The following is a 114034-nucleotide window of genomic DNA, read 5'->3' as shown; positions in this document are numbered from 1 at the left end:
CGGTGTCGCCCTGTGCGGACGCCTCGCGGTCGGCCATGACGTTCGTCCACCACAGCGAGTAGACGACGAAGAGGCCGAGCACCAGGCCCGCCGTGATGAGCAGTTCGCCGAAGACGCTGATGACGCCCGCGACGGCACCGCGGCCGCGCCGGGCCGGAGCCGGTCCGGGCGTGCCGGTCCGCTCGTCGTGGTCGGTTCCTGTCGCCACCGCACCCGCCCCTGCTGTCCGTTCGGTCATTCCACGAGCGCGTCGGGCTTGCCCTTGCTGCGCGGTCGGTCGTCGACCATCTTGCCCCACACGATCAGCCGGTAGGTACTCGTGAATTCCGGCGTGCATGTCGTCAGCGTCAGATAGCGGCCGGGCTTGGTGAATCCGGATCCCACGGGGATCGGCTTCAGTACCGACACGTTCGCCGGGGAGGTCTGCGGCAGCTGGCTGGTGATCTCGTAGGTGTAGTACGCGTCCTGCGTCTCGACGATGACCTTGTCCCCCGCCTTCAGCCGGTTGATGTACCGGAAGGGCTCGCCGTGGGTGTTGCGGTGGGCGGCGACCGCGAAGTTGCCGGTCGCGTCCGCCGGCATGGCCGTCTTGAGGGAGCCCTCGTCGTAGTGGCCGATCATGCCCTTGTCGAGGACCTTCGTCTTGCTGGTGCCCTGCGCGATCGGGACGACGACGTCCAGCTTGGGGATGTGCATGATGGCGAAGCCCTGGCCGGGCGCGAACGTGCCGGGCTTGCGGCCGTCCGCCCAGTCCTGCGCGATCTTCTTGGCGGCGCTGCCCGCCTCCTGGTGTGCGCGGACGTTCGTCCACCACAGCTGGTACGTCACGAACAGGAGCATCACCACGCCCAGCGTGATGAAGGCTTCCCCCAGGACCCGGCTGGCGATCACCGCAGCGCTGTCCTTGCGCGCCTTGGCCGCGCGCCGAGCCTCGGCCCGGGTCAGTCGCCGCCCGTCCGGCTCGGCAACGGGAACGGGGGCCGCGCGCCCCTTGCTCTTGGCGGCCTTGCGCCGCTCTGCCCGCCCTCCGGTGGCCGGCGGGACGGCTGCCCGCTCGTCCACGGTCCGCAGCGCGACGGTCTCACTGTCCCTCGTCGCGACGGAACGCGGATCGGCGACGGAACGCGGACCGGGGGCGTACCGGGGATCGGGGCCGGACATCGGCTCCGAAAGGGATTCCGAGAGGGATATCGGCTCCGGGACGGGTATCTCGGGCATCGCCCGGGTGATCGGCGCGGCGGCCGGTTCGGATATCGGCTCCTGCGCGGGATACCAGTCCTGCTGGTGGGCCACGGGGCCCGGCGGGTACCACTCCTGAGGCTGCGTCAGCGGCTCGGGAGCAGGCGCCGGCGGGTCGGCCGCAGGCCCGGATACGGGCTCCTGTGCGGGGGCTGAAGCGTCGGGTGGCAGGTTGCCGGCCCGGAACCAGGGCGAGCCGTGCCCGCCGGGTGGCAGGGGGTCCGTCAGCGGGTCGTACTCGTGCTCCGGACGCACGGCAGTCACGCCGCGGCCTTGCCCACCACCGGCGCGAGCCCCGCCGACCGCTCGACGGCCCCCGCGTCCCCGCATCGGACCAGCCAGTTGGCCAGCATGCGGTGGCCGTGCTCGGTCAGGACCGACTCGGGGTGGAACTGGACCCCCTCGACCGGCAGTTCACGGTGGCGCAGCCCCATGATGATGCCGTCCTCGGTGCGGGCGGTGACTTCGAGCTCGCCCGGAAGGGTCGCCGGCTCGGCGGCCAGCGAGTGGTAGCGGGTCGCCGTGAAAGGAGAGGGGAGCCCCGCGAAAACGCCTGTGCCCTGGTGCAGCACCGGCGACGTCTTGCCGTGCAGCAGCTCGGGGGCCCGGCCCACGACGCCGCCGTACGCGACCATCATCGACTGCATACCGAGACAGACGCCGAAGACGGGCACGCCGGTTGCGGCGCAGTGGCGCACCATGTCGACGCAGATGCCCGCCTGTTCGGGCGCGCCGGGACCGGGAGAGAGCAGGACGCCGTCGAAGCCGTCCTGGGCGTGTTCGAGGGACACCTCGTCGTTGCGGACGACCTCGCACTCGGCGCCGAGCTGGTACAGGTACTGGACCAGGTTGAAGACGAAGCTGTCGTAGTTGTCGACTACGAGAATGCGCGCGCTCACCGGGCTGCCGTCCCCATCCCCTGGTCCACCGTCACGTCGTTGAACGGGAGCAGCGGCTCCGCCCACGGGAAGACGTACTGGAAGAGCACGTAGACGATCACGAGCACCATCGCGAGCGAGATGAGCGCCCGCAGCCACGCGTTGCCCGGCAGATGCCGCCAGATCCAGCCGTACATGCTGTCCCCGCTGTCCCTTCCGACGATCGTTACGGCACCAGAGTAAGGGGCTGGACTGTGGTTGGGGGTCAGCCGTCCAAAGCTGTGGGTCTGCCCTGCGCCACGGGCAGCGTGGAGTCGAGGTGCCCCCAGACGATCAGCCGGTGGCTGCTGCCCCATTCCGGGTCGCAGGTGGTGAGCGTCAGATAGCGGCCGGGCGAGCGGAACGGCGACTTGGCGGGGACGGGGTCGATGACGGCGACGTCGCTGGGCACGGTCCGGTAGGGCTTGTCGTCGATGCGGTAGGTGTACCAGGTGGTGTCGTCGCGCAGGACGACCGCGTCGCCGGGCCGCAGTTCGGGGAAGTCCTTGAACGGGTCGCCGTAGGTGCGCCGGTGGCCGGCGACGGAGAAGTTGCCCTGCTGGCCGAGCTGCGCGGTGTTGGCGTAGTGGCCCAGGCCCTTCTGGAGGTCCTTGACGGCGGTGCCTTCGAGGACGGGCTTGTGCCAGCCCTTGCCGAGCCGGGGGATGTACATGACGGCGAAGGAGCGGCCTTCGGTGTACGCGGGCGGTGGGGCGGCCTTGTGCGGGGCTGCCGGGCGGGGCGGGGGGTTCTGGGCCCACTGCTCCCGCAGGCCGGATATCTGGTCGCCGGCCGCGTTGTCGGCCTTCACGCCGGTCCAGTACAGGAGGTACACGACGAACAGGACGATCAGGGTGCCGACGGTGAGGCACAGTTCGCTGAAGGTCCTCACGACGATCCGCACGGACATCGGAGATGCCCCTTCCCGCGCGCTACTTCACCGGTTTCGCGTAGTGGAGATCCACTGTGCCCGAGTAGGCAGCGAGAGTCATCGTCTTGTGCTCGTCGACTTTCCAGCCGAGCCCGTAGGCCTTCACGTACAGCTGGTAGTTCTGGATCGCCTTGGACGCGTTCAGCGCGCCGCGCAGCTTCCCGGTGTCACCGACCGCCGTGATCTTGTACGGGGGCGAGTAGACGCGGCCCTGGAGGATCAGGGTGTTGCCGACGCAGCGCACCGCGCTGGTGGCGATCAGGCGCTGGTCCATGACCTGGATGCCCTGGGCGCCGCCCTGCCACAGCGCGTTGACGACGGCCTGCAGGTCCTGCTGGTGGATGACGAGGTCATTGGCCTGCGGGGCGGGGTAGCCGGGGGCGGCCGTGGCGTTGGGCGGGGCGTCGTTGAGCGTGACGCTCAGCGCCTTTCCGGAGACCGGCGCGGTGCCCGAGGCGTCCTTGAGACCGTTGAGGAGCTGGTCCTGGGCCTTGGTGGAGCCGTCGTCGCGCTGGGCGAGCGCGTCGACGTCGCCGCGCAGAGCCGCGGTGGAGTCGCCGAGTTCCTTGTTCTTGTGGTCGCGCTGTTTGATCAGGTCCGACAGCTTCAGGAGCGAGGCGTCGGTGCGGATGTTGGTGCCCTTGGCCGTGTTGAAACTGGTGACGAAGATGAGGCCGGCGAGCGCGAACACGGCGGCGGAGAGCAGCCGTACGGGGCGGGCGCGCAGGCGGCGCCGGGGCTGCTCGGGGACCCCGTCGGGGGAGTCGGCAGAATTGCTCAACGTACCCTTATCTCCTTCGGCGCCACGGAAGCACTACGCTAACGGACGCTTGGGGGAGGCTTCCCCCGCAGTCCCGTCCCCCGGCGCCGCCACAGTTCCCTGCGCGGTCACGCAGCGCATCGACAGGAGAGTTCCTCGTGCCGAAGTCACGTATCCGCAAGAAGGCCGATTTCACGCCGCCGCCCGCGAAGCAGGCGACCGCCATCAAACTGGGCAGCCGAGGCTGGGTCGCCCCGGTGATGCTGGCGTTCTTCCTCATCGGGCTCGCCTGGATCGTCCTCTTCTATGTGACCGAGGGCGACCTACCGCTCAAGGCGCTCGGCAACTGGAACATCGTCGTCGGCTTCGGCTTCATCGCGGGTGGTTTCGGCGTGTCCACGCAGTGGAAGTAGCGCTGTCCGTACCGTGAAAATCGCGCTGTTCGGACAGGGGCAGGAGCGGCGAATGCAAGCTCTGCCCCTAGTTATCCACAGCGCTATCCACCGGGAGTGGATAACTCAGACGATCTGTGGATAACTTCCGGAAGGTTGACGCCGGTGTGACTGGCTCCGCCGGCCTCCACACCCCATGCGCCCCTTGCCCCGCCTGGAAAGACCCAGGTCAGGAGCGAGGGGCGCAGGCGTTCCCCACCCGGTGCACAAGTTCGGACACTCGCTGTGGACAACTCTGGGGAAAGCTCGTACCCGCTGTGGTCAGGTGAGCTGAGCGGTGCGGATCAGCACGATGCCGACCGAGACCGCGAGCACCAGCAGACAGCTGCCCCACTGCACCAGGTCGCGCCGCTCCGCGGGGGCGTGGACCATGCCGATGCCGAGCAGGACACCCGCGACCAGCCCGCCCACGTGCGCCTGCCAGGCAATGCCCGCCCACGCGAACGTGAAGATCAGGTTGACCACGAGCAGCCCGATGACCGGACGCATGTCGTACTTCATCCGCCGCATCAGCACCGCCATGGCACCGAACAGGCCGAAGATCGCGCCGGACGCGCCGAGCGTCAACTGGTTCTGGGCCGCGAGCAGGTACGTCAGCGCGCCGCCCGCCAGGCCCGACACGAAGTACAGCGCCAGATAGCGGGCCCTTCCGAGCGCGGCCTCCAGGGGGCCGCCGAGCCACCACAGGCTGAGCATGTTGAAGCCGATGTGGGCGTAGCCGTTGTGCAGGAACATCGAGGTCAGCAGGCGATACCACTGGCCCTCGGCGACGCCTTGTACGCCATCGAAGCCCGGGACTCTGGCCCATCCAAGGAGGGAGAACTCGTCGGCGATCCGCTGTCCGACCGCCAACTGCACCAGGAATACGGCGACGTTGACCCCGATGAGGATCTTGGTGAACAGCTGCGGGTCGCCCGCCGCCAGGACCCCGCCCGCCAGCGTGCGCGGCTGATTCGCCGTCGGGGCGTGACCGGTGCCGGAGCCGGAGCGCACGCATTCCGGGCACTGGAAGCCGACGGAGGCGCTGATCATGCACTCGGGGCAGATCGGGCGGTCGCAACGGCTGCAGCTGATGCCGGTGTGCACCCCGGGATGCCGGTAGCAGCTGGGCAGGCCGGCCTGCCGCGCCTGATCCTCGTCCTGGTTCATCGGGCTCCCTCGTCCTCGTGCAGCAGCTCCGCCCCGCTCGTCATACGCACGAGCGGGGCGGAAAGGTTCCCTGCGGAGCCGGAGATCAGCCTTCGCGGGACTCGACGACGACCGACTCGATGACCACGTCGTTGACCGGGCGGTCGGTGCGCGGGTTGGTCTGGGTGGCGGCGATGGCGTCCACGACCTTGCGGCCGGCGTCGTTCGAGACCTCGCCGAAGATGGTGTGCTTGCGGGTCAGCCACGCGGTGGGCGACACGGTGATGAAGAACTGCGAGCCGTTGGTGGCCGGGCCGGCGTTGGCCATGGCCAGCAGGTACGGCTTGTCGAAGCCCAGCTCCGGGTGGAACTCGTCGGCGAACTCGTAGCCCGGGCCGCCGGTGCCGTTGCCCAGCGGGTCGCCGCCCTGGATCATGAAGCCGCTGATCACGCGGTGGAAGACGGTGCCGTCGTACAGCGGGGCCGTGGTCTTCTCACCGGTCGCCGGGTTCGTCCACTCGCGCTCGCCCTTGGCGAGTTCCACGAAGTTCTTGACCGTCTTGGGTGCGTGGTTCGGCAGGAGCCGAATCTCGATGTCGCCCTGGTTGGTCTTCAGGGTGGCGTAAAGCTGCTCGGCCACGATCTGCCTTCCTTAGAGGTCTGCACTGACGTCCCACGATCCTCGCACGGACCGCACCGGCGAACGGGAAAGCGCCCGGTTACCGACAGATACCCGCTGAACGGTGCCGTACCGCCCGCGACCGTGGCATTGTCGACCGCAAGCTCCCTCCAGTACTGCGCCCAGCACCACGCCCCGCAGATGCTTCAAACACTCGATGCCCACCCGGATGCCTTTGAGCGCATGCCGGGTACCCGCAGGACAGGCATGATTTCGAGATGGGTGGAAAGGCGACATACCGAACCGCCACCAAGGAGGAGGATCACGTGACCCGCATGGAGAGCGTGCGCGCCGCGACCGGAACGGCGAAGGAGAGCGTGCTGCACGCCGCGGAAGTGGTGGCGCCCTACGCCGATTCGGCCAGGCAGCAGGCCGCACAGTATGCCCAGCACTACGCCCAGGAAGCGCGCGTACGCGTCGCGCCGAAGGTGTCGAAGGCCGCGGCCCAGGCCCGCACCCAGGCCCGGCACCAGTACGACGCCCACCTCGCGCCGCGCGTCCCGCCGAAGGTGGACGAGGTGACCCACCAGGCGGCGGAGCGCTCGCGCCGGGCCGTCCGGCAGGCCGCCGAATACGCCGCCCCGCGCGTGGAACAGGCGGTCGCCGCCGCCCAGCCGCTGCGCGAAGAAGCCAGGGCACGCTCGGCGGCCGCCCTCGCCGCGCTGCGCGGACAGGTGACGACGCAGGAGATCGAGAAGCTCGCGCGCAAGCACCGGCGCCAGGCCAGGGCGGCCCGCGCCGCCAAGGGTCTCGTGATCCTCGGCATCCTCGCGGGCGGCGCGTTCGCCGCGTGGCGGTGGTGGGACAAGCAGGCCAACCCGGACTGGCTGGTCGAGCCCCCGGAGCCGACCGAGGTCGGCGACCGTCCCCCGCTCACCTCCGTGGACGGCAGCACCACCGACGCCCTCGACCCCGAGGTACAGGCCAAACAGGCCGCGGAAGAGGCGGCGGAACGCGACGAACGGCACTGAGTGGCCGTCGATCGGCGCTGAGCGACAGGAAGCGCGACGGACGCCCGGCTGCCCGTTGAGGCGGCCGGGCGTCGGTCGTCGCCGCCGTCAGGCGCGCTGCTTCCGGGCCCTCACCAGGCACCAGGCGCCGCCGCCGAGGAACACGAAGTTCACCGAGCGGACCACCAGGCCCGCCATCAGGCTGTGGTCCTCGGGCAAGCCGGCGGCCCTGGCTTGAATGATCCAGATCAGCACGCCGCCCAGAACGATCAAGGCGACCCCGCCGGCACCCCAGGCCGCCCGGCCGGTCGCGGTCCGCTCGGCTTCCATCCCCAACCCACCTTCCGCACTCGGCGATTCGGCGCCTGCCCGTACGCCCCCGCCAGGCTACGTCTCCTCCTGGAGCGCAAGATCATTTCAGGGGCCGGCCCGGTCGGATTGACCGGGAAGCGTGCCCATTCGGCGCGGATCCAGCGCCTCGGCCCGCGCCCCGGCTCGGGGCACCCAGCGATGAGACAGGCGCACAAAGAGGCCCCCCAACCCGCGTTTACGCAGGTCAGGGGGCCTCTGGGATGTGGAGCCTAGGAGATTCGAACTCCTGACATCTGCCTTGCAAAGGCAGCGCTCTACCAACTGAGCTAAGGCCCCGGATGAGGTGGTGCGGGACCAGAGTACCGGGTGGAACCGGGGATCTCGCAAAAGGATTGGGACTCCCGGTGAACGACCACTCTCCGTAAGATGCTCGTCGAGGTTCGCACCCGTGAAGCGGCCTCAATGGGGAAGCGATGGGGAGACGCGCAATGGACGCAGCACAGCAGGAAGCGACCGCCAGAGCCAGGGAGCTTCAGCGGAGCTGGTACGGGGAGCCGCTGGGGGCGCTCTTCCGCCGGCTGATAGACGACCTCGGGCTGAATCAGGCCCGGCTCGCCGCTGTTCTGGGGCTCTCGGCGCCCATGCTGTCACAGCTGATGAGCGGGCAGCGCGCCAAGATCGGCAATCCGGCCGTGGTGCAGCGCGTCCAGGCGCTCCAGGACCTGGCGGGGCAGGTGGCCGACGGCAGTGTGAGCGCCGCGGAAGCCACCGACCGGATGGAAGAGATCAAGAAGTCCCAGGGAGGCTCGGTGCTGACCAACACCGGCCAGACGACGTCCAGTTCGGGCGCCCCGACGGTACGTCGCGTGGTGCGCGAGATCCAGTCGCTGCTGCGCTCCGTCTCGGCCGCGGGCGACATCATCGACGCCGCCGACACTCTCGCCCCCGCCCACCCCGAACTGGCAGAGTTCCTCCGGGTGTACGGCGCGGGGCGCACCGCCGAGGCGGTCTCGCACTACGAGTCGCACCAGAGCTGACAACGGTCCGATCGATCCTGGGGGCATCGGGTGGGCGAGGTCTTCGCCGGTCGGTACGAGCTGGTCGACCCGGTCGGACGGGGCGGGGCCGGAGCCGTCTGGCGCACCTGGGACCGGCGTCGGCGCCGCTACGTGGCGGCGAAGGTGCTCCAGCAGAGCGATGCCCACACGCTGCTGCGGTTCGTCCGCGAGCAGGCCCTCAGGATCGACCACCCGCACGTGCTCGCACCGGCCAGCTGGGCCGCCGACGACGACAAGGTCCTGTTCACCATGGACCTGGTCAGCGGCGGCTCACTGGCCCATCTGATCGGCGACTACGGGCCGTTGCCGCCCCGGTTCGTGTGCACCCTGCTCGACCAGCTGCTCGCGGGCCTGGCCGCTGTCCACGCGGAGGGGGTCGTGCACCGCGACATCAAACCGGCCAACATCCTCCTGGAGGCCACCGGCAGCGGCCGCCCGCACCTGCGGCTCTCCGACTTCGGCATCTCGATGCGCAAGGGCGAGCCCCGCCTCACGGAGACCAACTACGTGGTGGGGACGCCGGGTTATTTCGCGCCGGAGCAGATGATGGGCGCCGAACCCGATTTCCCGTCCGACCTGTTCGCCGTCGGCCTGGTCGCGCTCTACCTCCTGGAGGGCAGCAAGCCGGACGCGCGGGCCCTCGTCGAGTACTTCGCCGCCCACGGCACTCCCGGCGCCCCTCAGGGCATCCCCGAGCCCCTCTGGCAGGTCCTCGCGGGGCTGCTCCAGCCGAACCCGCAGAACCGGTTCCGCACGGCCACGGGGGCGCGCAAGGCGCTGGCCTCGGCGGTGGAGCTGCTGCCCGACCAGGATCCGGACGAGGAGCCCGTCGAAGTCTTCGACCAGATCGGCCCCCTGCCCCCCGGCTTCGCCGAGCACGGCCCCGAGAACCCGGCCCAGGATCCACAGACGTCCTCCTCTTCCTCCGCTACGACCTCCTCCGTGACGTCTTCCTCCGTAACGGCCTCCTCCTTGAGAAGGGATGGCATACGGCAACAGGACGCACAACAGACGGGCCCACACGGGGACATGGGGGAGGGTTGGCTCCAACAGACCGGGCAGTCAGGGCAGTTGGGGTACGACCGCTCGGCATCAGGTCAGGCGCCTTCGGTCTCCGGCTCCGGCGCCATCCCTCCGCCTCCGCAGCAACCCCCCACCCCTCCCACGTCGGCCCCCGCGTACCTGGCGCCGCAGTACGAGCAGACGCCGCCGACGCCCGCGACGGCCCCGTACACGGCGCCGTACCCCAATGCGGCCGTGCCGCCCCAAGTTCCCGTCCAGGGAGCCTCTTTCGTGGCTTCCGCGCCCCGGCCGCGGCCGGGGCCGCCCGCCAAGGTCGCGGTGCCGGTGCTCCTGGTGGCGCTGGTGTGTTTCGCCGTCGGCTTCTGGGCGCTGGCGCAGACCTGAGGGCCGTGGCTACCAGGCGCCGGGCGGGCCGAAGCCCTGCGGGCCGGGGGTGGCCGCGCGCCTGCGGGCGACCAGCGTCCACACCCCCAGTCCGGCCACGAGCACCGTGCCCATGCCGATTCCGAGGGCCGCGACAAGTTTCATCGAGCCGTCGACGGCAGAGGAGCGGCCCGCCCCGAAGTCGGGCGCCCGGCCCGCGTAGGAGGGACCGGCTTTCGCCTCGCCCCGTACGGTCAGCCGCAACATCAGGTCGTACGGCGCGTTCCCGAAGGTCTGACCGACCTCGGGGCTGAGGGAGACGGCCAGGTAGTAGGAGCCGCTGACCCGCATCGCCGAGGTCTCGTCGGTGGTCGAGTAGCGGTTCTCGTAGGCGACCGGCGCGAGGGGGTCGAGCGCGGCCTCCTTCTGCTTTCCGTCGTACGGCGCCGACGCCCCGGAGACGAAGCCCCGCGCGGGGTTGTAGAGCTGGAGGGAGAGGGCCGTGCCGATATAGCCGTCCTTTGCGGCCGAGAGGCTGCCCAAACCTCCACTGGCGAAGAGTTGTTGGCCCCAGTCGAGCGGCACCCGGTAGAAGAGGGTCTCGCCCGGCCGGACGGCGTCCTTCCACTGCCCTGGGGACAGCGCGGTCGCGTCGTGGAAGCCGGTACCGCCGTGGGCCTGGCGCGGGGTTCCGGCCGGCGGGGCCGGTGACACGGACGGCCAGCCGGAGGGCGCCGTGCTCGGACCGGCCCCCCTGCGGGTGGGCTCGGTCGTGTAGCGCAGGTCGAGCCCCCAGTCGGAGGGCGTGGAGGCCGCGTCGCTCTCGCGCTCGACCACCATGTAGTAGGTGCCCGGCTCCTGACAGGTCGACAGGCTCTTGCGCACGGCGCGGTAGGCGTAGGCGGCGATGGGGTGCGGGTACTGCGCCGAGCCGATCGAACGGCGCTGGGAGTCGCAGTCCTCGCCGCCGGCGTCCTGGAGCGACACCTTGATGGAGTCGCCGTAGGCGAGCTTCGCGCCCGCCGGCCCCGGCAGGGCGACCGCCGACGCGTAGGCGTCGGTCTCGCCGTCCAGAACCAGCTGGAAATAGAGCTTGCCACCGGGCTTGATGACCGACCTGTAGGCGGTATCGGCCTTGAGCACCGGCCCGTCGGTGTTCTTCGCACCCCCCGACACGTCCTGTACGCCCTCGGGAAACCGGTACGAAGACGGCGGCCCGGCCGCGTGCACGGGCCCGGGCGCCGCCAGGAGCGCGCCGAGGGCGGCCACCGCCGCCCCGATCCTCCGTGCCGCCCGCCGTGACCTGCTGTGCCTCGTCCGCACGTCGCCCCGCCCCACCTTTGCCCTCGCAAGTCAACTATTCGCTCACGTGAACTCAACAGCGTCCGGGGCATGCCCCGGGACAGCACGAAGCCCCGGCCACCACAGTGGCCGGGGCTTCGCAACCGGGTCTTTCGGTCTCACACACCCGAACCTGCGGGCACGGAGTCGGTCGCCTCCGTCCACAGATCCTGCTCGGCGCGATCCGCCTGGATCTGGCGGTACACGAGGAGCCCGCCGATGGCGGCCAGTGCGACCAGGAGAAGCTTCTTCACCGCGCGACCTCGTCTTTCCTTGACGTAAGGGACCTCTGTCGCCCGACTATACACACCGATCGATATCAATCGGTGATGCTCCATCCGTGTGTAGTTCATCGGAACATCCACCGATACGGTGCGTCGCTCCTCGCCTCCCGCATGGCCCCCGCACATCATCGGATACAACGCAATTCGGGCAAGCCATCAGCACACTGCTTACGGAAGAAGCGAGGACGTCATGGCAAACAGCAAGCTCACGACCTGGTGGACCGCACTCACCGGGGCGCTCGTCGCCCTCCTCGCCTTCTTCGGTCTGGCCGCCGGCCAGGCCACCGCCGCCACGGCTCCCGTACCGCAGCACGACGCGACGTACAACCGCAGCGAACCGGCCACCTCGGCTGCGCCGACCGTGCGATGGGCCCTGCCCGCCGCCTCCGCCCTGCCGCCCACCATGAAGCAGCGCATCCGCGCCGAGGCCCATGGCGCCTCGCCCTCCTCGCGGCACCGCGACGACGCCCCCGACTCGGCCGACGACCAGGCGGCACCCGGCGACCCGGCGGCCCCCGGCAACGACACCACCGAGGCGGCCCCCGACGACCAGGCCGGGGCCGAGGCCCCCTCCCCCTGACCCACCCCCGCTCTGCCCGAGCTGCGAGCCCGGCAACTCCCCCGAGTTGCCGGGCTCCTCGGTGTCCTGGGGACATCGGCCGTACGGATCCCCACCGCCCGAGCCCCCTCCTGCGCCATCCGTCGCCCCCGGCGGCCCGGCAAACACCACAGCCGCACGCCACAAGGCGCCCGAAGCCGGGACCACCACGCCCCATGAGCATCCGCGACCCGGGACCCGCTCCAGTCCTCTTCTGGAGTTGCCATGACCATGACCCGCCACCCCTCCACTCATCAAGTCCTCTTTAGGAGTCGTATGCTGAGTCACGTCGGACAACGGACCGGGGAGCACCCGTGGCAAAGGCGTACGAGCGGATCGCGGACGAGCTACGCGCGGAGATTCGCGCAGGTCAGCTGAGGCCTGGCGACCGATTGCCCGCCGAGTCGGCGCTGGTTGAGCGCTTCGGCAAAAGCCATGTGACGATCCGAGAGGCTCTCCGTGTGTTGCAGACCGAAGGGCTGATCGACAAACAGCACGGCCGCGGTTCCTTCGTCCGTCGCCCGCGCACGCTGGTGCAGCGCGCGAACAGTCGGCATCAGTGGGAGAAGAACCGCGCGCGCCAGCCGGAGGAGCAACGAGTCCGGACCGGCGCCACCGAGAAGGACACCGGCCTCGCAGTCGACGACCTTGTGTTTCATGCCTCGTACCGCGAGATCAAAGCGCCCAAGGATCTCGCCGAGGCAATGGGAGTGCCCGAGGGCACCGTTCTGGTTGAGCGCACGTATCGCACGCGGTACAGGGCCGAACGCGCGCCGTTCAGCTTGGTCACTTCGTATCTGATCCGCGAGCGGGTCGAGAGCAACCCGGACCTCCTGGACGAGACCAAGGAGCCCTGGCCGGGCGGCACCTGGAACCAGCTCTACACCGTGGGCATCGAGATCGGCCGCGTGGAGGAGCGCGTGACCGCTCGACCGCCGACGGCGGAGGAGGCGGAGGAGCTCGACCTCCCGCCCGGCACATCGGTGCTGATCCTGAGAAAGACCTCGTACGACACCGAGGGCCGCGTTGCGGACGTATCCGATGTCACGCTTCCTGGCGACCGCACGGAAATGCTCTTCACGACTCACTTGGAAAGGTGGTGAGCCGTGAGCCGGCGCATCATCATCGTCACGGCTGTTCACGCCCCGTCGGCGCACTTCCTGGCCGACGCCCACAAGTCGCTCTGTGAGCAGGAGCTCCCCGAAGGGTGGGAGTGGCACTGGCTCATTCAGGAGGACGGCATGGGCGACGAGGTCGCCCCTCACGTCCCCAACGACGAGCGGGTCTCGTTCCGGCAAGGGCGTCGTGGCGGCCCCGGAGTCGCTCGCACCATAGCTCTCGCTCGCGCCGACGGCGAGTATGTGAAGGTCCTGGACGCCGACGACCAGCTTCCCCCTGGCACGCTCGCCCGTGACCTCGCGGCGCTCGAAGGCGACCCGTCCCTTGGGTGGGCGACGTCCCGCGCACTCGATCTGCTCCCCGACGGTTCGACCGTCGGCTTCCCCGGCGACCCCGACCACGGCCCGATCGAGCGCAAGGCCGTGCTCGACCACTGGGCGGCGCACGACTACCGAGCCCAGGTACACCCGGCCACGCTCTTCATCCGCCGCGATCTGCTTGTTGCGCTCGGCGGCTGGATGGCGCTCCCGGCCTCGGAGGACACGGGCCTTCTCCTCGCGTTGAACGCCGTGACGCGGGGTTGGTTCTCGTCGGAGGTGGGGCTCCTCTACCGCAAGTGGGAGGGGCAGGCCACCGGCCAGGCCGCACACACCGACGCCGCGGAGCGGGACGCGCGCATGGCCATTGTGGAAGCACGGGCGCGCGCGCTGGACCACTTCCAGTGGCGCTACCCGATCAGCGCGGGCTGATCGGGACCTCGTACTCGACCGGGCCTCAAGCCTGCGGCGATCCTGGGAGGGCATTCAGAGCCTGTGTCTAAACCCCGCCCGGGCCCGCGCGGGGTTTAGACACAGGCTCTCAGTTCCTCGGCGTCGATGCGGGAGAAGACGAGTTCTGTCTCCCCTTCGATCGGCCCCCGCCAGCGGACCGGTGCCACGGGGTGCCGCATCGCTCGTGGGTAGCTTGCCGGCGAGTAGTCAGTGGGCAGCCGGTAGGCATGGAACCCGTGCTTCTGCATGGTCTCCAGCAACTCCTCGACGGAGTCGCCGAGTTGTGCCATTCGGTCCGGGGTCACCTCCACGGCAATCTCCGCATCCGGTCGAAGCTGATCAAGCAGGGGAGCGAGGCCGCGGACGACTCCGCCCTCCGCGCCCTCCACGTCAATCTTGATCACACGCGCTCCGGCCACCTCGTCCGGCTGAAGGAGCTCCGGCAGAGGTGAAGCCTCCATCTCGAACGTGGACTCCGCCGGACCGTCGTACGGGACGATCGAGTTGGCGCCCATATTCCGTGAGCTGGCGAGCACGAACGTCAGCGTCTTGTGCTCGTCCGACACAGCGGTGTTCACCGCGCGGACGTTGTCGCACTGATTGAGAGCCGCGTGCCGCAGCACCCTGCGGTGGAACGCAGGCGATGCCTCGATCGCCACTACCCGCCCGGTACTGCCCACAAGGCGGGAGCCGAGAACGGCGAACACCCCGATGTTGGCGCCCACGTCCACGAACACGTCACCGGGGCGCAGCCGGCTCTGGAGCCAGCCGGTCATGTGAGGCTCCCATGCCCCGAAGAGATACAGGAAGCGCTGAATCAGATCGGTGGTGTCGACGGCGAATCGGGCGCCTGATCGGTCCTGGACCACACGCTGCCGGGGATGATCCCGGAGGTACGGGTTCAGAAACCGCTCGGCCAGTTCTGCCTTGCCGAGGACGCCTGGAGCATCACGAACGTACCTGCGTCCGAGCGTGACCAGCACATCTGCGAGAGGGGTAGCCATGCGCTCGCCTTCCGTGGATTACGAGTCACCGTAACCAGAACACCGGCGGCGGTACGTTCCAGGGCCGTGTTCACTCGCGGTCGAGCTCCTGTCCTGGCGATGACAAGCGGGAAGGGGAGCTCGGGCCCCGCCCGAGCAGTTTAGAGCCGCACAAGATCCGAGCGACCTTGATCGAAGGGGAGACTCAACATTCGGATGGCGTTCCCCCTCAGCAATTTATAAGCGACGTCATCAGGAAGTCCGGCCATGTGCTCGGCCGCCACCTGCTTCGTGTTCGGCCAAGTCGAGTCGACATGCGGGTAGTCCGTCTCAAAGGTCGCGTTGTTCACGCCCACGGTCTCGATGGCCTCGATGCCGTGCCTGTCGCGGAAGAAGCAGCAGAAGATCTGCCGGTAGTAGTACGAGGACGGCGGTTCCGGGATCAGGTCCTTCACGCCGCCCCAAGCCCGGTGCTCCTCCCATACGTCGTCCGCTCGCTCCAAGGCGTACGGGATCCACCCCATCTGACCCTCGCTGTAGGCCAGCTTCAGTCGCGGGAACTTCACCAGGACCCCGGAGAAGAGGAAGTCCATCATCGACGCCATGGCGTTGTTGAAGCTGAGCGCGGCTTGAACCGCCGGGGGAGCATCGGGTGACGCTGCGGGCATCTGCGACGACGAGCCGATGTGCATATTCACCACGGTCCCCGTCTCCTCACAGGCCGCGAAGAACGGATCCCAGTAGCCGGAGTGGATGGACGGGAGGCCAAGGTACGTCGGGATCTCGGAGAAGGTCACCGCACGGACCCCGCGAGCAGCGTTGCGCCTGATCTCCGCGACAGCGAGATCGATGTCCCACAAGGGGATGAGGCACAGCGGAATCAGCCGGCCCCCGCTGTCGCCGCACCACTCCTCCACCATCCAGTCGTTGTACGCGCGCACGCAGGCGAGCCCGACCTCCTTGTCCTTGGCCTCGGCGAAGGTCTGCCCGCAGAAGCGGGGGAAGGTCGGGAAGCAGAGCGAGGCCTCGACGTGGTTCAGGTCCATGTCCTCCAGGCGGGCCTTCGGGTCCCAGCAGCCTCGGCGCATCTGCTCGCGTGTGATGCCGTCAAGCGTCATCTCGTCGCGGGAGAAGCCGACGGCCGCGATGATGCGCTTGTACGGGAAGATCGCGCCCTCGTACTCCCACCAGTCGGTGATCTGGCCCTCCGGATCGGTCGTGAACCTGTACTTCCCGCCGACGTACGCCAGCTCGCCGATGCCCGCGGTGAAGGGCTTCGGGCCTCGGTCCCGGTACTTGCTCGGAAGCCATCGCTCGAAGAGGTGCGCGGGCTCGATCACATGGTCATCCACGCTGATGACCCGGGGGAGTTCCTTGGAGCTGGCTTCGTTGATGACCACGCGATTGCCCCCTACTGCCTGCCGGTCCGCGACCGTTTCTGACGGTCCATCAGATTCAGCGTATGGGCGCGACGGACCCAACGGCAAGCGGCAGCACCGAACTTGGCTCTTGCGGGATCGGGACGCATCCGCTGAACTGACGTGCCGTCAGTTCAGCGGCCCGGAGGGGTGACCTGATGCAAACGATGTGGCTCAGCGGAGCCGAATGGCTCGCGGTCCTACGGATCGGCCTCGGCCTCTGGTGGCTGGAAAGCTGGCGCCACAAGGACAAGGCGGACTGGTTCCAGGGCGGTGGCATCGCATGGGCCGCCGGCATCGCCGAGAAGCATCGCTGGCAGCTCGTCCAGTCCGGCTTCGCCCTGGTGGTCAAGCCGCGCCCGCGGCTGATGGCGTACGTCGTCGCATACGCGGAACTGGCCCTCGGGCTCGGCCTCGTCTTCGGCCTGCTCACCCCGATCGCCCTCGTGGGCGGGCTCGTACTCAACCTGATCTATCTCGTGCTGATGATCCACGACGTGGCCGAGCTGGGCCAGAACCTCATGATGGCGCTGATCTCGGTCGTCTTGCTGTTCGGGCTGGGGTGGCAGGCCTGGTCTGTTGATGAGCTGCTGGGGTTGTTTCTGTAGCGGCGCCTCGCCCGGCCATGACTTCGGCGTCGGCGGCAGCATGACCGGCGAAACAGCATCCGGAGCGCGATCTCCTGCTCCCGCCTCCTCGCTCCGGCTCATGACGTGACGCTCGGCCAGATCGCCGCGCGTACCTGATCCGCCGCCACGTATCCCTGGTCTGTTGGTGCCCGGCATGCCACCCTGCCCGGCATCGTCCGCTCTCCGGCGTGGTCATCCGGCGGAGACCGTCACGCGCACTGTCGTCCTGGTCGACGAGGAGAAGACAATGAGCGAGCAGAACCACGACCAAGAAGAGGGCACGCCGGCCGGAGGTGCCGAACAGCAGGAGACGGCGAACTCCTTCAGGGCGTGCCACATGGCGCGCGCTCAGAGCGCTGCCTCACGGGCCGCCGCGGTCTTCCGCTACATCGAGGGTGTGGGCACCGACGAGAAGCGCTCGGATGGGGCAGCAAGGGCAGAGATCCTCTTCAAGGCCACCCACGCTGCCCGCGTAGCCGCTCAAGCCCTCGCCGTTCTCTCCGAAAGCCAACCCCATCCCGCAGCGGACTCCCGCTGCGCGAGGAACGCCGCTGCGGCGGCCTCCCAGGCCGCCCAGATGGGCCAACTCCACGACGACGGCAGTGAGCTTTCCGCGGCAGCCGCCCGAGCTGCCGTCAAGGCGGCCCAAGCCGCCGGGGCCGCTTCGGTAGCGGGGGCCCTGGGCGAGAACGAGACCCTGAACGCCGAGGCGGACGCGGCCGAGAAAGCCGCCGTCGCAGCCGCCGAGGCTGCCGGTTGGATACGCCCGGGGGAGCAGATTCCTGAGGTCTCGACCGGCACGCGGAGCGCTGACGTGATGGCGATGATGCACTTCTGACGCGCCCCGACCGAGGTCTCGTGCCGGCAAAGGCAGAACAAAGGCAGAAGAGGCCGCTCTCTGAGAGAGCGGCCTCTTCTCTTTCCACGTCGTCCACGGCCGGCGTCATCGTCGGCCGCCCTGCTTTCCTACCGCCTGTGTGCTGCGGCGCCGGTCCCTCCCCTGTGGGGACCGGTGCCCCACCACACGGGCAACGCCGATCCGCGCCAGTGCGGCACGGATCAAGAAGAGGCCGGACCCGTGGTCAACACCACTGCGGTCCGCATGGACTATCTCTCTGGACCCTCAACCCACACGAGGAGACCGTCGCCGCCATCTCGTTACTCCGACGTAAGTTGACCGAGAACACGCGACGTCATGATTGACCTCTCCGAGCACTGAGCTGGTGGCCTGACCGGGTTACGCCCTGTTGCTGCCCTGCTACGGCGAGATCCTGCCAGGTACGGCTTCGCGCGAGGAGGTCCGGACACCGCGCTAGCGGCATAGCCGCAGGTCAGCCCTATAGGGTGAGTTTTCCGGTCCGGATGCTTGTGCCAGCCGCGGGGGCTAGTGAGAGGTGGAGGAGACCTTGAGTTCAGGCTCAGGGGCACGCACGGCTTTCGCGGAACGTCTCGCGCTGCTGTACCAGGAAGCCGGCGCCCCTCCCCTCAAGCGCGTCGCTGAGGGAGTCGTCCGACTCCAGCGGATCGACGAGCGAGGGCGTCCGGTGCGGGTATCCGCCCAGCGGATCAGCGACTGGCGACGGGCCAAGAACGTGCCCGCCCAGTTCGCCGCCCTCGCAGTGGTGCTGCACATCCTGATACCCGAAGCGCGGCGCTCGCGGCCTGCCCCTGTGTCCCCGGGTCTGTACGACCTGGCTCACTGGCAGCGGCTGTGGGAGCGCGCGGTTGCCGACCCGATCGGCGACCGCCCCGCGCCGTCCGCGGAAGAGAAGGAACGGCCGCCGGCCGAAGCCCCGGCCGTCCCTGGTGGCGTGTGCCCCTACCGAGGCCTGGCTTCGTACCGTCAGCAGGACGCCCGCTGGTTCTTCGGCCGAGAGCGGAGCACGGACGCCCTCGTCGCTCAGCTCCGCGCGGTGGAGAAGACGGGTGGCCTGGTCATGCTCGTGGGCGCCTCAGGGGCAGGAAAATCGTCCCTGCTGAACGCCGGCTTGGTGCCCACACTGCAGGACGGCACTCTGAGCGGCGAGAACGGTCAGGCGCGGAAGGTACTTCAACTCGTACCCGGAGCCGATCCTGTCGGGGAGCTGGCCCACCGGATCCCCGAGCTCGCAGCCGTCGTCTCCGCCGTGAAGGAACCAGGCGGCGAGGCGCCCAGCACGCCGCAATTCGGGCATGCGGTGCGGCAGGCCGTTTCAGCCTGGGCCCAACGCCGGACATCTTCCGCCGCTCCTCCAGTGATCATCGTGGACCAGTTCGAGGAAGCGTTCACTCTCTGCTCTGACGAGGCGAACAAGCGCCAATTCATCCAGCTCCTCCATGCGGCCTGCACGCCCGGCGACTCCGGTGCCCCAGCCCCCGTGCTGGTCGTCCTCGGCATACGCGCCGACTTCTACGAGCAATGCCTCGCCCATCCGGAACTCGCCGATGCGCTGCAGCACCGGCACATGGTGCTCGGCCCCCTGACCACCGCGGAGTTGCGTGAAGCGGTGACCGGCCCGGCCAAAGCCGTGGGCATGGAACTCGAACCCGGACTGACGGAGCTGATCGTCCGGGAAGTGACCATCGACGGCCCCCAGGGGGCACAGAACGCGGGTGCGCTGCCGCTCCTCTCCCACGCCCTGCTCGCCACCTGGCAACGGCGGAAGGGAGGAAAGCTGACGCTGGCCGGCTACCGCGCGGCGGGCGGAATCCAAGGAGCGGTAGCGGCGACCGCCGAGCGTGCCTGGTCGGACCTCGACCCGGCAGCACGCACAGCCGCAAGGCTGCTCCTCCTCAGGCTGGTCAGGCTGGGCGAAGACACCCAGGCCACACGTAGGCGGGGGACACGTCGCCAGCTGGCGGAGGAGTCAACGGACTCCAACAAGACGGAGGAATCGCTTGAGGCACTGGTTCGCGCCCGATTGGTGACGCTCGACGCCGAGACCGTGGAGATCACCCATGAAGCGCTGCTCCACGCCTGGCCGCGCCTGCGTGACTGGATCGACGAGGACAGGGCCGGCAACCTGCTGCGCCAGCGGCTGGAGGAGGACGGCAGGGCCTGGGAGGAATCGAGCCGTGACGCGTCTCTGCTCTACCGGGGTTCCCGTCTGGAACAGGCCCGCGCCTGGGCAAAGTCTGCCGGCGACACCTTTCTGACTCGGGCCGCGGTGGAGTTCCTGGCCGCTTCGGTCAAGCTGCGCAAGCGCACGGTCTGGATCATGCGCAGTGCGATTTCGGCTCTTGTCGTCCTGGCGATGCTGGCTGTCGGTGCGGCGGTGGTCGCATGGCAGCAGCGGGACGACGCCGTGTTCGAGCAGGTCGTCGCGGAAGCTGATCGGGTCCAGCACACGGACCCGTCGCTGTCGGCTCAGCTCGCCCTGGTGGCACACAACTTGCGGCCGGACGACGAGGGCGCGAACAACCGGCTGATCTCGATAGTGAACGCCCCCCTGGCCACGCCGCTCCTCGGCCACACCGGCGCCGTCTACCTCACCTCCTTCAGCCCGAGCGGACGGATCCTGGCCACCGCCAGCTACGACCGGACCGTTCGGCTGTGGGACGTGGCGGACCCGGCTCGCCCCCAGCAAATGGGGCAACCTCTCACCGGCCACACGAGTTGGGTGAGCAGCGCCGTCTTCAGCCCGGACGGCCACACCCTCGCCAGCGCTTCGGACGATGGCACGGTGCGGCTGTGGGACGTACGGGATCCCAGCCACCCGCAACCGCTCGGTGCGCCTTTGACCGGTCATGACGGCACGATCTACCTCCTGGTGTTCAGCCCGGACGGACGCACTCTTGCCGGCGCCACGGAAGATCACATCGTTCGCCTGTGGGACGTGGCCAACCCCAGTCGGCCAAAGGAGCGTGGCGTCCTGACGGGCCACACCGCCGCCGTACGTTGCGTGGCGTTCAGCCCCGACGGACGGACGCTGGCAGCGGGTGGCGACAACGGCTCCATCAGGCTGTGGGACATGACCGATCCGGATCATCCGGTGCAGTTCGACACGGTCCTGACCGGCCACATGAGCACGGTGCACTCCGTGGCCTTCAGCCCCGACGGCCACACTCTCGCCACCGGGGGCAAGGACGACACCGTCCGGCTCTGGAATGTGGCCGACCCACGTCACGCGGCGCTGATCGGTTCGCCGCTCACCGGCCACACCGGTCCCATCTGGTCCGTGGCCTTCAGCCCTGACGGGTCCATGCTCGGCGCCGGCAGCGCGGACAGCACGGCGAGCCTGTGGAACGTCAGCGATCCGGCCTACCCGTCGCAGGTCGGCGAGCCTCTCGCGGGGAGCAGCGGCGAGATGTACGCCTTGGCCTTCAGCCCCGACGGCCGGACCCTCGCCACGGGAAGTGGTGACAGCAAGGTCCGTCTGTGGTCGATACCGGCGTCGGACATGATCGGCCGCGTCGGGGCGTTCCGCCCGGATGGGCGGGTTCTCGCGACGGCCGCGCGCGACGACAGGGTTCGCCTGTGGAACGTGGATGCTCCTGGCCGGCCTGTGTCGCTGGGCAAACCGTTCACGCCCGGGGAGGGTGACGCGCGTTCGCTGGTGTTCTCCCCCGACGGCCACACGCTCGCGGTGCTGATGGGAAACCAGTCGGTGCGGCTGTGGAACGTCTCCGACCCGACTCGGCCCGTCCCCTACGGGCCACCCATCGCGTTGCGGACCCGATTCTCGGGAGCCGATTCGCTGGCCTTCAGTCCGGACGGGCGCACGCTGGCAACCGACTACGACGACCGCACCATACAGCTGTGGGACGTCAGCAACCCGTCCCACCATGTTCCGCTCGGCACGCCGCTCACCGGACACAAGGGCTACGTCAACTCCCTTGTCTTCAGCCCGGACGGCCGAACTCTCGCCAGTGGCAGTGCGGACGACACCATCCGGCTCTGGAACGTGGCCGACCCGCGCCACGCGGCACTGCTCGGGTCGCCTCTCACGGGGCACCTCGGGCCCGTCAACACGCTCTCCTACAGTCCGGACAGCAAGACGCTGGCCAGCGGCAGCGACGACGACACCGTCCGGCTCTGGAACATCACCAGCCCGGCCAAGGCGAGCCGGCTGGGACCCCCGCTCACCGGCCACACCGAAGCGGTCGTGTCCCTGACCTTCAGCCAGGACGGCCGCACCCTGGCGAGCGGCGGCAACGACAACACGGTCCGGCTCTGGGACATCGCCCACCCGTCCATGGCCTCGCCGATCGGCCAATCGATGAGCCCCAACGCCAAGACGGGAAATTTCCTGTCGTTCAGTCCCAGAAGCCACATGCTCGGGGTGTCGAGCGGCAGCGACACCGTCCGGCTGTGGAACTTGGACGCCGACGAGGCAATCAGCCGCATTTGCTCAACTACGCGGGGCGTCCTGACACCGGAGAAGTGGCACGAGAATCTGCCTCGCCTCTCCTACGCGCCGCCTTGCGACCAGTGACCGGGCAGCCGTGATCCCCGTCACAAAGCGTCATTGCAGACGAGTAGTCAACTTCCCGCCCTACCAGCAGCGTTGTTAGTGTTACCCACAGCCCGACCGCTGGTGCATCCCCCGTCGCCAGCGGTCGGGCCTTTTTTACGTCCCCACAGTCGCCGAGTACGCCGGGCAGGGTCCCGCTGGGGGTTCGGTGGAGGATGCGATCCGGTCAGTCGTCGGTCGCACGGGACAGCGCTTCGGTGACCATGCGGGTGGCGAAGTCGGGGTCGCTGGTGAGCCGGTTGATGTGCTCCGCGAGCAGCAGAGCGGTGGCTTCCAGAGGGGTCATCTCCTCCGGAGTCCAGTAGCCGTACTGTTTGCGCCACAGACTGGGGCTCAGGCCGGTGCCGGCGGCGACGAGCAGACCGGCCATGGTGGGGATGGCCTCGGGGCGGACGCTCCTGGGCATCATGCGCATCGTGGCCACGAGGCTGGGCACAACATACTCGATGACGTCCTTGCCCTGGGCCTCGTGGGCCTCCCGCAGCCACTTCATGAACATGAAGATGAGCGTGCACGCGCCGTTCAGCAGGTCATCGGCTCCCTTGGGGCCCAGCGACGCGGTGAACTGGTTGATGAGCTCCCGCTGTTCGGAGTCGGTCTCGGTCCTGCCGTCGTGGATGCCTTTGAGCCGAGAGTCGATCACCATGAGCGCTGCGCCCACATCACCGGCGGGAGCGTGTCGGGGGTCGCAGGACGATGACACAGGAACCCTCCTCAGACGGCCGCGGTGGGCAGCGCGGCGTGTCCGCACAGTAGACCGCCGACGGGGCAGGCGTCTGGCGAATCCCGGCCCACTCGGGGCGGCCTTGGGCAGGGACGGCTGGATCCGCTGTCAAACCCCTCGTTCGGATGACAGAGCGACTGGCTTCGCTGTCCAAGGACGCCGGCCGGGCGGAGGAGGTCCTCGCCTTGCCGTCCGGCTCCCCACCCACGGGACACAGCGATGACGCCCCTCCCAGGCACACAGGGCTTGCGGGCGGGTACGTGGGAGACCCCTGGGAGACGATCATCTGGTGCCGAGCCAGGCAATGCCGCGCCAGACCAACGCGGACCAACACCAGACGCGGGCCAAAAACAAAGAGAGGGCGCCTCCCACCTGGGGAGACGCCCTCTCTACTGGTACTGCTTCTGTGGGGCTAACAGGATTTGAACCTGTGGCCTCATCCTTATCAGGGATGCGCTCTAACCAACTGAGCTATAGCCCCGCCGCGCTTTGCGGGATGTCCCGCGCGCTGACCTCTGAAGATTAGCGCACGGGACGGCCAGTCCCAAAATCGATAGCCGAGCGGCTGTGAACTGCGGCTACTCGTCCTCGGCGAGGGTGAGCTCGATACCGCCCACGAATCCGGCCGAGAGGTTGTAGATGAAGGCGCCGAGCGTCGCGAGCGCCGTGGCGAGCACCACGTCGATCACCGCGATGACCGACGTGAAGAGCAGCACCCGCGGCAGCGACAGGAAGGACTGGAGGTCGAAGCCGTTGGAGTCGTTCGAGCCGGTGGCCTCGCTGATCGTGCCGCCGACCGTGGAGAACACGCCCATGGCGTCCATGACCATCCACAGCACCGCGGCCGCGATGACCGTGCAGATGCCGAGCGCGATGGACAGCAGGAAGCTGACCTTCATCACCGACCACGGGTCGGCCTTGGCCACCCGCAGCCGCGCCTTGCGCGTCCTGGGCGCCGTACGCGCCCCGGTGCGCGGCCGGCGCACGCCCTCGGCAGTGCGCTGCGGCGCGGGATACGCCTGCGGCGGGTGATAGGGCTGCTGGCCCCCCGCCGGCTTCTCTCGCTCGCCGGGCAGCGCCCCGCCCTCGTAGTCCGCCCGGCCCTGAGGCCCCCGGGTGTCCGTCACCGTTACCCCCTGGGAGTCCGCGGCAGGGCCACGGGCACCGTTCGCTCCGGAAGCGGCCGCTCCGGCGCCCGTGGCTCCACTCACGCTTTACTCCTCGTGCTCCCCGGCCGAGGGCTGGGCGCCCTCGGCAGCAGCCTCGGCAGTAGCGCCCTCGGCGTCGTCGGCCCCGTCGACCTCTTCGGCCTCGCTGCCCGCCTCGGCGTTACGGGCGATGCCGACCACGGCATCGCGCTTGCCCAGGTTGATCAGTTGGACGCCCATGGTGTCACGGCCCGTCTCCCTGACCTCGTTGACTCGCGTACGAATCACACCGCCGCCGAGCGTGATGGCGAGGATCTCGTCCGTCTCCTCGACCACCAGCGCGCCGACCAGCGAGCCCCTGTCCTCCACGATCTTGGCGGCCTTGATGCCGAGGCCGCCGCGACCCTGGACGCGGTACTCGTCGACGGGAGTGCGCTTCGCGTACCCGCCATCGGTTGCGGTGAAGACGAACGTACCGGGCCGGACGACATTCATCGAGAGCAGTTCGTCTCCCTCTCGGAAACTCATGCCCTTGACACCGGAGGTGGCGCGGCCCATCGGGCGCAGCGCGTCGTCCGTCGCCGTGAAGCGGATGGACTGCGCCTTCTTGCTGACGAGCAGCAGATCGTCCTCGGCCGACACGAGCTCCGCACCGATCAGTTCGTCGTCGCCGCCGTCCGCGGTCTCCCGCAGATTGATGGCGATGACACCACCCGAACGGGGCGAGTCGTAGTCCTTGAGCGGCGTCTTCTTCACCAGGCCGGCCTTGGTGGCCAGGATCAGATAGGGCGCCGCGTCGTAGTCGCGGATCGCGAGGATCTGGGCGATCTTCTCGTCCGGCTGGAACGCGAGCAGGTTGGCCACGTGCTGGCCGCGTGCGTCGCGTCCGGCGTCCGGCAGCTCGTACGCCTTGGCCCGGTAGACGCGGCCCTTGTTGGTGAAGAACAGCAGCCAGTGGTGCGTGGTGGACACGAAGAAGTGGTCGACGATGTCGTCCTGCTTCAGCTTGGTGCCCCGAACGCCCTTGCCGCCGCGCTTCTGCGAGCGGTAGTCCTCGGTCTTGGTGCGCTTGACGTAGCCGCCGTTGGTGATGGTGACGACGATGTCCTCTTCGGCGATCAGGTCCTCGATGGACATGTCGCCGTCGAACGGCACCAGGGCCGAGCGCCGGTCGTCGCCGAACTTGTCGACGATCGCGGCCAGTTCCTCGCTGACGATCGCGCGCTGCTTCTCGGGCGAGGCGAGGATCGCGTTGTACTCGTTGATCTTCGCCTGGAGCTCGTCGTGCTCGGCGACGATCTTCTGGCGCTCCAGGGCGGCGAGGCGGCGCAGCTGCATCTCAAGGATGGCGTTGGCCTGGATCTCGTCGATGGAGAGCAGGCCCATCAGGCCCTCGCGCGCGACGTCGACGGTGTCGCTGCGCCGGATCAGCGCGATGACCTCGTCGATCGCGTCGAGCGCCTTGAGCAGGCCGCGCAGGATGTGGGCCCGCTCCTCGGCCTTGCGCAGCCGGAACTTCGTACGCCGGACGATGACCTCGATCTGGTGCGTCACCCAGTGGCGGATGAACGCGTCGATCGAGAGGGTGCGCGGCACGCCGTCGACCAGCGCCAGCATGTTGGCGCCGAAGTTGGTCTGCAGGTCGGTGTGCTTGTACAGGTTGTTCAGGACGACCTTGGCGACCGCGTCCCGCTTCAGGACGATCACCAGGCGCTGGCCGGTGCGCGAGGACGTCTCGTCGCGGACGTCCGCGATGCCGCCGACCTTGCCGTCCTTGACCAGGTCGGCGATCTTCTGCGCCAGGTTGTCCGGGTTGGTCTGGTACGGAAGTTCCGTGACCACCAGGCACTGGCGGTTCTGGATCTCCTCGACCGCGACGACCGCCCGCATCGTGATGGAGCCGCGCCCGGTGCGGTACGCCTCCTCGATGCCCTTGCGGCCCACGACCAGCGCGCCGGTCGGGAAGTCGGGGCCCTTGATGCGCTCCATCAGCGCGTCCAGGAGCTCCTCGTGGGAGGCCTCCGGGTTCGCCAGGTACCACTGGGCGCCCTCGGCGACCTCGCGCAGGTTGTGCGGCGGGATGTTGGTGGCCATGCCCACCGCGATGCCGGCCGAGCCGTTGACCAGGAGGTTGGGGAAGCGCGCCGGCAGGACCGTCGGCTCCTGGTTGCGGCCGTCGTAGTTGTCCGTGAAGTCGACGGTCTCCTCGTCGATGTCGCGGACCATCTCCATGGCCAGCGGCATCAGCTTGCACTCGGTGTACCGCATGGCGGCGGCCGGGTCGTTGCCCGGGGAACCGAAGTTGCCGTTGGAGTCCACGAGCGGCATGCGCATCGACCAGTGCTGGGCGAGGCGCACGAGGGCGTCGTAGATCGAGGAGTCGCCGTGCGGGTGGTAAGTACCCATGACGTCACCGACGACGCGGGCACACTTGTAGAAGCCCTTCTCGGGCCGGTACCCGCCGTCGTACATGGCGTACAGGACGCGGCGGTGTACGGGCTTCAGGCCGTCCCGTACGTCCGGCAGCGCGCGCGACACGATGACGGACATCGCGTAGTCGAGGTAGGAGCGCTGCATCTCCGTTTCGAGCCCGACGGGCTCGATGCGCAGAACAGGGCCTTCCTCGGTGGCTTCAGTGGTCGTAGGAGTGTTCTCGTCGGCCATTGCTGGTTCTCAAGTCCTTTCGAAGCGGTCAGCGACAGACCGAGTCAGATGTCGAGGAAGCGGACGTCCCGCGCGTTGCGCTGGATGAACGAGCGGCGTGCCTCGACGTCCTCGCCCATCAGCACCGAGAACAGGTCGTCGGCCTGGGCCGCGTCGTCCAGGGTGACCTGGCCGAGCACCCGGTGCTCGGTGTCCATCGTGGTGACGCGCAGTTCCTCGGCGTTCATCTCACCGAGACCCTTGAAGCGCTGGATCGAGTCCTCGCGGATCCGCTTGCCGTTCTGCTTGCCGAGCTCGGTGAGCGCGTCGCGCTCCCGGTCCGAGTACGCGTACTCGAAGTCGTCCCGGCCCCACTTGATCTTGTAGAGCGGCGGACGCGACAGGTAGACGTGCCCGGCCTCGACCAGCGGCCGCATGAAGCGGAACAGGAAGGTCAGCAGCAGGGTGTTGATGTGCTGGCCGTCGACGTCGGCGTCCGCCATCAGGATGATCTTGTGATAGCGGAGCTTCTCGATGTCGAAGTCCTCGTGGACCCCGGTACCGAACGCCGAGATCAGCGCCTGGACCTCGGTGTTCTGCAGGATCTTGTCGATCCGCGCCTTCTCGACGTTCAGGATCTTGCCTCGGATGGGCAGGATCGCCTGGTACATCGGGTTGCGGCCGGACTTCGCCGAACCACCGGCGGAGTCACCCTCGACGATGAAGATCTCGCACTTGGTGGGGTCGTTGGACTGGCAGTCCGAGAGCTTGCCGGGCAGCGACGCCGATTCGAGCAGCCCCTTGCGGCGGGTCAGGTCACGCGCCTTGCGGGCGGCGACGCGGGCCGTCTGCGCCTGGATGGACTTGCGGATGATGTCCGCGGCCTCGACGGGGTTGCGGTCGAACCAGTCGGTGAGGTGCTCGTGCACCACCTTCTGGACGAACGTCTTCGCCTCGGTGTTGCCCAGCTTGGTCTTGGTCTGACCCTCGAACTGGGGCTCGCCCAGCTTGACGGAGATGATCGCCGTCAGACCCTCGCGGATATCCTCGCCCGAGAGGTTGTCGTCCTTCTCGCGCAGCAGCTTCTTGTCACGCGCGTAGCGGTTGACCAGGCCCGTGAGCGCGGCGCGGAATCCCTCCTCATGCGTACCCCCCTCATGCGTGTGGATGGTGTTCGCAAAGGAGTAAACGCCCTCGCTGTACTGAGAGTTCCACTGCATCGCGATCTCGGCCGAGAGGAGTCGCTCCTTGTCCTCGGCCTCGATGTCGATCACGGTCGGGTGGATCAGCTCGCCCTTGCGCGAGTTGAGGTACTTCACGAAGTCGACGATGCCGCCCTCGTAGAAGTACTTCACCGACAGCGGCTGGTGGTCCTCCGCCTCGTCGGCGGAGTCGGCGCCCGAGACGGCCTTCGCCGACTCGCGCTCGTCGGTGAGCGTCAGGGTCAGGCCCTTGTTGAGGAAGGCCATCTCCTGGAAGCGCCGCGACAGCGTCTCGAAGGAGTACTCGGTGGTCTCGAAGATGTCGCCGTCGGCCCAGAAGGTGACCGAGGTGCCGGTCTCCTCGGTGGCCTCGTGCTGGGCGAGCTGCGCCGTCGGCACGCCCGCCTTGTAGTCCTGCGTCCAGCGGTAGCCGTCGGTCTTGATCTCGACGGCGACCTTCGTCGACAGGGCGTTCACCACGGAGACGCCCACACCGTGCAGACCACCGGAGACGGCGTACCCGCCCCCGCCGAACTTGCCACCTGCGTGGAGCACGGTCAGTACGACCTCGACGGCCGGCTTCCCCTCGGAGGGGATGATGCCCACGGGGATGCCACGGCCGTTGTCGATGACGCGCACGCCGCCGTCGGGCAGGATCGTGACGTCGATCCTGTCCGCGTGACCGGCCAGCGCCTCGTCGACCGAGTTGTCGACGACCTCGTACACCAGGTGGTGCAGACCCCGCTCACCGGTCGAGCCGATGTACATGCCGGGTCGCTTGCGGACCGCGTCCAGACCTTCGAGGACGGTAATCGCGCTGGCGTCGTACGAGGCGGTGACCTCGCCGTTCTCGCCGACGGCAGTGGACGGGGAGTTCTCGTTGGGGTTGCCGGAATCGGCCACGAAGCGCCCTTTCTGGCACAGCACAAGCCTTCCCCTGTACAGGCAGGAGCGGCTGCGTCGTTCAGCGATGGTCAGCGTCGGACGTCGCCGTGGGGGCAAGCGTCCGACCGCGTCTTTCGGTGGGTCCCGCGAGGACGGCGGGATTATTGACCAGTCTACCGGTAGCGCCGACATGAATGGGGGTTTGCCGGTACCTGAGTCCGCATGTGCCGCCCTGGGCGGGCGCCTACCGACTCCCCATATTCGGGGAGGGGCCCCAAGAGCCTCACACGGGCATTCAGCGCTTCGGCCTGTCAACCTCCGACTACCGTGAGGGACGCCTCATGCTCCCCACGGGGTTCCAGGGCCCTCTTGCACCCCGTTTTCGCACGTCACAGGGGGTGCGAGAGAGAGCGGTGGGACACGCTCGACGAGCGCGGACGACGCCCTTCTTACAGAGGCGGGCGCGGCGCCTTCTTAAGAAGTGGCGCCTTCCCGGAACTTCCTGGAAGAAGTGAGCGCGACAAGGGCCGTCCGCCCGGCTCGCCCTGGGGCACGGCGAGGCGTCTCACCCGTAGGTGTCGCCGGGCCCGGTGCTCCCGGGTGCGCGCAGCTTGCCGTAGCGCTGCGGCGGCCCGCTCGGGCCGTACACCTTGATCAGCCGGACCGTGCCGTGGCCCAGGTCAGCGTTGATGCGCGCCACCAGCTGGGGCGCGAGCAGCCGCAGCTGGGTCGCCCAGGACGTCGAGTCGCAGCGCACCACGAGGATCCCCTCCTCGGCGTCGTGCGGGCCGGGTTCCGTGTGCTTGGCGAGCTCCTCGCCGACGATCTCCGGCCAGCGGCCGAGCACTCCGGCCACCGCGGTCGGCGTCTCCCAGCCGCTCTCCCTGATCAGCCGGCTGATCGCGGAGCCGAGCGGCAGCGGGTCGCGCCCGTCCGCTCGGGCGCCCGAGCGCAGCCCGCCGCCCCGCCGGGCCTGCTTCTTCTGCTGAGCGGCCTCGCCCCGCGCCCTGGCCTGCTCCTTGGCCGCGCGCAGCGCGACCCGTGCCAGGTCGATGCCGGAGGCCTCGGGCACCTTCGGCTGCTCGGCCGGTCCGGATTCCTCGCTCATACCCGCGTCACCTCGCCCGCCGCGACCTCGTACCGGACTCCCGCGAGGATCCCCGGAACGTCGTCGTCCACCGCGGCCGTCACCAGGACCTGCTCGCCCGGCGCGACCAGTTCCGCGAGCCGCTCGCGGCGCTTGGCGTCCAGCTCCGCGAACACGTCGTCGAGCACGAGCACCGGCTCGTTGCCCTCGGCCCTCAGCAGGTCGTACGAGGCGAGCCGCAGGGCCAGCGCGTACGACCAGGACTCGCCGTGGCTCGCGTACCCCTTCGCCGGCAGCTCGCCCAGGCGCAGCACCAGATCGTCGCGGTGCGGCCCCGCCAGCGTCACACCGCGCTCGATCTCCTGCTTGCGTACGTCCGCGAAGGCCGCGATGAGCTGGCCGTACAGCTCCTCGCGGGTGTGCCCGTCGCCGGGCGCGGACGGCTTGTACTCCAGGGCCAACGGGCCGCCGCCCGGGGCGAGTTGCTCGTACGCCTTGTCCGCGAGGGGCTGCAGCGCGGCGATCAGGTCGAGGCGCTGGGCGAGGAGTTCGGCACCGGCCTGGGCCAGGTGCTGGTCCCACACGTCGAGGGTGGACAGGTCCATGCCACGGCCGCCGTGCCGACGGGCCATCGCGGCGGACTTCAGGAGGGTGTTGCGCTGCTTGAGCACCCGGTCGTAGTCGGACCGTACGGCCGCCATGCGGGGCGAGCGCGCGGTGATCAGCTCGTCGAGGAACCGGCGCCGCTCTCCGGGGTCGCCCTTGACCAGCGCCAGATCCTCCGGCGCGAACAGCACGGTCCGCACGATCCCCAGCACGTCACGGGGTCTGACCTGCGAGGACCTGTTGATACGGGCCCGGTTGGCGCGGCCCGGGTTCAGTTCGAGCTCGATCAGCTGGGAGCGCTCGCCCTGGGTGACGGCCGCGCGAATGACGGCGCGCTCGGCGCCCATGCGGACCAGCGGCGCGTCCGAGGAGACGCGGTGGCTGCCGAGCGAGGCGAGATAGCCCACGGCCTCGACGAGGTTGGTCTTGCCCTGCCCGTTCGCCCCCACGAAAGCGGTGACGCCCGGGTCGAGCGGAACCTCGACCCGGGCGTACGAGCGGAAGTCGGCCAGCGAGAGATGCGTGACGTGCATGGTGTCGCCGACCTCCCCCGGCTTACCTACTACTGCTGTCGCTGCTACTTGGACTCGACCGCGTGGCCGCCGAACTGGTTGCGCAGCGCGGCGATCATCTTCATCTGCGGGGAGTCGTCCTGCCGGGACGCGAAGCGCGCGAACAGCGAAGCGGTGATCGCGGGCAGCGGCACGGCGTTGTCGATGGCGGCCTCCACGGTCCACCGGCCCTCGCCGGAGTCCTGCGCGAAGCCCTTCAGCTTGTCGAGGTGCTCGTCGTCGTCCAGCGCGTTGACCGCCAGGTCCAGCAGCCAGGAACGGATGACCGTGCCCTCCTGCCAGCTGCGGAAGACCTCGCGCACATCGGTGACCGAGTCGACCTTCTCCAGGAGCTCCCAGCCCTCGGCGTAGGCCTGCATCATGGCGTACTCGATGCCGTTGTGGACCATCTTCGAGAAGTGGCCGGCGCCGACCTTGCCCGCGTGCACCGCGCCGAAGTCGCCCTCGGGCTTCAGCGCGTCGAAGATCGGCTGGACCTTCGCGATGTTCTCGGCGTCGCCGCCATACATGAGCGCGTAGCCGTTCTCAAGGCCCCAGACGCCGCCGGAGACACCGCAGTCGACGAAGCCGATGCCCTTGATGCCCAGCTCGACGGCGTGCTTCTCGTCGTCCGTCCAGCGCGAGTTGCCGCCGTCCACGACGATGTCGCCGGGCGACAGGAGCTCGGCGAGCTCGTCCACGGTGGACTGCGTCGCCGCGCCCGCCGGGACCATCACCCACACGACCCGCGGGCCCTTGAGACTGTCCACAAGCTCCTTGAGGCTGTGGACATCGGCGACGTCCGGGTTGCGGTCGTAACCGATGACGGTGTGGCCTGCGCGGCGGATGCGCTCGCGCATGTTGCCGCCCATCTTGCCGAGGCCGACGAGACCGAGCTCCATCACATGATCCTTTGACGTTGTGGCGTTTTCGTACCCGCGTCCGAGCCTACGCCGGGGCCTTGGTACACACCTGCGGGGTCAGCCGCTCAGACGTACGCCCCGGGAGGCCCGGGGCGTACGTCTTCAAGCCACTCAGCCGGACAGGCGCACCGGCATGATCAGGTACTTGTACGCGTCGTCCGCCTCGGCGTCCAGCGCGGGCTTGCCGCTGAGCAGCGCCGGCTTGGTCGAGGTGGTGAAGGCGAGCTGGGCGACCGGCGAGTCGATGGCGCTCAGGCCGTCGAGCAGGAAGGTCGGGTTGAAGGCGATCGAGATGTCGTCGCCCTCCAGGTTGGCGTCGACCCTTTCCACAGCCTGTGCGTCGTCGCTGGAACCGGCCTCCAGGATGAGGACACCCTGCTCGAAGCTGAGCCGCACCGGGGTGTTGCGCTCGGCCACCAGGGACACGCGCTTGACGGCCTCGACGAACGGGGCGGTCTCGATCACCGCGACCGAGTTGAACTCGGTGGGGAAAAGAGTCCGGTACTTCGGCAGGTCGCCTTCGAGAAGACGTGTGGTCGTGCGACGGCCGGCGCCCTCGAAACCGATCAGGCCCTCACCGGCACCGGAGCCCGACAGCGCCAGGGTGACCGTGTCGCCGCTCGTGAGCGCCTTGGCGGTGTCCAGGAGCGTCTTGGCGGGCACCAGGGCGACCGCGGAGGCATCCGGGTTCTCCGGCTTCCACAGGAACTCGCGGACCGCGAAGCGGTAGCGGTCGGTGGAGGCCAGGGTGACCGTGTCGCCCTCGATCTCGATGCGCACACCGGTCAGGACGGGCAGCGTGTCGTCGCGGCCGGCCGCGATGGCGACCTGGGCGGCGGCGGAGGCGAAGACCTCACCGGGAACGGTGCCCGTGGCGGTGGGCATCTGCGGCAGCGCCGGGTACTCCTCCACAGGAAGGGTGTGGAGTGTGAATCGCGAGGAGCCGCAGACCACGGTCGCCCGTACACCGTCTGTGGAAATCTCCACCGGCCGGTTGGGCAGGGCGCGGCAGATGTCGGCGAGGAGGCGGCCGGAGACGAGCACCGTGCCGTCCTCGTCGACCTCCGCGTCGACCGAGACCCGCGCCGAGACCTCGTAGTCGAAGCTGGAGAAGCTGAGCGCGCCGTTCTCCGCCTTCAGAAGAAGGCCCGCGAGTACGGGCGCGGGCGGACGGGCCGGGAGGCTGCGGGCCACCCAGGCCACCGCCTCCGCGAGTACATCGCGCTCCACCCGGATCTTCACCGGAACCGCCTCCTGCTGTTGCTGGCTCGCCCTGCTGGCTTTCGTCGTCGGCTGTATCGCCGGGGACCAGTCTGACGTACGCCGCTGACAGTCGGTGCGCGTCGGGGTCAAGTCGCGTCGAGCGGCGTCGGGAGCTCCGGCGCCGAGTTGTGCACAGGCCCCACTTCGAAACGGATTCCTAGCTAACTCTGAGTGGGAGTAGTAGTAGGGCCTGTGGAAACCGTGGATAACCCCGTTTGCGCAGGTCACGCCCGCTTTTTTGTCCACCGCCCCTGTGGGTGGAGCCGGTGGACAACTAGGGGTTTCTGTGGACGCCCGAAAGTTCTGCACATCCCGTGCACAGGACAGGGGTAGTTCTCCCCAACGCTGTCCCCAGCTTTACCCCGGTTCCCCACAGGCCAACCCGTCCCCTTCGTGTGACGGCTTTCACTCGGCCCGGTGATCCCGGGTGTTTCGTTGCCGAACAGTGGACAGGGGTGTGGAGAAGCTGGGGACAACGGATCAAGACCTGTGGGCCGCCGGTGGACAACTGAACCCACAGGCTGTGGACAGAGGATTCGTCCACAAGCTGTGGAGTATGGATGCCCACAAATCCACAGGCTGTTGACCTGGGGTGATGGAGTATCAGCCGCCGTGCCTGTGGAAGCAATCTGGACAACTTCCCAGTCCCCAGGGTGTGGATGGAGGAAAGTCCCCAGATCTGTGGAGAACCGCCTCTGACCAGCCGGTATTCGAACACCGAGGGCTTCGCCGGGCTCGCACACACGCTTCCTTCGGCGTCGTACGCACGTATTCCGGGGCCTCTCGGAGGCGTCTCAGGGGCTTCTCCGGCGCCCAGGCAGGACTCGGATCGGGGCCGGGAACGCCGAAGGGCGCCCGGAGAATGGATCCCCGGGCGCCCTTGGAGAGTGTCCGTGCCGGCGCGTCGTCAGCCGTTCTTGATGCGGTTGGTGAGCTCGGTGACCTGGTTGTAGATGGAGCGGCGCTCCGCCATCAGCGCGCGGATCTTGCGATCGGCGTGCATCACCGTCGTATGGTCGCGGCCGCCGAACTGGGCCCCGATCTTGGGCAGGGAGAGGTCGGTGAGCTCGCGGCACAGGTACATGGCGATCTGGCGGGCCGTCACCAGGACCCGGCTGCGCGAGGATCCGCAGAGGTCCTCCACCGTCAGCCCGAAGTAGTCGGCGGTCGCCGCCATGATGGCGCTCGCGGTGATCTCGGGCGCCGAGTCCTCGCCGCCGGGGATCAGGTCCTTGAGCACGATCTCGGTGAGCCCCAGGTCCACCGGCTGCCGGTTCAGCGATGCGAACGCCGTCACCCGGATCAGCGCGCCCTCCAGCTCGCGGATGTTCCGCGAGATCCGGGACGCGATGAATTCGAGCACCTCCGGCGGGGCGTTGAGCTGCTCCTGCACCGCCTTCTTACGGAGGATCGCGATACGCGTCTCCAGCTCGGGCGGCTGCACATCGGTGGTCAGGCCCCACTCGAAACGGTTCCGCAGCCGGTCCTCCAGGGTCATCAGCTGCTTGGGCGGCCGGTCCGAGGACAGCACGATCTGCTTGTTGGCGTTGTGGAGCGTGTTGAAGGTGTGGAAGAACTCCTCCTGCGTCGACTCCTTGCTCGCCAGGAACTGGATGTCGTCGACCAGAAGGATGTCGACATCGCGGTAGCGCTTGCGGAAGGTGTCGCCCTTGCCGTCGCGGATCGAGTTGATGAACTCGTTGGTGAACTCCTCCGAGCTCACGTACCGCACCCGCGTGCCGGGGTACAGGCTGCGCGCGTAGTGCCCGATCGCGTGCAGCAGATGGGTCTTGCCGAGGCCCGACTCCCCATAGATGAAGAGGGGGTTGTACGCCTTCGCCGGCGCCTCGGCGACCGCGACGGCCGCGGCGTGCGCGAAGCGGTTCGACGATCCGATGACGAAGGTGTCGAAGAGGTACTTCGGATTCAGCCGCGCGTGCGGCTCGCCCGGGCCGCCCTGCGCGGGTGCCCCGCCGGACGGGGACGGCGCGAGGTGGCCGGAGCCGCCGCGCTGCGGAGGCTGCGCGTCCGGCAGCTCACGCCGCTCGGGCCGTTGCTCGTGGCGCTGCTGCTCGTACGGCTGCGCCTTGGGCTGCTCATAGGAGGGGCGGCCCTGCTCGTACTGGCCGCGGTCTTGCTCGTACTGACCGCGCTCGGGCAGCTGCTGCGAGCGGTAGTCGTGCTGGGGCTGCTGCTGGCGGGCGCCGCCATAGGGCTCGCGCCACTGCTCGCCGGAGGAGTCGCGGTCCTGGAAGCCGCCGAGGCGGGGCTGCTGCCACAGGTCTTCCTGGGCACGCGGCCAGGAGCCGGGCTCGGGGCGCTGCTGGTACTCGCCGGGGTAGGCGGGGCGCACGGTGGGCAGGCCGTCGTCCGCGGGCCGGGCGTAGGGGTCGTCCTGGTAGTGCGGCTGCTGCTGTTGCTGGGGGGGCTGCTGCGAGGCGGGCGGCGCGGGCTCGCCCACCGAGTCGTCGACGGTGATCGCGATCCGGATGGTGCGGCCGCACTCCCGGCTGAGGGTCTCGCTGATCAGCGGGGCGAGCCGGCCCTCCAGGACGCGCTTGCCCCACTCGTTGGGGACGGCGAGCAGCGCGGTGTCGGCCACCAGTGCGAGCGGCTGGCAGCGCTCGATCCACTGCTTGTCCTTGGGCTCGATGCCCTGCTGCCCCTCCCCGAGGAGATGCTCCAGCACTCGTGGCCACACTGCGGCAAGATCGGCAGGTACGTCAGCCACAGGGCACGCTCTCTCGCAGGTCCCACGAATGTGTGGTTCTCGGGACGGGATGGGATGGCATAGACAGACAGGCAAGGACACATCGGAAAAAGATTCGGAGTTCAGCCACGGTAGTCGGGCCCACTGACGTGGTTCAAGTTGTTGTCCACAGCCTGTGCATACAGGGGCCCGGTAAGCCGCCGGTTTGACCGGATGGCGTAGCCGCGCGTACCGTAACCAGGTCGAGTTGTCGATGGCTGCTGCCGCCTGCCTCCGATGGGCAAAGATCACGATCTGTGATCGTGAAGCGGTGCACACGGGCGTATACGCGAGCTACTCGTGGGCGCACGGTGACAGCCAGGCGATGTCCCGCCGCCAAACGATCATTTCTGGAGCCCCCGAGTGAGCAAGCGCACCTTCCAGCCGAACAACCGTCGCCGCGCCAAGACCCACGGCTTCCGCCTGCGGATGCGTACCCGTGCCGGCCGCGCGATTCTCGCGAACCGCCGTGGCAAGGGTCGCGCCAGCCTGTCCGCGTAATTAGCTAACAGGTCATGACGTGCTGCCTACCGAGAATCGGCTGAGGCGGCGCGAGGACTTCGCGACCGCGGTACGCCGAGGACGCCGGGCCGGCCGCCCGCTCCTCGTCGTCCATCTACGCAGCGGTACAACGGACCCGCACGCGCCTGGGGAGAGCGCTCCCCCGACGCGTGCGGGTTTCGTTGTCAGCAAGGCCGTCGGCGTGGCTGTCGTCCGCAACCTGGTGAAGCGCAGGCTTCGCCATCTGATGCGCGAACGGCTGCCCCAGTTGCCCGCCGGTAGCCTGGTGGTCGTACGGGCATTGCCCGGTGCGGGCGATGCCGACCACGCACAGCTGGCCCGAGACCTGGACGCCGCCCTCGCGCGGCTGCTGGGAGGGGGCGCGCGATGAAGTACCCGCTGCTGGCCCTGATCAAGCTGTACCAGTGGACGATCAGCCCACTTCTGGGGCCCGTCTGCAGGTACTACCCGTCGTGTTCCCACTATGGATATACGGCGATCGACCGGCACGGTGCCGTCAAAGGCACGGCCCTGACCGCCTGGCGCATTCTGCGGTGCAATCCGTGGTCGCCGGGCGGCGTGGACTACGTACCGGAGCGCAAGCGGCCTCGATGGCACGAGGCGCTGCGCGCTGCCTGGCGCGGCGACAAGGGCGGGCAGTCCGCCGCTGAGACCGAGACAAGCCCGGCCGCAGAGACCCCGCCCAATGCTCAAGGAGCCTGATTAGTGGACACGATTGCCAGTCTGTTCAGCTTCATCACCTGGCCTGTTTCCTGGGTCATCGTCCAGTTCCACAAGTTGTACGGCGCGATCTTCGGGCCGGACACGGGCTGGGCCTGGGGCCTTTCGATCGTGTCCCTCGTGGTGCTGATCCGTATCTGCCTGATCCCGCTCTTCGTGAAGCAGATCAAGTCGACCCGGAACATGCAGGCGCTCCAGCCGAAGATGAAGGCGATCCAGGAGCGCTACAAGAGCGACAAGCAGCGTCAGTCCGAAGAGATGATGAAGCTGTACAAGGAGACGGGCACCAACCCGCTCTCCTCGTGCCTTCCGATCCTCGCTCAGTCGCCGTTCTTCTTCGCGCTCTACCACGTGCTCTCCGGCATCGCCAGCGGCAAGACCATCGGCGTCATCAACCAGCCGCTGCTCGAAAGCGCCCAGAAGGCCCACATCGTCGGTGCCCCGCTGGCCGCGAAGTTCATGGACAGCGCCTCGAAGGTCGAGAGCCTCGGCGCGACGCTGACCGACGTCCGGGTCGTCACCGCGATCATGATCGTGCTGATGTCGGCCTCGCAGTTCTTCACGCAGCGCCAGCTGATGACGAAGAACGTGGACCTCACGGTCAAGACGCCGTTCATGCAGCAGCAGAAGATGCTGATGTACGTCTTCCCCGTCATGTTCGCCGTGATGGGCATCAACTTCCCCGTCGGTGTCCTCGTCTACTGGCTGACCACCAACGTGTGGACCATGGGCCAGCAGATGTACGTCATCAGCCAGAACCCGACGCCGGGCTCCAAGGCCCAGGCGCACTACCTGGACCGGCTGCTCAAGAGCGTTTCCCTGCACGGTGAGGTCCGCGGCAAGCGGCGCCGCGCCGTCGTCCAGGCGATCGTGGCCAAGGGCCCGGACCGCAACGACAACGAGCGCAAGTTCGTCACCGGGCTCTCCAAGCAGGGCTTCGCGGCCCAGGCCGACGGCTCCGTGGTGAAGAGCGACACGGCGGCCGCCGAGGCCGAGGGCGCGGCGGCTCCCAAGCGCCAGCAGCCCAAGCGGCAGACCAAGGCGCAGCGCCAGGCCGCTGCGGCCCAGCAGGACGACGCGGCCGGGAAGACCTCGCTGTCGAAGGACTCCTCCGACGCCGGTGACTCCGTGGACGAGGTGTCCAAAGAGAAGGCCGAACCGCAGGACGCGAAGCCCAAGCAGGATGCCAAGCCGAAGCAGGGCAAGCCCACCGCCGGCCAGGCACGAGCCAAGTCGGGTCAGCGCAAGGGTCAGCAGCGGCCCAAGCACCCGACCAAGAAGTAAGAAGGAGTCCATCCGTGACGGAAGGCACCACCTCCCCGGCCGCTGAGGGCGTCGACACCCTCTCCCGCCTGGAGCAGGAAGGGGAGATCGCCGCCGATTACCTCGAGGGCCTGCTCGACATCGCCGACCTCGACGGCGACATCGACATGGACGTCGAGGCGGACCGGGCCGCGGTCTCGATCATCAGTGACAGCAACAGCCGGGACCTGCAGAAGCTCGTCGGCCGGGACGGCGAGGTGCTGGAGGCGCTCCAGGAGCTCACGCGTCTCGCTGTGCACCGCGAGACCGGTGACCGCAGCCGGCTGATGCTGGACATCGGCGGCTACCGGGCCAAGAAGCGCACGGAACTCGCCGAGCTGGGCGCCAAGGCGGCGGACGAGGTCAAGAGCACCGGCGCGCCGGTGAAGCTGGACCCGATGACGCCGTTCGAGCGCAAGGTCGTGCACGACGCCGTCGCGGCCGCGGGGCTGCGCAGCGAGTCGGAGGGCGAGGAGCCGCAGCGCTTCGTCGTCGTGCTGCCCGCCTGAGCGGTCATTGCTTTCTCGGCCCCGTCTGTTCGCAGGCGGGGCCGATCTTTGTCAGCCTGATAGTCAGCCGCCACAGTGCGGTAACGCATAGGTAGGGAAGGACGGTCCCCGTGACGGAGGCAGAGGCAGCAGCGGAGCTTCCCCCGGCGCCCGAAGAGGCACGGGCGGTTTTCGGTGAGTTCTTCCCGGAGGCCGTGCGGTATGCGGAGCTGCTCGCGGATGCGGGGGTCAAGCGAGGTCTGATCGGGCCGCGTGAGGTGCCGCGTCTGTGGGAGCGGCATCTGCTCAACTGCGCGGTGCTCTCCGAGGTCGTCCCGGAGGGCGTCACGGTCTGCGACGTCGGCTCGGGCGCGGGGCTGCCCGGTATCCCGCTGGCGCTGGTGCGCCCGGACCTGAAGATCACGCTGCTTGAGCCGCTGCTGCGGCGCACCAACTTCCTCCAGGAGGTCGTGGAACTCCTGGGCCTGGACCACGTCACCGTGGTGCGCGGCCGTGCCGAGGAGATGCTGGGCAAGGTCGCGCCGGTTCACGTGGTGACCGCCCGCGCGGTGGCACCGCTCGACCGGCTGGCCGGCTGGGGTGTTCCGCTGCTGCGTCCGTACGGCGAGATGCTCGCGCTCAAGGGCGACACGGCCGAGGAGGAGATCCAGGGGGCGCGCGCCGCGCTGAGCAAGCTCGGTGTGGTGGAGACCACGGTGCTTCACGTGGGCGAGGGCATCGTGGACCCGCTGTCCACGGTCGTACGGGTCGAGGTCGGCGAGAGCCCCGGTGGTGTGCGGTTCGCCGCGAAGCGCGCCAAGGCCGCCAGGACGAGCCGGACGCGGCGGCGCCGCTGAGGGGCTGCCCCCGCGCCGGAGCGTTGAGCGGGTAAATGCTCCATAGAAGGCGGCATACGTACGCATTTCGGAGTGTCGTAACGGTCTCCGGGTAACGCGGATGCATCGTGTTTCACGTGAAACGTCGCTCACTGCTGCAGGGAATCATCAGCCGTGGCCGTGCGGCTTCCTCGTCGCGCGACCGCAGGCCGTTCGCAGGGGGCCCCGAGTCCCCCGCGGGGGCTACGGAGTTGTCCACAGAGGTGGATTCATCCACAGAAGACCGGGCCTCGCTGGTTCACGACCCCGAAGACATGGGAGGCTCTGTGCATTGCGAGCCTGAAGTCGAGGAGAGTGAATCCTTGCGGTCCGACGCCAACATCGCGGGACCGATGACCGATCCGGTCCCCGGTCCCCGAACCGAATCGGCGGGGGAGGATGTTTCACGTGAAACACCGCCCCCGATGGACGACACCCCCATCGGTCGCGCTGCCCAGCTGGCGGTGGAAGCTCTCGGCCGTGCCGGCGAGGGCCTGCCCCGGCCGGAGCAGACCCGAATCATGGTCGTTGCCAACCAGAAGGGCGGAGTAGGGAAGACCACCACCACGGTCAATCTGGCCGCTTCCCTCGCGCTGCACGGCGCGCGGGTCCTGGTCGTCGACCTCGATCCGCAGGGCAACGCCTCAACGGCACTGGGTATCGACCACCACGCCGAAGTCCCTTCGATCTATGACGTCCTGGTCGAGAGCAGGCCGCTCTCCGAAGTGGTGCAGCCAGTCCCGGACGTCGAGGGCCTCTTCTGCGCACCGGCCACGATCGATCTCGCCGGTGCGGAGATCGAGCTCGTGTCCCTGGTGGCCCGGGAGAGCCGGCTGCAGCGCGCCATCCAGGCGTACGAGCAGCCGCTGGACTACATCCTCATCGACTGCCCGCCCTCGCTGGGCCTCCTGACGGTCAACGCGCTGGTCGCGGGGGCCGAGGTCCTGATCCCGATCCAGTGCGAGTACTACGCGCTGGAGGGCCTGGGGCAGCTTCTGAGGAACGTCGATCTGGTGCGTGGCCACCTCAACCCGACGCTGCACGTGTCGACAATCCTGCTCACGATGTACGACGGCAGGACCCGGCTCGCCTCGCAGGTGGCCGATGAGGTGCGCAGCCACTTCGGCAAGGAGGTGCTGCGGACCAGCATTCCGCGCTCGGTCCGTATCTCCGAGGCGCCGAGCTACGGGCAGACGGTGCTCACCTACGACCCGGGCTCCAGCGGCTCGCTCTCGTATCTCGAAGCTGCCCGCGAGATCGCCCTGCGGGGTGTCGGTGTGCAGTACGACCCCACGCACGCGCATGTGGTCAACCAGAACAACCAGCACAGCATGTCGGAGGGGATCCAGTGAGTGAGCGACGCAGAGGATTGGGGCGTGGGCTCGGTGCGCTCATCCCATCCGCCACGCAGGAGAAGCCGGGCTCTTCGGCGGGGACGGCTTCCACGTCCCCGTCGGCGGTGCCGGTGCTGACGGCGGAGCGAGGGGTGGCGGCCGCCAAGGTTGCGACGTTGCCGCCGGCTCCTGTTTCACGTGAAACAGCTCCGGCGCCCGAGCCGGAGGCCGTGCTGGAGCCGGCTACCCCGGCCGGTGCCTTCTTCGCCGAGCTGCCGATCGACTCGATCACGCCCAACCCGCGCCAGCCGCGTGAGGTGTTCGACGAGGACGCGCTGTCCGAACTGGTCACCTCCATCAAGGAAGTTGGCCTTCTCCAGCCCGTCGTCGTCCGGCAGACCGGCCCCGAGCGCTACGAGCTCATCATGGGCGAGCGGCGCTGGAGGTCCTGCCGCGAGGCCGGTCTCGACCGGATTCCCGCGATTGTCCGGGAGACGGACGACGAGAAGCTTCTGCTCGACGCCCTCCTGGAGAACCTCCACCGGGCCCAGCTGAACCCGCTGGAAGAGGCCGCCGCCTACGACCAGTTGCTCAGGGACTTCAAGTGCACCCATGACCAGCTGGCGGACCGTATCGGCCGCTCCCGGCCGCAGGTTTCCAACACGCTGCGTCTGCTGCGTCTTTCGGCTCCCGTCCAGCGCAGGGTCGCAGCCGGTGTCATCTCGGCGGGCCACGCCAGGGCGCTGCTCTCGGTGGAGGACACCGGAGAACAGGACCGGCTCGCCCACCGCATCGTGGCGGAGGGACTCTCGGTGCGGGCGGTCGAGGAGATCGTCAGCCTGATGTCCTCGGAGCCTCAGGCCGCTCCCAAGGCCAAGGGGCCGCGGGCGGGGACACGTCTGTCTCCCGCGCTCTCCGACCTGGCGACCCGGCTCTCGGACCGATTCGAGACGAGGGTGAAGGTCGACCTCGGCCAGAAGAAGGGAAAGATCGTCGTCGAGTTCGCCTCGATAGACGATCTGGAGAGGATTCTCGGCACCCTCGCCCCGGGCGAGGGCCGGGTCCTGGAGAAGGGCCTCGCCGAGGAAGCCTCGGAGGACGGCGACAGCTGAGTCCGTTCAGCGCCGCTTGAGGGCGGGCCGGTCCGGTTCATACCGGAACACGGCCCGCCCTTTGCATGCGGACGGTATCCCCGCCGTGAGGGGGTGGATACGATGCGTTCTGGTATGGCACATCCACCTTGATCCATCCTCTAGGGAGGGCGGGGGCCATGCGAACGGTGAGCCGCACTCAACTGGTGACGGCGGGGCTCGGCCTCGGAGCAGTCGGTGGATTCGTCGGCAGCCTGCTCCGGGAGTGGAGCGCGCTGTCGGCCGCGCAGAGTGCGGCAGGCGAGGGAAGTGAGGAACAGCCTCCATGGGGCGTCGGCTCGTACCGCTCACGCTGGACAACCTTCCGGACCTTCCCAAGCGCTGCCGCGGCTGCGTCTTCTGGGAACTCGATCCGGTCAGCGGAGAAGCCGCGGTAAAGGCCGGCAGACCCGAACTGGAGAAGGAGGCCTGGATCTCGGGAGTGCTCCTGGAATGGGGCTCCTGCGGCCGGGTCGTCTACGTCGACGACATCCCGGTCGGCTATGTGCTCTACGCGCCCCCGGCCTATGTGCCCCGCTCCACCGCGTTTCCCACCAGCCCGGTGTCCGCCGACGCCGTACAGCTGATGACCGGGTGGATCATGCCGGGCTACCAGGGGCAGGGGCTGGGGAGAGTGCTGGTGCAGACGGTGGCCAAGGACCTGTTGCGCCGCGGCTTCAAGGCCATCGAGGCGTTCGGGGACGCCCGCTGGCGAGAGCCCGCCTGTGTGCTGCCCGCCGATCATCTGTTGGCGGTCGGATTCAAGACGGTGCGGCCCCACCCGAGATATCCGCGGATGCGCCTTGAACTGCGAACGACGCTGTCCTGGAAGGAAGATGTCGAGCTGGCCCTGGACCGGCTGCTCGGCGCGGTCCAGAAGGAGCCGGCCCTCAGGCCGCTCTAGCAGGCGTTTCCATGCGAAACGGGCCCGCCCCCATCGGGGAGCGGGCCCGTTTCACGTGAAACAGCGAGCGCGTCGAGACTTACTTCTCGGAGATGAAGACGTCGAGGTCACGCAGCAGCGCGGCCTTCGGCTTGGCACCGACGATCGTCTTGGTGACCTCGCCGCCCTGGTAGACGTTGAGCGTCGGGATCGACATCACGCCGTACTTGGCGGCCGTCGTCGGGTTCTCGTCGATGTTGAGCTTGACGATCTCGATCTGGTCGCCGTGCTCGGCGGCGATGGCCTCCAGAGACGGGGCGATCTGGCGGCACGGGCCGCACCACTCGGCCCAGAAGTCCACGAGGACGGGCTTGTCGCTCTTGAGGACGACCTCGTCGAAGTCGGCGTCGGTCACGTGCTTCAGGGTGCCGGCCACGGCAGTCTCCTAAGGGTGTTGGGGGGAGGGGGAAGCTGGAAGGGGCGGATCAGACGCCGGCTGCGGCCTTCTCGCTGTCGGCCAGGGCGGCGAGGAAGCGCTCCGCGTCGAGGGCGGCGGAGCAGCCGGTGCCGGCGGCCGTGATGGCCTGCCGGTAGGTGTGGTCGACGACGTCACCGGCGCCGAAGACGCCCGTCAGGTTGGTGCGGGTCGACGGGGCGTCGACCTTGAGGTAGCCCTCGTCGTCCAGGTTGAGCTGGCCCTTGAAGAGCTCGGTGCGCGGGTCATGGCCCACGGCGATGAACAGGCCCGTCACCGGCAGCTCGGAGGTGGCGCCGGTCTTGGTGTTGCGCAGCGTCAGGCCGGAGAGCTTCTGGTCGCCGTGGATCTCGGCGACCTCGCTGTCCCACGCGAACTTGATCTTCTCGTCGGCGAAGGCACGCTCCTGCATCGCCTTGGAGGCGCGCAGGCTGTCGCGGCGGTGGATGATCGTGACCGACTTGGCGAAGCGCGAGAGGAAGGTCGCCTCCTCCATCGCGGTGTCCCCGCCGCCGACCACGGCGATGTCCTGGTCCTTGAAGAAGAAGCCGTCGCACGTGGCACACCACGAGACACCGCGGCCGGACAGCTTGTCCTCGTTGGCCAAGCCCAGCTTGCGGTGCTGCGAGCCGGTGGTGACGATGACGGCCTTGGCGCGGTGGACCGTGCCCGCGGTGTCCGTGACGGTCTTGATGTCACCGGTCAGGTCGACGGCGACGACATCGTCCGGGACCAGCTCGGCGCCGAAGCGCTCGGCCTGGCCGCGCATGTTGTCCATGAGCTCCGGGCCCATGATGCCGTCCTGGAAGCCCGGGAAGTTCTCTACCTCGGTGGTGTTCATCAGCGCACCGCCGGCGGTGACGGCGCCCTCGAACACCAGCGGCTTCAGCGACGCACGTGCGGTGTACAGCGCGGCTGTGTATCCGGCCGGCCCCGAGCCAATGATGATCACGTTACGGACGTCGCTCACGGGTTTCTTCCTCGTCTCTGCGGACTGCCTACTGCCTGTCGGGGCCCCGGTCCAGGACTCTCACCCCACCCAACGGATCCTACGGGGGATGCATTCCCGAGCCGGACGGGCAGCGCGGACACGCGGCTTGCGCGAGGTATCAGCGGCGGGGATAGGAGTGCGTCAGCAACAGCTTCCCCTTGGCCGAGGGGCCGTCGCTCTCGCAGGCGGCGTCGACGATGTACGCCTCCAGGTTGGCGGGATTCGCCTGGTCGGGCAGTACGACGAGGTACACCTTGGCCCCCTCGTACGTGCCCTGCTCGGCCGCCAGAGGCGGCTGGGAGGGCCGCCCGGTCCCTGCCAGGACACAGGACGGGACGCTCGTGGCAGAGCGGAGGCTGTCCGAGGAGTTCTCGTCGCTGGGCGCGTTCTTCGTTGACGGCGCGATCTTTGCCGACGGCGCGGTCTGGGCGGTCTGGCCGCGCTGGGCCGCAACGAGCGACTGGACCCGCCCTTCGAGCGTGCCCGAGGAGTAGACCGTGCCGCCGGGTACGGGCGTCCCGGAGGTGGTGTGGTCGGCACGGGAGGGCGACGGGGGCGACTGGTCGTTCTGCACGAAGAAGATCCCTGCGCCGATGGCCGCGGCGCCGAGGACCGCGCTGAGCACGGCCGCACGACGTCGGCGTGCCTTGGCGGCTCGACCGGGGCCTGTGGCCGCGCGGCTGTGCCCGGCGGGCCGGTCGGCCGGCGGCGCGGCGGCTCCAGCGGAGAGTGCGGCGGGATCGGATGCCGGTTCGTTCTCCGCGGCGGCTGTTTCACGTGAAACATGCGTGGTTTCACGCGCGGGGTCGTCGTCGGGGATCGTGGCATTCAGTAGTGCTTCCGCTGCGAGCGCCGCGTCGATGCGTCCGGCTACGTCGGCGGGCATGCGCTGCGGCCCGGGCAGAGTGCCTAGCAGATCACGGATTTCTTCGAGGGAGGCCCGTACATCGGCGCAGAGCGGGCAGTCCTCCAGATGCCGACGGACGTCCGCCGTACGGGACGGCGGCAGAAGGCCTTCGGTGAGTTCGGAGATCTCCGAGACGTCCGGGTGTTGTGTCGTTCCGGTCGTGGATGTCACGCGTTCCCACCTCCGCCCTTCACGGCAGCCGAATCGCTCGGTCCTGCATCGTTTGTGCCCGACGCCGGTGGGACGGATGTCCCCGGCGTCCGGTTCCTTCCCCCACTGGACTCACCGCTACCCCCCGCGTCAGCGCGCAGATGAGTGAGCAGTGGCACCAGCCGTGCCCGCCCCCGGGCGCACCGGCTCTTCACCGTCCCCGTGGGGACATCGAGCATGCGGGCCGCCTCCGCCACGGGGTAGCCCTGCATGTCGACGAGTACGAGTGCGGCGCGCTGGTCCGGCGGGAGGGTGCCCAGGGCCTCGATGAGCTGCCGGTGCAGGTCCTGCCGCTCGGCGGGGGCCTCGGCCGACTCGTGCGGCTCCAGGAGCTGCTCCAGGCGCTCGGTGTCGTCGACCGGGGACGTCTTGCGGGAGGCCGCCTTGCGGGCCCGGTCGAGGCAGGCGTTCACCGTGATGCGGTGCAGCCACGTGGTGACGGCCGACTGGCCGCGGAAGGTGTGAGCGGCCCGGTAGGCGGAGACGAGGGCGTCCTGGACGGCGTCAGCGGCCTCCTCGCGGTCTCCCAGCGTGCGCAGCGCCACCGCCCAGAGCCGGTCGCGGTGACGCCGCACGATCTCACCGAAGGCGTCGGGGTCGCCGTCGACATGGCGCGCCAAGAGGTCCTGGTCGCTCATGTCGCCCAGTGTGGCCTCGTCCAACGGTGAGCCTCCCCCTGCCGTTCGGTCAGCCGGCGAACTTCACGTCGGTGATGGCCTGCTTGTGGCCCTTGCCGCTGTAGTCGTCCTGGGGCGAGTACGGCATGGCCGTCATCCAGAGCAGTACGTACCGCGACTTGACCGGGGTGCTCGCCTTCAGGCCTGCCTTGGTGCCACTGGTCTTGACGGTGGCGATCTGCTTCATCGACGTGACCGGTGTCGAAGGGGAGAGTGAATCCGTCGCGTACAGCGTGATCGTGGTGTGGTCGCCGCCGTAGCGCAACAGTATCGACGCGGTCGAGATGTCCTTGGCCGAGCCGAGGTCGTAGACGATCCCGACGCCGGTCTTCACCGACGGCGCCAGCTCGGGGCCGTCGGTGAAGCTCTTGGTGCGCCAGTAGCTCGTCGCGCTGCCGTCGTACGTGTTCTTCACGTCGGCCGCGTTCTGCGGTGACCCGTCCGGCGCGTACTCCTCAGCGTCCTGGATCTTGATCGGTGCGGGAGCCTTCGGCTTGTCGCCGTCGCCGTCGCTGTGGTCCGTGGTCTGCGTGTTCCCGGTCTCGTTGGAGCCGCCCTTGTCGCGGTGGAGCAGGGCGTCGGCTAGCTGCCAGCTGCCGAGGCCGAGCGCGGCGATCAGGAGCGCCGAGACGGCCCACTTGAGCGCCTTGCCGGTGCGGCCCTGGAGCGCCGGGGGCGGCGGCGTCACGGGCTGTGTGACCGAGGGGCCGGGACCGGCGGCCGGGCGGCCGTACGTCCCCTGCTGGTAGGTGGTGCGCTGGTACTCGGGCGGCGCGGTGAACGCGGGCTCCGGCGGGCGGATGCGCGGCATCTCCCCGACGGCCTTGACCAACTCGTCCGGGGTGGTGCAGGGCGGCTCCTGGCGGGACGCGGTGGCCCCGTCGTTGACCAGGGCCCGCATGGCGAGCTCCGAGAGGCCCCGGTGCACGCCCGCCCGTACCTGATCGGGGGCGATCAGGCCGACGCCCTTGGGAAGCCCGTGCAGACCGTAGGCATCGCTCTCGTACGGCCACCGCTGGGTGAGGACGGCGTACAGGAGGGCGCCGATGGCCTCGGTGTCGCTTCGCTGCGGGGTGTCGGAGCTGATGCCGCGCAGCGCGGCGGCGACGGCCAGGCCACGGATGCGGTACTGGCCCGTCGAGGTCCGCAGGACCGCGCTCGGGGTGAGCCTGAGGTGGGCGAGGCCCTCGCGGTGGGCGGCCGCCATGGCCTGGGAGACCTGCGTGACCATCTGGTAGGCGTCGTGCGCCTCCAGCGGGCCGAGTGCCAGCAGGGCGGTCAGTTCGGTGGCGTCCGGCAGCCACTCGTGGACGACGTAGACGAGGTCGTTCTCCTCGACGGCGTCCAGGACCTGCACGAAGCGGGGGTCGCCGAGCAGCGCGGAGGAGCGGGCGGCGGCCAGTACGGAGCGCGCTCGCGGGTGGTCGGCGGGCAGCAGGTGGACGCCGACGGCCCGGCGGAGCTTCTCGTCGACCGCACGCCAGCTGCTGAAACCGTCCAGACGGGTGACGCACTCCTCAAGACGGTAGCGTCTGGCCAGCTTGTGACCGCTGTGCAGTTCGGGCGTCGCGATGGACGGCTCGTTGGCCCTGCGCTCGCCGCCGGTGCCGTTCTTGCTCTGCTCAGCCGTGTCTGCCGTGTCGATGGACTCCGTCACCCCGTCGGTCGTCGCCTTGTCCGCCTTGGCGGTCAGCGGGTTGTCGCCGCTGTTGTCGGCCACGTCGACGGCAGCCGTGCTACGTTCCGCCACCGTCGCTCCTGCCTCCCCATCCGTTGCGTGTTGTCGGCCAGCCATGCAAAGTCATGCCAATTGTGCCCACAGTCCGGCACTATGCACGACACGCGGTAGCCGACGATGGTTGTGCGCGGGCTCCGGACTCAGCGGCCGAGCCGCCCGCGCACCATTCCGACCATGGCGTTGAGCTCTTCGATGCGCATCCGCTTGGCCGCGACGAAGAAGACTCCGAGCAGTGCGGCACCGCCGACGACCAGCGCCACGACCGATCCTCCCGCGCCCTCGCCCAGGAACTTCAGCAGGCCGAAGCCGACCGCGCCGCCGACCACCGCGGCCGGCACCGCGGCGAGGCAGAGGCGGGCGTACGTACGCAGGACGTGCGCGCCGTCCAGGTCGCCGCCCAGCCGGTTGCGCAGCCGCCGCCAGGCCACCCCGACGCCCACGGCGTAGGCCAGGCCGTATGCGGCGGCCATGCCCACGACCGCCCATCGGGCGGGCAGCACTACGTAGCAGACGGCCGAGGCGGCCGCGTTGACGGCGGCCACGATGACCGTGTTGTAGAAGGGCGTGCGGGTGTCCTCGTACGCGTAAAAACCACGCAGGACGACGTACTGCACGGAGTACGGGATCAGGCCGAGTGCGAACGCCATCAGGATGAAGCCCATGGACTGGGCCGCCTGGACGCCGCTGGACGCGTACAGCAGGGTGCACATGGGGACGCCGAGTGCGAGGAACGCGAAGGCGACTGGCACGATCGCGACCGCCGAGTTGCGCAGGCCCTGCGAGATGTCGTCGCGGACCGCGCCCGGGTCGTTGTCGTGCGCGGCGCGCGAGATGCGCGGCAGCAGCGCGGCCATGACCGAGACGGTGATGATGGCCTGCGGCATGCCCCAGATCAGCTGGGCGTTGGAGTAGGCGAGGAAGCCGGCGCCGGAGCGGCCCGACTCCTTGCCCGCTGCCGTGGCGAACCGCGTGACGACGATGACTCCGGCCTGGTTGGCCAGTACGAACATCACGGTCCACTTGGCGAGCTTGACCGTCTTGCCGAGCCCGTGGCCCTTCCAGTCGAAGCGCGGCCGGAAGCGGAAACCGGTCTCGCGGAGGTAGGGAAGCATCGCCAGGGCCTGCACGACCAGGCCGAGGAGGGTGCCGATGCCGAGTAGCCGGACACCGTCGTGCGGGATCGTCTGGACGCCCATGTGGGACTCGGCGGAGGTGCCGTAAACCCAGATGAACAGGCCGAACGTGCAGATCATCACGATGTTGTTGAGGACCGGGGTCCACATCATCGCGCCGAACCTCCCGCGGGCGTTGAGGATCTGGCCCATCACCACGTGCACACCCATGAAGAAGATCGTGGGCAGGCAGTAGCGCGCGAACGTGACGGCGACGCTGTTGGCGGCCGCGTCGTTGCCGATGGTCGGCGACATCAGCTGGATCAGCAGCGGCGCCCCGAGGACGGCGAGCGCGACGATGGTGCCGAGCGCGACCATGACGAGGGTCAGGAGACGGTTGGCGTAGGCCTCGCCGCCGTCCTCGTCGTCCTTCATGGAGCGCACCAGCTGGGGCACGAACACCGAGTTCAGGCCGCCGCCGACGGTGAGGATGTAGATCATCGTCGGCAGGGTGAGCGCGATGGTGAAGGTGTCACCGAGCAGGGCGGCACCCAGCGCCGCGGTGATCACGAGGCTGCGTACGAAGCCCGTGAGGCGGGACACCAGGGTGCCCGCAGCCATCACGGCGCTGGACTTCATCAGGCTGGAGGCGCGGCCCGCGGGCTTCCGGGGCGGCTCGGGGGCAGGTTCCGGTTCGGCGGGAGCCGGGGGCTGCCCCCCCTGCTGCTGGTCCCGGTAGAGGTGGGCGAACGCGTCCTGCTCGGGCAGTTCCTCACCCGCCTGGGTGACCAGGTCGTCGACGCCCACGAACTGCGTGGTCCTCGCGGCGTCGCCGTAGGGCAGATGGCGCGAGGGGCCCTCGGGCTCGGGCGGCGGGGTCTGCGCCCAGAGCCGCGGGTCGGGCGCGTACTGCTGGGCGGCGGGCTGCTGGTAGAGCGGCGGCTGCTCCGCATAGGTGCCCGGGGGCGGCGGCGGGTGCGCCGCGCGGTCGTAGAGCGCCTCGGTCACCGGGTCCTGGGCGGACAGGTCCTGCGACCGGTACGGGTCGTAGGCGTAGGCGTCCTGGACGTACGGATCGGGCGCGGATTGCGGCGGCGGGACCTGGCCCGGCTGGGCGCCCTCCGGGGGCATGCCCCCGGAGGGCGCGGCACCGCTGCCTGCGCCCTGCCCACGGTCACCGTCGTACGGCGCGTTCATGGTTACCCCACCTCATCGTCCCCGGCCGACCGGCCACGACATAGCTCAATGGTCCACTTTCTCACCCGGGCCCGGTGCGGCCCCGCTTTCCGGACCGGTGTCCGGTGTCGGGTCACTCGGGTGCCCGGGATCGGCGTCCGCCGAACCGTTCGGCTGCCCGGGGCCGTCGTCGCCGTCGGACCCCTCGCGGGCCATGGAGCGCTTGCGGTGGGTGTACATCCTGATCCCGGCGAGTACCAGGAGCAGGACACCGCCGGCGATGACCAGCATCACCGTCGGAGTGATCTCGGAGACCTGGACGGTGAACTCCATCGGCTCACCGTACGGGGTGCCGTCCTCGGTGTAGAGCCGTGCGATCACCGGCACGGGGCCGTTGGCGTTGGCGATGGCGGTGAACTTCACCGACTGGCTGCGGTCGCCGTCCACCTTCACCGGCTGTTCGCCGATCGCGTCGCCGTCCTCGCCCAGCTGCAGGCGGGTGGGGCTCTTCGGCTGGAGTCTCAGCACCAGGTGGTCGACGCCTTGCACCAGCTTGTTCTGCACGGTGACGGCGATGGTCGCGCTGCGCCCCGACATGGTGGCGGTCGACTTCTGGATGAGATGGACCTGGTCGGCGAGCCCGTCCAGATAGAGCTGAACTCCGGCCCGGTAGTTCTGCGCGCTGCCCGAGTCACCGCGCCAGGAGGTCGACATCTCCCGATTGATCGCGTTGCCGAAGGGCGTGACCACCCGGTCGGGCGCGGTCAGGATGACCTTGAACCGGTCCAGGGTGCCCTGGGTGTTCTTCATGTCCTGGAAGGCGTCGAGCGGCAGTTCCTGCCGGCGCAGCGCATCCGGGTACGCGCCCGCCCCGGGCACCCTCGTGGTGGCGAGCGGGTCGGGCTTGGCCGTGGCCGCCGCGGACAGGTCGAGGGGCTGGGTCCAGCGCTGCGGATCCAGCGCGTGCAGAGCGGCCGCCATCGTCTGCGCCTGGCTGACGGACGGCATCCGCTGGGGGGCGACGACGATGCTGCGCTGCTTGTCGGTGTCCTCAAGCGTGATGGCGAGGGTCTGCGCGAGGAACTGCTGCACGGCCAGGGTCGAGGTGTCGGCCATGGACATATCGCCCTGGAAGGCGGTGGAGAGCCGGGCGTCGGCGACGATCGCATTGGCGCCGCCGCCGATCGGCCTGGTCGCTGTGGGGGCGTACGCGAGGGCGCTGTCCCGCAGGCTGTCGCTCCGTGCGATCACGTTGTGCGCGCCGGCCGAGGTGGCCACGTCGACGATCGACGGGTCCACGGCGCCCTCGACGGGCCAGGAGTAGTCGACCGACGGGGTCACGTGCAGGATCGTGTCGATGGTCTTCTGCGCTACCTCGGTGGCGCTCTGCAGATGGCCCAACGAGCCCGGGACGTCCCGGCCGTGGTGGGCGAGCGAAGCCAGGTCGGGGTCGGCGAACGGCAGCGCGACGACCTTCTCGCCCTGGACCGCGGCCTCCAGCGAGCTCAGCCACGCCTTGGCCACGTCCTGGCCGGTGCCGTTGACCAGGTTGTCGCCGACCTTGATCTTGTAGTTGCGGGTCATCGCGTCGACGGTGGCCAGCAGATCGGGGTCGATCACCCAGGTCACGGGCAGCTGTTTGCCGAGCGAGACCATCTGCTCCAGTCTGCCGCCGGGGCCGATGTCCCTGGCCAGGGAATCATCGGCGAACACCGGCGTCTGCTGGGCGTCCGAGCCCGTCTGGGCGGTGAGGTGGGACGAGGAGATCAGCGGCCACAGGTAGGTGAGCTGGCTCTTCTTGCCCTCGACGGCATCCGGCTGCCACGGCAGGAACGTGCGTTGGATGCCCAGCACCTGGTCGTACTGCTGGCTTGAGGTCTGGCCGGACAGCGAGACGCCGAGCGGGTACACCCCGTCCTCGCCCAGGCCCAGCTTGGAGACCGGCACGGAGAGGGTGAAGTCCTGGCTGACCCCCGCCTCCAGCTTGGCGAACTTGACCGTGGGGCCGTCGGCGATCTCCGCGCCGTCGACGCTCTGAGAGCGCCCGGTGCGGCCGGCCGCCTCGTCGATCGCGCTGCGTCCGGACAGCTTGGAGCCCATCCGGAGCCCCACATGGGCGCCGGTGACCGTCTGCTTGCCCTTGTTGGTCACCGTGCCGGAGATCGTCAGCGTGTCGCTCTTGACGGGGGCCTTGGGAGCCACCGAGTCGAGGGACACCTGCACGCTCTGGCCGCTCACGGCGTCCTCGGCCGCGTGCGCAGCGGGGGTGGCCGTGGCGGACAGCAAGCCCGCGAACAAAGGGGCGCCGACGAGCAGCGCCGCTGTGCGGCGCAGCCACCGGCGGGCAGGAGAGGGAGTCATCCCCTGAGAATCTGCCGCCTCGGCCACGCGCTCGCCCGTCCCTCGCTGTCGTCGCTGTCGGTTGCTGCGTCCACGCATGGTAACGATGCGGACTGTGGCGAAGTGCCGCGGACTGCTCCACATGATCGGAAGATTGCCGTACCGACGAGGGCGCGTGCGTACCGGGGCCGGTAATAAACGGTGACGCCCCGGTCGGCCGGGCCACGTACCCTTTTCTGTTGTGCCGAACGCCAACGAAGACAATCCCAGTGCACTGAGTCAGGTGCAGCGCCGCGCGGTGAGCGAACTGCTGCGGGTGTCCCCAGTCGCGGACGACCTCGCCATCCGATTCGAGGAGGCGGGGTTCTCGCTTGCCCTCGTGGGCGGCTCGGTCCGGGACGCGCTGCTCGGGCGGCTCGGCAACGACCTGGACTTCACGACCGATGCCCGGCCCGAGGCCGTACTGAAGATCGTGCGGCCGTGGGCGGACGCGGTCTGGGAGGTCGGGATCGCCTTCGGCACGGTCGGCTGTCAGAAGGACGGCTACCAGATCGAGGTCACCACGTACCGCTCGGAGGCGTACGACCGGACCTCGCGCAAGCCCGAGGTGTCCTACGGCGACTCCATCGAGGAAGACCTCGTCCGCCGCGACTTCACCGTCAACGCGATGGCGGTGGCACTGCCTCAGAAGGAGTTCGTCGACCCGCACGGGGGCCTCGAAGACCTTGCCGCGCGGGTGCTCCGCACGCCAGGGACGCCCGAGGAGTCCTTCTCCGACGATCCGCTGCGGATGATGCGCGCCGCGCGCTTCGCCGCCCAGCTGGACTTCGAGGTGGCCCCCGAGGTCGTCACCGCCATGACGGAAATGTCGGGCCGTATCGAGATCGTCTCGGCGGAACGCGTGCGGGACGAGCTGAACAAGCTGCTGATCTCCGCCCACCCGAAGGAGGGTCTGCGGCTCCTCGTCGACACCGGACTCGCCGACCACGTACTGCCCGAGCTGCCGGCGCTGCGTCTGGAGAGTGACGAACACCACCGGCACAAGGACGTCTACGAGCACTCGCTGACCGTCCTGGACCAGGCGATCGACCTGGAGCAGGACGGGCCGGACCTGGTGTTGCGGCTCGCGGCGCTGCTGCACGACATCGGCAAGCCGAGGACGCGGCGCTTCGAGTCGGACGGGCGGGTCTCCTTCCACCACCACGAGGTGGTCGGCGCGAAGATGACCAAGAAGCGGATGACCGCGCTGAAGTACTCGAACGACATGGTCAAGGACGTCTCGAAGCTCGTGGAACTGCATCTGCGCTTCCACGGCTACGGCACCGGGGAGTGGACCGACTCGGCGGTGCGTCGCTATGTCCGTGACGCGGGCCCGCTCCTCGACCGGCTGCACAAGCTGACCCGTTCGGACTGCACGACGCGTAACAAGCGCAAGGCGAGCGCGCTGTCGCGGGCCTACGACGGTCTCGAAGAGCGGATCGCGGAGCTCAAGCAGCAGGAGGAACTGGACTCGATCCGGCCCGACCTGGACGGCAACCAGATCATGGAGATTCTGGGCATCGGCCCGGGCCCGGCGATCGGTCAGGCGTACAAGCACCTGCTGGAACTGCGCCTTGAGAACGGCCCCATGGAGCACGATGCGGCCGTCGCGGCACTCAAGGAGTGGTGGGCGGCGCAGGGCTGAGGTCGCGTTTCACGTGAAACATGACGGGGCGACGGCATGACGGGGGGCGGTGTTTCACGTGAAACACCGCCCCCGCGTGCAGGGTGCTACTTGACGTCTCCCAGGCAGAGGGTGAAGGAGTTGCCCCTCTCCTTCCACGTGAAGGCCGCCGTGGTCCCGGTGACGTTCTGGCAGGTCAGCTCAGGAACGCTGGCGCCAGGGCTCTTCTTGAGCACCTTGTTGGTCGCCTTGCTGTCCGTGCAGCTCACCTGCTGGACGTCAGGGCTGGAATCCGTGCCCTTGTTGTACAGGCAGTCGCCGACGGCCAGTTGCTTGGCGTCTTCGTTGCTGTCCTGCTTGAGATACCAGCCGACGCCTATGACGATCAGGGCGACGACGATACCGATCGCCTTGATCACACTCTTGGCGCCGCCGCGCGTCGGGGTGCCCTGCGGGGCCATCGGGACACCCTGGTAGGGCGCGCCCTGCGCCGGGAAGCCGGGCTGACCGGGCTGTCCGTACGGAGCGTTGGGGTTCTGGGCGTACGGGTTCTGGCCCTGGGGCGGCATGGTCACGGAGAGGGTCCCCCTCGAAAAGATGGCGATGTATGACGCCCGTAAGTTAGCGGGCCCCCAGGTCAACGCCGATACCGCAGCCCACTCTGTGGCCCCGATGTGACACTCACGCCCGCGTAAACCGGGTCATAAACGCTGCTACCGCTGCGTAGATGAGGGACACCGTGATGACGAGGGAGGGCGAGCGGCCGTCCGGGGGGAGCATCAGGGCGGCGACCGCGGCGGCGACGACGAAGGCCATGTTGAAGAGGACGTCGTAGAGGGAGAAGATCCGGCCCCGGAAGGAGTCGTCCACCGTGGACTGGATCACCGTGTCCGTGGTGATCTTCGCGCCCTGGGTGACGAGACCGAGGACGAAGGCGGCGACCAGCATCGGCGCGGGAGTGAAGGGCAGGCCGAGTGCCGGTTCGAGGACGGCGGCGGTGGCCGAGCAGACCACGATCCACCGGTACTTACCGAACCGCGCCACCGCCCACGGGGTCATGACGGCCGCCGCGAAGAAGCCAGCTCCCGAGACGCCCACGGCGAGTCCGAGCAGGGCCAGGCCACCCGTTCCGCTGTCCTTTCCCGGCCCGTCGGCCCAGGCGTACCGGCAGAGCATCAGGAGCATCACGGTCAGCGCCCCGTAGCAGAACCGCATCAGCGTCATCGCGATGAGGACCCGGGCGGCCGACCTGCGCTGGTTCAAGTGCCGTACGCCGTCGGCCAGTCCGCGGGCCGTGGAGCGGATCACCGCGGCCAGGCCGGGCTGGAAGGCCGTCGGATCCGGCCCGAGCAGGCGGGGTGGAAGACTCAGGGAGGCCAGGGACGCGCAGAGGTAGAGGACGGCGCCCAGGATGACGGTCGCGGCATCCGCGTCGATCACGAGGCGCAAGGCGAAGGCCAGTCCGCCGCCTGCGGTGGCGGCCAGCGTTCCGGCAGTAGGAGAGAGCGAGTTGGCGATGACGAGCCGCTCGGCGTCGACCACCCGGGGCAAAGAGGCGGAGAGCCCGGCCAGGACGAAGCGGTTGACCGCCGTCACGGCGAGCGCGGAGGCATAGAAGAGCCAGTCCGGCGCGGCCCCGAGGACGAGCAGCGCCGTGCACCCGGCGAGCGTGGCCCGCAGAAGATTGCCGTACAGAAAGACCTGGCGCCGTCGCCAGCGGTCGAGGAGGACCCCCGCGAAGGGTCCGACGAGCGAGTACGGGAGGAGCAGGACGGCCATGGCGGAGGCGATCGCACCGGGCGATGCCTGTTTTTCGGGGGAGAAGACGACGTACGTGGCGAGGGCGACCTGGTAGACGCCGTCCGCGGCCTGGGACAGCAGTCGTACGGCCAGCAGATGCCGGAAATGCTTCAGGCGCAGGAGCACGCGGAGATCACGTACGACGGGCATGTGAGCAAGCGTCACATACCCGAAGGGCCCCCGGGCGCACACGGCGCACGGGGACCCTCGGCAGTCCTCAGGGGTGCGAGCTCTAGCGCTCGACCTCGCCCTTGATGAACTTCTCGACGTTGGCGAAGGCCTCGTCGTCGAAGTACTGGACCGGCGGGGACTTCATGAAGTAGCTCGACGCCGACAGGATCGGGCCGCCGATCCCGCGGTCCTTGGCGATCTTCGCCGCGCGCAGGGCGTCGATGATGACGCCCGCCGAGTTCGGGGAGTCCCAGACCTCAAGCTTGTACTCCAGGTTCAGCGGAACGTCACCGAAGGCACGGCCCTCAAGGCGCACGTAGGCCCACTTGCGGTCGTCCAGCCAGGCCACGTAGTCCGACGGGCCGATGTGGACGTTCTTCTCGCCCATGTCGCGGTCGGGGATCTGGGAGGTGACGGCCTGCGTCTTCGAGATCTTCTTGGACTCAAGGCGGTCGCGCTCCAGCATGTTCTTGAAGTCCATGTTGCCGCCGACGTTGAGCTGCATGGTGCGCTCAAGACGGACACCGCGGTCCTCGAACAGCTTGGCCATCACGCGGTGCGTGATGGTGGCGCCGACCTGCGACTTGATGTCGTCGCCGACGATCGGGACGCCGGCCTCGGTGAACTTGTCCGCCCACTCCTTGGTGCCGGCGATGAAGACCGGGAGGGCGTTGACGAACGCGACCTTGGCGTCGATGGCGCACTGCGCGTAGAACTTCGCGGCGTCCTCGGAACCGACCGGCAGGTAGCAGACCAGAACGTCGACCTGCTTGTCCTTGAGGATCTGGACGACGTCGACCGGAGCCTCGGCGGACTCCTCGATGGTCATGCGGTAGTACTTGCCGAGACCGTCCAGGGTGTGGCCGCGCTGGACCGTGACGCCCTTGTTCGGGACGTCGCAGATCTTGATGGTGTTGTTCTCGCTGGCACCGATGGCGTCCGAGAGGTCGAGACCGACCTTCTTGGCATCGACGTCGAACGCGGCGACGAACTCCACGTCACCGACGTGGTAGTCGCCGAACTGGACGTGCATCAGACCCGGGACCTTGGTGGCCGGGTCGGCGTCCTTGTAGTACTCGACGCCCTGCACCAGCGAGGCGGCGCAGTTGCCCACGCCGACGATGGCTACACGAACCGAACCCATTCCGGTTGCTCCCTGTGTGATCTCTTCGAAGTCCTGCGTGCGCAGGCTCTTCAGTTGGCGGTGTCCTCGGACGGATCCGGCCGGGTGCTGTCCCGGTGCCGGGGCAGGCCGCCCGTCTCTCCTGATGTGTGGTCCTGCTGAGCCGAGCCGGTGGCGGGGCCGGATCGCTGATCCCGTCCCGCCCGCTCGCTCTCGATGAGCTCGTTCAGCCAGCGCACTTCGCGCTCCACGGACTCCATGCCGTGGCGCTGCAGCTCAAGCGTGTAGTCGTCCAGGCGTTCGCGCGTACGGGCCAGGGAGGCGCGCATCTTCTCAAGGCGCTCCTCCAGACGGCTGCGACGACCTTCCAGCACGCGCATCCGCACCTCTCGCTCCGTCTGGCCGAAGAAGGCGAAACGGGCGGCGAAGTGCTCGTCCTCCCAGGTGTCGGGGCCGGTGTGGGAGAGCAGCTCCTCGAAGTGCTCCTTACCTTCCCCTGTCAACCGGTAGACGATCTTGGCGCGGCGCCCTGCGAGTGAAGCGGCGAGCGCGTCCTCGGGAGCGCTGCCCGGCTCCTCGATGAGCCAGCCGTTGGCGACCAGCGTCTTGAGGCAGGGATAGAGGGTCCCGTAACTGAAGGCCCGGAAGATCCCCAGCGAGGTGTTGAGCCGCTTGCGCAGCTCGTAACCGTGCATCGGAGCCTCGCGGAGCAGCCCGAGTACGGCGAATTCGAGGATGCCGGAGCGCCTGCTCATCCTTCGCCTCCTCAGCCTTCGGGGACCTTTATGCCGTGCTGATGTATCGACTCGATACATCAGCACGATAGGGCTGAGCCGCCGTTGCGACAAGAGGGGCCATGGTGAACGGCGTCACATCCTCAATTCATAGGGTGCAACTTGCCTGATTTGGGGTGAACTTCGGCCCTAGGGCGGTTTTGAGCGTGCGTAGTCTGTGCGCCATGCAGATCACTGTGTGCCGAGTGACGTCAGGGGGCGTCGGCGTGCCCAGCGCCATCGGCACACGGGCTGCGGTGTGGCCGGGCCCTTCACGGGGCAGGCGCGCACACCGGGGGGACAGGAACTCAGCTGCCGTTTCCAGGCGCTCTCGCCTGCCCGAGGAGTAGTCGTTCGATGAGCGAGCACCGTCGCAAACCGCCGCAGCCCCAGGGCGGTGGGCGTGCCGCGGCCCGGCGCGCCGTGCAGCAGCCCTCCGGTCGCAGGGCGGCCCGGCCGGCGGCCGGATCCCCGGACGCCTCGGCCCACTCACCGTCCGGTTCGTACGGATCCCAGTCGGCCCCGCATACGGAGGAGCCCGGCTACGGCGGGCGGGCCGAGGCCCGCCGGGCCCAGCGCGGAGGCGGCCGCAGGCGCGCCCCCGACGCCGCGGGGCCGCCTGGCGGGCTAGGGCGCCGCGCGGGCCGGGGCGGTGCGGCCGGCGGCCGGCCATCCAAGAAGCGGTTCATCGACTACCCGCGCTTCGGCAAGCAGGGCTGGCGACGCTGGGTGCCGTCCTGGAAGCTGGTCAGCGCCTGCTGTCTGGGCTGCTTCGGCCTGCTGGTCGCCTTCATCGGTGTGGCGTACTACATGGTGGCCGTCCCCAATGTGGCCGACGCTGCGACGGCCCAGAACAACGTCTACTACTGGGCCGACGGCTCGCAGATGGTCGCCACCGGCGGCGAGGTCAACCGCCAGATCATCCCGTACGAGCAGATCCCGACAGCGATGCGGTACGCCGTCATCTCGGCCGAGAACAAGACGTTCGAGACCGACAGCGGGGTCGACCCCCAGGGCATCGCCCGCGCTCTGCTGAACATGGCCAAGGGCGGCCAGACCCAGGGCGGTTCGACCATCACGCAGCAGTACGTGAAGAACGCCCAACTCGACGACCAGTCGCAGACGATCAGCCGCAAGTTCAAAGAGCTCTTCATCTCCATCAAGGTCGGCGCGACCACGCAGAAGAGCGTCATCATGGCCGGGTACCTGAACACCGCGTATTACGGCCGCGGCGCCTACGGCCTCCAGGCCGCGGCCCGGACGTATTACAGCAAGGACGCCAAGGACCTCGACCCGAGCCAGTGCGCCTTCCTCGCCTCGCTCCTCAAGGGCGCTACCTACTTCGACCCCGCCGGCGCCCCGGAGATCGACCCGGCGGCCACCGCCGAGCAGAACACGAAGAACGCCACCGAGCGCTGGGGCTGGATCCTCGACCAGGAGGTCAAGGACAAGCACATGGACGCGGCCGAGCGCGCGAAGTACAAGATTTTCCCGATGCCCGACAAGCCGAAGAAGAACGCCAATCTGGGCGGGCAGATCGGCTATCTCGTGTCCCTCGCCCAGGCGTCCGCGAAGAACAACAACCCGGACATCGACATGGCCAAGGGCGGCTACCAGATCTACACGACCTTCGACAAGAAGAAGGTCCAGGAGATGGAGGGCGTGGTCAAGAAGGTCCGGGACAAGAACATCGATCCGAAGAAGCGCCCCGACGTGGACACCTTCGTTCAGTTCGGCGCTGCTTCGGTGGATGTGAAGACCGGGGCCATCGTGGCCATCTACGGCGGCGACGACGCGACCAAGCACTTCACCAACAATGCCGACGAAACCGGTGCCCAGGTCGGCTCGACCTTCAAGCCGTTCGTTCTCGCGGCCGGGATGCAGTTCGGAAAGCGCGACCCGAACAAGCCCGCGTCGCAGAGCGACTCGGACCGGACGCCCGTCTCGCCGGACAGCATCTACAGCGGCAAGAACAAACTGAAGATCAAGAACTATGACGGGACCGTCTGGAAGGACCAGAACGGCGGCGAGTGGCTTCAGACCAACGACGGCAACGAGTCGTACAACCCGCCGAGCTACGCCATAGACCTCCGCTATGCGATGCAGGAGTCGGTGAACACCCCCTACGTCCAGCTCGGCATGGATGTCGGCACCGACAAGGTGAAGCAGGCCGCCATGGCGGCGGGCCTGCGCGACAGCAAGACCAGCATGGCCTCCTCCAGTGTGCCGTCGTTCTCCATCGGTACGTCGTCGCCCAGCGCGATCCGGATGGCTGGTGCGTACGCCACCTTCGCTGCCAGCGGCACGCAGCGCGACCCGTTCTCCGTGACCTCGGTGAAGAAGGACGGGAAGGTCATCTACCAGCACCAGGACCAGACCAAGAGCGCCTTCCCCGCCGCCGTGGCCAACAACGTCACGGACGTGCTGAAGGGCGTCGTCGACAAGGGCACCGGAACGAACGCCAAGCTCAGTGGGCGTCAGGTGGCGGGCAAGACCGGTACCACCGACGGCAACCGGTCGGCGTGGTTCGTCGGCTACACCCCGCAGTACTCGACCGCCGTCGGCATGTACCGTCTCGACGACAACGAGACCAGCAAGAAGCGCGAGTTCCTGAAGATGTTCGGGACGGGCGGCCAGGAGAAGATCCATGGCGCTTCGTTCCCTTCGACCATCTGGCATGACTACATGCAGCAGGCGCTCGGCGACTCCCCCGCCGAGTCCTTCCCGGCACCCGAGAAGATCGGTGACAAGGTCTACGGCGGCGGCATGTCACCCAGCCCCAGCGCCGTTCCGTCCCCGAGCTCGTCGCCTTCGCCGTCCCCGTCCGGCAAGCCGTCCAGCAGCCCGTCGATGTCCCCGTCCCCCAGTCCCAGCAACTCCTGCAGCAAGTGGGACTGGACCTGCAACAACACCGGTGGCACCAATCAGGGTCCGACGAACGGTGGAGCGGACGGTGGGATGAGCCCCAGCCCGACGCCCAGCAGATCGAAACCCGGCGCCGGCCCCGGCGGCTGGTTCGGAGGAACCGGCGGCTAGACCGGCCGACTGAAGACGAGGGGTGGTGTTTCACGTGAAACACCACCCCTCGTTTCACGTGAAACAGCGTCTTCGTTTCACGTGAAACACGGCCGCTCCCCGTATCCACAGCGGTGTACGGCAGGATGTCGGGCATGACGAGCGAGACGAGCCCCCGTGTGTACGAGGACCGGCGCGGAGACTCCGCGGAACCCGTCGTGCGCCCCACGGAACAGGACGAGGTCGCCGCGGCCGGCAGCCAGCTGATCGGCGGCCCGCTCGGCCGCTGGGCCAGGCCCGGCTATCACTGGCTCACCCCGATCAGAATCGTGGTGCTCGTCGCGATCGGGATGTTCGCCCTGGGCATGGCTCAGAAACTGCCGTGCTACGACTGGGCCTGGTTCCGCGGTGCCAATTCGCAGTACACGCATGCCTGCTACTCGGACATCCCTCACCTGTACTCGCTGCGCGGCTTCGCCGACAACCTCGTGCCGTACTTCAACCGCCTCAACGGCGACATGAACTACCTTGAGTACCCGGTGCTGACCGGCCTGTTCATGGAGGTCGCCTCCTGGCTGACGCCGGGGAGTGGAGACATGCAGCACCGTGAGCAGCTGTACTGGATGGTCAACGCGGGGATGCTGATGGCCTGCACGGCCGTCATCGCCGTCTGCGTCACGCGCACACACCGCCGCCGCCCTTGGGACGGCCTTCTCGTCGCTCTGGCCCCCGCCTTCGCGCTCACGGCCACCATCAACTGGGACCTGTTCGCCGTTGCTCTCACCGCGGCCGCCATGCTGATGTGGTCGCGCGGTCGAACGCTCGCTTTCGGCATCCTGATCGGCCTGGCGACGGCCGCGAAGCTCTACCCCGTGCTGATCCTCGGGCCGCTGCTCGTGCTGTGCTGGCGGGCCGGGAAATGGCGGGAGTTCGGAGCCGCGGCGCTGGGCGCCGCCGGTGCCTGGCTCGTCGTGAACCTGCCGGTGATGATGCTCGCGCCCGAGGGGTGGAAGAAGTTCTACACCTTCAGCCAGGAGCGGTCCGTCGACTTCGGTTCGTTCTGGCTGATCATTTCGCAGCGTACGGGCAAGGGCCTGGACACCGACATGGTCAACACGCTCGCCGCGCTCCTCATGGTCCTCGCCTGCGCGGGAATCACGGTGCTGACGCTCACCGCACCGCGCCGCCCGCGCTTCGCACAGCTCGCCTTCCTGGTCGTCGCCGCGTTCATCATCACCAACAAGGTCTACTCGCCGCAGTACGTCCTGTGGCTGATCCCGCTGGCCGCGCTCGCCAGGCCGCGCTGGCGGGACTTCCTGATCTGGCAGGCCGGCGAGGTCGTCTACTTCCTGGGGATCTGGCTGTACCTCGCCTACACGATGAGCGGGGAGAAGCATCAGGGCCTGCCGCCAGAGGGCTACCAACTAGCCATCGCCGCACATCTGTTGACCACGCTGTATCTGTGTGCCGTCGTCGTGCGCGACATCATGATGCCGGAACGGGACGTCGTGCGACGGGACGGTTCGGACGACCCGTCGGGCGGGGTCCTCGACCGGGCCGAGGACGTGTTCGTCCTGGGGCAGGCGGCGCATCCCGCGCGGCACGCGGCGACGCTCGAAGAGGGGCCGCGGGTCGAGTGGGGCACGAGAACTCCTGCGTCCTAGAAGCCTCGTAGAAAGGCTCGGGCCCCTGGTCGACGGCGGCTGTCGTCGACCAGGGGCCCGATGTCCTGAGCGCCCCGTGGGCGGTCGTGCTAGCGCTCGACCAGGCGGTCGAACTGCGTGGTGGTGTGCCGCAGATGGGCAACCAACTCGTCTCCCACGTGCGGCTCCTGAGAATCCGACGGCACGAAGAGGATCGACACCTGCATGTGCGGCGGCTCCGCGAACCAGCGCTGCTTGCCCGCCCAGACGAACGGCGACAGGTTGCGGTTGACGGTGGCGAGCCCCGCGCGGGCGACGCCCTTGGCCCGCGGCATCACGCCGTGCAGGGCCTTGGGAGCCTCCAGGCCCACTCCGTGCGAGGTGCCGCCGGCGACCACGACCAGCCAGCCGTCGGAGGCGACCTTCTGCTGGCGGTAGCCGAACCGGTCGCCCTTGGTGACCCGGGTGACGTCGAGGACGGAGCCGCGGTACTCGGTCGCCTCGTGGTCACCGAGCCACAGCCGCGTACCGATGCGGGCCCGGAAGCGGGTCTGCGGGAACTGCTGTTGCAGCCTCGCCTGCTCCTCGGCACGCAGATGGCTGACGAACATGGTGTGCAGTGGCAGCCGGGCCGCGCGCAGCCGGTCCATCCACCCGATGACCTCCTCGACGGCGTCCGAGCCGTCGGTGCGGTCCAGCGGGAGGTGCAGGGCAAAGCCTTCGAGCCGTACGTCCTCGATGGCGGAGCGGAGCATGCCGAGCTCCTCCTCCTTCACGCCGTGACGCTTCATCGAGCTCATGCACTCGATGACCACGCGGGCGCCCACCAGGGCGTGCACACCGTCCACCGAGGAGACCGAGCGGATGACGCGGTCGGGCAGCGGCACCGGCTCCTCGCCGCGCCGGAACGGCGTCAGGACGAGCAGGTCACCGCTGAACCAGTCCTTGATCCGGGCGGCTTCGTAGGTGGTGCCGACCGCCAGGATGTCCGAGCCGAAGCGGGACACCTCGTCTGCGAGCCGCTCGTGACCGAAGCCGTAGCCGTTGCCCTTGCAGACCGGGACGATGCCCGGGAACTGGTCGATCACGGACTTCTGGTGCGCCCGCCAGCGAGCGGAGTCGACGTAGAGGGTGAGCGCCATGGCCGTCCGGACCTTTCTGATGGCTGCGATGTGTCGGAGGTACGAGGAACGAGGTTACGCAACCGGTCAGCGGCGCGACATATACATGTCCAGTGCCTTGTGGAGCAGCTTGTTCAGCGGGAAGTCCCACTCGCCGAGGTACTCGGCCGCCTCACCGCCGGTGCCCACCTTGAACTGGATGAGGCCGAAGAGGTGGTCGGTCTCGTCCAGGGAGTCGGAGATGCCGCGCAGGTCGTAGACCGTCGCGCCCATCGCGTAGGCGTCGCGGAGCATCCGCCACTGCATCGCGTTGGAGGGCCGCACCTCGCGGCCGATGTTGTCGGAGGCGCCGTAGGAGTACCAGACGTGGCCACCGACCACGAGCATCGTCGCGGCCGAGAGGTTCACCCCGTTGTGGCGCGCGAAGTAGAGCCGCATGCGGTTGGGGTCCTCGGAGTTGAGGACCGTCCACATGCGCTGGAAGTACGACAGGGGACGCGGCCGGAAGTGGTCGCGCACCGCGGTGATCTCGTACAGGCGCTGCCACTCGGCGAGGTCCTCGTAGCCCCCCTGGACGACCTCGACGCCGGCCTTCTCGGCCTTCTTGATGTTGCGGCGCCACAGCTGGTTGAAGCCCTTGAGGACGTCGTCCAGCGAACGGTTGGCCAGTGGTACCTGGAAGACGTAGCGCGGCTGGACGTCGCCGAACCCGGCGCCGCCGTCCTCGCCCTGCTGCCAGCCCATCTTCCGCAGCCGGTCGGCGACTTCGAAGGCACGCGGCTCGATGTGCGTCGCCTCGACATCGCGCAGGCGCTTCACGTCGGGGTCCTGGATACCGGACTTGATGGCCGTCGAGTCCCAGCGGCGGATGACGACCGGCGGGCCCATCTTCACCGAGAACGCGCCCTGCTGCTTGAGGTGCGCGAGCATCGGCTTCAGCCACTCGTCCAGATTGGGCGCGTACCAGTTGATGACCGGGCCCTCGGGCAGGTACGCCAAGTAGCGCTTGACCTTGGGGAGCTGGCGGTAGAGGACCAGACCGGCGCCGACGAGCTCGCCGTTCTTGTCGAACCAGCCGAGGCTCTCCGAACGCCATTCCGTCTTGACGTCAGCCCACGCCGGGACCTGGCAGTGGCTCGCCGCGGGCAGGCTCTGGATGTACGCCAGATGCTGCTCACGGCTGATGGTCCTCAGGGTCAGGCTCATGCGGGGCGCTCCTCGGCAGGTGTGTCCCCATGGGTACAGGGGCTCCGGCTCTCGTGCCGAAGCCTACTGGGCCACAGGAGCGCCCCGGATGGCCGTACGACGATGGCCCGTACGACCATCCGGTGGTGGCGGCCACCGAGCGGCGGTCAGCCGCCGACGACACCGCCGAAGAGACCGCCGTGGGCCATGCCGAGGAAGAAGCCCACAGCGGATGCGCCGAGGCCGAGGATCAACAGGAATCGTTCGCGCGTCGTCGCCGAGATGAACTGGCCGTATGCGCCCGTGATGATGCCGGCGAGGCCGGCCCACGAACTGACCAGGTGGAGGTTGTAGAACCACGCCGTGGTGAAGGCCAGCACGCCCAGGACGACCGTGACGGCCGCGAACATGTCCTGGAGCGGATGGGGCTTGCCGTCGGTGGCGAAGAGGGAGACGGCGTTCGATCGCACTGCTTGTGCCATGGGGCACCTCCTGGCGGAAGGCGGCGAAGGGTGACGCCGCACACACCCGATGTGTACAGATTGCGTCCCCTGCCCACTGGATTTCAACCGGAAGCGGGTCAACAGGTACTCTGGACGGTCTGCACCGGTGTCAGCCGTGCCCGCATGCCGTCCCGCTCCTTTCTGGAGGGGGATTGTCAGTGGGGGCGGATACCGTTGCTTACGCATCACGACCCTCCTGCCACGGAACGACCGTGGCCGCTGAGTCCAAAGGAGGTGGGTTCCACATGCGTCACTACGAGGTGATGGTCATCCTCGACCCCGATCTGGAGGAGCGCGCTGTCTCTCCCCTGATCGAGAACTTCCTCTCCGTCGTCCGTGAGGGCAACGGAAAGGTTGAGAAGGTCGACACCTGGGGCCGTCGTCGTCTCGCCTACGAGATCAAGAAGAAGCCCGAGGGCATCTACACGGTCATCGACCTTCAGGCCGAGCCTGCGGTCGTCAAGGAGCTCGACCGTCAGATGAACCTGAACGAGTCGGTCCTCCGGACCAAGGTCCTCCGTCCCGAGACCCACTGAGCTTCCGCTCAGAGGTAATCGGGTCCGAGTAGCAACACAGCAGCCAGCAGCAATCCCCGCCGAGAGGTTCATCCATGGCAGGCGAGACCGTCATCACGGTCGTCGGCAATCTCGTCGACGACCCCGAGCTGCGCTTCACCCCCTCGGGTGCGGCCGTCGCGAAGTTCCGTGTCGCGTCGACTCCCCGCACCTTCGACCGTCAGACCAATGAGTGGAAGGACGGCGAAGGCCTGTTCCTGACCTGCTCGGTCTGGCGTCAGGCGGCGGAGAACGTCGCCGAGTCGCTCCAGCGAGGCATGCGCGTCGTCGTGCAGGGCCGGCTGAAGCAGCGGTCCTACGAGGACCGCGAGGGCGTCAAGCGCACGGTCTACGAGCTGGACGTCGAGGAAGTCGGCCCCAGTCTCAAGAACGCCACGGCCAAGGTCACCAAGACCACGGGTCGCGGCGGCCAGGGTGGGTACGGCGGCGGCGGTCAGCAGCAGGGCGGCGGCAACTGGGGCGGAGCCCCCAGCGGTGGCCAACAGGGCGGCGGCGGTGCTCCCGCCGACGACCCCTGGGCCTCCAGCGCGCCGACCGGCGGCGGACAGCCGCAGGGTGGCAGCGGCGGCGGTGGCGGCTGGGGCGGAAGCTCCGGCGGCGGCTACTCGGACGAGCCGCCCTTCTAGGGCAGCTCGTAACCCCCACTTCTTGATCACACAGGAGAAACACCATGGCGAAGCCGCCTGTGCGCAAGCCTAAGAAGAAGGTCTGCGCTTTCTGCAAGGACAAGACCGCTTACGTGGACTACAAGGACACGAACATGCTGCGGAAGTTCATTTCCGACCGCGGCAAGATCCGTGCCCGCCGCGTGACCGGCAACTGCACGCAGCACCAGCGTGACGTCGCCACGGCAGTCAAGAACAGCCGTGAGATGGCGCTGCTGCCCTACACGTCCACCGCGCGATAAGGGAAGGGTGACCGAATAATGAAGATCATCCTCACCCACGAGGTCTCTGGCCTCGGCACTGCCGGCGACGTCGTTGACGTCAAGGACGGCTACGCTCGCAACTACCTGGTCCCGCGTGGTTTCGCGATCCGCTGGACCAAGGGTGGCGAGAAGGACGTTGCGCAGATCCGTCGTGCGCGCAAGATCCACGAGATCGCGACCATCGAGCAGGCCAACGAGGTCAAGGCCCGGCTTGAGGGCGTGAAGGTGCGTCTGGCTGTTCGCTCCGGCGACGCCGGCCGTCTCTTCGGCTCCGTCACCCAGGCCGACGTCGCTGCGGCGATCAAGGCTGCCGGTGGCCCGGACGTGGACAAGCGCCGCGTCGAGCTCGGTGCGCCGATCAAGACCCTGGGCGCTCACCAGGTGTCCGTGCGTCTGCACGCTGACGTTGTCGCGAAGCTTGGCGTCGAGGTCATCGCCGCCTAAGCACAGCACAGCAGAAAGGGCCGTACCCCCCGGGGTGCGGCCCTTTTCGCTGTGTTTCACGTGAAACGAAGAGAGCAAGAGGGACTGCGTTTCACGTGAAACGTCGTGCAGGGCGTTTCACGGCCTGGGGGTCAGCGGGTCGCGCCAGTGACCAGCCAGCGCCCGGAGCGGGCGCGCCAGACGAGAGTCAGCATGCGGACGGTCATCATCAGGGCCATGGCCCACCAGAGCGTGGTCAGCCCGCCGCCGAGGGCTGGTACGAGCAGGGCGACCGGGGCGAACACGATCAAGGTCAGCAGCATGGCCCGGGCCAGGTAGGGGCCGTCACCCGCGCCCATCAGCACGCCGTCGAGTACGAAGACGGCGCCGGCGACCGGCTGGATGAGGGCGACCACCAGCAGGGCGGGCAGCAGGGTGTCCTGGACGGACTGGTCGCTGGTGAAAAGCGGGATGAAGAGGGGGCGGGCCGCCACCACGAGCAGACCGAGCACGACTCCGAAGGTGACGCCCCACTCCACCATGCGGCGGCAGGCCTGCTTGGCGCCCCGTGCGTCGCCGGCGCCCAGATAGCGGCCGATGATCGCTTGCCCCGCGATGGCGATGGCGTCGAGGGCGAAGGCCATCAGATTCCACAGGGACAGGATGATCTGGTGAGCAGCGATGTCGATGTCCCCCAGGCGGGCGGCAACGGCCGTGGCGATCATCAGGACGGCCCGCAGTGAGAGCGTACGGACCAGAAGCGGCACGCCCGCCTGTGCGCTGTTCCTGATGCCCGCGGCGTCCGGCCGAAGGGAGGCACCGTGCCGGCGGGCCCCGCGTACGACCACGGTGAGATAGACGGCGGCCATGCCGAACTGGGCGATGACGGTGCCCCATGCCGACCCGGCGATGCCGAGCCCGGCGCCGTAGACAAGTCCCAGGTTGAGCACGCCGTTGGCAGCGAAGCCGCCCATGGCTACGTACAGGGGTGTCCTGGTGTTCTGGAGGCCGCGCAGCACGCCGGTCGAAGCGAGCACGACGAGCATGGCGGGGATGCCCAGGGCGGAGATACGGAGGTAGGTGATGGCGTACGGGGCCGCTGTGTCCGAGGCGCCGAAGAGACCGACCAGCCAAGGGGCGGTGGGAAGGACGGCGGCGACGACCGCGGCGCCCAAGAGCAGGGCGAGCCAGATGCCATCCATGCCCTGGCGGATCGCGGCTCGCAAATCGCCCGCGCCCACCCGGCGGGAGACGGCGGCGGTGGTGGCGTACGCGAGGAAGACGAAGATGCTCACGGCCGTCGTCAGTAGGGGTGCGGCAATACCCAATCCGGCCAGTTGCGGGGTGCCGAGGTGGCCCACGATCGCGCTGTCGGCCATCACGAAGAGCGGCTCGGCGACGAGGGCGCCGAAGGCGGGAACGGCGAGGGACACGATCTCGCGATCGTGTCGACGTCGAGAGCTGCGCCGGTCGTTCCCCGGTGTCGCGGAGGCCTGTTTCATGGGGTCAATCTAATCTTCCACAGGTAATGGATGCAATGCATCTGCGATCCTTACCTCCGGAGTGGGATCCGGTTCCTGTGCGGGCCGTTTGCCATGATCTTGAGCCAGTCGGGAAAGTTTTTCTCCCCCACAGCCGGTGGATGGAGAAAGAGCAGGTCAGACCGGTCATCGTGGAGGTGCTATGACTTTGTCCACAGTGCTGTCCCCCGGTCCGTGCACAGGTTCCGGAGACTTCTCCACAGCATCCGGTCGTTCGTCCACATGCCCTGTGGATAACCAGATTGGCTGACGCCGCTCCCGGGCCTAACGTGGTCCGGCGCCCGACGCGCGAAAAGCGGAGTCGGGCTTCTCGTTTTGTCAGTGTCGTGCCGTAGAAAGAGTGGCACGGCTAGGTCCGCGGAGCGGACGGGAGGAGGTGGCCCGGTGAGCATTCCCGAGCCGTTGGACGAGCCCTGGGCCGAGACCGGTCCAAGTGACCGTCTGCCTGTTTCCCGCCAGCGCGGCGACAGCGAGGGCCGAGGCCGTGGTCGTGGCAGGGGCCGTGACGACCAGCACGACCGGGGGCAGGACGACTGGGACGGCGGGTCCTCCGGCTTCGAGCGCGTGCCCCCCCAGGACATCGACGCCGAGCAGTCCGTCCTCGGCGGCATGCTGCTCTCCAAGGACGCCATCGCGGACGTCGTGGAGATCATCAAGGGCCACGACTTCTACAAGCCCGCCCACGAGACCGTCTACACGGCGATCCTCGACCTCTATGCCAAGGGCGAGCCCGCCGACCCGATCACGGTCGCCGCCGAGCTGGTCAAGCGTGGCGAGATCACCCGGGTCGGCGGAGCCTCCTATCTGCACACACTGGTGCAGTCGGTGCCGACGGCGGCCAACGCCTCGTACTACGCCGAGATCGTCCACGAGCGGGCGGTGCTCCGCAGGCTCGTCGAGGCGGGCACCAAGATCACGCAGATGGGATACGCGGCGGACGGCGACGTCGACGACATCGTCAACTCCGCGCAGGCCGAGATCTACGCCGTCACCGAGCAGCGCACCAGCGAGGACTACCTGCCGCTCGGCGACATCATGGAGGGCGCGCTCGACGAGATCGAGGCGATCGGCTCACGCAGCGGCGAGATGACCGGGGTGCCCACCGGGTTCACCGACTTCGACTCGCTCACCAACGGGCTGCACCCGGGCCAGATGGTCGTCATCGCCGCCCGTCCCGCCATGGGTAAGTCCACGCTGGCGCTGGACTTCGCGAGGGCCTGTTCGATCAAGCACAACCTGCCCAGCGTGATCTTCTCGCTCGAAATGGGGCGCAACGAGATCGCGATGCGTCTGCTGTCGGCCGAGGCCCGGGTCGCCCTCCACCACATGCGCTCCGGCACCATGACCGACGAGGACTGGACGCGCCTGGCCCGCCGTATGCCGGACGTCTCCCAGGCGCCGCTCTACATCGACGACTCCCCAAACCTGTCGATGATGGAAATCCGCGCCAAGTGCCGCCGCCTGAAGCAGCGCAACGACCTCCGCCTCGTCGTCATCGACTACCTGCAGCTGATGCAGTCCGGCGGCTCGAAGCGCGCCGAGAGCCGCCAGCAGGAAGTCTCGGACATGTCGCGAAACCTGAAGCTCCTCGCCAAGGAGCTCCAGCTGCCGGTCATCGCGCTGTCCCAGCTGAACCGTGGTCCCGAGCAGCGCACGGACAAGAAGCCGATGGTGTCCGACCTGCGAGAATCCGGCTCCATCGAGCAGGACGCGGACATGGTCATCCTGCTGCACCGTGAGGATGCCTACGAGAAGGAGTCGCCCCGCGCGGGCGAGGCGGACCTGATCGTGGCCAAGCACCGTAACGGCCCGACCGCGACCATCACCGTCGCCTTCCAGGGCCACTACTCGCGCTTCGTGGACATGGCTCAGACCTGATCAGCCTCTTTGCAGGCTCGCATTCGGCCCGCTCTTTCCTCATTGACCGTGACCCTTGTCCGACCCAAGGGATGGCGCCCTGAGCCACCGGCCGGGCTGGGCCGGTCGGCGGCGAGGCAGGGCGGGGGCGAGAGGTCAGGCCGTGGTGAGGGCGGGCCACAGGGTGGTGGCGGTGAGGGGGCGGGCCAGGCGGAGGGCCCAGTAGGTTTCGTCGCCGTCTTCGTCGCGCCAGGACCACAGGCGGGTGGTGGCGAGGTGGAGCGGGTTGAGCCGGGTGATGCCGATGGCGCCGTGGAGTTGGTGGGCGATGCGGGCGATCTCGGCGGCCGAGGCGGACGCCTGGGTCTTGGCGGCGGCGATGGCGATGTGTGCGGCCGGGCCGCCGGGGTCCAGCGGGGCGGCGGCCTGGACGGCGGTGCGGACCAGGGCGGTCTCCTCGATCAGCCGCGCTTCTTCCTGTTTGACGGCCTGGAAGTGGCTGATCGGGCGGCTGAATTGGGTGCGGGCGGTGGTGTGGGCCACCGTCAGGTCGACGCAGCGTTCGGCGGCTCCGGCGATCAGGGCGGAGCGGGCCAGGGCCGCGCGGAGCCGGGCCTCGTCTAGCAGTTCGGGGGAGATCCGGCGGACCCGCGAGGCGGGGATCTCAAGGGCGGCGAGGTGTAGGTCGTCGCGGGGTTCCTCGGCGAGGTTGCCGCCGGGGGTGAGGACGGCCTGGTCGGGGGTGAGGGTGAACAGGACGGGGCCGGAGGGGGCGGTGGCCAGGACGACCACCGCGGTGGCGTCGCGGGCCCAGGGGACGCGGCGCAGGGTGCCGGTGACCAGCAGGGTGTCGTCGTCGCCCAGGCAGCCGGCCGAGCCGACGGGGGAGGTGGCCGGATGGGCGTAACGGATCGTCAGCTCGGGGGCTATGGCGTAGCTGAGCGGGCCTTCGGGGACGGGGAGGCCGACGCGGCGCAGCATCGGGCGGGCGACCAGGGCGGTCTCGGCGAGGGGGGTGGGGACGGCGCGGCGTCCCGCCTCCTGGGCGGCGGCGAGGAGTTCGGCGGTGGAGGCGTCCATGGAGGGGAGTGCCACGGCGTCCGGGGCGGTGGTGTTGGTGACGGTGGCGATGGCGTCCGTATCGGCGTAGAAGGCGGTGGTGTCGAAGGCGTCGGCGGGGATGACGGGGGCGCTGGTGTCGATCGTGTGGGTGTTCATCGGTGCTGCTCCAGAGCGCGAGTGATGATGCCGCGAAGGATTTCGTTGGTGCCGCCGCGCAGGGTGTAGCCGGGGCTGTGCAGCAGGGCGAAGGCGAGCAGTTCGGGGTGGCTGCCGGGGGTGGTGTGCGGGTCGGCCGGGGTCGGCAGGACGCTGCGGACGGTGTCGACCAGGGTGACCTCCAGGCGGGTGCCGAGGTCCTTGACCAGGGCGGCCTGGGTGTCGGGGTGGGCTCCGGCGTCCAGGGCCGCGGCCACGCCGAGGGACAGGCGGCGGATGCTGTGCAGACGGGCCGTCAGGATGCCGACCCGGGTGAGCTGTTCGGCCGTGGCCGGGCGCTGCTCCAGTTCGCGGAGCAGGGAGACCAGCAGGGGAAAGGTGGACAGGTAGCGTTCCGGGCCGCTGCGTTCGAAGGCGAGTTCGCCGGTGACCTGCTTCCAGCCGTCGCCCTGCTGCCCGAGCAGCATGCCGTCCGGGACGTCGACGCCTTCGAGGTGCAAGGCGTTGAAGCGGTGCTCGCCGCTCATCAGGTGGATCGGCTCGATGCGTACGCCGGGGGCGCGCAGGTCGACGATGAACTGGCTGAGGCCGGCGTGCTTGTCCTCGGCGTCGTCGGTGCGGGCCAGCACGATGGCGTAGTCGTTGACGTGGGCGCCGCCGGTCCACATCTTGGTGCCGGTCAACCGCCAGCCGTCTGCGGTGCGTTCGGCGCGGGTGGCGACCGAGGCGAGGTCGGATCCGCTGCTCTTCTCGCTCATGCCGATGGAGAAGAAGCACCGTCCGGCGGCGATGCTCGGCAGGAAGAAGCGCCGCTGCTCCTCGGTGCCGTGCTGGAGGATGGACGGGCCGGCCTGCCGGTCGGAGACCCAGTGGGCGCTGACCGGGGCGCCGGCGGCGAGCAGCTCTTCGATCACCACGTAGCGCTCCAGGAAGCCGCGGCCGGCGCCGCCGTACTCGGTGGGCAGGGCCATGCCGACCCAGCCGCGCTCGGCGAGGCGGCGGCTGAAGTCGGGGTCCCAGCCGGCCAGCCAGGAGTCGGGGCGGCCGAGCACGGTGCCGCGGGCGCGCTCCTCGTCGACGAAGGCTCGGACTTCGGCGCGGAGCCGGCGAGCCGATTCGGGCAGGGTGGCATCGGGGAACGCGATCGGTGAAAGCGTCGAAGGCGACATGGTTCATTCGCTCCCGGGTTGGTGAATCAATGGATGCGTTTCTTTTCGTTTCTTCGCGTTACGGAAATCGGTCAGTGCGTGGGGTGCAGCAGGGAAGGGTCGAAGCCGGCTTCGCGGAGCACTTCGTCGGTGTGCTGGCCGATGGCCGGGCAGGGCCGCAGCGGCGGCTCGGGGTCGGCCGAGTAGCGGACCGGGCGGCCGATGACCCGGTAGCGGCCCTCGGTGGGGTGGTCGGCCTCGTGCAGCAGGCCGCCCTCTCGGGCGTAGGCGGTGGTTGCGGCGGACTCCAGGTCGAGCACGGGGGCGGCGGCGATGCCCGCCCGGTCGCAGAACTCCTGCCACTCGGCGCTGGTGTGATGTGGTGTCAGCTCAGCGAGCAGCGGATAGAACGCGTCGGCGTTGCGGGCCCGGTCGGGGCCGGTGGCGAAGCGCGGGTCGGCGGCCAGTTCGGGGCGGCTGACGAATTCGGTGAAGTCCCGCCAGTTGCGGTCGCTGTGCGGCAGGATGCACATCCAGCCGTCGGCGGTGCGCAGGGCGCGGCGCTCCGGGCTGAGCGAGCGGGCCGAGCCGAACGCCCCGTCGGTTTCCAGGGCGGCCGCGCCCAGGTGCTCGACCAGGTTGAAGGCGAGCATGGTGTCGGCCATCGGGACCTCGATGCGCTGGCCGGTGCCGCCGTGCTCCCGGTAGTGCAGCGCGGCCAGTACCGACTGGGCGATCTGCATGCCGCAGATCTTGTCGGCAAGCACGGTGGGAACGTAGTGGGGTTGGCCGCAGACCTGGTGGTTGAGCCAGACCAGGCCGCTGGCCGCCTGGATGATGTCGTCGTACGCGGCGTGGGTACCGTAGCGGCTGTCACTGCGGAAACCCTGGGCATTGGCATAGATGAGGCCGGGGTTGACGGCCGCGACGTCGTCGTAGCCGAGGCGGAGCTTCTCCAGGGCCTGCGGGCGCAGGTTGGTGATGAACACGTCGGCGGTGCGCAGCAGGGCGAGCAGGGCGTCGCGACCGTGCGGAGCCTTGAGGTCGATGGCGGCGCTGCGCTTGTTGCGGTTCAGGTTGAGTGCCGGGCCACCCATGCCGGGGTGGCGTCGCGGCGGGTAGTGGCGCGTCATGTCGCCGGTGGGCGGCTCGACCTTGATCACATCCGCGCCCAGGTCGCCGAGTTGTTGTGCGGCGTACGGGGCCATGATCACGCCGGCCAGTTCGATGACGCGGACTCCGGCGAGGAGTCCGCGGCCGGACAGGCCGCTCGGTTCATCGGACATCTTCCGGTGCCTCCTGGGATATGGGGTGGGGCGGGCGGGAGCGCCATGAAGGGGCACAGGGAACTGGGCGACCAGCCACGACGCGCCCGCGGATGACGTACGGACTCCCGGCGGAACGCTCAGCGCCACTGGAGCGCGGCGGACCCGAGCGGGGAACGCCGCCCGGGCTGGGGGACGGTGCGCCCGCTGTACGCGAACGGTGTCGCCGGTTCGGTGAGCGGGCCGAAGTCGGTCCCGGTGGTCGACAGCGCGGCGAGCGGTGCCCCTCCGGGCTGGGGCAGGTCGAGTACGTCCTCTCGCGCGAGCAGACCGAGTTCCTGCACCCAGTGACACACTCCGGCCAAGGTCACGCGGATCCGCCAGGAGCCGCCCTCCGTGGCACGGCGGCGCAGGACCGTTGCGACGGCGGCAGCCCCGAGGTAGGCGGCGAGGTAGTCATTGAGCAGGTACGTCGGCGGCAGCGACGGCCGGTCGGTCCACTCCTCGACGGCGAATCCGGTTGCCGAACAGGCGAGTTGGTCGAACCCGCCGCGTTGGCCCCAGGGGCCGTCGGCGCCCCAGGCGTGGTATTCGAGGGTGATGAGTCCGGGGCGGCGCCGGACGAGTTCCTCGGTCGACGCCCCGTGCCGGGCGAGTCCCCGGTAGGCGTGCACGAAGACGTCCGCGTCCTGGAGCACGTCGTGGAAGGCCGCACGGTCGTGGTCGTCGCGCAGGTCGCAGTAGGCGTTGCGCTTGCCGCCGCCGGTCATCGCGATCATCGGGATCGGGTCGGGGCGGTCGGGACGCGACAGGTGCAGCACGTCGGCGCCGAACTGGGCGAGGAGCCGCGCCGCGACGGGACCTGCGATGACATGGGTGAGGTCGAGCACCCGTACGCCCGCGAGCGCCTCATCGGCCTCACCGATCGGCTCCAGAGGCCGGACCGGTCCGTCACCGACGCGTTCGATCTCGACGACCGGGCGGTGCGCGACATAGCGCCCCGCGGGGTGCGCGAGCCACTCGTCCCGGCTGCGTACCACACAGGCGACGCCGCCCCGCGCGCAGATGGCCTCCTCCAGCGTGAAGGCATCCCAGCAGGCCGCGGCCCGCGCGATCCCCACCTTGTCGAGCCCGCACCTCAGAACGGAGTGGACCGCGTCCCGCAGATGCGGATAGGTGGTGATGATGAAGATCCACCGGCCGTCGCGCGCCCGGTAGAAGTCGTTGTTGCCGAGCAGGGTCGGATCGTCGAGGAGAGCACCGAGCGGGCGTCCCGAGAGCGTCGTGTGATACGTCGCCATGAGCTGGTCGATCGCGGCCCCGGCCCGCACCTGAACCCTCTGGTGCGGGTGACCGCGCTGTTCCCCGACCGCCGCCGTCTGCTGCCCGAAGACACCGATCGCGGCGGACATGGCATCGGCGAGGCGGTGCACCGAGGGCACCAGGGGATCGGCCCCGACGACGGTGATGTCCTGGGCTCCCCGGGCCGCATCGGGGTCGCCGAGGGTGTGCAGCAGCCGGGAGACGATCTCGCCGGTGGATGACGGAGGCGTCGGCTCGGCCGTGGTCAGCGTGTTCGAAGTCATGCCGGGATGCTCGTTCCCAGCACCGCACCAGCGCCCACATTCACGGATATCCGTGAATCGATGCGGACGTCACGTCCGCCCCTCCTGGATGTGCGCGAGGAGCCGGGCCGCAGCCCGGTCCAGCCTCAGCCGCTCCGAACGTCCACGGCGCTGGTGCATCAGAACGAGGGCCCCCGTGACGACGGGGCCGTCGGTGACGGGGATCGCGAGCGCGCTGACCTCGGGGTCGGCCAGACCCTCGCTGCGGCTGATCCGTGACGCGCGGATCGCCGGAAGAGCGCGGCGGAACTCGGCGACCGCCTCGGGGTCGTGACGGGCGAGCTCGTCGAGCAGTCCCCCGCGCTCCGCCTCGTCGGTGAAGGCCAGCAGCAGACGGCCCGCGGCGGTACGCAGGAGCGGCCGGGCCATGTGCTCGTCGGCGAGCGGCACGAGGCGGGGAATCTCGTCCTCGCCGCCGCGCGCGAGGTGCACGGCGTCGAGCCCGACCCGCACCGTGAGCAGCACCGGGGTACCCGCGACGCGGCTCAGTTCGTTGAGCTCGGCCTGGCTGATCCGCGGGACGACCCGGCCGGCGATGAGGTTGAGGACGTGCGGGGCGGGCCCGAGCCGGAAGCGCCGACGCTGTTCCAGCAGAAAGCCCGTTGCGACAAGGCCGTTGACCAGATCCTGCACCGAACTCGCCGGCGCCCCCACCGTCCGCGCCAACTCGGCCACGGTCACCCCGCCCGGCGCCCGCGCGGCGGCCTCCAGGATCCACACGACCCGGTCCACCGTACGGTGACGCCACCGCTGGCCGTGCTCGCTCATCCCGCCCCACCTCGCCCCGGTCCTTCTTGTGCGTCGCCGGCCGATCGCGCCGACACGGCCCGCCGATTTTCCCCCACCGCCCCGGGCGGGACATTCCAATTGAGGGCCCACACCCTGTTCACCAGGCAAAAGGGGCGTCCAGCCGGGCCGGTGAGGCCTCGCCACCCGGTCCGGTGGGTCCGAGTAGGGTCCCTGGCCATGACTGAACCGGAGTTCCTGCACGCGACTCGGACGGCATACGACACCATCGCCTGCGACTACGCCGAAGAGTTCTCCGCCGAGTTGGAGGCCAAGCCGATCGAGCGGGCCATGCTGGCCGCGTTCGCCGAGATGGTCGGGGCAGCTGGGGGCGGGCCGGTGGCGGATCTGGGGAGTGGCCCAGGTCGGGTGACGGCTTTCCTGCACAGGTTGGGACTTGAGGCGTTCGGGATCGATCTGTCGCCGCGGATGGTCGCCCTGGCCCGGCAGACCTACCCGGACATACGGTTCGACGAGGGCTCGATGACGGCGCTGGATCTGCCGGACGGTTCACTCGGCGGCATCGTGGCGATGTACTCGGTCATTCACATCCCGCACGACCAACTGCCGCTGGTATTCGCCGAGTTCCATCGGGTGCTGGCTCCCGGCGGCCGGGTGCTGCTCGTGTTCCAGGTCGGCGATGCGCCTTTGCACCGTACAGAGGCCTTCGGGCGCGCGATCGCTCTCGACTACTACTGGCGGCAGCCCGGGCCGGTGGTGGAGCTGTTGGCCGACGCCGGGCTGGCTGTTGAGGCCCAACTACTGCGCCAACCCGATGCGACGGAGAAGGTTTCCAGGGCCGTGCTGCTCGTGCGCAAGCGTGGTTCCTGAGCCCGGCTTGATGGCGGAGGCCGGATGCTGGGCCAACAGGAGGCGGCTCCTGCGAAAAGCGGTCGACGGTAGGCGGGCGCACGGCTAGACCTTGGCCCATGACCTCATCGAGTTCGCCCGTGTCACCCGCCCCGTTCGAAGAGCTGCTGCCCGCCACGCAGCGCGCCCTCCTGTACCGCATCGCGGTCGCGCAGTCCGAAGGGAGGGCGCCGTCGCTCGTCGCGGCCGTGGTGCGGGACGGCCGGATGGTCTGGTCCGGATCGCGTACCTCCGTCGACGGCCACGGTCCGGATGCCGACGTCCAGTACCGCATTGGCTCCATCACCAAGACCTTCACCGCCGTGCTGGTCATGAGGCTGCGCGACGAGGGGCTGCTCGATCTCGGCGATCCGCTGGAGAAGCACCTCCCCGGCACCGCGGCGGGCGGGGCGACCATCGCCCAACTCCTGTCCCACACCTCAGGGTTGGCGGCCGAGTCGCCCGCGCCCTGGTGGGAGCGGACGCCCGGCCGTCTGCGCCCGGAGCTCGCCGATGTGTTGGGGGACCAGCCGCAGTTGCATCCCGCGGGCCGACTGCACCACTACTCCAACCCGGGCTACACGCTGCTCGGTTCCCTGGTGGAGGCGGTGCGCGGGGTGCCCTGGGAGGAGGCGCTGCGTACGGAGATCCTGGAACCGCTGGGACTCGACCGCACGACCACGCAGCCGATGCATCCGCACGCGGGTGGCTGGGCCGTGCATCCGTGGGCCGACGTGCTGCTGCCCGAACCGTCCGAGGACCTCGGTCTGATGGCCCCCGCCGGACAGCTCTGGTCGACCGCGGCGGACCTCTGCCGCTTCGCCGCCTTCCTCGCCGAGGGCGACGAGCGGGTGCTGAGTGCCGAATCGGTGGCGGAGATGCGCGCCCCCGCTGTGGCGCCGGAGGCCGGCGGCTGGGACGCCGGCTACGGGCTCGGCCTGCAGCTGGCTCGCTCCGAGGGCCGTGAACTCGCCGGGCACACCGGCTCGCTGCCCGGGTTCGTCGCGGGCCTGTGGGTGAGCGTGGCGGACGGGGTGGCCGCCGTCGCGCTCTCCAATGCGACCTCGGGCCCGATGTGCGGGACGCTGGCCGCCGATCTCGTACGGATCGTGGCGGAGGCCGAGCCGCGCTTCCCGGAGCCCTGGCGCCCCCTCCCTGAAGCGGATGAGCAGCTCCTGGAGCTCACCGGACCTTGGTACTGGGGAACGGCGGCCTATGGGCTGCGACTGACCGCCGACCGCGGCGTGGCTCTGGAGCCGCTCCGGGGCACCGGCCGGGCTTCCCGGTTCAAGGCTGCCGCCGACGGCACCTGGGTGGGGCTCGATGGCTATTACCGGGGCGAGACGCTCCGTGCGGTTCGCCAGCCGGACGGTTCGGTGAGCCACCTCGACCTCGGGTCGTTCGTGTTCACGCGTGAGCCGTACGGACCCGAGGCTACGGCGGTGCCGGGTGGCGTGGACCCCGGGGGCTGGCGCGGGGTCTGATGTTTCACGTGAAACGGTCTGCGTAGCGCCCCTATAGGTCCCGCTGTAGGCGGTGTTTCACGTGAAACACCGCCTACAGCGGCTTCTTGAAGCCCACATGTGAGGCCTCGAACCCCAGCCGCTCATAGAAGCGGTGGGCGTCGATGCGGGTGGCGTCCGACGTCAGCTGGACCAACTGACAGCCCTGCCGCTTCGATTCGTCGACGGCCCATTCGATGAGCCGAGTGCCGAGGCCGCTGCCACGCTCGGCGCCGTGAACGCGTACGCCCTCGATGATCGAGCGGGTCGCCCCGCGCCGGGAGAGTCCGGGGACGACAGTGAGCTGGAGGGTGCCGACGACCTCGCGGCCGCGGTCTGCGACCACCAGGTGCTGGTTCGGGTCGTCCGCGAGCCGGTCGAAGGCCGCGCGGTAGGGCGTGAGGTCGTCCGGGGACTCCCGCTGGGCGCCCAGCGGGTCGTCCGCGAGCATGGCCACGATCGCCGGGATGTCCTCGGGCCTGGCAGGTCTGATCTCAAGATCGCTCATGGCTCGGAGCGTACGCCCGGCTGCCTCAGGCGGGGACGTGGAGCTCCTCGACCGTGCGGACCAGGGGCGCCAGTTCAGGATTCTTCGCCGCTTCGTCCAGCGCCTCGCGCAGGGCCCTGTCGTTGGTGGGCCGGGCCTCGGCGAGCAGGGCGAGACCGGATTCGGTGACATCGGTGTAGATGCCGCGCCGGTCGGTGTCGCAGAGGTACCGGGTCAACAGACCGCGGTCCTCAAGCCGGGTGACGAGCCGTGTGGTGGCCGACTGGCTGAGGACGACGGCGTCGGCGACCTGCTTCATCTGGAGGTGGCCACCCGGGCCGCTGTGCTGGCGGCTGAGGACATCGAGCAGCGAGTACTCGCGCACGCTGAGATCGTGCCCGGACTGCAGAGCGCGCTCGATGTGGGCATCGATCTTGCCGTGCAGCAGGGAGAGCGCGCACCAGCCCTGGGAGAGGGCGGTGAGTGCGGGGTCCGTCGCGGTCATGCGTCTGTCCTCCGTCCGGAGCGGCTTGCCACCAGGATAGTCCACAGGTGCAATAGCCCGCGTTTGCAATTAGTCGGCGTCTGCAATTATTGTGGACGCCCGTAAGGGGCTCACGCAATCTCCTGGAAGGTCATCCCATGCCACTCGCGCTCCTAGCCCTCGCCATCGGGGCGTTCGGTATCGGCACCACAGAATTCGTGATCATGGGGCTGCTCCCCGAGGTCGCCGGCACCTTCGATGTCTCGATCCCCACCGCCGGATACCTGGTCAGTGGCTATGCGGTTGGCGTGATGCTCGGCGCTCCGCTGATGACCGTCCTGGGTACGAAGATCACCCGCAAGCGGATGCTGATGCTGCTGATGGGCCTCTTCATCGTCGGCAACGTGCTCTCCGCGATCGCGCCCGCCTTCGGGCTGATGCTGGCCGGACGCCTCGTCGCCTCCCTCGCGCACGGCGCGTTCTTCGGAATCGGCTCGGTCGTCGCGGCCGACCTGGTCGCCCCCGAGAAGAAGGCCGGGGCGATCGCCATGATGTTCACCGGCCTGACCGTCGCCAACGTCGTGGGCGTGCCGATCGGCACGCTCATCGGCCAGCAGGTCGGCTGGCGCGCGACGTTCTTCGCCGTCGCGGCCCTCGGGGTGCTGGGCCTGCTCGGCGTCGCCAAGCTCGTCCCGGACATGCCGAAGGCTAAGGGCGTACGGCTGCGGCACGAGATCGCTGCCTTCCGCAACGTACAGGTGCTGCTCGCCATGGCGATGACCGTGCTCGGCTTCGGCGGAGTGTTCGCCGCGATCACCTACATCACCCCGATGATGACGAACGTCGCCGGCTACGCCGACACCTCCGTCACCTGGCTGCTCGTCCTCTTCGGCCTCGGCATGGTCGCCGGAAACCTCATCGGGGGCCGGTTCGCCGACCGCGCGCTGATGCCGATGCTCTACGTGGCGCTGTCGGGCCTCGCCCTGGTCCTGGCGCTGTTCACGGTGGCTGCCCATGACAAGACCGCGTCTGCCGTCATGGTCTTCCTCATCGGGGCGCTGGGCTTCGCGACCGTGCCCCCGCTGCAGAAGCGAGTCCTCGACCAGGCCGCGGGGGCGCCCACCCTGGCGTCCGCCGTCAACATCGGCGCCTTCAACCTCGGCAACGCGCTCTCCGCCTGGCTCGGCGGCATCGTCATCGCGGCCGGCCTCGGCTACACCGCCCCCAACTGGGTCGGTGCCGCGCTCGCCGCATCCGCCGTCGTGCTCGCCTTCGTCTCCAGTGCGCTGGAGCGGCGAACGAACGCGGGCAGCCGGATCGTCGCGGGCGCCGTTCCCGAGCCGGTCCGGGCCACCGCTGACCTCCACTGAATCAACTGTCCAGCACCATCAAGGAGTTACCCCTCATGAGCACCACCACCGTCGCCGTCGCCCCGCTCACCACTCAGGATGCGGAAGCCCTCCTCGAAGCGGCTCGATCCGCCGCCGAGGCGATGGGAGTCGCCGTCGCGGTCACCGTCCTCGACGCGGGCGGCCATCTGCTCGCCTTCCGCCGGGACGACCAGGCCGTACTGATCGCCGGGGAGACCAGCACCCGCAAGGCGTACACGGCGCTCCAGCTGAACGCCCCGACCTCCGACCTGGTGGACGCGGTCCAGCCGGGCGGCCTGTTCCACACCCTGCCGACGGGCCTCGACCGCCCGCTCCTCTTCATCGCGGGCGGCGTCCCCGTTCACCGCGACGGACGTCTGATCGGCGCGATCGGCGTGGGCGGCGGCGCCCCCGACCAGGACCACGGATTCGCGAACGAGGCCGTGGAGGCTCTGTCCCGGCGTTGATCGACGGTGGTGTTCGTCCTCAACAGCCCGCAGAATCACGGCACTTGGGGGCGGACCCACGCGCCTGTGCGCAGGTACTAGCCCGCCGCCACCGTCAGGGGTGCGAAACGGCGGGTCCAGTCGCCCGGGAGAGCCGGGATGCCATAGGTCATGACCGCGTTGAAGCCCACGGACTCCACGCCGGAGGCCTTCAGCCAGGTCAGCAACTCCTCATGGCGTACGTCGACATCCGTGCGCAGCGGGCGGTCCGTGCCGGCCGCGAGCGAGGCGACCAGGGCCTTCGCCGTCTCCGTGTCGCGGGCGATCAGCGGGCCCACCACATGGGTGTTCATGTTGGGCCATGCGGCCGCGAATCCGGTCAGCCCGGCCGAGTCCTCCGAGACCCGCAGCTGATCACAGAAGGCCGGCAGGCGGGTGATCATGTGAGTGCGGTCCTGCCCGAAGACCTCGGCGTCGAGCCGCAAGATCTTGGGCAGGTCGTCGGCGGTCGCGGGGCGGGTCGCCACCGTCGGGGCCGGGCCCGACGGCCGGAAGTGGCCCCTGACCATCTCGGCGCGGCCGGTCGTCTCGAAGCCCAGCTCTTCGTACAGCGGGCGCCCGTTCGACGTCGCGTGCAGGGTGAGCGGAGTTCCCTCCAGCTCCCGCAGGACATCCTTCATCAGACGGCGACCGACGCCTTGGCGGGCGAAGCGCTCGGCCACCAGGACCATGCCGATGGCTGCCAGACCCGGACCGTAGGAGGTGACGACGCAGGCGGTGACCAGGCCCTTGCCGTCGGGGGCGTCGATCCCGTACCCGGTGCCCGCCGCGAGCAGGAGACCCCACTTGTGTTCCTCGCGCGGCCAGCCCCGATCCTCGGAGAGGTCGGCACAGGCGACGAGGTCTTCGGTGGTCAGGCGGCGCAGGGGGAGCTCGGAGAGCGGTGAGGGCATGAGGGTCAGGTTGCCTGCCGCACCGGCACGGCGTCCACCGCTTTCCGGTTCTCGGCACGGTACTTCCGGCCACGCTTCGTCAGCCCTCACGGCTTGAGTACCGTGATGCCGAGCGTGAGCAGTCCGATGGTCAGGCCCAGCCAGCTCACCGACACGGCGACGTGAGCCACCAGCCAGCCGCGACGGACGGGCCGCCGTAGATGTTTCACGTGAAACAGCGTGCGGCTCGCGCGACCGGGTGCGGGGCGAGAAGGATGTTTCACGTGAAACAGCGTGCCGGTGAGGGTCCGCACGAGGCGTCCGACAGGGGGAGTAACCCCACGTACTAGCCTCGGCGTACATGGCGAGACTTCACCTCTTCGACCTCGACGGAACGCTCATACGGGGTTCCGCCGCACCGGTCGAGATATCCCGGCAGCTCGGACTGCTCAGCGAGATCGGCGAGCTGGAGCGGGAGCTTTCCACGGGCCGGATCGGGCCGCCCGAGTATGCGGTGCGCGTGCACGCCCTGTGGGCCGGGCTCACCGAGGTCCATGTGGCGACCGCCTTCGCGACCGCTCCCTGGCTCACCGGGATCCAGGACGTCTGGCGGGAGATCCGCGAGCGGGGCGACTACTGCGCCGTCATCTCGCTCTCCCCGTCCTTCTTCGTGGAGCGGCTGCTCGCGTGGGGGGCCCACGCAGCCCACGGCTCCCTCTTCCCGGACGTGCCGTTCACGCGCCCCGTGGACCCGGCCGGAATCCTCAGTCCGGCCGCCAAGGTCAGCATCATGAACCGGCTGTGCGCCGAGTTCGGTGTCGGTCCCCGGAGCTGTGTGGCGTACGGGGACTCGATGTCCGACGTGGACCTCTTCGCGGCGGTGCCCGTGTCGGTTGCGGTGAACGCCGACCACCATCTCGCGGGCCTCGCCACCCACACGTACACGGGTGGCGACCTCCGTGAGGCTTACGCGCTGGTTTGCGGCGTCGGTTAGCCCAGGTCGGGTGCGTGCATGGCCCGCACGCCCTCGATGTTGCCGTCCAGGTAGTGCCTGAGGGACAGCGGGACGAGGTGAACCGAGGCGATGCCGACGCGGGTGAACGGGATGCGGACGATCTCGTACTCCCCGCAGGGCTCTTCGATCTCGGGGCCGTGCCGCAGCGAGGGGTCCATGGAGTCGAGGCGGCAGACGAAGAAGTGCTGCACCTTCACTCCGGTCGCGCCGCCGTCGGCCCCGATGTGTTCGACGGTGTCGACGAAGCAGGGCACCACGTCGGTGATCTTCGCGCCGAGTTCCTCGTGCACCTCGCGGTGCAGGGCCTCGACGACGGTGGAGTCCTCGGGTTCGACGCCGCCACCTGGGGTGAGCCAGTACGGATCCATGCCGGGCTTGGTGCGCTTGATCAGAATCAGGTCGTCGCCGTCGAGCAGAACGGCTCGTGCGGTGCGCTTGACCACTGGACGTACGGTCATGGGAGAAATGTGGCCCGAAGGGACCTCTGCGAAACTCCCCCGGCCTCCCCCGCCGCTCCTCAGCCCCAGTCGGCCGCAGCGCGCAGCAGCCATTCCTGCGCCCGCGCGATGTGCGCGAAGCCGAGTGTGCCGGTGCGCACGGCGAGGAAGTAGGTGCGCAGCGGCGGCACCGGAGGGTCGAGGAGCGCCACCACCTCGCCCTGCTCCAGGGCGGTCTCGCACAGGTAGCGCGGCAGTACCGCCAGGCCCGCTCCGGCCGCCACCGCGGCGAGGACCGCCCGCAGGTCGGGCGCGACGACCGTGCCCGCGGAGGCAGGTTTGGCGTCGAACACCGACGCCCAGTAGCGCGTCACCAGGGGCAGCGACTCGTGCACCTCCACGACGGGTATGGGCTCCAGGATCTCGGGCCCGCCGTGCCGCAGCGCCCCCGGCCCGAGCCGTGCCGCCCAGCGCACCCCGGCGACCAGCACGTGTTCCTCGTCGCACAGCGGAGTCGAGGACAGCAGCCGGCCGCGTGGCCGGGCGGTGGTGATGGCCAGATCGTGGTGTCCGGCGGCCAAGCCCTCCAGTGTTTCCTCGGCACTGCCGAAGGAGACCCGCAGCGCGAGGCCCTGTGGGAGGAGCCGGGTGAGTGCGGGCAGGGCACGCAGCGAGGTGAACTCCGGCGGCCCGGCCAGGTGCAGGGTCCGCAGGCCCGGCTCCTCGCTGAGGCCGGCCTCCGTGATCTCGACGAGCGCGTCCAGATGCGGCGCGGCCCGCTGGGCCAGCTCGTCGCCGATGGTCGTCGGGGTCACCCCGCGCGCCTGGCGCAGGAAGAGGGGGCGGCCCAACTGCCGCTCCAGGGTGCGTATCTGGCTGGTCACCGCGGGCTGCGAGAGCCCGAGCAGTGCCGCGGCGCGGGTGAAGGAGCCGGCCCGGTGCACGGTGACGAACGTACGCAGCAGGGCAAGATCCATGCTGTGCCCTCCCGTCCTGAACTGCCTCACGACGTCCCCGGCCGGACACAACTATAAATATGTCGATAGGTCTCTGTCGCTACCGTGATTGGACACTGACGCAGAGTCAACTAGCCTTGTCCGAGCGGTTCTTGGCGCGCGAGAACCGGGGCGGTCCGAGCCATGAGGGGGGAGGCTCGGGCCGTCCGTCTTACGTACGGCATCCGGCTGCGGGTTCCTGGCTCATGAACGCGGATGCCTCGGCCTCACCCGCCCGAACCCGCCTCGTCCAGCGCGCGTTCCACGTCCGCGATCAGATCCGGGGCGTCCTCCGCGCCGACCGAGAAGCGGATGAAGCCCTCTGACACCGCGTCGCCACCCCAACGGCCGCGTCGTTCGGCTGTGGAGCGGACGCTGCCGAAGCTCGTGGCGTCGTCGACCAGGCTCAGCGACTCCAGGAACCGTTCGGCGAAGGCGCGGTCGGGGAGGTCGAAGGAGACCACGCATCCGAAGCGCCGCATCTGCGCCGAGGCCAGGCGGTACGAGGGGTCCGAGGGCAGGCCCGGGTAGCGCAGGCCCGTCACCTCGCCGCGCTTCGTCAGCGCTTCTGCGAGCGCCAAGGCGTTCGCGGCCTGCCGGTCGGCGCGCAGGTGCAGGGTCGCGAGGGACCGGTGGGCCAGCCAGGCCTCCATCGGTCCCGGGATCGCGCCAACGACCTTGCGCCACTTGCGTACGCGTGCGGCGAGGTGTGGATCGCGGCACACCACATAGCCGAGCAGTAGGTCGCCGTGCCCGGTCAGGCCCTTGGTGCCGCTGGCGACCGCGAAGTCCGCGCCGAGTTCGAGGGGACGCTGCCCGAGCGGCGTGGACAGTGTGTTGTCGACCGCCACCAGCGCGCCCGCGTCGTGCGCGGCCCGCGCCAGTCGGCGTACGTCGCACACGTCGAGCCCCGGGTTGGAGGGGGTCTCGATCCAGAGCAGCTTCGCGCCGTCCAGGTGGGCCAGTTGGGCATCGCCGGCGGTCGGCGCGGTACGCACCTCGATGCCGTACGCCTCCAACTGCTCACGGACCAGCGGCAGGGCCTGATAGCCGTCGTCCGGCAGGACCACCGTGTCGCCGGAGCGCGCCTGGGAGAGCAGCACCGCCGAGATCGCCGCCATTCCGGAGGCGAAGACGATCGCCTCGGCGCTCTCGTCCGGGGACTCCAACTCGGCGATGGCCCTCTCCAGATGGGTCCATGTCGGGTTGGTGTCGCGGCCGTAGGTGTACGGCCCGGCCGCTTCTCCGGGCAGATGGAAGTGGGCGGCGAACACCGGCCCGGGCAGGGAGGGTTCGTAGGCCACCGGCTCGGGAAGCCCGGCGCGTACGGATCGAGTGCCGTCACCTGTCATGCCACACGCTCCAGTTGGCCAAAACAGCCGGAATAGAGGTTGGTCAACACTCAGTCCTTGCCGTCGGGCAGGACGACGTGCATCGCCCAGGACACGATCGAGATGATCAGGGCGCCGAGCACGGCGGTCCAGAAGCCCTCGACGTGGAAGCTCAGGTTGAGCTTGTCGGCGAGCCACGAGGTGAGGAGCAGCATCAACGCGTTGATCACCAGCGTGATCAGGCCGAGCGTGAGGATGAAGAGGGGGAACGACAGGAACTTCACGACGGGCTTCACGACGAAATTCACCACGCCGAAGACCAGCGCGACAAGAACCAGCGTCAGCGCCTTCTTGCCGGTGTTGTCGCCGGTCAGGGTGATGTTCTTCACGAGCCAGATGGCCACCGCGAGGGCGGCGGCGTTGGCGATCGTCTTGACTACGAAATTCTTCATGGGTCTGATCGTGGCAGACGTGATCGGCACAAGCGCAGGGGCAGAGACGATGAAAGATTTCCGGCTCGACGAGTTGGAGGCGGAACGAGCCGCCAACGACGGTGCGTATCTGCAGTTTCTGCGCGAGCGGAACATGTCGGCGGGGCTGTACGCCCTCGACGCCGGCGCGCACGACCCTCAGTCCCCGCACGCCCAGGACGAGATCTACTTCGTGGTCAGCGGCCGCGCCTCGATCACCGTGGGCCTGGAGACGACGCAGGTCGCGAGGGGCAGTGTGGTCTATGTGCCGGCGGGGGTGGCGCACAAGTTCCACCACATCACCGAGGACCTGAGGGTTCTGGTGGTCTTCTCTCCGCCTGAGAGCTGAGGGTCGCCCCCGGTTCTCCCTAGGGGTTCGGTCAGGGGAGTTCAAGGGCTGTGAGGGCCCCGCTCGGCACCCTCGCGCCCCTAGCATCGAGAGTGTCGAAAGCACAGAACTCCTGAACCGACAGAAATACCGACAGAAAGAGGTAAGGACGATGGCCGCACGGGAGATATTCGCGGGGATGCCCTGGTGGGTGAAGTGGGTGGCCGTGCCCGTCATCGCCCTGGTCGTGTTCGGCGGCCTGATCGCGAGCGTGGTCGGCTTCCTGTTCGGGCTGCTCTTCAAGGTCCTGGTCTTCGTGGCCCTGGTCGGCGGTCTGATCTACCTGGTGCGGAGGTTCATGTCGTCCTCGTCCTCCTCGCACAGCGACTGGTAGCCGGGCCCGGGCGGAACACGCGATTCCGCCCGGAGCCCGCACCGGGCCGAACAGAGGCCCGGACGGACGCGGCGAGCCGTGTCCAGGGCGCGGGGGGATTAGCCCGGCCGGGGGAACGGACCTCGCCGAACCCCCTTCCCTTACGAGGCCGGCCATAGAGTGGCAAGCCTCTGCCGCCCCTTGGGAACCACGGGTCCTGACCGCATCCGACCACCGGTCCGACCGGCCCGTGCAGCCGCCCCGGGGGGGATCGCGGCGGGCGCGCGGGGGTGGCCCCCGCGGGCGGGCGGGTTGCCCGTCAGCACGCCTGGGGGTGACCTGTGGCCACGGCTTCGAATGCCGCCGTCCCTACCCTGATCGGCTCGGTCCAGCGGGCCCTGCGCCTGCTGGAAGCAGTGGGCTCCCACACGGACGGCGCCCCCGCCAAACAACTGGCGCGCGAGGCCGGACTGCCGCTTCCCACCGCGTACCACCTGCTGCGGACCCTGACCCACGAGGGCTATCTGCGGCGCCAGAACGGGGTGTTCGTCTTCGGCCCGGCAGCCGAGCGGCTGGCGTACGGCGGAGCCCTGCAGAATCGTCGCAGCAAGATCACCGACTCGCTCGGCCGCTGGCGGGACTCCATCGGGGTGCCCGTCTACTTCGCCGTCTACCGCGAGGGTGAGATCGAGATCGCCGGGGTTGCCGACACCCCTGCCGCGCCCGCCGTCGAGGAATGGGCCGACTTCCGCGAGACCGGGCACGCCCACGCGATCGGCCAGTGCCTGCTCAGCCAGCTCGACGACCGCACCCGTGAGGACTACCTGGACCGGCACCCGGTCGAGGCGATCACGCCCTACACCGTGCGGGACCGGCGCGCCCTGACCGACCGGCTGGCGGCTACGGAGCGTATGCAACCGGTCGTCGAACGGCAGGAGTACGCCCTGGGCACCGTCTGCGCCGCCATCCCCGTCGCGACCGGCTCCAGCGCCGCGACGATGGCCATTTCCGTACCCATTCACCAGGAAGAACGCCTGTTGCCCGCCATCGAGCGGCTGCGTGGCGAAGTGGGAACTCTGCTCAGTTCGCTCGCGTTCTCTATCAGTATCTGAAAACTCACTCCTTGTGATCTGTTAGCGCTTACAGCACGATGGCGTCAAGAGGGCCATGGGGGATCAATCCTGGCCAGATTCAGCTAAAGCGGGGTACGTGTGATGCGTGAGTCGGTTGAGGCAGAAGTGATGATGAACTTCCTCGTCTCCGAAGAGCTTTCCTTCCGGATCCCGGTGGAGCTGACGTACGAGGCGGCGGATCCTTACGCGGTGCGCATGACCTTCCACCTCCCCGGCGACGCGCCCGTCACCTGGGCCTTCGGCCGTGAGCTGCTGCTCGACGGCATCAACAGGCCTGCCGGGGACGGTGATGTGCGGGTCGAGCCCAGCGTGCCCGAGGAGCTTTCCGACGTACACATCCGGCTCCAGGTGGGCGGCGACCGCGCCCTCTTCCGGGCCGGCGTCGCGCCGCTGGTGGCGTTCCTCGACCGCACCGACAAGCTCGTACCTCTGGGGCAGGAGTGGACGCTCGGGGAGTTCGACGAGCACCTGGAGGACGCGCTCGGGCGCATCCTCGCCGAGGAGAACGCGGGCTGACCGGCTACTTCTTGCGGCGGCGGCCGCCTCCGCCGCGTACCGGCCCCCGGCGCTGCGACGGGCGTGCCTCGGTGGCCGGCCGGTCGGCGGAGACGACCAGGGCGGCGAGCGCGGTGGTCAGGGGCACCGAGGCGACCAGGCCGATCGACCCGACCAGCGTGCGGACGATCTCCTCGGCGACCAGCTCGCTGTTGGCCACCGTGCCCACGCTGCTCTGCGCGATCGAGAACAGCAGCAACAGGGGCAGCGCGGCGCCCGCGTAGGCGAGCACCAGGGTGTTCACCACCGACGCGATGTGGTCGCGGCCGATCCGGATACCCGCCCGGTACAGGCCGCGCGGGCCCATCGTCGGGTTCGCCTCGTGCAGCTCCCACACCGCGGATGTCTGAGTGACCGTCACATCGTCCAGGACGCCGAGCGAGCCGATGATGACGCCGGCGAGCAGCAGGCCGGACATGTCGATGTTCGGATAGAGGCCGTGGATCAGGCCGGTGTTGTCATCGGTGTTGCCGGTGAGCGAGGCCCAGCCGATGAACAGCGAGCCGAGCAGCCCGATCAGCATCAGCGAGACGAGGGTGCCGAGCACGGCGACGGAGGTGCGCGCGGACAGGCCGTGGCACATGTAGAGCGCGATCAGCATGATGGCACTCGCCCCGACCACCGCCACGAGCAGCGGATTGGAGCCCTGCAGAACCGCCGGGAGGATGAACAGCGTCAAGATGGCGAACGAGACCACCAGCGCGATCAGCGCCATCACCCCGCGCAGCCGGCCGACGACCACGACGGCGAGCGCGAAGATCCCGGCGAGCAGCGCCATCGGGAACCTGCGGTTCACGTCCGTCACCGAATACTGCAGGTCATGGGGTGCGTCCGGGGCGTACGCGACGATCACGTCCTGCCCGGTGTGCAGTTGGCGGGGCGAGTCTGGCTGGACGATCTCGGTGAAGGTGCGGCCCTTCTCCTTGCCCGAGGTGACCTCGACGGTGGCCTTTCCGCACAGGCCCTGCTGAGCGTTCTTGGCCTGCCGGCCCTCGGCAGTGGAGGTGTCGCCGTTCGACGGGGTCTGACCGGCGTTGACCGACTTGCAGTCCACCTTGTCCACTTTGATGACCTTGGCCTGCTGGGTCTGGCGGTCGAAGCCGACGCCGGTGCGCTGGTGCGGCGGTGCGCCGCCCGGCCAGAGCACCACGAGACCCACAAGTACCGCCGTGGAGAAAGGAATCAGCACAGCGGCGATGACTTTGCGCAGGTGCTTGGAGACGGGCGCGGCAGGCCCGTGGCTGTGCGAGTGGCCGTGCCCGTGGCCGTGTCCGCCGTGCTGGTGCGGATGGTGCGGTTCTGATGAGGTCACCGCCCGATCATCGCAAGAACCGAGGGGGCCCTCTGTTCAGCGCGCCAGTGATGACGCTAGCGTGGTGACACCTTTGCACACGCGGGAGCTCGGAGCACCGGGCTGAGAGGGCGCTGATATCCGTACGAACCGTACGGGAACGGCTGCGCCGACCGCCGAACCTGTTACCGGGTAATGCCGGCGTAGGGAGTAGGTCTCATGACCATTCAGGACGCACGCACGCCTGCCTCCAGCACTGAGGAGAGCGGGAAGTCCATCGGCTGGCACAAGGGGTACGTGGAGGGTTCACGCCCCGACCTCCGGGTGCCGGTCCGCCAGGTGCACCTCACCAACGGCAAGGACGTGACGCTGTACGACACGTCGGGGCCGTACACCGACCCGAACGTCGAGACCGACGTCCGCCGCGGCCTCGCCCCGCTCCGGGAGAACTGGATCATCGGGCGCGGCGACACCGAGGAGTACGCGGGCCGGCCGGTCCGCCCCGAGGACGACGGCATCAAGCACACCTCGCCGCGCGGGGGTCTGAAGAACCTCGACGCGGTCTTCCCGGGCCGCCCGCGCCAGCCCCGCCGGGGCCGCGGCGGCCAGGCCGTCACCCAGCTCGCGTACGCGCGCCGCGGCGAGATCACCCCGGAGATGGAGTACGTCGCGATCCGCGAGAACGTCTCCCCCGAGGTCGTCCGCGAGGAGATCGCGGCGGGCCGCGCCGTGCTGCCCGCCAACATCAACCACCCCGAGATCGAGCCGATGATCATCGGCAAGCGGTTCCTGGTGAAGGTCAACGCCAACATCGGGAACTCCGCGGTCACCTCCTCCATTGAGGAAGAGGTCGACAAGATGACGTGGGCCACGCAATGGGGCGCGGACACGGTCATGGACCTCTCCACGGGCCGCAACATCCACACCACCCGTGAGTGGGTACTGCGCAACTCCCCCGTCCCCATCGGCACGGTGCCGCTGTACCAGGCCCTGGAGAAGGTCGACGGCCGCGCCGAGGAACTGACCTGGGACATCTACAAGGACACGGTCATCGAGCAGGCCGAGCAGGGCGTCGACTACATGACGGTTCACGCCGGCGTGCTGCTGCGGTACGTGCCGCTGACCGCCCGCCGCAAGACCGGCATCGTCTCGCGCGGCGGTTCGATCATGGCGGCCTGGTGCCTGGCGCACCACAAGGAGTCGTTCCTGTACGAGAACTTCGAGGAGCTCTGCGAGATCCTCGCGGCCTACGACGTGACGTACTCGCTCGGCGACGGCCTGCGGCCCGGCTCCATCGCGGACGCCAACGACGAGGCCCAGTTCGCGGAGCTGCGCACGCTCGGGGAACTCAACACGATCGCCAAGCGTCACAACGTACAGACGATGATCGAGGGCCCGGGACACGTCCCGATGCACAAGATCAAGGAGAACATCGACCTCCAGCAGGAGATCTGCGAGGAGGCCCCGTTCTACACCCTGGGGCCGCTGACCACCGATGTGGCGCCCGCCTACGACCACATCACCTCCGGCATCGGTGCGGCGATGATCGCCTGGTGGGGCACCGCGATGCTCTGCTACGTCACGCCCAAGGAGCACCTCGGCCTGCCCAACCGCGATGACGTGAAGACCGGCGTCATCACGTACAAGATCGCCGCACACGCGGCGGACCTGGCCAAGGGGCACCCGGGCGCGCAGGAGTGGGACGACGCGCTCTCGGACGCCCGGTTCGAGTTCCGCTGGGAGGACCAGTTCAATCTGGCCCTCGACCCGGACACCGCCCGGGAGTTCCACGACGAGACGCTGCCCGCGGAGCCGGCCAAGACCGCGCACTTCTGCTCGATGTGCGGTCCGAAGTTCTGCTCGATGAAGATCTCCCAGGACATCCGCCGCGAGCACGGCGGCGACCTCAAGTCCGACGAGATCGAGGCCGGGATGGCGGAGAAGTCCAAGGAGTTCGCGGACGCGGGCAACCGGGTCTATCTGCCGATCGCCGACTGAGGCGATGCGGTGTCCGCGCTGCCCCGGGAGCGACCGGCTCCCGGAGCGGCGCCTCCGCAGGCCTAGTCCGGCTGGTGCTCGGGCCCGCCGAAGTCAGGGCTGGTGAAGTCAGGGCTGGTGAAGCTGGGGTGGCTGGTGGGGGAGCCGCCCTCGTCGGGGCTGTCGAAGCCCGGGCGGTCGTAGCCGAGGGTGGGGATGCGGCCGATCGGGCGGCGCGGTGCCGGGGCGCCGGGGTCGACGCTCGGGTCGGCGAGCGCGTCGCGAAGGAACGGGTAGATGCCGCGCTCAAGGAGGGCGTGGCGCCAGGCCTCGCGGGCGCGGGCGAACTCCTGGGTCCGTTCGTCGGGGGCGTCCGCCTCACTGTCCTCGTCGATGGCCACGACCTGCGTCGCGCCGTTGCGCACCGCGGTGATCAGCAGTCCGACGGCGGCGGCGAGTATCGCGGCGGCGGTCAGCGCGCCGAAGAACCAGCCCGCCGTCAGCATGGTGTCGGCGAAGGCCGGCACCGGGTTGAGCATCTTCAGGATGTAGCCGACCAGCAGGAAGATCGCGGCGGCGGTCCCGGCGAGCACCGGGGCGAGCACGGCGACGACCGCGCCGATGCCCGCGCCCGAGGGCTCAAGGCCCACGCCGTCGGCGGCCGCAAGGACGGAGTCGTGCGCGGCGGCCGTGGAGGGCGAGCGCAGCTTTTCGCGGGCGTTGACGTAGTTCTCGTACTCGGCGGCGGCCCGCTCGGTGACGAACGTGCCGGCGGCGAGCACCATGGTGCGCAGTTGCACGGCGTTGAGGCGGTCGCCGATACCGGACAGCTCGGGCCGTTCATGCGCGGTGCGCAGTGCCTCGTCGAGGATCCGCTCGAACTCCGGGCGGTCCTCGGCGAGCAGGTGCGGAGCGCTGTTCATGTGCATCCCCCGATGCTCCGTAGGGCCGGGAAGCCCGCCTGATGAACGGGCAGTTGGGCGGAAACGGAGGAGAGCCTGCTACGGATAACCCGATGGTAGAGCCGCTACGGCACGGGGTGACAGGGTGTTTCCGGAAATGGCATACCCGGCGCTGTGCAGAACGCCTTCCCGGTCAACCGTCAGTCATGCAACGGAAGTTGCTGGACCAGCAGTTTTCCGGCCATGGTCACGCCGCCGTCCATGGCGATGGCAAGACCGTCGGCGTACACATGCGGTCCTTCGACCACCGGGCGCGAGTCCTCCTCGCCGTCCTCGGTGCCGACCTCGCCGAGCAGATACGGAATCGGGCTGTGGCCGTGCACCACGCGCTGCCCGCCGTACGCCGAGAGCAGCTCGCGCGCGGCCTGCGGGCCCGACTCGTCACGGAAGGCGAAGCGCTTGGTGAACTTGCGGAACAGGTCCCAGCACTCGTCGGCGTCGTTGCGGTTGAGGATGGCGTGGACGGTGTCGTTGACCGCCTCGATGGAGTCGCCGTAATCCAGATAGGCGGTGGTGTCGGAGTGCATCAGGAGGTGGTCGTCCTCCTGCTCGATCGCGTCGAGCCGGGACATCCACTGCAGGTGTACGTCCTGGAGCCGGTCCATGTCGGCCTTCTGGCCGCCGTTGAGCAGCCAGGCGGCCTGGAAGGTGGCGGTTCCCGCGCCGGAGTTGACCGGTGTGTCCGAGAACCGCTTGGCGCCGATGAGCAGCAGCTCGTGGTTGCCCATGAGGGCTTTGCAGTAGCCGCCGGCGGCCGCGGCCTCGGCGGAGAGCCGCATGACCAGGTCGATGACGCCGATGCCGTCGGGGCCCCGGTCGGTGAAGTCGCCGAGGAACCAGAGGCGGGCGGTGCCCGCGGCCCAGTTGCCGGACTCGTCGATGAGGCCCTGCGCGCGCAGGGCGGCCAGGAGTTCGTCGAGGTAGCCGTGGACATCGCCGACGACGTACAGCGGGCCGGGGCCCTCGGACGTCTCGGGGGCGACGGCTTCGACCGTCGGCAGCTTGACGGTGTCCCCCCGGCGGATCACCGGGAGGTCGCGCGCGGTCGGCGTGTAGCCCTCGGGGGGCTCGTCATCCGAATAGGTGGTCTCACCGGGTTCCGGAGCGGACGCGAAGGGCGCGGGCGCTTCCGGGTGACCGGCGGGCGGCTCCTGGCGGAAGACGTGCGCCTCCGGCTCGGGGGAGGCGAGAGGTTCCTCCGGCGGTGGCACGGGGGTCTGTTGCGCGTACGGAGGCACCCGGAAGTCACGCAACGTCTCCGTCCGCACGGGTCCCTGACCGGCCCCCTGAGTCATCGACCCCTCCACCACCGTCGCGCCGCCGTACACCGTAGGAGCCGCCAGGTCGGGCGGGGATCCGTGGTGTCGTGCGCCCATCATAGGAATGCGCCTCATGCTGTGTGACGCACCAGGGGTGGTCAATCCGGGTGCGAGCGGTGTTCGCGGGTGCTTATGTCCTCAATATGGCGATCCGGGCGTGGCCGATCCCTGCCGTTCGGACGATCTTGAGTCCAACGTGAGCCGGCCGGGGTCCTCGCCCCGGCCGGGAGTTCACTCCTTGTTGGGGCCGGCCTGGTCCTTGGCCGGTGAGCGGGGCGGGCTGACCGTGGTGCGCGGCGGGCGCCGCTGGGACGACGTCCGCACGATCAGTTCGGTCGGTATCACCTGCTCGATCGGGTGACCGTTGTCGATCCCTTCGATCGCGTCGATGAGGAGCTGGACGACGGCCGTGCCGATCCGCCGCGGTTTGAGCGAGAGGGTGGTGATCGGCGGTTCGGTGGTGGCGTACACGGTGGACTCGCTGCAGCACACGAGGAGCAGGTCCTCGGGAACCCGCAGTCCGTAGCGCCGGGCGGCCGCGAGCAGGTCGGTGCCGTTGGGGTCGAAGAGTCCGTACACGGCGTCGGGCCGGTCCGGGCGGGCGAGCAGCCGGTCGGCTGCGACGGCGCCCGCACAGGGGTCGTGGGCCGGGTAGGACTCGTACACCGGGTCCTGGCCGACGCGTTCGCACCAGCGCAGATAGGCCTCGGTGGACAGTCGGGTGTAGGTGTCGGTGGTGGTTCCGGTGAGCAGGCCGATCCGGCGGGCGCCGGCGGCGGCGAGATGGTCGAGCAGGTCGAGTACGGCGGCCTCGTGGTCGTTGTCCACCCAGGCCGTGACGGGCAGGGAGCCCGCCGGTCGGCCGTCGGAGACGACCGGAAGGCCCTGGCGTACGAGTTCGGTGACGACGGGGTCCTGGTCGGAGGGGTCGATGACGACGGTGCCGTCGAGGGCGACGTTCGACCAGATGTCCGCCGGGCTGCGGCGTGAGGTGGCGGGCAGGATGACAAGGGCGTAGCCGCGGGCCAGCGCGGCCGAGGTCGCGGCTCTGGCCATCTCGGCGAAGTACGCGAATTCGGTGAAGGTGAAAGGTTCATCCCCGTAGGTCGTCACGGTCAGGCCGATGAGGCCCGACTTTCCGGTACGGAGCGTGCGGGCCGCTGCGGATGGGCGGTAGCCCAGCCGGTCTGCGACCTCGCGGACGTGGCGGCGGGTGGCGTCGGGGAGCCGGCCCTTGCCGTTGAGCGCGTCGGAGACGGTCGTGATGGAGACACCGGCGGCGGCGGCCACGTCCCGAATGCCCGCCCGCCCCAGCCGGCGACCGGTCGACCGGCTCACCTGGTGCTTCCCTGCTGCTGTCATGGCGAGCCGATAGTAGGGCGATGACGGGCGATTGGCCCGAGTGCATATGCACGCGTTGACAGGCACGTTTCTGCATGATCCAAAACCGTCAATGCCCTTGTTATGCAAGGGGGTTGGGTGATCTGGCGTTGTGGTGGCGCTTGTCGACCCATGGGCGGCTGACAACTGACCGTAGTCTCGGAGAGGCCTCAACTCACCCTCACGGGTGATGCGCGCCACGGCGCGGGCCACCGGCGCGCGGCCGGAACGGGAGCGCTCCCCCCTTCCCGTACGCCCGCCGGGAACCGGTCCCCGTCCGCTATTCGCAGCGGAGCCGAATCCTCATAAGGTGAGGAGTATTGGATGTGTACGGAGCTGTCCGCGGCGGCGTGCACAGCACCTGCACGGAACGGTCGAGGAGGACCTGCGGTGAGCGAGACGAGCCCCAAGCTGCGCGCCGAGCTGGACGGCATCCCCACCTACAAGCCCGGCAAGCCCGCGGCGTCCGACGGCCCGGTCGCCTACAAGCTCTCCTCGAACGAGAACCCGTACCCGCCGCTGCCCGGCGTGATGGAGAGCGCGATGGCGGCCGCGGGGAACTTCAACCGCTATCCGGACATGGCGTGCACCGGATTGATGAACGAGCTGGCCGAGCGTTTCGGGGTCCCCCTCACGCACCTGGCCACCGGCACGGGCTCGGTGGGTGTGGCGCAGTCCCTGATCCAGTCCACGTCCGGCCCCGGTGACGAGGTCATGTACGCCTGGCGGTCCTTCGAGGCGTACCCGATCATCACCCAGATCAGTGGAGCGACGTCCGTCCGGGTGCCGCTGACCTCCGGCGACGTGCACGACCTCGACGCGATGGCCGGTGCGATCACCGACCGGACTCGGCTGATCTTCGTCTGCAACCCGAACAACCCGACCGGCACCGTGGTGCGCCGGGCCGAGCTGGAGCGTTTCCTGGACCGGGTGCCCTCGGACGTCCTGGTGGTGCTCGACGAGGCCTACCGGGAGTTCATCCGCGACGTCGAGGTGCCGGACGGCATCGAGATCTACCGCGACCGGCCGAACGTGGCGGTGCTGCGCACCTTCTCCAAGGCGTACGGCCTCGCCGGGCTGCGGGTCGGCTTCGCGGTCGCTCACGAGCCGGTCGCGGCGGCGCTGCGCAAGACGGCCGTGCCCTTCGGCGTCAGCCAGCTGGCCCAGGACGCGGCGGTCGCCTCGCTGCGTGCCGAGGACGAACTGATGGGCCGCGTCGGCTCGTTGGTGTGTGAGCGGGAGCGCGTCTACGGGGGCCTGGTGCAGCAGGGCTGGACCGTGCCCGAGACGCAGGCGAACTTCGTCTGGCTGCGCCTCGGGGAGCGCACGGTCGACTTCGCCGCGGCGTGCGAGGCGGCGGGCGTCGTGGTCCGGCCGTTCGCGGGCGAGGGCGTGCGCGTCACGATCGGAGAGAGCGAGGCCAACGACCTGTTCCTGAAGGTCGCGGAGGGCTTCCGCAAGCAGGCCTGAAGCGCTGGCCCGGGGCCCTGAGGCTCCTGAGCTCCTGGAAGGTGCCTCGGGGGATGCCGGGGAGGGCACCTCGGGAGGCGTCTTAGACGGCGTCGACGCGGATCGGGTCACCGGAGCGGACCGTGGCGAGCAGCCGGGGGTCGCCGTCGATCCGGCCGAGGACGTTGCACGGGCTCGCGAGCCGGCATTCGTCGCCTCGCGAGATCGGCGTGGGGCCGTACGGAAGAGCGAGCGCGTCGCCGTCGGTCCAGAACGCCACCGTGCCCGGCTCCACCACCTGGCGGGCGTCCGGCTCCCGGGCTGGGGAGAGGGGGGTGTCGAAGTAGACCTCCTCGCCCCAGGTGTGGGCGGTGGAAGTGATCGGGAGCGCCCCCGCGAGCGCCTTGCTCGTGGGGGTTTCTTCGAGCGTCGCGGTGAGGCTGCCCGCGGGCCATGAGATGCGAATGCGCAGCTGGTTCTCCATGGCGCCGAATTCAACAATATGTTGAAAGCCTTGGGAAGGGGGTGTCCATGCCCCGAGCCGTGGCCGCCGAAGGCCGCCCCCGCTTTAAGGGGACCCCCCTGAAGACTGTCGACAGCCAGTGCGACATAATGCTTGTGAATGTGAACGCGTTCACAAGCGTGTCCCGCTTCGTCCCGAGATCGGTGGGATTAAAGGGGCAAGCTGCGGCTGTGACCACGGCGATGTAAGGAGAGTGCCGACGTGGACCTGGCTCTGGCGCCGGAGACCCTGGCGCGATGGCAGTTCGGTATCACCACCGTCTACCACTTCCTCTTCGTTCCTCTGACGATCTCGCTCGCCGCGCTCGTCGCGGGCCTGGAGACCGCCTGGGTGCGAACGGGCAAGGACAAGTACCTCAAGGCGACCAAGTTCTGGGGCAAGCTCTTCCTGATCAACATCGCGATGGGTGTGGTCACGGGCATCGTCCAGGAATTCCAGTTCGGCATGAACTGGTCCGACTACTCGCGGTTCGTCGGCGACATCTTCGGCGCCCCGCTGGCCTTCGAAGCGCTCATCGCCTTCTTCTTCGAGTCCACCTTCATCGGGCTGTGGATCTTCGGCTGGGACAAGCTGCCGAAGAAGATCCACTGCGCCTGCATCTGGATGGTCTCCATCGGCACCGTGTTGTCCGCCTACTTCATCCTGGCGGCCAACTCCTGGATGCAGCACCCGGTCGGCTACAAGCTCAACAAGGCCACGGGACGCGCGGAGCTCACCGACTTCTGGCACGTCCTGACCCAGGACACCACGCTCGTCGTCGTCTTCCACACGCTGACCGCGGCCTTCCTCACCGGTGGCGCGTTCATGGTCGGCGTCGCCGCCATCCATCTGCGCCGCAAGAAGCACATCCCCGTAATGCGCACCTCGCTGCGGCTCGGCCTGGTGACGCTGGTGATAGGAGGGCTGCTCACGGCCGTCAGCGGAGACTCGCTCGGCAAGGTCATGTTCAAGCAGCAGCCGATGAAGATGGCCGCCGCCGAGGCCCTGTGGGACGGCCAGAACTCCGCACCCTTCTCGATCTTCGCCGTCGGCGACGTGGCCAAGGGCCACAACGACGTCGAGATCTCGGTGCCCGGAATACTGTCCTTCCTCGCCGACAACAACTTCTCCTCGTACGTCCCCGGCATCAACGACGTGAACAAGTCGGAGCAGCAGAAGTTCGGCCCCGGCGACTACCGGCCCAACATCCCCGTCACCTTCTGGGGCTTCCGCTGGATGATCGGCTTCGGGATGACGTCCTTCGTCATCGGCCTCGTGGGCCTCTGGCTCACCCGCAAGAAGTTCATGCTGGCGCCGGCGATGCGGACCGGTGAGGACGAGGTGCCGAATCTGGTGCTCTTCAAGAGCACGGCACTCGGCACCCGACTGACCAAGTGGTACTGGTTCTTCGCCGTCTGGACGCTCGGCTTCCCGCTGATCGCCAACTCGTGGGGCTGGATCTTCACCGAGATGGGCCGCCAGCCCTGGGTCGTGTACGGCGTGTTGCGCACCAAGGACGCGGTCTCCCCCAGCGTCTCGCAGGGCGAGGTCCTCACCTCAATGATCGTCTTCACGCTGCTGTACGCCGTGCTCGCGGTGGTCGAGGTCAAGCTGCTCGTCAAGTACGTCAAGGCCGGGCCGCCCGAGCTCACCGAGGCCGACCTCAACCCGCCCACCAAGATCGGCGGGGACGACCGCGACCCCGACCGGCCGATGGCCTTCTCGTACTGAGGCTGAGGAGATCGAGGCATGCAACTCCACGACGTCTGGTTCGTGCTCATCGCCGTCCTGTGGATCGGCTACTTCTTCCTGGAGGGATTCGACTTCGGGATCGGCATCCTGACGAAGCTGCTGGCCAGGGACCGCACCGAGAAGCGCGTTCTGATCAACACCATCGGGCCCGTCTGGGACGGCAACGAGGTGTGGCTGCTCACCGCCGGCGGCGCGACCTTCGCCGCCTTCCCCGAGTGGTACGCGACACTCTTCTCCGGGTTCTACCTGCCGCTGCTGATCATTTTGGTCTGCCTGATCGTGCGCGGTGTCGCCTTCGAATACCGGGCGAAGCGGCCGGAGGAGAAGTGGCAGCGCAACTGGGAGCAGGCCATCTTCTGGACCTCGCTCATCCCGGCATTCCTCTGGGGCGTGGCCTTCGCCAACATCGTGCGCGGCGTGAAGATCGACGCGCACATGGAGTACGCGGGCAACTTCTGGGATCTGCTCAACCCGTACGCGATCCTGGGCGGCCTGGTCACGCTCTTCCTGTTCACCTTCCACGGCGCGGTGTTCGCCTCGCTCAAGACGCTCGGCGACATCCGCGAGCGGTCGAGGGCGCTGGCGCTCAAGCTGGGGCTGGCGACGGCCGTGCTCGCGCTCGGCTTCCTCATCTGGACCCAGGCCTCGCGCGGTGACACGAAGAGCCTGGTCGCGATGGCCGTCGCGGTACTCGCCCTGGTCGGGGCGATCGCGGCCATCAAGATCGGGCGCGAGGGCTGGTCGTTCGCGCTGTCGGGCCTCACGATCGTGGCCGCGGTGGCGATGCTCTTCCTGACGCTCTTCCCGAACGTCATGCCGTCCTCGCTGAACGACGCCTGGAACCTCACGGTCTCCAACGCCTCGTCCAGCCCGTACACGCTGAAGATCATGACCTGGTGTGCGGGGGTAGCGACCCCGATCGTGCTGCTCTACCAGAGCTGGACGTACTGGGTGTTCCGCAAGCGGATCGGCACGAAGAACATCGCCGACGCGCACTGACCTCACGGTTCAACGGGGGTGTGTTTCACGTGAAACACACCCCTCCGGCCCCGCTCTGATCCTTCCGGTTGGGGGATGTTTCACGTGAAACCGATCGACCCGCGTCTACTCCGGTACGCCCGGGCCACCCGCTTCTTCCTGGCCGCGGTGGTCGCCCTCGGTCTGGTCGGGGCGGGGCTGATCGTCGCCCAGGCGATGCTCATCGCCGACGTCGTCGTCGGGGCTTTTCAGCATGGCCACGACGCGGCCGGGCTGCGGACTCCGCTTCTGTTCCTCACGGCGGTCGCGGTCGGGCGGGGCCTGGTGTCCTGGTTGACGGAGCTCGCCGCCAACAGGGCGAGCGCCGCGGTCAAGTCGGAGCTGCGGGGCCGGCTCCTGGACCGGGCGGCCGGGCTCGGCCCCGAGTGGCTGAGCGGTCAGCGCACGGGATCGCTGGTCGCGCTCGCCACCCGCGGGGTCGACGCCCTCGACGACTACTTCGCGCGGTATCTGCCGCAGCTCGGTCTCGCCATCGTGGTGCCGGTGGCGGTGCTCGCGCGGATCGTCACCGAGGACTGGGTGTCGGCCGCGACCATCGTGGTCACCCTGCCGCTCATCCCGCTGTTCATGGTGCTCATCGGCTGGGCCACCCAGTCCCAGATGGACCGTCAGTGGCGGCTGCTGTCGCGCCTGTCGGGGCACTTCCTCGACGTGGTCGCCGGGCTGCCGACACTGAAGGTGTTCGGGCGGGCCAAGGCGCAGGCCGAGTCGATCAGGACGATCACCTCGGACTACCGCAGGGCGACGCTGAAGACCCTGCGGATCGCCTTCATCTCGTCGTTCGCCCTCGAACTGCTCGCCACGATCTCGGTGGCGCTGGTCGCGGTCGGGATCGGCATGCGCCTGGTCCACGGCGACCTCGACCTCTACACCGGTCTGGTCATTCTGATCCTGGCCCCCGAGGCCTATCTGCCGCTGCGCCAGGTCGGCGCGCAGTACCACGCGGCGGCGGAGGGGCTCGCGGCCGCGGAGGAGATCTTCGAGGTCCTGGAGACCCCGCTGCCCGAGGGCGGCAAGGGCGAGGTGCCTGCCGGGCCGGTCCGTATCGAGATCGACGCCGTGACGGTGCGCCACCCCGGGCGCACGGAACCGTCCTTGGCGGCTGCCTCTCTGGTGGTGGAGCCGGGCGAGACGGTGGCGCTGACCGGGCCGAGCGGCGTCGGAAAGTCGACGCTCCTCAACGCGGTGCTCGGCTTCGTGAATCCGCAGGACGGCGGCCGGGTGCTGGTCTCCGGCGCCGATCTCGCCACGCTGTCCCTGGCGGACTGGCGCGAGCGGATCGCCTGGGTGCCGCAGCGGCCGCACCTCTTCGCCGGGACGATCGCGGAGAACGTCCGCCTGGCCCGGCCGGACGCGGACGACGCGGCCGTGCTCGACGCGCTGCGCGACGCGGGCGCGTACGAGTTCGTGTCCGCGTTGCCGGGCGGCGTGGCCACGGTTCTGGGCGAGGGCGGTGCGGGGCTCTCGGCCGGCCAGCGCCAACGCCTCGCGCTGGCCCGCGCCTTCCTCGCCGACCGGCCGGTGCTGCTGCTCGACGAGCCGACGGCCGCGCTCGACGGCGCGACCGAGGCCGGCATCGTCGACGCGGTGCGCAGGCTGGCGGTCGGCCGTACGGTCCTGCTCGTCGTGCACCGCCCGGCGCTGCTCGCCGTCGCGGACCGGGTGGTGGAACTGGCGCCCGCGGAAACGCAGTCCAGCGTCCCGGTGCGGGGAGCCTCTGTCGCGGCCCCAACTGGCAAGACAGCGGCTCCCGTTGAGGCCATCGCCATGAAGGCCGTCACGGCAGGTGGCCCGGCCGTCGCGGGCAACCCGCTCGCCCGGGTCCGTGCCGCGGCCCGTGGGATGCGCGGCCGCATCGCGCTCGCGCTGCTGCTCGGCGCGTTGGCGCTCGGCTCGGCCGTGGGCCTCATGGCGACCTCCGGCTGGCTCATCTCGCGGGCCTCGCAGCAGCCGCCGGTGCTCTATCTGATGGTGGCCGTCACCGCGACCCGGGCCTTCGGGATCGGCCGCGCCGTGTTCCGCTACGCCGAACGCCTCGTCTCGCACGACGCCGTGCTGCGGATGCTCGCCGAACTGCGGGTCGCGGTGTATCGGCAGTTGGAGCGGATCGCGCCCGCCGGACTGCGCGAGACCCGGCGCGGCGACCTGCTGTCCCGCCTGGTCGCCGACGTGGACGAACTTCAGGACTACTGGCTGCGCTGGGCCCTGCCGGCCGGGGTCGCCGTCGTCGTGTCCGTGCTGAGCGCCGGGTTCACGGCATGGCTGCTGCCCGAGGCCGGAGCGGTGCTCGCCACGGGACTCCTCGTCGCCGGAGCCGTGGTCCCGGCCGTCAGCGGGGCCCTGGCGAGGAGGGCCGAGCGACAGCTGGCCCCGGCCCGCGGGGTGCTCGCCACCCGGGTGGCCGATCTGCTCACCGGAACCGGCGAGCTGACCGTGGCGGGGGCCCTCGGCCGCCGCACCCGGGACGTGAAGGACGCCGACTCGGTGCTGACCCGGATCGCCTCGCGGGGCGCCGCCGCCACCGCGCTCGGCGGCGGTCTCTCCGCGCTGACCTGCGGCCTCACCGTGGCCGCCGCCGCGCTGGTCGGGGTGCAGGCGGTCGTGGCCGGCCGGCTTGACGGAGTCGAGCTCGCGGTGGTCGTGCTGGTGCCGCTCGCCGCCTTCGAGGCCGTGACCGGGCTGCCGCTCGCCGTGCAGTCCCGCCAGCGGGTCCGGCGCAGCGCCGAGCGTGTCTACGAGGTCCTTGACGCGCCCACCCCCGTACGGGAACCGGAAGCACCCGTCGCCGCGCCCGCCTCGCCGTTCCCGCTGGAGCTGCGCGGGCTCAGCGCCCGGTACGCCGGGCAGGAGCGGGACGCGCTGCACGACTTCGGGCTGCACCTCACCCCGGGCATGCGGGTCGCCGTCGTCGGAACCTCCGGATCCGGCAAGACCACCCTCGCCCAGGTGCTGCTCCGCTTCTTGGACGCCACGGAGGGCGCGTACGAGATCGCCGGGAGCGATGCGACCCGGCACAGCGGCGACGACGTGCGCAGGCTCGTCGGCCTGTGCGCCCAGGACGCGCACCTCTTCGACAGCTCGGTGCGGGAGAACCTGCGGCTCGCCCGCCCCGACGCCACCGACGACGACCTGCGCGCCGCCCTGGAGCGGGCCCGGCTGCTCGACTGGGTCGACGGGCTGCCCGACAGGCTCGACACCCTCGTCGGTGAGCACGGCGCCCGGCTGTCCGGCGGCCAGCGCCAGCGGCTCGCGCTGGCCCGGGCCCTGCTCGCCGACTTCCCGGTCCTCGTCCTGGACGAACCGGCCGAGCACCTGGACCTGGCGACCGCCGACGCGCTCACCGCGGACCTGCTCGATGCCACCGAAGGCCGTACTACCGTGCTGATCACGCACCGGCTGCGGGGCCTCGAAGCCGTCGACGAGGTGGTCGTGCTCGACGAGGGGCGGACCGTGCAGCGGGGCGCGTACGAAGAGCTGGCGCTCGTCGACGGGCCCCTGCGGCGCATGCTGGAGAGGGAGCGCGAGAGCGAGGCCACGCAGTACCCGACTTTCCTCGCCAAATAGGACTAACTAGTCTCAAGGCATGCCAGTGCCGCCAGCGCCGAAGAGACCGACGGGCCACCAGGACGTCAAGGACCTGGACCGCCGGGACCGGGATCCGCTCGAAGCGGCGACCCGGGCCACCCGCAGCCTGCAGGGCCTGTCCACCGAGCTGACCGCACGGGTGCCGCAGCTCCTTGAGGCGATGCGCTCGGTGGGGACGGGACTTGAGCTGCACTCCACGCTGGATCGGATCTGCGAGACGGCGGCCGAGCTCGCCGACGCCCGGTACGCGGCGATCGGCGTCGTCAACGAGGAGGGCCGGGGACTCTCCGACTTCGTGACGTACGGCGTCAGCGACGAAGAGGCCCGTGCGATCGGGCACCGGCCGGACGGCCACCGCGGACTGCTCGGCTGGCTGATCCACCACCCCGAGCCGCTGCGGCTCGCCGATATCTCGGCCGATCCGCGCTCGGCCGGGCTCCCTCCGAACCATCCGCCGATGCGCACCTTCCTCGGCGTCCCCATCCGCGTCCAGGGCGAGATCTTCGGCAATCTCTATCTGACCGAGAAGCACAACGGGGGCGAGTTCAACGACTACGACCTGCACATGGTGCGGGTGCTCGCCACCGAGGCCGGGATCGCCATCGGCAACGCGCGGCTCTACGAGGCGGCACGCCAGCGCGAGCGGTGGATCGACGGCTCGGTCGCCGTCACCACGGCGCTGCTGTCCGGCGGCGACGCGGACGACGCCCTGGAGGTCGTCGCCGAACAGGCCCGCCATCTCGCCATCTCCGACGCCGGCATAGTGCTGCTTCCCGCAGAGGAGGGCGGCCTGGAGATCGTCGCGGTGTCCGCCGACAACCCGCGCATCGCCCTCGGTGTGGTGATCCCGCCGGAGAGCCCGGTCGTCTCGACGCTGCTTGAGGGCGAGGCGGTCTTCGTGGACGACGCCGCCACCGACCCCCGCATGATCACCAAGCTGTCCGAGCGGTACGGGCCGAGCATGCTGCTGCCGTTGCAGAGCGGCGGCCGGGTCCTCGGCGCGCTGGCCACGCCCCGGGTGCGTGGCGGCCGTCCGTTCACCGAGGCGGAGCGGACGCTGGCCAGCCAGTTCGCCTCGCAGGCCGCGCTCGCCCTGATGATGGCGGAGGCTCAGCGGGACCGGGAGCGGCTCGCGGTGTACGAGGACCGCGACCGGATCGCCCGCGATCTGCACGACCTGGTCATCCAGCGCCTCTTCGCCACCGGAATGATGCTGGAGGGCGCCCAGCGCAAATCTGTTGTGCCCGAGGTGCAGGGCGGCATCGGCAAGGCGGTCGACGAACTCGACGTCACCATCCAGGAGATCCGCACCGCGATCTTCGCGCTTCAGCAGGGTCCGGCCGAGGCGCCCTCGGGGCTGCGCACCCGCGTCCTGCGGGAGATCAACATGGCCGCCGTACCGCTCGGTTTCAAGCCGGCCCACCGCTTCCTCGGCGCCGTCGACACCCTGGTCGGCGAGCTGACCGGCAAGAACCTGATCGCGGCGCTGCGCGAGGCGCTCTCGAACGCCTTCCGGCATGCCGAGGCGTCCCGGATCGAGGTCGTCGTCGACGCCACGGCGCAACTGCCGGACGGCAGCGCGGGGGTGCGCCTCACCGTCGCGGACAACGGCGTCGGGATCCCCCCGGGCGGCCGCCGCAGCGGACTGCGCAATCTTCGGCGGCGTGCGGAGGCGCTGGGCGGATCGAGCTCGTACGGCCCCGGTCTTGGGGACGGCGGGGGCGGCACGACCGTCCTGTGGGAGGCACCGCTCTGATCGGCGGTACGCGGGAGCTGTGTTTCACGTGAAACACGCCCCGGCCGGGTGGCAGGAGCCACCGAGGTTCCTCAGAGCGCCTTGAGTATCTGCTCGATCACGACCGCCACGCCGTCCTCGTTGTTGGCGGCCGTACGGCCGGAGGCGGTGGCCAGGACAGCGGGGTGGGCGTTGCCCATGGCGTACGACGTGCCGGCCCAGCTCAGCATCTCCATGTCGTTCGGCATGTCGCCGAAGGCCACCACTTCGGCGGGCGTGATGCCGCGCTCGGCGCAGCACAGGGCCAGTGTGGAGGCCTTCGAGACGCCCGCGCCGCTGATCTCCAGGAGCGCGGTCGGGCTGGACCGGGTGATCTCGGCACGCGCCCCGACCGCCGTGCGGGCCAGCGCGAGGAAGTCGTCCGGGGGCAGCTCGGGGTGGAACGCGAGCATCTTGAGCACCGGCTGGTCCGCCGTGCCGGCGTCCTCGGCCAGCAGCTTCTCGGCGGGTGCGATGCTCGCCGCCGGGTCCAAGTGCATGGGCGGATAGGCGAGTTCGTGGTGGAAGCCGAGGGTGCGCTCGACGGCGAAGGACGTGCCGGGTACGGCCGCCCGCAGCAGGGTGACGACGTCGAAGGCCGCGGCGCGCTCCAGCGGCCGCACCTTCACGAAGCGGTGGCCGTCGGTGCCGCCGTGCAGATCGACGACGGCCGCGCCGTTGCCGCAGATGGCCAGGCCGTGCCCGTGTACATGGGCGCTGACGACGTCCATCCAGCGGGCCGGTCGGCCAGTGACGAAGAAGACCTCGATGCCCGCCTCCTCGGCGGCGGCCAGAGCCGCGATCGTACGGTCCGAGACCGACTTGTCGTCACGCAGCAGGGTGCCGTCCAGGTCGGTCGCGATGAGCCGCGGCGCGGTCGGTACGGGGCGGATGGCCGGGGCGGGATCCGTAGCAGAGGTCACCGGCCCATTGTCCCGTATACAGGTGCACGGGCGTGCGAGAGGGCGCACATCTGAGAGGGTCGTCAGCGGAGCTGGGCGAGGGCCTCGGTGGCGATCTTCTCGAAGACGGTCTGGTCGGTGGCGAAGTCGGAGTCGGGGATCGGGGCGTGGATGGCGATCTCCGTGATGCCCAGCTCTGCGTGCCTGCCCGCGAAGTCCACGAAGGCGTCGAGGGAGTCCAGGGGCTGGTTGCGGTCCGGTGTGAAGCCCGTGAGGAGGATCTTGTCCAGGTCGGCCACCTCCCGGCCGAGCTCTGCGCAGGCCTTGCCGAGCTTCTCGATCTGGTCCCGGATCGCCGCGCGCGACTCGGCGGGCGTACCCGTCTCGAAGATCTTGGGGTCACCCGTGGTCACCCATGCCTGCCCGTGCCGGGCGGCCAGCTTCATGCCGCGCGGGCCGTTCCCGGCCACCGCGAACGGCAGCCTCGGCCGCTGCACGCAGCCCGGGATGTTGCGGGCCTCGTTCGCGGAGTAGAACGTTCCCTCGTGCGTGACCGAGTCCTCGGTGAGCAGGCGGTCGAGCAGCGGCACGAACTCCCCGAACCGGTCGGCCCGTTCGCGCGGCGTCCAGGGCTGCTCGTCGCCCATGAGCAGCGTCGACGCGTCGAAGCCGTTGCCTCCGGCGCCGATGCCCAAGGTGATCCGCCCGCCGGAGATGTCGTCGAGCGAGATGAGGTCCTTGGCCAGGGTCACCGGGTGGCGGAAGTTGGGGGAGGTGACGAGCGTGCCCAGACGCAGCCGCTCGGTGGCGGCGGCAGCGGCGGTCAGCGTGGGAACCGCGCCGAACCAGGGGCCGTCGCGGAAGGTGCGCCAGGACAGGTGGTCGTAGGTGTACGCCGTGTGGAAGCCCAGTGCCTCCGCGTGGCGCCACTGTTCGCGGCCCCCTTCGGACCAACGGCGTACCGGCAGGATCACGGTGCTCAGGCGCAGACTCATGTCTCAGAGCTTACGGCGGACGGGTGCGGCCGGCAGCCGTGGCGGATGAGGCCCGGCCCGGAGTGCGGGGTGGCCGGGGCGGGGGTCAGGCGGGGACGTCCTCCAGGGTTCCCGACTGGGCGAGCAGGTAGGCGAGTTGGGCCCGGCTGTGGCTGTTGAACAGCTCGGAGGACTTCTTGATGTGGGTGGAGACCGTGCGGGTGCTCATCCCGAGCCGCTTGGCGATCGCGGCGTCGGTGTGGCCGGCGACCATCAGGCGCAGCACCGCGTGGCGCGTCTCCTCGGTGAGCAGCGGGGGGGGGCGGGCCTGGTACTCGGTGATGGCGATCGGCTCGGCCCGGCGCCAGGCGTGGTCGAAGACCTGGGCCAGGTAGTGGACGATCGCCGGGTGCTCGATGACCAGGGCCGCCGCCCGTGACTCGTGGCGCGGGTCCGGGATGAAGGCCGTGACGCGGTCGAAGATGATCAGCCGGTCGAAGAGGTCGTCGAGGGTGCGCACCTCGGCGCCGACCATGGCGACCTGCTCTATGTAGGAGAGCGTCGGGCCGTGGCTGCGCACGGTGTGCTGGTAGAGGGTGCGCTGCTTGACGCCGCGCCTGTTGAGTTCGAGGGCACGGGGCAGGGCCCGCTCCAGGAGGTCCACGTCCCGGCCGCCGCCGGGCTGGGCGCCGCCGCCGAGCTGCCCGGAGTGGGCCAGAACCTTCAGGACCCGGCGGGTGAGCATCGCGGTGCGGTAGGCGGTGCCCAGCTGCGAGGGGGGCACGCCGGCCGGTCCGCCCCCGACGACGATCCAGCGCCCTCATGGTCTTCTTGCCGTCGAGTCCCGGTCGCGACATTCTGAAGTCGCCGGTCCGGGCCAGCTCCTGGCGCACCGGGCGGGACTCCCAGGGAGCCCGGCGTCGTGGCCCACGGTCAGCACCACGATCTCGGTGATGCCGCGCGCGTTCCCGAACGGGCTTGTGCCGTGCGGCGGTTGGGGCGCGAGGAGCAGCCCGCACAGGCCGCCGACCGCGAGCGGCAGCAGAAAGGAGGCGGCACCCACGACGGCGATAGCCCGGCTCTCCCGCGGCCCCTCGTGCGGGGGGCGTACGCCGAGCGTCCGGCCGGTGCGCAGGGCCAGCAGGATCAGGCCGAGCTGTCCGAACCCGTCGAGGACCGGCCGCGTCCCCGGGCCGAACAGCGCCTGGTGTGCCCCCGGCAGCAGGGCGCCGAGCAGCCCGGGGCCGAGCAGGGCGGCGACCACCAGCTCGGCGAGAACCGGCGGCTGGCCGATCCGGCGGGCCGCCGCCCCGGCCGCGCGGCAGAGCAGCAGCAGGGCGGCCAGTGCGAACAGCAGTCGGGCGGTGGGGTCGAGCGTGCCGAGAGCGGCGGCCGCCACCGGCTCAGCGGTCGAGAACGGCACGGTAGACGGCGTGCGTGGAGCGGGCCGCCTGCTCCCAGCCGAACAGTTCCTCGGCCCGGGTCCGGCCCGCCGCGCCCATCTTCGTGGCCAGCGAGGCGTCGTCGAGCAGCCGGTTGACGGCCGTCGCGAAGTCGGCGGCGAACCGCTCCGGGTCCAGCGGGGTGCCATTCCCGTCCAGCTCCTGCTCGATCGGCACGAGCAGCCCGGTGGTGCCGTCCGCGACGACCTCCGGGATGCCGCCGGTCGCGGTCGCCACTACGGCCGTGCCGCAGGCCATCGCCTCCAGGTTGACGATGCCCATCGGCTCGTAGAGGGACGGGCAGACGAACACCCGGGCATGGGTGAGGAGTTGGCGCAGCGAGACCGGGTCGAGCATGCCGTCGATGCGGAACACCCCGTCGCGCACCGCACTCAGCTCGTCCACCAGGGCCGCGGTCTCGGCCGCGATCCGGGGCGTGTCCGGCTGGCCGCAGCAGAGCACGAGCTGGGCGGCCGGGTCGAAGGCGAAGGCGGCGCGCAGCAGTTGGGGCAGCCCCTTCTGCCGGGTGACCCGGCCCACGAACAAGACGATCGGGCGGTCCGGGTCGATGCCGTGCCGCTCCAGGGCCGCCGTCCGGTGGTCGGGGCGCTGGACGGCCGTGTCGATGCCGTTGTGCACCACGTGCACCCGGTCGGGATCCACGCCGGGGTAGACGCCGAGGACGTCCTCGCGCATCTGGCGCGACACCGCGATCACCGCGTCGGCGCTCTCCACCGCGTCCCGTTCCACCTGCGAGGACAGCGCGTAACCGCCGCCCAGCTGCTCGGCCTTCCACGGCCGCAGCGGCTCCAGGCTGTGGGTGGTCACCACGTGTGGCACCCCGTGCACCAGCTGCGCCAGGCGGCCCGCCGCGTTCGCGTACCAGGTGTGGCTGTGCACCAGATCCGTTCCGGCCGTGCGCGCCGCCATCTCCACGTTGACAGCGACGGTGCGCAGCGCCGCGTTGGCCCCCGCCGCGAGTTCCGGCTCCTGATACGCCGTCACCCCGGCCTCGCTCCGCGGCTCCCCGAAGCAGTGCACCCGCAGATCCATCAGGGCGCGCAGCGCCTTGGCGAGCTCCCCGGCGTGCACCCCCGCGCCGCCGTACACCTCGGGCGGGAACTCCTTGGTGAGGAGGTCGACGCGCAGCCTGTTCCCCTGTGGCGCGGCGTTCTGCGAAGCGAGCGAACTCATCCGTACTCCCTGATGTCGAGCGGCTGTCAAAGCCGCCGTCCGCGCCCCCTCGGTCCACCGGGCACGCCCGCACGGGCGTTCCCGGCCCCCGCGGCGGGCCCGAACGGCACGGGGGAGAGACCTCCCACCGGCGACGTTAGGCGAGGGGAGGGGGTGGTGGGGTGGGGGTATGGGTGGGGCGCCTGTGTGGCGGGAGTGAGCTCGCCTGTGCTGCGGGGGCGGGTGCACCAGGACCGGAAGGGCAGGTACGCCTCTGCGGCGGGGGCGGGTGCACCGCCTGGTAGCCCTGCCTCCGCTCGACCCGCCGGCTACTTCCGTCCGGAGCGGACGCGGCTGCTCAGCCACGGACTGAGCGCGACGAGGACCGGTTCCTTGTACGTCTCGTCGCCGGGCAGCGGCACGACCAGCCACCATCCCGGCGGAAAGAACCGCCCCTTGACGTGGGCGAGCCCGCCGTAGACGGAGCGCAGGAAGGCGGGGACGGCGTCTCGCGGCACGTCGTCGAACTGCACGCCGTCGACAGTGACTTGGGCGTCGTCCTCGGGAAAGACCCGAACGGACACAGAAGGCGAGCCGCCGAGTTCGACGTACGCCTCGTGCGGCAGCGAACCGTCCGGGTCGACCACCGCGAACACCCCCGACGAGGTGCGGCGTGAGGTGCGGTCGGCGCCGATGTCGTCGGTGACCTCGACCTCCCGTCGCTGCTCATCGGCGATCGCACGGATCGCGGCGACCACGGACTCGGTGGTGGGCAGATGCGGATGAGCCATGGGGCCGATCATGCCAAGCCCGGGCTGGGCCGGGCGCCCGCGGACCCCCGGCGGTCACGACTCGGTCCGGCGGCCGCGGGTGCCCCAGCGCTGCCACGGAGCCGGCACCCCGAATTTCCTTGGTGGCCGGCCCTTTCGGGTTCCTTGGTGGGCGGGCCCCGTCAGGGCTTCAGCTGCTCCGCGGCCCACCGGGCCCATTCCTCGTGCATCGCGCTGAGCCGCTTGCCGTACTCCAGGGCGAGCCGGCCGTGCACCGAGATGGGGTCGTCGCCCCAGTCGATGGCCGTCTCCGCCTTCTTGAGGCCCGCGAGCTGCTGGGCCGAACGCTCGGCCTCCGTAAGGAGATACGCCTTCGCCTCGACCCGGGTGAGCTCGCCGAGGAAGAAGACCCGGAGCAGGGAGTCGCTGCGGCGGGTGCGGACGGGCTCGACCTCGGTGAGCCAGTGGCGCAGTTCGGACCGTCCGGCCTCGGTGATCGCGTACTCCTTGCGCCCTCGCGGCCCCTCGGCGGACACCTCGACCAGACCGCCGTCGGCGAGTTTGCCCAGCTCTCCGTAGACCTGGCTCTGCGTCGCCGACCAGACGTGGGCGAGCGAGGTCTCGAACAGCTTCATCAGGTCGTAACCGCTGGCCGGACGGTTGGTCAGCAGGCCCAGGACTGCATGGCGGAGGCTCATGCGCTCCACTCTACCTTCCACTCTTGACACGTCAAAGGCGGAACATCTAGATTCGACATGTCGAAGTTGGAATGTGGAGCCGGGCGGAAGCGCTCGGAACGGAGGGGACTCCCATGAGCTACCTGCGCGGATTCATCCCGTGGATCGTCTTCGCCGCCGTCGGCAGCGCCCACTGGCAGTGGGGCGCGCTCGCCGCCCTCGCCGCGGGCGCCTATCTCTTCACGATGGACCGCAAGCGCGGGATGTCCGCCGACTCCCTGATCCTGGAGCAGTCCACGATCGCCTTCTTCGCCGTGCTGAGCGTCATCGCCTTCGCCGCTCCCGACAGTGGGCTGCGCGAGTACGGCGGCGCGCTGGCCACCGGCTGGCTGGCCCTGACGGCCTGGGCCACGCTGGCCGTCCGTAAGCCCTTCACCACCGGCATCGCCAAGCGGCAGGCGCCGCGCGAGGTGTGGACCAACCCGGTGTTCATCCGGATCAACGTGGTGCTCACCTCGGTGTGGGCCCTCGCCTTCACCCTGACCTCCATGACGCTCGCCGTCATCGACGCCGAGTCGTTGGGCAGCACCGCCTCGATAGCCGCCCAGGTCGCGGGCTTCGCGATCCCGGCCGTCATCACCGCCCAGTACCCGGAGCGCGCCCGCCGTGCCGCCGTCCAGAAGGCCGCCTGACGATGACCGCCACGCCCCCGCCTCGGCGACGCCGCCGGCCCCGCACCGGGACGCCAGCGATCTCGTCATCCTGGACGCGGAGAACCGCGCGGCGCCGCCGGTCGCGACGGGCCATCTCCGCGGCGCGTGCCGTTCGGCTTCCACGGCAACTGGCTCGCGGATCAATGACAGGAGCAGTGTGAGGCGTGACAGCAATCACCTTATTGATGAGCCAAGTTGGGTTTGTTCCACAGTGAA

105 protein-coding genes and 2 tRNA genes (1 of these 107 only partly in view) are annotated in these 114034 nt (G+C 69.4%); 43 read left to right on the top strand and 64 right to left on the bottom strand.

Features of this window, described 5'->3' with window-relative positions:
• The 6 genes from ACWC2B_RS12030 to ACWC2B_RS12005 all read right to left on the bottom strand — a co-directional run.
• Positions 1-208: the 5' portion of a class E sortase gene (locus tag ACWC2B_RS12030; protein ID WP_450716351.1), read on the bottom strand. The gene continues 533 nt to the left of window position 1, outside the view; 208 of the gene's 741 nt are visible here — the first part of the coding sequence; it begins with the start codon at positions 206-208; the stop codon falls past the left edge of the window.
• Between the two features lie 26 nt (positions 209-234).
• Entirely contained in the window at positions 235-1569 is a 1335-nt protein-coding gene (locus ACWC2B_RS12025) for a class E sortase (RefSeq protein ID WP_450716350.1), read from the bottom strand.
• Positions 1500-2138 (bottom strand): aminodeoxychorismate/anthranilate synthase component II, encoded by a 639-nt coding sequence (locus tag ACWC2B_RS12020; protein WP_450716349.1) that lies wholly within the window; start codon positions 2136-2138, stop codon positions 1500-1502. The genes ACWC2B_RS12025 and ACWC2B_RS12020 overlap by 70 nt, the downstream gene beginning before the upstream one ends.
• Complete coding sequence (locus ACWC2B_RS12015) at positions 2135-2314, bottom strand: hypothetical protein (protein WP_053724737.1); 180 nt, start codon at positions 2312-2314, stop codon at positions 2135-2137. The genes ACWC2B_RS12020 and ACWC2B_RS12015 overlap by 4 nt, the downstream gene beginning before the upstream one ends.
• Positions 2315-2382: 68 nt before the next feature.
• On the bottom strand, positions 2383-3066 hold the full coding sequence (locus ACWC2B_RS12010) for a class E sortase (protein WP_450716348.1): 684 nt from the start codon (positions 3064-3066) through the stop codon (positions 2383-2385).
• A gap of 22 nt (positions 3067-3088) precedes the next feature.
• Complete coding sequence (locus ACWC2B_RS12005) at positions 3089-3868, bottom strand: DUF881 domain-containing protein (RefSeq protein ID WP_450716347.1); 780 nt, start codon at positions 3866-3868, stop codon at positions 3089-3091.
• A gap of 137 nt (positions 3869-4005) precedes the next feature.
• Between ACWC2B_RS12005 and crgA the strand changes: the two genes are divergently transcribed.
• A complete protein-coding gene (crgA, locus tag ACWC2B_RS12000) occupies positions 4006-4260 on the top strand; it encodes a cell division protein CrgA (protein ID WP_053724735.1) in 255 nt (84 codons plus the stop codon).
• Between the two features lie 300 nt (positions 4261-4560).
• Here the strand turns inward: crgA and ACWC2B_RS11995 are convergent, their stop codons facing one another.
• On the bottom strand, positions 4561-5448 hold the full coding sequence (locus tag ACWC2B_RS11995; protein ID WP_450716346.1) for a rhomboid family intramembrane serine protease: 888 nt from the start codon (positions 5446-5448) through the stop codon (positions 4561-4563).
• Positions 5449-5533: 85 nt separating this feature from the next.
• Positions 5534-6067 carry a peptidylprolyl isomerase gene (locus ACWC2B_RS11990; protein WP_450716345.1) on the bottom strand — a complete coding sequence of 178 codons (534 nt, stop codon included), beginning with the start codon at positions 6065-6067 and terminating at the stop codon, positions 5534-5536.
• A 305-nt stretch (positions 6068-6372) separates the two neighbouring features.
• Here ACWC2B_RS11990 and ACWC2B_RS11985 point away from each other — a divergent pair, with 305 nt between their 5' ends.
• The gene (locus ACWC2B_RS11985) at positions 6373-7077 is read left to right on the top strand and encodes a DUF5324 family protein (RefSeq protein ID WP_450716344.1); all 705 of its coding nucleotides are present in this window, start codon (positions 6373-6375) and stop codon (positions 7075-7077) included.
• A gap of 87 nt (positions 7078-7164) precedes the next feature.
• Here ACWC2B_RS11985 and ACWC2B_RS11980 read toward each other — a convergent pair whose 3' ends face one another.
• Together ACWC2B_RS11980 and ACWC2B_RS11975 are read right to left on the bottom strand one after the other, a co-directional pair.
• Positions 7165-7386 (bottom strand): hypothetical protein, encoded by a 222-nt coding sequence (locus ACWC2B_RS11980; RefSeq protein WP_450716343.1) that lies wholly within the window; start codon positions 7384-7386, stop codon positions 7165-7167.
• Between the two features lie 245 nt (positions 7387-7631).
• Positions 7632-7704: transfer RNA gene (locus ACWC2B_RS11975), tRNA-Ala, on the bottom strand.
• Positions 7705-7856: 152 nt separating this feature from the next.
• Between ACWC2B_RS11975 and ACWC2B_RS11970 the strand changes: the two genes are divergently transcribed.
• Together ACWC2B_RS11970 and ACWC2B_RS11965 are read left to right on the top strand one after the other, a co-directional pair.
• Positions 7857-8405, top strand: coding sequence for a helix-turn-helix domain-containing protein (locus ACWC2B_RS11970; protein WP_450716342.1), 549 nt, complete (start codon positions 7857-7859; stop codon positions 8403-8405).
• A gap of 30 nt (positions 8406-8435) precedes the next feature.
• Positions 8436-9833, top strand: a complete 1398-nt coding sequence (locus ACWC2B_RS11965; protein WP_450716341.1) for a serine/threonine-protein kinase — start codon at positions 8436-8438, stop codon at positions 9831-9833.
• 9 nt (positions 9834-9842) lie between these two features.
• Here the strand turns inward: ACWC2B_RS11965 and ACWC2B_RS11960 are convergent, their stop codons facing one another.
• Positions 9843-11081: a hypothetical protein gene (locus ACWC2B_RS11960; protein WP_450716340.1), complete on the bottom strand. Its 1239-nt coding sequence runs from the start codon at positions 11079-11081 to the stop codon at positions 9843-9845.
• A gap of 191 nt (positions 11082-11272) precedes the next feature.
• Entirely contained in the window at positions 11273-11407 is a 135-nt protein-coding gene (locus ACWC2B_RS11955) for a DLW-39 family protein (protein ID WP_003958712.1), read from the bottom strand.
• A gap of 220 nt (positions 11408-11627) precedes the next feature.
• Here ACWC2B_RS11955 and ACWC2B_RS11950 point away from each other — a divergent pair, with 220 nt between their 5' ends.
• The 3 genes from ACWC2B_RS11950 to ACWC2B_RS11940 all read left to right on the top strand — a co-directional run bounded on the left by ACWC2B_RS11950 (position 11628) and on the right by ACWC2B_RS11940 (position 13903).
• The gene (locus ACWC2B_RS11950) at positions 11628-12017 is read left to right on the top strand and encodes a DUF6344 domain-containing protein (RefSeq protein WP_450716339.1); all 390 of its coding nucleotides are present in this window, start codon (positions 11628-11630) and stop codon (positions 12015-12017) included.
• 332 nt (positions 12018-12349) lie between these two features.
• Entirely contained in the window at positions 12350-13138 is a 789-nt protein-coding gene (locus ACWC2B_RS11945; RefSeq protein WP_450716338.1) for a GntR family transcriptional regulator, read from the top strand.
• Positions 13139-13141: 3 nt separating this feature from the next.
• A complete protein-coding gene (locus ACWC2B_RS11940) occupies positions 13142-13903 on the top strand; it encodes a glycosyltransferase family 2 protein (RefSeq protein ID WP_450716337.1) in 762 nt (253 codons plus the stop codon).
• Between the two features lie 95 nt (positions 13904-13998).
• On the opposite strand, the gene ACWC2B_RS11935 is transcribed toward ACWC2B_RS11940, so the two are convergent.
• On the bottom strand, positions 13999-14928 hold the full coding sequence (locus ACWC2B_RS11935) for an FkbM family methyltransferase (protein ID WP_450716336.1): 930 nt from the start codon (positions 14926-14928) through the stop codon (positions 13999-14001).
• Between the two features lie 140 nt (positions 14929-15068).
• A complete protein-coding gene (locus ACWC2B_RS11930) occupies positions 15069-16307 on the bottom strand; it encodes an amidohydrolase family protein (RefSeq protein WP_450716335.1) in 1239 nt (412 codons plus the stop codon).
• 176 nt (positions 16308-16483) lie between these two features.
• On the opposite strand from ACWC2B_RS11930, the gene ACWC2B_RS11925 reads away from it, so the two are divergent.
• The 3 genes from ACWC2B_RS11925 to ACWC2B_RS11915 all read left to right on the top strand — a co-directional run bounded on the left by ACWC2B_RS11925 (position 16484) and on the right by ACWC2B_RS11915 (position 22368).
• On the top strand, positions 16484-16933 hold the full coding sequence (locus ACWC2B_RS11925) for a DoxX family protein (protein WP_450716334.1): 450 nt from the start codon (positions 16484-16486) through the stop codon (positions 16931-16933).
• A 268-nt stretch (positions 16934-17201) separates the two neighbouring features.
• A complete protein-coding gene (locus ACWC2B_RS11920; protein WP_450716333.1) occupies positions 17202-17792 on the top strand; it encodes a hypothetical protein in 591 nt (196 codons plus the stop codon).
• 568 nt (positions 17793-18360) lie between these two features.
• Positions 18361-22368: an nSTAND1 domain-containing NTPase gene (locus ACWC2B_RS11915; protein WP_450716332.1), complete on the top strand. Its 4008-nt coding sequence runs from the start codon at positions 18361-18363 to the stop codon at positions 22366-22368.
• 205 nt (positions 22369-22573) lie between these two features.
• Here the strand turns inward: ACWC2B_RS11915 and ACWC2B_RS11910 are convergent, their stop codons facing one another.
• The 10 genes from ACWC2B_RS11910 to dnaA all read right to left on the bottom strand — a co-directional run bounded on the left by ACWC2B_RS11910 (position 22574) and on the right by dnaA (position 36170).
• Entirely contained in the window at positions 22574-23110 is a 537-nt protein-coding gene (locus ACWC2B_RS11910) for a hypothetical protein (protein ID WP_450716331.1), read from the bottom strand.
• A gap of 428 nt (positions 23111-23538) precedes the next feature.
• A tRNA-Ile gene (locus ACWC2B_RS11905) sits at positions 23539-23612 on the bottom strand.
• 97 nt (positions 23613-23709) lie between these two features.
• On the bottom strand, positions 23710-24258 hold the full coding sequence (locus tag ACWC2B_RS11900; protein ID WP_450716330.1) for a DUF3566 domain-containing protein: 549 nt from the start codon (positions 24256-24258) through the stop codon (positions 23710-23712).
• Between the two features lie 87 nt (positions 24259-24345).
• Complete coding sequence (gene gyrA / locus ACWC2B_RS11895) at positions 24346-26943, bottom strand: DNA gyrase subunit A (RefSeq protein ID WP_450716329.1); 2598 nt, start codon at positions 26941-26943, stop codon at positions 24346-24348.
• Positions 26944-26987: 44 nt separating this feature from the next.
• Positions 26988-29051, bottom strand: coding sequence for a DNA topoisomerase (ATP-hydrolyzing) subunit B (gene gyrB, locus ACWC2B_RS11890; RefSeq protein ID WP_450716328.1), 2064 nt, complete (start codon positions 29049-29051; stop codon positions 26988-26990).
• A 523-nt stretch (positions 29052-29574) separates the two neighbouring features.
• A complete protein-coding gene (locus tag ACWC2B_RS11885; RefSeq protein WP_450716327.1) occupies positions 29575-30117 on the bottom strand; it encodes a DUF721 domain-containing protein in 543 nt (180 codons plus the stop codon).
• Entirely contained in the window at positions 30114-31235 is a 1122-nt protein-coding gene (recF, locus tag ACWC2B_RS11880) for a DNA replication/repair protein RecF (protein ID WP_450716326.1), read from the bottom strand. The genes ACWC2B_RS11885 and recF overlap by 4 nt, the downstream gene beginning before the upstream one ends.
• Before the next feature lie 44 nt (positions 31236-31279).
• Complete coding sequence (gene gnd, locus ACWC2B_RS11875; protein WP_450716325.1) at positions 31280-32155, bottom strand: phosphogluconate dehydrogenase (NAD(+)-dependent, decarboxylating); 876 nt, start codon at positions 32153-32155, stop codon at positions 31280-31282.
• 132 nt (positions 32156-32287) lie between these two features.
• Entirely contained in the window at positions 32288-33418 is a 1131-nt protein-coding gene (dnaN, locus tag ACWC2B_RS11870; protein WP_450716324.1) for a DNA polymerase III subunit beta, read from the bottom strand.
• A 928-nt stretch (positions 33419-34346) separates the two neighbouring features.
• A complete protein-coding gene (gene dnaA, locus ACWC2B_RS11865) occupies positions 34347-36170 on the bottom strand; it encodes a chromosomal replication initiator protein DnaA (RefSeq protein WP_450716323.1) in 1824 nt (607 codons plus the stop codon).
• A 381-nt stretch (positions 36171-36551) separates the two neighbouring features.
• Here dnaA and rpmH point away from each other — a divergent pair, with 381 nt between their 5' ends.
• From rpmH to ACWC2B_RS11820, 9 genes are all read left to right on the top strand, one after another.
• Positions 36552-36689: a 50S ribosomal protein L34 gene (rpmH, locus tag ACWC2B_RS11860; RefSeq protein ID WP_006381191.1), complete on the top strand. Its 138-nt coding sequence runs from the start codon at positions 36552-36554 to the stop codon at positions 36687-36689.
• Positions 36690-36708: 19 nt separating this feature from the next.
• Positions 36709-37080 carry a ribonuclease P protein component gene (rnpA, locus tag ACWC2B_RS11855; protein WP_078966183.1) on the top strand — a complete coding sequence of 124 codons (372 nt, stop codon included), beginning with the start codon at positions 36709-36711 and terminating at the stop codon, positions 37078-37080.
• Positions 37077-37412, top strand: a complete 336-nt coding sequence (yidD, locus tag ACWC2B_RS11850; RefSeq protein ID WP_078966182.1) for a membrane protein insertion efficiency factor YidD — start codon at positions 37077-37079, stop codon at positions 37410-37412. Before rnpA ends, yidD begins: the two co-directional genes overlap by 4 nt.
• A 3-nt stretch (positions 37413-37415) precedes the next feature.
• The gene (yidC, locus tag ACWC2B_RS11845; RefSeq protein ID WP_450716322.1) at positions 37416-38714 is read left to right on the top strand and encodes a membrane protein insertase YidC; all 1299 of its coding nucleotides are present in this window, start codon (positions 37416-37418) and stop codon (positions 38712-38714) included.
• 14 nt (positions 38715-38728) lie between these two features.
• Entirely contained in the window at positions 38729-39241 is a 513-nt protein-coding gene (locus tag ACWC2B_RS11840; RefSeq protein ID WP_114038658.1) for a Jag family protein, read from the top strand.
• Positions 39242-39351: 110 nt separating this feature from the next.
• Positions 39352-40077 (top strand): 16S rRNA (guanine(527)-N(7))-methyltransferase RsmG, encoded by a 726-nt coding sequence (rsmG, locus tag ACWC2B_RS11835; RefSeq protein ID WP_450716321.1) that lies wholly within the window; start codon positions 39352-39354, stop codon positions 40075-40077.
• 293 nt (positions 40078-40370) lie between these two features.
• The gene (locus ACWC2B_RS11830) at positions 40371-41447 is read left to right on the top strand and encodes a ParA family protein (RefSeq protein ID WP_450716320.1); all 1077 of its coding nucleotides are present in this window, start codon (positions 40371-40373) and stop codon (positions 41445-41447) included.
• Positions 41444-42541 carry a ParB/RepB/Spo0J family partition protein gene (locus tag ACWC2B_RS11825; RefSeq protein WP_450716319.1) on the top strand — a complete coding sequence of 366 codons (1098 nt, stop codon included), beginning with the start codon at positions 41444-41446 and terminating at the stop codon, positions 42539-42541. The genes ACWC2B_RS11830 and ACWC2B_RS11825 overlap by 4 nt, the downstream gene beginning before the upstream one ends.
• A 304-nt stretch (positions 42542-42845) precedes the next feature.
• Positions 42846-43463 (top strand): GNAT family N-acetyltransferase, encoded by a 618-nt coding sequence (locus ACWC2B_RS11820; RefSeq protein ID WP_450716318.1) that lies wholly within the window; start codon positions 42846-42848, stop codon positions 43461-43463.
• Between the two features lie 79 nt (positions 43464-43542).
• Here the strand turns inward: ACWC2B_RS11820 and trxA are convergent, their stop codons facing one another.
• The 7 genes from trxA to ACWC2B_RS11785 all read right to left on the bottom strand — a co-directional run bounded on the left by trxA (position 43543) and on the right by ACWC2B_RS11785 (position 53116).
• Positions 43543-43878: a thioredoxin gene (trxA, locus tag ACWC2B_RS11815; protein ID WP_450716317.1), complete on the bottom strand. Its 336-nt coding sequence runs from the start codon at positions 43876-43878 to the stop codon at positions 43543-43545.
• 49 nt (positions 43879-43927) lie between these two features.
• Positions 43928-44887 (bottom strand): thioredoxin-disulfide reductase, encoded by a 960-nt coding sequence (gene trxB / locus ACWC2B_RS11810; RefSeq protein ID WP_450716316.1) that lies wholly within the window; start codon positions 44885-44887, stop codon positions 43928-43930.
• Positions 44888-45026: 139 nt separating this feature from the next.
• Positions 45027-45986: an anti-sigma factor family protein gene (locus ACWC2B_RS11805; protein WP_450716315.1), complete on the bottom strand. Its 960-nt coding sequence runs from the start codon at positions 45984-45986 to the stop codon at positions 45027-45029.
• On the bottom strand, positions 45983-46687 hold the full coding sequence (gene sigM, locus ACWC2B_RS11800) for an RNA polymerase sigma factor SigM (RefSeq protein WP_450716314.1): 705 nt from the start codon (positions 46685-46687) through the stop codon (positions 45983-45985). Before sigM ends, ACWC2B_RS11805 begins: the two co-directional genes overlap by 4 nt.
• Before the next feature lie 25 nt (positions 46688-46712).
• Positions 46713-48452 carry a protein kinase family protein gene (locus ACWC2B_RS11795; protein WP_450716313.1) on the bottom strand — a complete coding sequence of 580 codons (1740 nt, stop codon included), beginning with the start codon at positions 48450-48452 and terminating at the stop codon, positions 46713-46715.
• A gap of 128 nt (positions 48453-48580) precedes the next feature.
• A complete protein-coding gene (gene murJ, locus ACWC2B_RS11790; protein ID WP_450716312.1) occupies positions 48581-50749 on the bottom strand; it encodes a murein biosynthesis integral membrane protein MurJ in 2169 nt (722 codons plus the stop codon).
• Positions 50750-50794: 45 nt separating this feature from the next.
• On the bottom strand, positions 50795-53116 hold the full coding sequence (locus tag ACWC2B_RS11785) for a DUF6049 family protein (protein WP_450716311.1): 2322 nt from the start codon (positions 53114-53116) through the stop codon (positions 50795-50797).
• Between the two features lie 193 nt (positions 53117-53309).
• Here ACWC2B_RS11785 and ACWC2B_RS11780 point away from each other — a divergent pair, with 193 nt between their 5' ends.
• On the top strand, positions 53310-54752 hold the full coding sequence (locus tag ACWC2B_RS11780; RefSeq protein ID WP_450716310.1) for a CCA tRNA nucleotidyltransferase: 1443 nt from the start codon (positions 53310-53312) through the stop codon (positions 54750-54752).
• Between the two features lie 86 nt (positions 54753-54838).
• Here the strand turns inward: ACWC2B_RS11780 and ACWC2B_RS11775 are convergent, their stop codons facing one another.
• From ACWC2B_RS11775 to ACWC2B_RS11760, 4 genes are all read right to left on the bottom strand, one after another.
• Entirely contained in the window at positions 54839-55300 is a 462-nt protein-coding gene (locus tag ACWC2B_RS11775; protein ID WP_450716493.1) for an LppU/SCO3897 family protein, read from the bottom strand.
• Positions 55301-55412: 112 nt separating this feature from the next.
• Positions 55413-56681 carry an MFS transporter gene (locus ACWC2B_RS11770; RefSeq protein ID WP_450716309.1) on the bottom strand — a complete coding sequence of 423 codons (1269 nt, stop codon included), beginning with the start codon at positions 56679-56681 and terminating at the stop codon, positions 55413-55415.
• Positions 56682-56763: 82 nt separating this feature from the next.
• Positions 56764-57846 carry an inositol-3-phosphate synthase gene (locus ACWC2B_RS11765; RefSeq protein WP_399048809.1) on the bottom strand — a complete coding sequence of 361 codons (1083 nt, stop codon included), beginning with the start codon at positions 57844-57846 and terminating at the stop codon, positions 56764-56766.
• Between the two features lie 50 nt (positions 57847-57896).
• Positions 57897-58580 (bottom strand): helix-turn-helix transcriptional regulator, encoded by a 684-nt coding sequence (locus ACWC2B_RS11760; RefSeq protein WP_450716308.1) that lies wholly within the window; start codon positions 58578-58580, stop codon positions 57897-57899.
• Positions 58581-58955: 375 nt separating this feature from the next.
• Here ACWC2B_RS11760 and ACWC2B_RS11755 point away from each other — a divergent pair, with 375 nt between their 5' ends.
• Both ACWC2B_RS11755 and ACWC2B_RS11750 read left to right on the top strand, forming a co-directional pair.
• Entirely contained in the window at positions 58956-61634 is a 2679-nt protein-coding gene (locus tag ACWC2B_RS11755) for a transglycosylase domain-containing protein (RefSeq protein WP_450716307.1), read from the top strand.
• 134 nt (positions 61635-61768) lie between these two features.
• Complete coding sequence (locus ACWC2B_RS11750; protein ID WP_450716306.1) at positions 61769-63277, top strand: glycosyltransferase family 87 protein; 1509 nt, start codon at positions 61769-61771, stop codon at positions 63275-63277.
• Positions 63278-63366: 89 nt separating this feature from the next.
• On the opposite strand, the gene ACWC2B_RS11745 is transcribed toward ACWC2B_RS11750, so the two are convergent.
• The 3 genes from ACWC2B_RS11745 to ACWC2B_RS11735 form a co-directional block, all read right to left on the bottom strand.
• Positions 63367-64398 (bottom strand): alanine racemase, encoded by a 1032-nt coding sequence (locus ACWC2B_RS11745; protein ID WP_450716305.1) that lies wholly within the window; start codon positions 64396-64398, stop codon positions 63367-63369.
• A gap of 66 nt (positions 64399-64464) precedes the next feature.
• Positions 64465-65583 (bottom strand): lipid II:glycine glycyltransferase FemX, encoded by a 1119-nt coding sequence (locus ACWC2B_RS11740; protein ID WP_114038676.1) that lies wholly within the window; start codon positions 65581-65583, stop codon positions 64465-64467.
• A gap of 146 nt (positions 65584-65729) precedes the next feature.
• Entirely contained in the window at positions 65730-66044 is a 315-nt protein-coding gene (locus ACWC2B_RS11735; RefSeq protein ID WP_450716304.1) for a hypothetical protein, read from the bottom strand.
• Between the two features lie 266 nt (positions 66045-66310).
• On the opposite strand from ACWC2B_RS11735, the gene rpsF reads away from it, so the two are divergent.
• The 4 genes from rpsF to rplI all read left to right on the top strand — a co-directional run bounded on the left by rpsF (position 66311) and on the right by rplI (position 68012).
• Positions 66311-66601, top strand: coding sequence for a 30S ribosomal protein S6 (gene rpsF / locus ACWC2B_RS11730; RefSeq protein ID WP_053724701.1), 291 nt, complete (start codon positions 66311-66313; stop codon positions 66599-66601).
• 74 nt (positions 66602-66675) lie between these two features.
• Positions 66676-67266 carry a single-stranded DNA-binding protein gene (locus tag ACWC2B_RS11725; RefSeq protein ID WP_450716303.1) on the top strand — a complete coding sequence of 197 codons (591 nt, stop codon included), beginning with the start codon at positions 66676-66678 and terminating at the stop codon, positions 67264-67266.
• Between the two features lie 44 nt (positions 67267-67310).
• Positions 67311-67547, top strand: a complete 237-nt coding sequence (gene rpsR / locus ACWC2B_RS11720) for a 30S ribosomal protein S18 (RefSeq protein WP_005315025.1) — start codon at positions 67311-67313, stop codon at positions 67545-67547.
• An 18-nt stretch (positions 67548-67565) separates the two neighbouring features.
• Positions 67566-68012: a 50S ribosomal protein L9 gene (gene rplI, locus ACWC2B_RS11715; RefSeq protein ID WP_053724699.1), complete on the top strand. Its 447-nt coding sequence runs from the start codon at positions 67566-67568 to the stop codon at positions 68010-68012.
• A 131-nt stretch (positions 68013-68143) separates the two neighbouring features.
• Here rplI and ACWC2B_RS11710 read toward each other — a convergent pair whose 3' ends face one another.
• Positions 68144-69493: an MATE family efflux transporter gene (locus tag ACWC2B_RS11710; protein ID WP_450716302.1), complete on the bottom strand. Its 1350-nt coding sequence runs from the start codon at positions 69491-69493 to the stop codon at positions 68144-68146.
• Positions 69494-69916: 423 nt separating this feature from the next.
• On the opposite strand from ACWC2B_RS11710, the gene dnaB reads away from it, so the two are divergent.
• Positions 69917-71410, top strand: a complete 1494-nt coding sequence (dnaB, locus tag ACWC2B_RS11705; protein ID WP_053724697.1) for a replicative DNA helicase — start codon at positions 69917-69919, stop codon at positions 71408-71410.
• A 135-nt stretch (positions 71411-71545) separates the two neighbouring features.
• On the opposite strand, the gene ACWC2B_RS11700 is transcribed toward dnaB, so the two are convergent.
• The 5 genes from ACWC2B_RS11700 to ACWC2B_RS11680 form a co-directional block, all read right to left on the bottom strand.
• Positions 71546-72607 carry an acyl-CoA dehydrogenase family protein gene (locus tag ACWC2B_RS11700; RefSeq protein ID WP_450716301.1) on the bottom strand — a complete coding sequence of 354 codons (1062 nt, stop codon included), beginning with the start codon at positions 72605-72607 and terminating at the stop codon, positions 71546-71548.
• The gene (locus ACWC2B_RS11695; protein WP_450716300.1) at positions 72604-73776 is read right to left on the bottom strand and encodes an acyl-CoA dehydrogenase family protein; all 1173 of its coding nucleotides are present in this window, start codon (positions 73774-73776) and stop codon (positions 72604-72606) included. Before ACWC2B_RS11695 ends, ACWC2B_RS11700 begins: the two co-directional genes overlap by 4 nt.
• A gap of 71 nt (positions 73777-73847) precedes the next feature.
• Positions 73848-75041, bottom strand: coding sequence for a CaiB/BaiF CoA transferase family protein (locus ACWC2B_RS11690; RefSeq protein WP_450716299.1), 1194 nt, complete (start codon positions 75039-75041; stop codon positions 73848-73850).
• 119 nt (positions 75042-75160) lie between these two features.
• Entirely contained in the window at positions 75161-76606 is a 1446-nt protein-coding gene (locus ACWC2B_RS11685; protein WP_450716298.1) for a CoA transferase, read from the bottom strand.
• A gap of 69 nt (positions 76607-76675) precedes the next feature.
• Positions 76676-77413, bottom strand: a complete 738-nt coding sequence (locus ACWC2B_RS11680; protein WP_450716297.1) for a helix-turn-helix domain-containing protein — start codon at positions 77411-77413, stop codon at positions 76676-76678.
• A 198-nt stretch (positions 77414-77611) separates the two neighbouring features.
• On the opposite strand from ACWC2B_RS11680, the gene ACWC2B_RS11675 reads away from it, so the two are divergent.
• Together ACWC2B_RS11675 and ACWC2B_RS11670 are read left to right on the top strand one after the other, a co-directional pair.
• Positions 77612-78262, top strand: coding sequence for a class I SAM-dependent methyltransferase (locus ACWC2B_RS11675; protein WP_450716296.1), 651 nt, complete (start codon positions 77612-77614; stop codon positions 78260-78262).
• A 98-nt stretch (positions 78263-78360) separates the two neighbouring features.
• Positions 78361-79764, top strand: a complete 1404-nt coding sequence (locus tag ACWC2B_RS11670; protein ID WP_450716295.1) for a serine hydrolase domain-containing protein — start codon at positions 78361-78363, stop codon at positions 79762-79764.
• Between the two features lie 73 nt (positions 79765-79837).
• On the opposite strand, the gene ACWC2B_RS11665 is transcribed toward ACWC2B_RS11670, so the two are convergent.
• Both ACWC2B_RS11665 and ACWC2B_RS11660 read right to left on the bottom strand, forming a co-directional pair.
• A complete protein-coding gene (locus tag ACWC2B_RS11665) occupies positions 79838-80290 on the bottom strand; it encodes an N-acetyltransferase family protein (RefSeq protein WP_450716294.1) in 453 nt (150 codons plus the stop codon).
• 25 nt (positions 80291-80315) lie between these two features.
• A complete protein-coding gene (locus tag ACWC2B_RS11660) occupies positions 80316-80774 on the bottom strand; it encodes a MarR family winged helix-turn-helix transcriptional regulator (protein ID WP_189965721.1) in 459 nt (152 codons plus the stop codon).
• Positions 80775-80911: 137 nt separating this feature from the next.
• Between ACWC2B_RS11660 and ACWC2B_RS11655 the strand changes: the two genes are divergently transcribed.
• Positions 80912-82123 (top strand): MFS transporter, encoded by a 1212-nt coding sequence (locus ACWC2B_RS11655; RefSeq protein ID WP_450716293.1) that lies wholly within the window; start codon positions 80912-80914, stop codon positions 82121-82123.
• Between the two features lie 35 nt (positions 82124-82158).
• The gene (locus ACWC2B_RS11650) at positions 82159-82590 is read left to right on the top strand and encodes a GlcG/HbpS family heme-binding protein (protein ID WP_450716292.1); all 432 of its coding nucleotides are present in this window, start codon (positions 82159-82161) and stop codon (positions 82588-82590) included.
• Between the two features lie 77 nt (positions 82591-82667).
• On the opposite strand, the gene ACWC2B_RS11645 is transcribed toward ACWC2B_RS11650, so the two are convergent.
• Positions 82668-83522 (bottom strand): GNAT family N-acetyltransferase, encoded by an 855-nt coding sequence (locus ACWC2B_RS11645; protein WP_450716291.1) that lies wholly within the window; start codon positions 83520-83522, stop codon positions 82668-82670.
• 86 nt (positions 83523-83608) lie between these two features.
• Positions 83609-83731: a hypothetical protein gene (locus tag ACWC2B_RS11640; RefSeq protein WP_450716290.1), complete on the bottom strand. Its 123-nt coding sequence runs from the start codon at positions 83729-83731 to the stop codon at positions 83609-83611.
• Between the two features lie 131 nt (positions 83732-83862).
• Between ACWC2B_RS11640 and ACWC2B_RS11635 the strand changes: the two genes are divergently transcribed.
• Positions 83863-84495: an HAD family hydrolase gene (locus ACWC2B_RS11635; protein ID WP_450716289.1), complete on the top strand. Its 633-nt coding sequence runs from the start codon at positions 83863-83865 to the stop codon at positions 84493-84495.
• Here the strand turns inward: ACWC2B_RS11635 and ACWC2B_RS11630 are convergent.
• The 4 genes from ACWC2B_RS11630 to ACWC2B_RS11615 form a co-directional block, all read right to left on the bottom strand.
• Entirely contained in the window at positions 84492-84974 is a 483-nt protein-coding gene (locus ACWC2B_RS11630) for an NUDIX domain-containing protein (protein ID WP_053724685.1), read from the bottom strand. The two genes, ACWC2B_RS11635 and ACWC2B_RS11630, sit on opposite strands and share 4 nt — an antisense overlap.
• Positions 84975-85033: 59 nt before the next feature.
• The gene (locus ACWC2B_RS11625) at positions 85034-85930 is read right to left on the bottom strand and encodes a LysR family transcriptional regulator (protein ID WP_450716288.1); all 897 of its coding nucleotides are present in this window, start codon (positions 85928-85930) and stop codon (positions 85034-85036) included.
• A gap of 245 nt (positions 85931-86175) precedes the next feature.
• Positions 86176-87300: a cystathionine gamma-lyase gene (locus tag ACWC2B_RS11620; protein ID WP_450716287.1), complete on the bottom strand. Its 1125-nt coding sequence runs from the start codon at positions 87298-87300 to the stop codon at positions 86176-86178.
• Positions 87301-87350: 50 nt separating this feature from the next.
• Entirely contained in the window at positions 87351-87731 is a 381-nt protein-coding gene (locus tag ACWC2B_RS11615) for a phage holin family protein (protein ID WP_450716286.1), read from the bottom strand.
• Between the two features lie 49 nt (positions 87732-87780).
• Between ACWC2B_RS11615 and ACWC2B_RS11610 the strand changes: the two genes are divergently transcribed.
• From ACWC2B_RS11610 to ACWC2B_RS11595, 4 genes are all read left to right on the top strand, one after another.
• Complete coding sequence (locus ACWC2B_RS11610) at positions 87781-88098, top strand: cupin domain-containing protein (protein WP_189965740.1); 318 nt, start codon at positions 87781-87783, stop codon at positions 88096-88098.
• 151 nt (positions 88099-88249) lie between these two features.
• Positions 88250-88471, top strand: coding sequence for a DUF5326 family protein (locus ACWC2B_RS11605; protein ID WP_398874293.1), 222 nt, complete (start codon positions 88250-88252; stop codon positions 88469-88471).
• A 320-nt stretch (positions 88472-88791) separates the two neighbouring features.
• Positions 88792-89562 (top strand): IclR family transcriptional regulator, encoded by a 771-nt coding sequence (locus ACWC2B_RS11600; RefSeq protein WP_450716285.1) that lies wholly within the window; start codon positions 88792-88794, stop codon positions 89560-89562.
• A 102-nt stretch (positions 89563-89664) separates the two neighbouring features.
• Positions 89665-90099 carry an SsgA family sporulation/cell division regulator gene (locus tag ACWC2B_RS11595; protein ID WP_450716284.1) on the top strand — a complete coding sequence of 145 codons (435 nt, stop codon included), beginning with the start codon at positions 89665-89667 and terminating at the stop codon, positions 90097-90099.
• Positions 90100-90103: 4 nt separating this feature from the next.
• Here ACWC2B_RS11595 and ACWC2B_RS11590 read toward each other — a convergent pair whose 3' ends face one another.
• Positions 90104-91450: a YibE/F family protein gene (locus ACWC2B_RS11590; protein ID WP_450716283.1), complete on the bottom strand. Its 1347-nt coding sequence runs from the start codon at positions 91448-91450 to the stop codon at positions 90104-90106.
• Positions 91451-91648: 198 nt separating this feature from the next.
• On the opposite strand from ACWC2B_RS11590, the gene thiC reads away from it, so the two are divergent.
• On the top strand, positions 91649-93427 hold the full coding sequence (thiC, locus tag ACWC2B_RS11585; protein ID WP_226598987.1) for a phosphomethylpyrimidine synthase ThiC: 1779 nt from the start codon (positions 91649-91651) through the stop codon (positions 93425-93427).
• A gap of 62 nt (positions 93428-93489) precedes the next feature.
• Here the strand turns inward: thiC and ACWC2B_RS11580 are convergent, their stop codons facing one another.
• The 3 genes from ACWC2B_RS11580 to ACWC2B_RS11570 all read right to left on the bottom strand — a co-directional run bounded on the left by ACWC2B_RS11580 (position 93490) and on the right by ACWC2B_RS11570 (position 97049).
• Positions 93490-94335, bottom strand: a complete 846-nt coding sequence (locus ACWC2B_RS11580; protein WP_450716282.1) for a hypothetical protein — start codon at positions 94333-94335, stop codon at positions 93490-93492.
• 173 nt (positions 94336-94508) lie between these two features.
• Positions 94509-95663 carry a metallophosphoesterase gene (locus ACWC2B_RS11575; RefSeq protein ID WP_450716281.1) on the bottom strand — a complete coding sequence of 385 codons (1155 nt, stop codon included), beginning with the start codon at positions 95661-95663 and terminating at the stop codon, positions 94509-94511.
• 255 nt (positions 95664-95918) lie between these two features.
• On the bottom strand, positions 95919-97049 hold the full coding sequence (locus tag ACWC2B_RS11570; RefSeq protein ID WP_450716280.1) for a LacI family DNA-binding transcriptional regulator: 1131 nt from the start codon (positions 97047-97049) through the stop codon (positions 95919-95921).
• 408 nt (positions 97050-97457) lie between these two features.
• On the opposite strand from ACWC2B_RS11570, the gene hisC reads away from it, so the two are divergent.
• Positions 97458-98537 (top strand): histidinol-phosphate transaminase, encoded by a 1080-nt coding sequence (gene hisC, locus ACWC2B_RS11565; RefSeq protein ID WP_450716279.1) that lies wholly within the window; start codon positions 97458-97460, stop codon positions 98535-98537.
• A gap of 82 nt (positions 98538-98619) precedes the next feature.
• On the opposite strand, the gene ACWC2B_RS11560 is transcribed toward hisC, so the two are convergent.
• Positions 98620-99000 carry a cyclophilin-like fold protein gene (locus tag ACWC2B_RS11560; protein WP_450716278.1) on the bottom strand — a complete coding sequence of 127 codons (381 nt, stop codon included), beginning with the start codon at positions 98998-99000 and terminating at the stop codon, positions 98620-98622.
• A gap of 240 nt (positions 99001-99240) precedes the next feature.
• On the opposite strand from ACWC2B_RS11560, the gene ACWC2B_RS11555 reads away from it, so the two are divergent.
• From ACWC2B_RS11555 to ACWC2B_RS11540, 4 genes are all read left to right on the top strand, one after another.
• Complete coding sequence (locus tag ACWC2B_RS11555) at positions 99241-100749, top strand: cytochrome ubiquinol oxidase subunit I (RefSeq protein WP_450716277.1); 1509 nt, start codon at positions 99241-99243, stop codon at positions 100747-100749.
• 18 nt (positions 100750-100767) lie between these two features.
• Positions 100768-101769: a cytochrome d ubiquinol oxidase subunit II gene (cydB, locus tag ACWC2B_RS11550; RefSeq protein ID WP_450716276.1), complete on the top strand. Its 1002-nt coding sequence runs from the start codon at positions 100768-100770 to the stop codon at positions 101767-101769.
• Between the two features lie 75 nt (positions 101770-101844).
• Positions 101845-105372, top strand: coding sequence for a thiol reductant ABC exporter subunit CydD (gene cydD, locus ACWC2B_RS11545; RefSeq protein WP_450716275.1), 3528 nt, complete (start codon positions 101845-101847; stop codon positions 105370-105372).
• A gap of 19 nt (positions 105373-105391) precedes the next feature.
• The gene (locus ACWC2B_RS11540; protein WP_450716274.1) at positions 105392-107149 is read left to right on the top strand and encodes a GAF domain-containing sensor histidine kinase; all 1758 of its coding nucleotides are present in this window, start codon (positions 105392-105394) and stop codon (positions 107147-107149) included.
• 71 nt (positions 107150-107220) lie between these two features.
• On the opposite strand, the gene ACWC2B_RS11535 is transcribed toward ACWC2B_RS11540, so the two are convergent.
• The 7 genes from ACWC2B_RS11535 to ACWC2B_RS11505 form a co-directional block, all read right to left on the bottom strand.
• On the bottom strand, positions 107221-108090 hold the full coding sequence (locus tag ACWC2B_RS11535; RefSeq protein ID WP_450716273.1) for an HAD hydrolase family protein: 870 nt from the start codon (positions 108088-108090) through the stop codon (positions 107221-107223).
• 62 nt (positions 108091-108152) lie between these two features.
• Positions 108153-109064 carry an LLM class flavin-dependent oxidoreductase gene (locus ACWC2B_RS11530; protein WP_450716272.1) on the bottom strand — a complete coding sequence of 304 codons (912 nt, stop codon included), beginning with the start codon at positions 109062-109064 and terminating at the stop codon, positions 108153-108155.
• 85 nt (positions 109065-109149) lie between these two features.
• A complete protein-coding gene (locus ACWC2B_RS11525; RefSeq protein ID WP_450716271.1) occupies positions 109150-109827 on the bottom strand; it encodes a LuxR C-terminal-related transcriptional regulator in 678 nt (225 codons plus the stop codon).
• Between the two features lie 36 nt (positions 109828-109863).
• The gene (locus tag ACWC2B_RS11520) at positions 109864-110466 is read right to left on the bottom strand and encodes a hypothetical protein (RefSeq protein ID WP_450716270.1); all 603 of its coding nucleotides are present in this window, start codon (positions 110464-110466) and stop codon (positions 109864-109866) included.
• Positions 110447-111634 carry a glycogen synthase gene (glgA, locus tag ACWC2B_RS11515; protein WP_450716492.1) on the bottom strand — a complete coding sequence of 396 codons (1188 nt, stop codon included), beginning with the start codon at positions 111632-111634 and terminating at the stop codon, positions 110447-110449. The genes ACWC2B_RS11520 and glgA overlap by 20 nt, the downstream gene beginning before the upstream one ends.
• A gap of 353 nt (positions 111635-111987) precedes the next feature.
• Entirely contained in the window at positions 111988-112449 is a 462-nt protein-coding gene (locus ACWC2B_RS11510) for a hypothetical protein (protein WP_450716269.1), read from the bottom strand.
• Between the two features lie 161 nt (positions 112450-112610).
• Positions 112611-113126, bottom strand: coding sequence for a PadR family transcriptional regulator (locus ACWC2B_RS11505; protein WP_450716268.1), 516 nt, complete (start codon positions 113124-113126; stop codon positions 112611-112613).
• Between the two features lie 113 nt (positions 113127-113239).
• On the opposite strand from ACWC2B_RS11505, the gene ACWC2B_RS11500 reads away from it, so the two are divergent.
• Positions 113240-113797 (top strand): hypothetical protein, encoded by a 558-nt coding sequence (locus ACWC2B_RS11500; RefSeq protein ID WP_450716267.1) that lies wholly within the window; start codon positions 113240-113242, stop codon positions 113795-113797.
• Positions 113798-114034 lie beyond the last annotated feature (237 nt).

The sequence above is a fragment of the Streptomyces sp. NPDC001415 genome, from assembly GCF_053597395.1.
This window is presented reverse-complemented; position numbering and strand designations above follow the sequence as displayed.

Bases quoted from the DNA above. Each gene is read 5' to 3' on its own strand.
- ACWC2B_RS11675 (WP_450716296.1), top strand. From the start codon at position 77,612: ATGACTGAACCGGAGTTCCTGCACGCGACTCGGACGGCATACGACACC.
- ACWC2B_RS11770 (WP_450716309.1), bottom strand. From the start codon at position 56,681: ATGCCCGTCGTACGTGATCTCCGCGTGCTCCTGCGCCTGAAGCATTTC.
- ACWC2B_RS11530 (WP_450716272.1), bottom strand. From the start codon at position 109,064: ATGAGTCTGCGCCTGAGCACCGTGATCCTGCCGGTACGCCGTTGGTCC.
- ACWC2B_RS11615 (WP_450716286.1), bottom strand. From the start codon at position 87,731: ATGAAGAATTTCGTAGTCAAGACGATCGCCAACGCCGCCGCCCTCGCG.
- ACWC2B_RS11950 (WP_450716339.1), top strand. From the start codon at position 11,628: ATGGCAAACAGCAAGCTCACGACCTGGTGGACCGCACTCACCGGGGCG.
- ACWC2B_RS11660 (WP_189965721.1), bottom strand. From the start codon at position 80,774: ATGACCGCGACGGACCCCGCACTCACCGCCCTCTCCCAGGGCTGGTGC.
- ACWC2B_RS11570 (WP_450716280.1), bottom strand. From the start codon at position 97,049: ATGACAGCAGCAGGGAAGCACCAGGTGAGCCGGTCGACCGGTCGCCGG.
- ACWC2B_RS11995 (WP_450716346.1), bottom strand. From the start codon at position 5,448: ATGAACCAGGACGAGGATCAGGCGCGGCAGGCCGGCCTGCCCAGCTGC.
- ACWC2B_RS11925 (WP_450716334.1), top strand. From the start codon at position 16,484: ATGCAAACGATGTGGCTCAGCGGAGCCGAATGGCTCGCGGTCCTACGG.
- ACWC2B_RS11680 (WP_450716297.1), bottom strand. From the start codon at position 77,413: ATGAGCGAGCACGGCCAGCGGTGGCGTCACCGTACGGTGGACCGGGTC.
- ACWC2B_RS11665 (WP_450716294.1), bottom strand. From the start codon at position 80,290: ATGAGCGATCTTGAGATCAGACCTGCCAGGCCCGAGGACATCCCGGCG.
- rplI (WP_053724699.1), top strand. From the start codon at position 67,566: ATGAAGATCATCCTCACCCACGAGGTCTCTGGCCTCGGCACTGCCGGC.
- ACWC2B_RS11920 (WP_450716333.1), top strand. From the start codon at position 17,202: ATGAGCGAGCAGAACCACGACCAAGAAGAGGGCACGCCGGCCGGAGGT.
- ACWC2B_RS11735 (WP_450716304.1), bottom strand. From the start codon at position 66,044: ATGGCACAAGCAGTGCGATCGAACGCCGTCTCCCTCTTCGCCACCGAC.
- ACWC2B_RS11670 (WP_450716295.1), top strand. From the start codon at position 78,361: ATGACCTCATCGAGTTCGCCCGTGTCACCCGCCCCGTTCGAAGAGCTG.
- ACWC2B_RS11725 (WP_450716303.1), top strand. From the start codon at position 66,676: ATGGCAGGCGAGACCGTCATCACGGTCGTCGGCAATCTCGTCGACGAC.
- ACWC2B_RS11935 (WP_450716336.1), bottom strand. From the start codon at position 14,928: ATGGCTACCCCTCTCGCAGATGTGCTGGTCACGCTCGGACGCAGGTAC.
- murJ (WP_450716312.1), bottom strand. From the start codon at position 50,749: ATGAACGCGCCGTACGACGGTGACCGTGGGCAGGGCGCAGGCAGCGGT.
- ACWC2B_RS11700 (WP_450716301.1), bottom strand. From the start codon at position 72,607: ATGAACACCCACACGATCGACACCAGCGCCCCCGTCATCCCCGCCGAC.
- ACWC2B_RS11740 (WP_114038676.1), bottom strand. From the start codon at position 65,583: ATGAGCCTGACCCTGAGGACCATCAGCCGTGAGCAGCATCTGGCGTAC.
- ACWC2B_RS11980 (WP_450716343.1), bottom strand. From the start codon at position 7,386: ATGGAAGCCGAGCGGACCGCGACCGGCCGGGCGGCCTGGGGTGCCGGC.
- ACWC2B_RS11610 (WP_189965740.1), top strand. From the start codon at position 87,781: ATGAAAGATTTCCGGCTCGACGAGTTGGAGGCGGAACGAGCCGCCAAC.
- gyrA (WP_450716329.1), bottom strand. From the start codon at position 26,943: ATGGCCGACGAGAACACTCCTACGACCACTGAAGCCACCGAGGAAGGC.
- ACWC2B_RS11635 (WP_450716289.1), top strand. From the start codon at position 83,863: ATGGCGAGACTTCACCTCTTCGACCTCGACGGAACGCTCATACGGGGT.
- ACWC2B_RS11505 (WP_450716268.1), bottom strand. From the start codon at position 113,126: ATGAGCCTCCGCCATGCAGTCCTGGGCCTGCTGACCAACCGTCCGGCC.
- ACWC2B_RS12025 (WP_450716350.1), bottom strand. From the start codon at position 1,569: ATGCGGGGACGCGGGGGCCGTCGAGCGGTCGGCGGGGCTCGCGCCGGT.
- ACWC2B_RS11560 (WP_450716278.1), bottom strand. From the start codon at position 99,000: ATGGAGAACCAGCTGCGCATTCGCATCTCATGGCCCGCGGGCAGCCTC.
- ACWC2B_RS11820 (WP_450716318.1), top strand. From the start codon at position 42,846: ATGGGGCGTCGGCTCGTACCGCTCACGCTGGACAACCTTCCGGACCTT.
- cydD (WP_450716275.1), top strand. From the start codon at position 101,845: ATGTTTCACGTGAAACCGATCGACCCGCGTCTACTCCGGTACGCCCGG.
- rpsF (WP_053724701.1), top strand. From the start codon at position 66,311: ATGCGTCACTACGAGGTGATGGTCATCCTCGACCCCGATCTGGAGGAG.
- ACWC2B_RS12010 (WP_450716348.1), bottom strand. From the start codon at position 3,066: ATGTCCGTGCGGATCGTCGTGAGGACCTTCAGCGAACTGTGCCTCACC.
- ACWC2B_RS11620 (WP_450716287.1), bottom strand. From the start codon at position 87,300: ATGACAGGTGACGGCACTCGATCCGTACGCGCCGGGCTTCCCGAGCCG.
- ACWC2B_RS11625 (WP_450716288.1), bottom strand. From the start codon at position 85,930: ATGGATCTTGCCCTGCTGCGTACGTTCGTCACCGTGCACCGGGCCGGC.
- ACWC2B_RS11655 (WP_450716293.1), top strand. From the start codon at position 80,912: ATGCCACTCGCGCTCCTAGCCCTCGCCATCGGGGCGTTCGGTATCGGC.
- ACWC2B_RS11755 (WP_450716307.1), top strand. From the start codon at position 58,956: ATGAGCGAGCACCGTCGCAAACCGCCGCAGCCCCAGGGCGGTGGGCGT.
- ACWC2B_RS11510 (WP_450716269.1), bottom strand. From the start codon at position 112,449: ATGGCTCATCCGCATCTGCCCACCACCGAGTCCGTGGTCGCCGCGATC.
- ACWC2B_RS11765 (WP_399048809.1), bottom strand. From the start codon at position 57,846: ATGGGTTCGGTTCGTGTAGCCATCGTCGGCGTGGGCAACTGCGCCGCC.
- yidD (WP_078966182.1), top strand. From the start codon at position 37,077: ATGAAGTACCCGCTGCTGGCCCTGATCAAGCTGTACCAGTGGACGATC.
- ACWC2B_RS11500 (WP_450716267.1), top strand. From the start codon at position 113,240: ATGAGCTACCTGCGCGGATTCATCCCGTGGATCGTCTTCGCCGCCGTC.
- ACWC2B_RS11605 (WP_398874293.1), top strand. From the start codon at position 88,250: ATGGCCGCACGGGAGATATTCGCGGGGATGCCCTGGTGGGTGAAGTGG.
- ACWC2B_RS11580 (WP_450716282.1), bottom strand. From the start codon at position 94,335: ATGCACATGAACAGCGCTCCGCACCTGCTCGCCGAGGACCGCCCGGAG.
- thiC (WP_226598987.1), top strand. From the start codon at position 91,649: ATGACCATTCAGGACGCACGCACGCCTGCCTCCAGCACTGAGGAGAGC.
- ACWC2B_RS11595 (WP_450716284.1), top strand. From the start codon at position 89,665: ATGCGTGAGTCGGTTGAGGCAGAAGTGATGATGAACTTCCTCGTCTCC.
- ACWC2B_RS11745 (WP_450716305.1), bottom strand. From the start codon at position 64,398: ATGGCGCTCACCCTCTACGTCGACTCCGCTCGCTGGCGGGCGCACCAG.
- ACWC2B_RS11775 (WP_450716493.1), bottom strand. From the start codon at position 55,300: ATGCCGCCCCAGGGCCAGAACCCGTACGCCCAGAACCCCAACGCTCCG.
- gnd (WP_450716325.1), bottom strand. From the start codon at position 32,155: ATGGAGCTCGGTCTCGTCGGCCTCGGCAAGATGGGCGGCAACATGCGC.
- recF (WP_450716326.1), bottom strand. From the start codon at position 31,235: ATGCACGTCACGCATCTCTCGCTGGCCGACTTCCGCTCGTACGCCCGG.
- ACWC2B_RS11885 (WP_450716327.1), bottom strand. From the start codon at position 30,117: ATGAGCGAGGAATCCGGACCGGCCGAGCAGCCGAAGGTGCCCGAGGCC.
- ACWC2B_RS11970 (WP_450716342.1), top strand. From the start codon at position 7,857: ATGGACGCAGCACAGCAGGAAGCGACCGCCAGAGCCAGGGAGCTTCAG.
- ACWC2B_RS12015 (WP_053724737.1), bottom strand. From the start codon at position 2,314: ATGTACGGCTGGATCTGGCGGCATCTGCCGGGCAACGCGTGGCTGCGG.
- ACWC2B_RS11575 (WP_450716281.1), bottom strand. From the start codon at position 95,663: ATGACTCAGGGGGCCGGTCAGGGACCCGTGCGGACGGAGACGTTGCGT.
- ACWC2B_RS11695 (WP_450716300.1), bottom strand. From the start codon at position 73,776: ATGTCGCCTTCGACGCTTTCACCGATCGCGTTCCCCGATGCCACCCTG.
- ACWC2B_RS11645 (WP_450716291.1), bottom strand. From the start codon at position 83,522: ATGCCCTCACCGCTCTCCGAGCTCCCCCTGCGCCGCCTGACCACCGAA.
- ACWC2B_RS11540 (WP_450716274.1), top strand. From the start codon at position 105,392: ATGCCAGTGCCGCCAGCGCCGAAGAGACCGACGGGCCACCAGGACGTC.
- cydB (WP_450716276.1), top strand. From the start codon at position 100,768: ATGCAACTCCACGACGTCTGGTTCGTGCTCATCGCCGTCCTGTGGATC.
- ACWC2B_RS11710 (WP_450716302.1), bottom strand. From the start codon at position 69,493: ATGAAACAGGCCTCCGCGACACCGGGGAACGACCGGCGCAGCTCTCGA.
- ACWC2B_RS11685 (WP_450716298.1), bottom strand. From the start codon at position 76,606: ATGACTTCGAACACGCTGACCACGGCCGAGCCGACGCCTCCGTCATCC.
- ACWC2B_RS11690 (WP_450716299.1), bottom strand. From the start codon at position 75,041: ATGTCCGATGAACCGAGCGGCCTGTCCGGCCGCGGACTCCTCGCCGGA.
- ACWC2B_RS11760 (WP_450716308.1), bottom strand. From the start codon at position 58,580: ATGAGCAGGCGCTCCGGCATCCTCGAATTCGCCGTACTCGGGCTGCTC.
- ACWC2B_RS11830 (WP_450716320.1), top strand. From the start codon at position 40,371: ATGGGAGGCTCTGTGCATTGCGAGCCTGAAGTCGAGGAGAGTGAATCC.
- ACWC2B_RS11630 (WP_053724685.1), bottom strand. From the start codon at position 84,974: ATGACCGTACGTCCAGTGGTCAAGCGCACCGCACGAGCCGTTCTGCTC.
- ACWC2B_RS11650 (WP_450716292.1), top strand. From the start codon at position 82,159: ATGAGCACCACCACCGTCGCCGTCGCCCCGCTCACCACTCAGGATGCG.
- rpsR (WP_005315025.1), top strand. From the start codon at position 67,311: ATGGCGAAGCCGCCTGTGCGCAAGCCTAAGAAGAAGGTCTGCGCTTTC.
- ACWC2B_RS11750 (WP_450716306.1), top strand. From the start codon at position 61,769: ATGACGAGCGAGACGAGCCCCCGTGTGTACGAGGACCGGCGCGGAGAC.